Below are 111,764 nucleotides of genomic sequence, written 5' to 3'. Positions count from 1 at the left end.
GTGCGGTTGGCGAAGATGACGGTGACGATGTCGAGCTTCTCGCGCGCCTGCGTCCAGAGCCCCTGTACGGTGTACATGCCCGAGCCGTCGGCCTGCATGCTGATGACCTTGCGGTCGGGGCAGGCCACGGCCGCGCCGGTGGCGAGCGGGATGCCCTCGCCGATGGCGCCGCCGGTCAGCTGGATATAGTCGTGCTGCGGCGCGCTATGGCAATCGAAGTAGAACATCCGGCCGGAGGAGACGGATTCGTCGCAGACGATGCAATTCTCCGGCAGCAGGGTGGAGACGATGGCGCAGACCTTGTCTGCATCGAGGGTGCCGGTCGGCAGCGAAGCCTGCTCCTTCCGCGGCGGGGCGATATAGGCCGGCGCTGTCTTGGCTGCGCCGATCTCGTCGGCGAGCGCGTCGATGGTGGCGGGCAGGTCGTCGCCGGGCTTGGCCAGCGTTGCGACCTCGCAGCCATCATGGACGAGGCGGCCGGGCTTGCCGGGATAGGCGAAGAAGCCGACAGGGACCTGCGCGCCGACGAGAACGAGATAATCCACGTCCTTGAGCTGCTCGAGCGCCTTGTCGATCGGGTAGTGGATCTTGTGCATCGCCACCCGGCCGGCGCCGCGCTGGATGCGGCCGTTCGACATCTGGCTGAAGATCTTCGCGCCGGTCGCGGCGCAGACGCGGGCGGCCATCTCCATCGGCTTCTCGCGCAAGGCGAGGCCCGTCAGCATGATGGCGGCGCGCGCGCCATGCTTGCGCAGGCCGGCAGCGACCTCACGGATCGTGCCGGCATCGACCGTCTTCAGCGCCGGCAGCGTCACGGGTTTCAGCGCTGCGGGCTCGATGCTGTTCCAGGCGCAGTCGGCGGGCAGGATCACGGTGGTGACGCCGGGCAGCGTCAGCGAGGCGACATAGGCTTCCTCGATCGCCGGGCCGACATCCTCGGCCGAGCCGATGCGGCGGACGAAATGCGACATCGGATGCGCCAGGCTTTCGATGTCGCTGGTCAGCGGCGCGTCATGCTGCAGGTGATAGGTCGCGTGGTCGCCGACGACGTTGATCATCGGCGTCCAGGCGCGCCTCGCATTGTGCATGTTGGCGAGCGCATTCGCCATGCCCGGCCCGCAATGCAGCAGCGTGGCGGCAGGTTTGTCGGCCATGCGCGCATAGCCGTCAGCCGCACCCGTCACCACGCCCTCGAACAGGCCGAGCACGCAGCGCATCTGCGGCTTGCGGTCGAGCGCCGCGACGAAATGCATCTCCGAGGTGCCAGGGTTGGCGAAGCACGTATCGACGCCGTTGATCAGAAGAGTGTCGCAAAGACGGTCGGCGCCGTTCATCCCAAAACCTCGATTCGAAAAGACAAGGGCGTCCTAGCCCGCGGCAAGGAAGGGAAGGAATTACTCGCGCCCTGTCAAACGACAGAACGTCATGGCTGACCCTCGTTCCGGTGATCGTCTGCTTGACGGTTTTGCATATGCATTTAACCTGATCTGGAACGAAGGTTGCATCGCTCCTGCCATGGCGCCGTTCAGGCGCCGTGCGGAACATGCCGCCGGCAGAACAGGGGAAGGGTTTCCAACATGGCAGCAATCCAGCGCATCGGTGCGGCGGCTCTCGGCCTCGCGGCGCTTCTGGCGGCGGGCGGTGCCCAGGCGCAGACCAAGGTCAATATCGGCATCTCGGGCTGGACCGGTTTTGCGCCGCTGACGCTCGCCAAGGAGGCTGGGATCTTCGCCAAAAACGGCCTCGACGTGACGATCAAGAAGATCCCGCAGAAGGACCGCCATCTCGCCATTGCCTCCGGCGACATCCAGTGCGCGGCGACGACGGTCGAGACCTGGATCGTCTGGGACGCGGCCGGCGTGAAGACCAAGCAGATTTTCCAGCTCGACAAGAGCTATGGCGCGGACGGCATGGCCGTGCGCTCGGCCACCGGCTCGATCAAGGACCTCAAGGGCAAGACGGTCGCGGCCTCCGCGCCCGGAACCTCGCCCTATTTCGCGCTCGCCTGGTTCCTCAAGGAGAACGGCATGAGCGTGAAGGACGTCAACGTCGTCAACATGGAGCCGGGCCCGGCTGCCCAGGCCTTCATCGCCGGCCAGAACGACGCCGCCATGACCTACGAGCCTTATCTCTCGGCCGTGCGCGATAAGCCGGACGCCGGCAAGATCATCGCCACCACGCTCGACTACCCGATGGTGATGGACACCTTCGGCTGCACGCCGGCTTTCCTCGCCGACGAAAAGGCCGCGGCGGCGCTGACGAAGAGCTATTTCGAGGCGCTGGACATGATCAAGGCCGATCAGGCCAAGGCCTACGGCATCATGGGCGCCGACGTGAAGCAGACGGGCGAGCAGTTCGGCAAGTCCGCCGGCTTCCTGCGCTGGTCCGACGCGGAAGGGAACAAGAAGTTCTTCTCGGGTGACTGGCAGGCCTTCTCCGCCAAGGCTGCCGACCTCCTGCTGGAGATCGGCCTGATCAAGGCCAAGCCCGACCTCGCCGCGCTGGTCGAGACGAAGTTCGTCGCGGGCAAGTGACGCGGAGCCCGTGACGGAAGACATCCTTCCGGACGTTCTCGAGCCCGGCCTGCGCGTCGTCTTCTGCGGCACGCAGGCTGGTGCGGCCTCGGCCCGGCGCGGCGCCTATTATGCCGGGCCGGGCAACAAGTTCTGGACAGTGCTGCATCAGGTCGGGCTCTTGCCCGAGCGACTGGCGCCGGAGGCGTTCCGCGAGCTGCCGCGTTACGGCATCGGCCTCACGGATGTCGCCAAGCGGACCTCCGGCCCGGATTCTGCCTTGCGCGGCAGCCATTTCGATGCCACCGGCTTCCGGATGCGGATGGCGGGTTTCTCGCCTCGCTTCATCGCTTTCAACGGCAAGCGCGCGGCGCAGGCGGTCCTCGGCCGGCAGCCTTCCACGATGCCTTATGGCCGGCAGGCCGAGAACCTCGCAGGCGCCCTCGTCTATGTACTCCCCTCGACCTCTGGTGCCGCCGCCGGCTTCTGGTCGATCGAACCCTGGAAGCAACTCGCCATGGCCGTGACCGGAACCGCATCGCGATGAAACCCCTGCAGCCCGTCTCGACGACGGCCCGTGTCGGCTACGGCCTAGCCTTCTTCGCGCTCTTCGTGGCGCTCTGGTCGGTCGCGACCTTCGGCGGCTTCGTCCAGCGCCTCTTCCTGGCCGATCCGCTGACCATGGTCAGCGAGGGCTATAACCTCATGGTCCGCTACGGCTTCAGCTTCGACATCATGATGACGATCTGGCGCGTGGTCGGCGGCTTCATCCTCGCCGCCATCGTCGCCCTGCCGCTCGGCATCCTGATGGGCGCCTACAAGCCGGTCGAGGCCTTCCTCGAACCCTTCGTCTCCTTCGCGCGCTACCTGCCGGCCTCGGCCTTCATCCCGCTGCTGATCCTCTGGGCCGGCATCGGCGAGACGCAGAAGCTGCTCGTCATCTTCATCGGTTCGGTCTTCCAGCTCATCCTGATGATCGCCGTCTCGGTCGGCTCGATCCGGCGGGACCTCGTCGACGCCGCCTATACGCTGGGCGCGAGCGACCGCTCCGTGGTGCGCCGGGTCATGCTGCCGAACGCCGCCCCCGAGATCGCCGAGATCTTCCGCCTCGTCCTCGGCTGGGCCTGGACCTATGTCATCGTCGCCGAGCTGATCGGCTCCTCCTCCGGCATCGGCCACATGATCACCGACAGCCAGGCGCTGCTGAACACCGGGCAGATCATCTTCGGCATCATCGTGATCGGCCTGATCGGCCTCGTCTCGGATTTCCTGTTCAAGGCGGTCAACCAGCGCCTTTTCCCCTGGGCGCAGGCATAAACGGCCATGAGCAAGCTTCTCATCGAGAATGTCGGCAAGGTCTTCCCGGCCCGCCATGGCAACGAGCCGACTCGGGCGCTGATGCCGACCTCGCTCAGCGTGGCCGACAACGATTTCATCGCCATCCTCGGCCCCTCCGGCTGCGGCAAGTCCACGCTGCTGCGCATCGTCGGCGGGCTGGAGACGGCGAGCGAGGGCCGCATCCTGCTTGACGGCGCGCCCGTGAAGGGGCCGGGTGCCGATCGCGGCTTCGTTTTCCAGAGCTACACGCTGTTTCCCTGGCTCACCGTGCAGCAGAACATCGCCTTCGGCCTCCGCGAGAAGGGGATTCCGGAAGTCGAGCGGCTGAAGATCGCGCGCGACTGGGCGGAGCGCGTCGGGCTCGGCAGCTTCGTCGACCATTTTCCCAAGCAGCTCTCGGGCGGCATGCAGCAGCGCACGGCCATCGCCCGCGCGCTTGCCAACGACCCCAAGATCCTGCTGCTCGACGAGCCCTTCGGCGCGCTCGACAACCAGACCCGCGCGCTGATGCAGGAGATGCTGCTCGGCATCTGGGAGCGGGAGCGCAAGACGGTGCTCTTCGTCACCCACGACATCGAGGAGGCGATCTTCGTCGGCTCCCGCGTGGTGGTGATGAGCAAGCGTCCCGGCAGGATCAAGGCAGACATCCCCGTAAACCTGCCGCATCCGCGCCCCTACACGATCAAGACGAGCCCGGAGTTCGTGGCGTTGAAGGAGCGGCTGGTCGAGGAGATCCGCGCCGAAGTCATCGCCACCGCGGCGTGAACCCTATGAAAGACCAGCCCTCATCCTGAGGAGCGCTTCGTAGAAGCGCGTCTCGAAGGATGGTCCAGATGGTTCCGGAGCCTCCTCGACCATCCTTCGAGACGCCGCTGCGCGGCTCCTCAGGATGAGGGCTTGGGTTGTCGACATCGCTGCTGAAGCTCCCCAGTTGACAGATTGTCGCAGCTTTGTTTCGTTGCACTCAATTGGCCTGACCACATGGCCAAAGGCGTCGGCTCGAACTGGCGTCATGCGAGGAAACCAGGGAGCCGTCCGTGCCGCTCGAGGCTGTCGAGTCGCCACGTCTGTATCGTCAGATCGCCGACCAGCTTCGCCATCTCATCGAGAGCGGCGAGTTTCCGGCGGGCGGCCGGCTGCCGCCCGAACGGGAGCTGGCCGAGAAGCTCGGCGTCTCGCGTCCCTCCGTCCGTGAGGCCCTGATCGCTCTCGAAGTCGAGGGCCGGGTCCGCATTCGCATGGGCTCGGGCGTCTATGTGGTAGATCCGCCGCCGCGGGGTATCGCCCGGCTCTGGCCCGGCAGCCCGCCGGAGGGTCCCTTCGAGGTCCTCAAGGCGCGCGAGTTGATCGAGAGCGCGGTCTGCGGCGAGGCGGTGGCCCAGGTCGAGCCAGCCGACATCGCCGCGCTCGACGTGATTCTGCAGCAGATGGACGCCTATGACGGGCGCGGCGACGAGATCCTCGCGCTCGATCGGTCCTTCCATACGGCGGTTGCCGGCATCCTCCGCAACGCCGTGCTCGTGCGTTTCGTCGGGGATCTCTTCGACCAGCGCATCAGTCCCTATTTCCGGCAGCTCGCCCGCCATTTCGAAACCGCTGACTCCTGGCGCAGCGCGACAGCCGAGCATCGCGCCATCCGCGACGCGCTGGCGCGCGGCGACGGCCCCGGCGCGCAGGCGGCGATGCACAGGCATCTGCAGAAATCACAGGAACGCTTCTCGCAGAGCTTCGGCGATGCAGGAACCAGCAACGAGCCGTCCGGTGCCCGGGCCGGCTCGATCGAAAAGAACGGGCGCGTCTTGGGATCGAAACGCAAGCAGGGAGACATCTGATGAAAAAGACCCTTACCCTCGCCGCGCTCGCGGCCGCCGGCCTCGGCCTGCTGGCAGCGCCCGCGCAGGCGCAGACCAAGCTCAAATGGGCCCATGTCTACGAGACCGCCGAGCCCTTCCACACCGAGTCCGTCTGGGCCGCCGACGAGTTCAAGAAGCGCACCAACGGCAAATACGAGATCACGGTCTATCCGGCTTCGCAGCTCGGCAAGGAAACCGACATCAACCAGGGCCTGACGCTCGGCACCGTCGACATCATCATCTCGGGCTCGAGCTTCGCCGCGCGCGCCTACCCCCCGGTCGGCGTGACCTATTACCCCTTCACCTTCCGCGGCCCCGACCACCTGCTCGCCTACACCAAGAGCGACATCTTCAAGGAGATGGTGAAGGGCTATCAGGAGAAGAGCGGCCACCAGATCGTGGCGGTGAGCTATTACGGCACGCGCCACACCACCTCGAACAAGCCGATCAAGTCTTGCGCCGACATGAAGGGCCTGAAAATCCGCGTGCCCGACGTGCCGGCCTATCTCGCCATGCCGCGCGCCTGCGGCGCCAACACAGCGCCGATCGCCTTCGCCGAAGTCTACCTTGCCCTGCAGAACGGCACGGTCGAGGCGCAGGAGAACCCGCTGACCACCATCGAGGCCAAGAAGTTCTACGAGGTGCAGAAGCACATCGTCCTGACTGGCCACATCGTCGACCATCTCAACACGGTCGTCGCCAAGCAGCTCTGGGACAAGCTCACGCCTGAGGAGCGCAAGATCTTCTCCGACGTCGCGCTGGAAGCTGCGGAGCGCACGACGAAGAAGATCCAGGCCGATGAGGTCAAGCTCGTCCAGTTCTTCAAGGACAAGGGGCTGAGCGTCACCGAGGTCGACAAGGCGGAGTTCCTCGCAAACGTGCAGAAGAATGTCACCTTCGAGCAGTTCGGCTACCGCAAGGCCGACTGGGAGCGCATCCAGGCGGTCAAGTAAGCCTGCTCCGGCTTCATCCCTCCTCGCTACGGCGGAGCCGTCGTTGCGAGGAGGCGAAGCCGACGAAGCAATCTGGGGGCCGCAGGGCTGACCGGTTCAGCCCAATCCTCCTGGATTGCTTCGCTTCGCTCGCAATGACGGCCCGCGACCGCCCCGACCAATCCGGAAGATCGATGCCATGACGACGACACCCGAAATCCATACCCAGGTGACGAGCGAGGAGATCGCTCATGTCTTCGACGAGGCGCCGCCGCCCGCCGATCTTTCGGGTTACGGGCTGGAGGACTGGCTGACGCTCGCCATCTTCTGGCTGATGGTCGCCTGCGTCGTGGCTCAGTTCTTCACGCGCTATGTCCTCAACAACAGTCTGGCCTGGACCGAGGAGATCGCGATCTACGCGCTGGTCGTCGTCGTCTTCATGGGCTCCTCGCTCTGCGTGCGCGCCTCACGCCATATCCAGGTCGACTTCCTCTATCGCTACCTGCCGCAGCAGGCGGGCCGGGCTCTGTCGACGGTCGTCGACATCATCCGCATCGGCTTCCTCGGTTATGCCACCTCGCTCGTCTGGAAATACGCTTCCCTCATCCCCGACGAGATGATGACCACGGTCGACCTGCCGAAGTCGCTCGTCTTCAACGCGGTGCTCGCCGCCTTCGCCCTGATGACGCTGCGCGCCGTGATCGTCGCCTGGCAGAACTGGCGTCGTGGCTACTCCGTCCTCGAAAACCCCGCCGCTTTCGACGGATCGGAGGCCTGAAACCATGCTTATTCTTGTCGGATCCTTCCTTGGGCTGATGATCCTCGGCGTGCCGGTCGCCATCTCCATGGCGGTCGCCTCGCTGGCCTACATCATCGCGAGCGGCACGGTGCCGGACGTCATCATGGCGCAGCGCATGATCGCTGGCGTCGAGAGCTTCCCGCTGCTGGCGGTGCCGTTCTTCATCCTCGCCGGCAACCTGATGAACATCGCCGGCGTCACCGGCCGCATCTATGCCTTCGCGGTCGCGCTCGTCGGCTGGATGCGCGGCGGTCTCGCGCAGGTCAACATCATCGGCTCGGTGATCTTCTCCGGCATGTCCGGCACCGCGATCGCGGACGCTGCCGGCATCGGCACCATCGAGATCAAGGCGATGAAGGACCATGGCTATCCGACGGATGTCGCCGTCGGCGTCACGGCGGCTTCGGCGACGCTGGGGCCGATCATCCCGCCCTCGCTGCCCTTCGTCATCTACGGCATGATGGCCAACACCTCGATTGGCGCGCTCTTCCTCGGCGGCGTCATCCCCGGCGTGGTGATGACGCTGTTCATGATGGCGACCGTCGCGATCTTCGCCCGGCTGCGCAACTGGGGCTCGGATTCGCCCTTCTCGCTGAAGCAGATCGGCACGGCCGGGCTCGAGGTCATGGTCGTCATGGGCTTCCCGATCCTCGCCTATCTCATGGTTTGGGCCGGGCTGTCGGAGAACGTCGCGATCGGACTTGCTCTCGCCGCGCTGCTGGCGCTCGACTATTACTTCGACTTCTCGGCGGTGATGGCGCTGATGACGCCGGTCATCCTGATCGGCGGCATGACCATGGGCTGGTTCACCCCGACCGAGGCCGCGGCGGCCGCCGTGATCTGGTCGCTGTTCCTCGGCCTCGTGCGCTATCGCTCGATGACCATGCGCTCGCTTGCCAAGGCGACCTTCGACACCATCGAGACGACCGCCTCGGTGCTCTTCATTGTCACCGCTGCCTCGATCTTCGCCTGGCTGCTGACGGTGTCGAACACGGCGCAGATCCTCTCCGACGCGATCCTCGGCCTGACCCAGAACAAATGGGTCTTCCTGATCCTGGTGAACCTGCTCCTGCTCTTCATTGGCTGCTTCCTCGACACCATCGCGGCCATCACGATCGTGGTGCCGATCTTGCTGCCGATCGCGCTCAAGCTCGGCGTCGACCCGATCCATTTCGGCCTCATCATGACGCTGAACCTGATGATCGGGCTGCTGCACCCGCCGCTCGGCATGGTGCTCTTCGTGCTGTCGCGCGTGGCCAAGCTCTCGGTCGAGCAGACGACGATGGCGATCCTGCCCTGGCTGGTGCCGCTTTTCGCGGCGCTGATCGCGATCACCTTCATTCCGGAGCTGACGCTCTGGTTGCCCCGGACGATGGGCATGCTGCGCTGATCCTGGCCGTCATTGCGAGGAGCGAAGCGACGAAGCAAGCCAAGGCGGCAGAGCTCTACGTCTTCCTGGATTGCTTCGTTACGCTCGCAATGACGTCAGCGCGCAACAAACAGTCCTCTCCTGCGGTGTCATGCCAGGGGTGAAGGGCTGCCTTGCGCGCGAACACCGTTACGAACACACTGCGACTTGCCATCTTGAGGCGAGAAGGGGCGCTGCCGAAGGTGGGGCCAATGCATTCGCTGATAGCCAGGATGTTGTCTCGGCTCGCGATTGAGCCACGCATTGATGTCGTCTTTCCCGATGGCACGCATCAGTCGATCGGGCAGGGTGCTTCGCCGCGCTTGCGCATGCGGATTCTCGATGCGCCGACGGAACTGAAACTCGCGCTCAATCCAGAGCTTGCCCTGGGCGAGGCCGTGATGGACGGGCGCGTCGTGGTCGAGCAGGGCTCGCTCTACGATCTGCTCGATGTGCTGGTCGCGGCAATGCACAAGGCCCGGCCGAAGGGCTGGGGCAAGGTGCTCGGCGGCTTGCGCACCGCGATCAGGCGCTTCCACCAGCACAACACGCCGGCGCTCGCCAGGCGCAACGTGGCGCATCACTACGATCTCAAGAGCGACTTCTTCCGCCTCTTCCTTGATGAGGACATGCAGTATTCCTGCGCGTATTACGCGCGGCCGGGCATGTCGCTGGCAGAGGCTCAGCTCGCCAAGAAGCGCCATATCATGGGCAAGCTCGATCTCCGGCCCGGCCAGCGCGTGCTCGACATCGGCTGCGGCTGGGGCGGCATGGCGCTATCCATCGCCGGGGAGACCGGCGCCTCTGTCACAGGCATCACCCTCTCCGAAGAACAACTCGCCATCGCCAGGCAGCGCGGCGCGGAGTCAGGCCTTCCGGTCGAGTTCCGGCTCCAGGATTATCGCCACCTGACCGAACCGTTCGATCGCATCGTCTCCGTCGGCATGTTCGAGCATGTCGGCGTCGGCTACTATCGCGACTACTTCCGCAAGGTGCGCGAACTGCTCACCGACGATGGCGTCGCACTGATCCACACCATCGGCCGTTCGACGCCGCCAGGCGCCACGAACCCCTTCATCGCCAAATACATCTTCCCGGGCGGCTATATCCCAGCGATGTCGGAGGTTGCTGCGGCGATCGAGCTCGAAGAGCTGGTCATCACCGATGTCGAGGTGCTGCGCATCCACTACGCCGAGACGCTGAAGGCCTGGCGCGAGAACTTTCTCGCCCGGCGCGACAAGGCGGTGGCGATGTATGATGAGCGCTTCGCCCGCATGTGGGAATTCTATCTCGCGGCCTGCGAGGCGAGCTTCCGGCACGACGATCTGGTGGTGTTCCAGTTCCAGCTCGCCAGAAAGCTCGACGGGCTGCCGGTCACGCGTGGTTATATCGGGGAGCGCGAGGGCGAGCTCGGGGTGAAACCAGCGTCGTCAAAAGTTGGCGAGCAGGCTTAGGCAAGCTCCACGATTGTCATTCCGGGGCGCGCCGCAGGCGCGAACCCGGAACCCACGACGGGGTGACGCCTGTGATGTCTGGTTGCCGGCGACGCACCCGGTCGTGGGTTCCGGGTTCTTCGCTGCGCGAAGCCCCGGAATGACAAGGGCGGTTCCTAGACGGCTTAAGTTGGCTCCGGCCCGACATAGCGGGCGCGAGGCCGGATCAGCCGTCCGGTCTCTCCCTGCTCCAGCGCGTGGGCGATCCAGCCGGCACAGCGCGCGGCGGCAAAGAGCTGGAAGGGCACATCCGCCGCGAGCCCGAGTTCGCTGGCGATCGCCGTCAGCAGGAAGTCGATATTCGGCTCCTCGCCGGTCAGCGCCGTGACCGCCCGGCGCGTCTCCTCATAGGCCGGCGGCAGCGTGAAAGCGGTCAGCAGCGCGCGTGCCCGCGGATCGCCATCCGGATAGAGCGGGTGGCCGAAGCCCGGCAGGGGCATGCCGGTCGCAAGCCGGGCGGAGACTGCCATCTCCACGCCCTCGCTCGCGATCTCGCGCATCAGCCCGAGCACGCGCGGGGTCATCCCGCCATGCAGCGGCCCCGACAGTGTCGCGAGCCCGGCCAGCACGCAGGCTGCGAGCGAGGCGCGCGTCGAGGCCGCGACCCGGACCGCGAAGGTCGATGCATTGAGTTCATGGTCCGCCAGCAGCACGAGTGCGCGGCGGATCAGGTCGGCCCCGCGTGCGTCGCAGCCCCAGGCCTGCGCCAACCGGTGATGAATCGGCCCCTGGCCCGGCCGCCCGGCGGTGGCATCGACCAGCGCGTCGATGACGGAAGCCGCTTCGAGATAAAGCGCCTTCTTCGTCCGCCCGGCCATGGCGGGGTCGCTGGCAGCGCGCGCGGCGATCACGGCGAACATGCGCTGCCGGGCGGGCGCTTCCGGCACGATCGTGAACAGCGGCGGAAAGCGCTGCGAGCCGCAATCCCACAGCAGCCGCGCGACATCCTCCAATTTCGCCGTCTCGGCGAGCTTCTCGGCATCCTGCCCGCGATACCAGAGCTTGCCGCGCTGGATCGTGGCGATGCCCGAGGCCAGGATCGGCTCGCCGAACGCGATCGCATCCTCGGCGATGGCAGCCGGCTTTCGCCCCCGCGCCTTGCGATGCTCCAGCCGCGCCACATCCTCGGCCCGGTAGAGCCGCCGGCGTGAATCGTCGGCGTCGCCGCGCGCCTCGATCAGCCCGCGGCTGACATAGGCGTAGAGCGTCTGCGGCTTCAGCCCGAGCCGTTGCATCACCTGTTGCGCCGTCAGCCAGTCGCTCATCGAAATACATTGATTATATTGTTCAAGATTGATTCTAGCGATGAAGCTCCCGATCCTCAAGCCATTCATGATGAGGAGACAGAGCCATGTCCGATGGCCTTGAGAATGTCGTTGCCGCCCACACCGTCCTCTCGGACGTCGATGGAGCGGCCGGCCGGCTGGTGATCCGCGGTCACAGCCTGGATGAACTCGCGGGACACACGTCTTTCGAGCAGATGGTGGCGCTGATGCTGGACGGCTTCGTGCCGGACCTGCCCGCGGCGAAGGACCTGCCGGCAGCGCTCGGTGCCGCGCGCCGCGAACTGTTCGACACGGTCGTCGTCAAGGCGGCGCTGCCAGCCAAGCTCGGCCCGGTCGAGATGGTGCGGGCGATGACTGCCCTGATTCCCGATGGCGAGGATGCTGGTGCGGCGTTGCGGCTTCTGGCGGCGCCCGCCGTCTTCACGCCCGCGGCCCTGCGCTTGCGGCAGGGACTTGCGCCGGTCGCACCCGATCCGGCTCTGCCGCAGGCGGCCGACATGCTGCGCATGCTGACGGGCGTCGCGCCGACGCAAGCGCAGGCAGCAGCGCTCGACACCTATCTCGTGACGGTCGCCGATCACGGCCTCAACGCTTCGACCTTCGCCGCCCGCGTCGTCGCCTCGACCCGCGCCGGTCTCGTCTCTGCAGTGCTCGCCGGCATCAGCGCGCTGAAAGGGCCGCTCCATGGCGGCGCGCCCGGGCCGGTGATCGAGATGCTCGACGCTATCGGCAGCCCGGCGAATGCGCGCACCTGGCTCGAAGCTGCGCTCGATCGCGGCGACCGTTTGATGGGCTTCGGACACCGCGTGTATCGCGTGCGCGATCCGCGCGCCGATGCGCTGAAAGGCGCGATCCGCCGGCTCGGCCCCGATGGCGGCCGGCTGGCGCTGGCCGAGGCCGTCGAGCAGGCGGCGCTCGCCATCCTGCGCGAGCGCAAGCCCAACCGGACGCTGGAGACGAATGTCGAGTTCTACACGGCGCTGCTGCTGGAAGCGCTCGGCTTCACGCCCGATTCCTTCACCTGCGTCTTCGCGCTCGGCCGCACGGTAGGTTGGCTCGCCCATGCCCATGAGCAGATCGCCGGCGGCAAGCTGATCCGCCCGCAATCGGTCTATGTCGGCCCGCAACCGCGCCAGGCGGCTTGAGGAAAGAAGGGCGTCATGCTCGGGCTTGACCCGAGCATCTCGCAAACCAGCGCCTTCTGGTCATGAGATTCTCGGGTCGGAGCTTTGCTCCGCCCGAGAATGGCGGCAACTCAGGCGGCCTGCAGCCGGATCGCGAAGAGTTCGCCGCCGCTTTCGGCACGCAGCGCGACGGTCGCAGGGGCAGGGAGGATCACGCTGTCCCCCGCAGCCAGAGCGGTGCCATCGACCTGCCAGTCTCCGTGGCGCGCCACCAGAACCAGCACACCCTGTTCGACGTTGATCTCGCGCGACCCACCGCCCGAAATCCGTTCAACGCTATGGCTCCACGCCCCGCGCCGGCTCATCACATTGAGGTCGTCGATCGGCCCGTCGACCAGCTGCCCGTCCACTGCCCGGTCGGCGGCGAAGAAGAACGGCGCGGTCGCACGGTCCAGTGCCACCGTCTCGCCGTCCCCGAACGCAAGGCGGATGCCGTTTCCGGTCAGCACCGAGAGCGTCCGGTCGATGCCGGGAAAGGACGAGAACGGCCCGTCTGCGCCCACATGAGCCATCGAGATGCGCCAGGCGAAATCGCTCAGGGGGGCTCCCTCTGGAAAAACCGCGATTTCGGTCGTGGTGCCGCCGCCGTTCTTCCACGGCATGACCTTGCAATCGGCGGCGCGGATAATGCGCATGGAACGGTCCTTTGAATTCAGGCGGCTAGCTTTGTCATTCCGGGGCGCCCGAAGGGCGAACCCGGAACCCACGACTGGGTAGAACGTCGTGGTCGGACAAGATTCGCCCAGTCGTGGGTTCCGGGTTCTCCGCTGCGCGGAGCCCCGGAATGACACGAAGGCTCAGCCCAGAATACCCGGCAGATTGAGCCCCTTCTCGCGGGCGCAATCCTGCGCGATCTCGTAGCCGGCATCGGCATGGCGCATCACGCCGGTCGCCGGATCGTTCCAGAGCACGCGGCCGAGGCGGGCGGCCGCATCCTCGGTGCCGTCGGCGCAGATCACGACGCCGGAATGCTGTGAGAAGCCCATGCCGACGCCGCCGCCATGATGCAGCGAGACCCAGGTCGCGCCGGAAGCCGTGTTGAGGAGCGCATTGAGCAGCGGCCAGTCGGACACCGCGTCGGAGCCGTCCTTCATCGCTTCCGTCTCACGGTTGGGCGAGGCGACCGAGCCTGAATCGAGATGGTCGCGGCCGATCACGACAGGAGCCTTGAGTTCGCCCTTCGCCACCATCTCGTTGAAGGCGAGTCCGAGCCGATGGCGGTCGCCGAGGCCGACCCAGCAGATGCGCGCCGGCAGGCCCTGGAAGGCGATGCGCTCGCGCGCCATGTCGAGCCAGTTGTGCAGATGCGTGTTGCCGGGCGTCAGTTCCTTCACCTTGGCGTCGGTCTTGTAGATGTCCTCCGGGTCGCCCGAGAGGGCTGCCCAGCGGAACGGGCCGATGCCGCGGCAGAACAGCGGGCGGATATAGGCCGGCACGAAGCCCGGAAAGGCGAAGGCGTTCTCCAGCCCCTCGTCCTTGGCAACCTGCCGGATGTTGTTGCCGTAGTCGAAGGTGGGCACGCCCATGTCCTGGAAGGCGATCATCGCCTCGACATGCTCGCGCATCGAGGCCCGCGCCGCCTGTTCCACGGCCTTCGGATTGCCCTCGCGGCGCTGGCGCCATTCGCCGAGCGTCCAGCCCTTGGGAAGGTAGCCGTTGACCGGGTCATGGGCCGAGGTCTGGTCGGTGACCATGTCGGGGCGGATGCCGCGGCGGACCATCTCGGGCAGGATCTCGGCACAGTTGCCGAGCAGACCGACCGACTTCGCCTCGCCGGCCTTGGTCCAGCGGTCGATCATCTCGAGCGCCTCGTCGAGCGTCGCCGCCTTCTCGTCGAGATAGCGGGTGCGCAGGCGGAATTCGATCGACTCGGGATTGCACTCGACGGCGAGGCAGGAGGCGCCGGCCATGACTGCCGCAAGCGGCTGCGCGCCGCCCATGCCGCCGAGCCCGCCGGTCAGCACCCACTTGCCCTTGAGACTGCCGCCATAATGCTGGCGCCCGGCTTCGACGAAGGTCTCGTAGGTGCCCTGCACGATGCCTTGCGTGCCGATATAGATCCAGGAGCCGGCCGTCATCTGGCCGTACATCGCGAGCCCCTTCTTATCGAGCTCGTTGAAATGGTCCCAATTGGCCCAGTGGGGGACGAGATTGGAGTTTGCGATCAGGACCCGCGGCGCGTCCTTATGCGTACGGAAGACGCCGACCGGCTTGCCGGACTGGACGAGCAGTGTCTCGTCGGCCTCGAGCGCGCGCAGCGCCGAGACGATGCGGTCGAAATCCTCCCAAGAGCGCGCGGCGCGTCCGATGCCGCCATAGACCACGAGCTCATGCGGGTTCTCGGCGACGTTCGGATCGAGATTGTTCATCAGCATGCGCAGCGGGGCTTCCGTCAGCCAGCTCTTGGCCGAAAGCTCGGTGCCGGTCGCGGCGCGGATGGTGCGGGTGTTGTCGAGGCGGGTCATGAGCGGCTCCGTTCGAAAGCGGCGGCCGCGCCGAGCGCGGCTTCGATGATGGCGGAGAGGGCGGACTGGAGCTGGGTGGCTTTCGGCGCGTCGAAGGCCCAAGGCGCGGTCTCGTCAGCGAGATAGGCGGAAAGCGCGATCTCCATCTGGAGAGCGTGAACATGCTCCGAGGGGCGCCCGTAATGCCGGGTGATCCAGCCGCCCTTGAAGCGGCCATTCGCGATCTGCGTCAGAGGCTGTCCGGCCATGGCGGCGATGGCTGCAGCCTCCACGCTCGGAGCGCAGCTCGCACCGGAGTTGGTGCCGAGGTTGAGCGTCGGCAGCGTGCCGGCGAAGAGCCGCGGGATCACCGACTTGATCGAGTGGCAGTCCCACAGCACGCAATAGCCGTGCTCTCCCTTCACCCGCGCGATCTCGGCGGAAAGCGCGTCGTGATAGGGCTGGAAATAGGCGGCCTTGCGCCGCTCGATCTCGGCTCCGTCCAGCGTGGCCTGCCAGATCGGCGCGCCGTCGAAGGTCGTCGTCGGCACCAGCTCGGTCGTCGCCTGCCCCGGATAGAGCGAGACGCCGGACGGGTCGCGGTTGAGGTCGATGACGAAGCGCGAAAGCTGCGCCTCGACGACCGTCGGCGCGAGGCGCTCGGTGAAGCCATAGAGCTGGCGCATATGCCAGTCGGTATCCTCGACCAGCCGCCCGCGCTCGTTCAGCGCCGCCGCGATCTCAGGTGGCAGGCCGGTGCCGGGATGCGGCATGGAGAGGATGAGCGGGGAGCTGCCGCGGGTGACGCTGACGGTGTTGGTGGTCATGCCGCTTACGCCCCGAACTCAGCAAAAGAATCCAGTCCCGCGGCTTCGCCGACAGCCCCGGAGAGCACGAGTTCCGTTGCCGCCGCGAGATCGGGCGCGAGGTAGCGGTCCTCGGTCAACGGCGCGATCTTGCCGCGCAGCAGCGCGAGCACCGGCTCCAGCCGCGCGCTGGTCTTCAGCGGCCGGTGATGCTCGATGGCTTCCGCCGCCGCCATCAGCTCGATGCCGATGATGCTCGCGGCGTTGCGCGCCATGTCGATCAGCCGGAAGGCGCCATGTGTCGCCATCGAGACATGGTCTTCCTGGTTGGCGGAAGTGGGGATGGTGTCGACCGAGGCCGGATAGGCCTTCTGCTTGTTCTCCGAAGCCAGCGCCGCGGCCGTGACCTGCGCGATCATGAAGCCGGAGTTCAGCCCGGCATCGCGGGCGAGGAAGGGAGGCAGCCCGCTCATCACGGGGTCGACCAGCAGCGCCATGCGGCGCTCGGAGAGGTTGCCGATCTCGCAGACGCCTATCGCCAGCATGTCGGCGGCGAAGGCGACGGGCTCCGCGTGGAAATTGCCGCCCGAGACGATCTCGCCTGGCCCCAGCACCAGTGGGTTGTCGGTGACGGCATTGGCCTCGATGGCAAGTGTCGTCGCGACGGTGTCGAGAAGGCCGTGCACCGCGCCCATCACCTGCGGCTGGCAGCGCAGCGAATAGGGATCCTGCACCTTGCTGTCGCCATGGCGGTGGCTCTCGCGGATGGCGCTGCCGGCGATGAGGTCGAGCAGGGTCTTGGCGACGCGGATCTGGCCCGGCTGGCCGCGCAGGCTCTGGATGCGCGGGTCGAAGGGCGTGTCGGAGCCCTTCAGCGCGTCGACCGAGAGCGCGCCGGCCACCAGCGCCGCGTCGAAGACGCGGGCGATGGAGGCAAGGCCGGTGAGCGCCAGCGTGGTCGAGACCTGGGTGCCGTTGATGAGAGCAAGCCCCTCCTTGGCGCCGAGCGCCAGCGGCTCGATGCCCGTGCGCTGCAGGACCTCAGTGGCTGGCAGCGTCTCGCCCTTGAGCCTGATCTCGCCGAAGCCCATCAGCGCGGCCGTCATATGGGCGAGCGGCGCGAGATCGCCGGAGGCACCGACCGACCCCTTAGCGGGGATCACCGGCAGGGCGTCGGCCTTGAGCGCTCCGGTCAGTGCTTCGATCACAGCCGGCCGCACGCCGGAAGCGCCGCGCGCCAGGCTCGCTGCCTTCATCGCGAGCAGGAGCCGCACCACACCATCGGGCAAGGCAGGGCCGGTGCCGACCGCATGGGACAGGATCAGGTTGCGCTGGAGCAAGGCGAGATCGGCATCGGCGATGCGCACGCTGGCGAGCTTGCCGAAGCCGGTGTTGACGCCGTAGGTCACGGTGCCGGCCGAGACGATGTCCTCGACGATCTGCTGCCCGGCCGCGATGCTGCGGGCGCTGTCGCCGGCGAGCGCGGCGGAGGCGCCGTCAAGGATGGCGCGCCAGTCGGTGAGATGGGCTGCGCCCGGGTTCAGCGAAACCGTGGTCATTGTCCGTTCCGGATGCGGGTGTGAAGCGGGTTGAAGCCGATGCGGTAGGCGAGCTCGGCCGGGCGTTCGATCTCCCAGATCGCGAGGTCGCAGGCCTTCCCGGCTTCGAGCGTGCCGGTTTCGTCCTGAAGGCCGAGCGCTTTCGCGGCGTTGCGCGTCATCCCGGCCAGCGCTTCCTCCGGTGTCAGGCGGAAGAGCGTACAGGCCATGTTGAGCGTCATCAGCGGCGAGGTGAGGGGAGATGTCCCGGGGTTGGCGTCGGTGGCGAGCGCGATCGGCACGCCATGCTTGCGCAGGAGATCGATCGGCGGCTTCACCGTCTCGCGCAGGAAGTAGAAGGCGCCGGGCAGCACGACCGCGGCCGTCCCGGCCTTCGCCATCGCCGCTACGCCGGCCTCGTCGAGATGCTCGAGATGGTCGGCCGAAAGCGCGCCCATCTCGGCCGCCAGCTTCGCACCGCCGAGATTGGAGAGCTGCTCGGCATGGATCTTGATCGCAAGCCCCTTGGCTTTCGCGGCCTCGAACACCAGCCGCGTCTCCTCCGGCGAGAAGGCGATGCCTTCGCAGAACACGTCGACCGCGTCGGCCAATCCTTCTGCCGCGACGGCATCGAGCATCGGCCCGGCGACCAGCGCCGCATAGTCTCCCGAGCGCCCCTTGTATTCGGGCGGCACCGCATGGGCGCCGAGGAAGGTGGTCCGGGCCGTGACGTCGCGCTCGCGGCCGATACGGCGCGCCACGCGCAGCACCTTGGTCTCGCTCTCGGTATCGAGCCCGTAGCCGGACTTGATTTCGACGGTGGTGACACCTTCGCGGGTGAGTTCACGCAGGCGCCGGTCGGCCGAGGCGAAGAGCTCGTCCTCGCTCGCTGCGCGCGTCGCCTTCACCGAGGAGAGGATGCCGCCGCCAGCGCGCGCGATCTCTTCATAGGTCGCGCCCTGCAGCCGCAGTTCGAACTCGTGGGCGCGGTCGCCGCCGTAGACGAGATGGGTGTGGCAGTCGATCAGCCCGGGTGTGATCCAGCGCTCTTCGCAATCGACGGTCTGCGCGGCTTTGAAGGCGGGAGCCTCGCTGCGCGGTCCGGCATAGATGATGCGCCCGTCCCGCGCCGCGATCACGCCATCCTCGACCGCGCCATAGGGCACCTCGCTGCCGGGCGCCATCGTCGCCAGCCGGGCATTTGTCCAGAGCCTGTCGCAGAGCAGCGTCTCGCCTTGAGCCTTCGACACCCAGCGCCCTCCCGCTATTCTTCCGTTGCGAATATGCTATCTAATTGCATATGCAAATGGCAAGCCTCTATTTGCATATGCAATTGAACGACGGAGCAAGCCGGTGACCGAGACCCTGCATCTGGCCGAGGCCCTTTTGCCGGAAGGCTTCGCCAGCAATGTGACGCTGACCATCGGGCAGGGCGTCGTCACCGCTGTCGAGACGGGCGCTGCGCCGGCCCCGGGCCAGGCCAGCTTCAAGGGGCTTGCGCTGCCCGGCATGCCGAACCTGCACAGCCACGCCTTCCAGCGCGGCATGGCGGGGCTCTCCGAGCGTCGGGGCGCGCCGGAGGATTCCTTCTGGACCTGGCGCGAGGTGATGTACCGCTTCCTCGACCGGCTCGACCCCGAGGATGTGCAGGCCATCGCCGCGCAGGCCTTCGTCGAGATGCTGGAGGGCGGCTTCACGGCTCTCGCCGAGTTCCACTATCTCCATCACGACAAGGACGGCCGTCCTTACGCGAACATCGCACGGATGGGAGAGGCTGTTGCCGCGGCGGCGGATGAGACCGGCCTCGGCCTGACCCTCCTGCCGGTGCTCTATCGCTTCGGCAATTTCGGGCAGGCACCCTCGGTCCATGGCCAGCGCCGCTTCGTCAATGACCGCGACGCCTATCTGCGGTTGCTGGAGGGCAGCGCCGCCGCGATCCGCTCCCTGCCGGATGCACGCCTCGGGGTCGCGCCGCATTCGCTGCGTGCGGTCGCGCTCGATGATCTCGGCTGGTTGGCGGCTTTGAGGCCGGACGATCCCATCCATATCCACGTCGCCGAGCAGGTGCCCGAAGTCGAGGCCAGCCTGAAGATCACGGGCCGGCGGCCGGTGGAATTGCTGATCGACACGGGCGCGCTCGACCGGCGCTGGTGCCTGATCCATGCGACGCATCTGACTGACGCGGAGCGGGACGGCATCGCCCGCAGCGGCGCGGTGGCGGGGCTTTGCCCGATTACCGAGTCCAGCCTTGGCGACGGCATCTTCGACGGCGTGCGTTATCGCGCGGCCGGTGGTGCCTTCGGCGTCGGCAGTGATTCCAACATCCAGATCGATGCGGGCGCCGAATTGCGCCAGCTCGAATATTCGCAGCGCCTGCGTGACCGCCGCCGCGCGCTCTTCGCCGAGGGTGAGGCCTCGACGGGGCTTGCGCTCTGGCAGGCGGCCTGTGCCGGCGGGGCGCAGGCCTGTGGCCGGGCCATCGGCCGCATCGCGCCCGGCTGCCGGGCCGATTTCATCACGCTCGACACCGACCATCCCGCCCTCGTCGGCAGGAGCGGCGCCGAGGCTATCGACAGCGCGATCTTCGCCGCCAATGCGCTGCCTTTGCGCGATGTCGTGGTCGGTGGCAGGAGAGTGGTGGCGGAAGGCCGGCATATCGCCCGCGATTCGGTCAGGGCGCGCTTTTCCGGCGTGATGCGCCGCCTGCTGGCGGCTTAGGAACGACGATGACGGACAGCCGGCTCGACGCGGTGAAGCTGGACGGAGCCGGGCCGGTCTACGACCAGATCCGGCGCGCGATCCGCGATCTGGTGGTCAGCGGCAGCTGGCCGCCGGGCACGAGCGTGCCGCCGGAGCACGCGCTGATGGAGCAGCTCGGCGCTTCGCGGATGACCGTGCACCGCGCGCTCGTGCAACTCGCCCGCGAAGGGCTCATCACCCGTCGCCGGCGCTCGGGCACCATCGTCGCCAGCCCCCCGGCCAGCCACGCCATGTTCGACATCCTCTCGATCCCCGAGGAGGTGCGCGGGCTCGGCCAGGACTATGCCTACAAGGTCCTGTCGCGCAGCGACGGCCGGCCTGCGCCGGACGTGGCGGAGCGTTTCGGGATCAAGCGCTGGGAGAAGGTGGCGCATCTCGTGGTGCTGCACCGGGCGGACGGCAAGCCGCATGTGCTGGAGGAGCGCATCATCCACGCGGCGGGAGCGCCGGGACTGGAGGACGAGGATTTCGCCGTGACGCCGCCCGGTGACTGGCTGCTGGAACACAGCCTCTGGTCACAGGCCGAGCATGCGATCAGCGCCGTCGGGGCGGGCGCGGCGGAGGCGGCGCTGCTCGAGATCACGGAGGGCGAGCCGTGCCTGCTGGTCGAGCGCCGCACCTGGAACCAGTCGCAGCCGGTGACGGCGGTGCGGCTGCTCCATCCAGGCTCCCGCCACCGCTTCGTCGGCCGCTTCGGCCCCTACGGCCGGGTCTGAACAGAAAAGGCCCGCCATGAAGGCGGGCCTCGGTCGTTCGGCGCTTGTTGCCGTTCAGCAGGCGTAGGCGACTCGGCGGCCCCATTCGTCGCGGCCGTAGCAGGTCTGCGGCGTGGCCGCGCTGCCGATGATCGCTCCGCTGGCGCCGCCGATAGCCGCGCCCGCCAGCGCCCCTCCGGCCCGGCCGGTCGCTGCGCCGCCGATGAGAGCGCCGGCGCCGGCGCCGATCACCCCACCCGTGGCGGCGTTCTGCTCGCGGGGGGTGCAGGCTCCGAGAGCGGCGGCAATGGCGGCGATGACCATGATTTTTTTCATTGGAGTTGCTCCTCCTCGTTCAACAAGAGCGATGTGTCGATCGCGACAGGAACCCCTTCCGCCTCGCAAAGGTTCCTCGGTAGCGTCTCCGCTGGCGGATTCACCCGCGCTTCCCGCACACGAGAGAGGGTTGAGCCGGGTCTGCAAATTTCCGAGAAATCCTTCGATCCGCATGGGAACCTTCCGGTTCCACGAGACGTTGTGGCTGTGCGTTTCTTCGCGCCGCTCACTCGGCGCACCTGACCAGCCTTAAGAACGGGAGGGCCAGATATGGCTATGACCACCACGACTTCTTCCAACCCTCTGATTGCCGGCGCGCGCGTTGCGGGTACGGACGTGTACAACGCCTCAGGCGAGCATCTCGGCGAGATCTACGACGTGATGCTCGACAAGCAGAGCGGGAAGGTCGCCTACGCCATCATGTCCTTCGGGGGCTTCCTCGGGCTCGGGGAGAAATACCATCCGATCCCCTGGAGCGTGCTCGATTACGACCCGCAGCGTGCCGGCTATGTCGTGCCGCTGACGCGGGAGAAGCTCGAGGCTGCGCCGATGTACGACAGCGAAGGCGAGCCCGACTGGGAGGACAAGGCTTACGGCAAGCGGGTCCATGATTACTACGGAACCATGCCCTACTGGATGATGTAGCGGCTTCCGGGCGCAAGTCGCGGCGGTTGCTATCCCCCCAGCCGAACCGTCGTGACGGCGGGATGCGGGCCGAAAGGCCCGCATCTTCTTTTTTGGGCCTGAGGCCCGCTTTCTTTTTCCTCGCCTCGGAACCGGAAACGGGTTTCACGCGTCTCCTCGGCAGGGGCAGATGCCCGACAGGCCGCAGGTGGCTTCCGCCGGACGGCAGTTTCTCACATCAGGAGAACGCGATGCGCATCCGTTACGGCTACCGTATCGAGCTGGTCTGCGCCCATGAGATGCCGCTGGTGACGCTGCTCGATGTCCACCCGTCGCGTCGCCACGATCTGACGATGCCCGATGAGATGAAGGTCAGTGCGCTCGCGGACCCTGCATTGTCGATCCGCGTCAGCCAGCATCTCGATGCCTTTGGAAATATCTGCCGGCGCATGGTCGCGCCGCCCGGCGGAATTCGCCTGGAATCCGAAGGTGTCGTCCACGATTCCGGGGAGCCGGATGTGGTCAATCCCGCGGCGCGGGAGGTTGCGCCCTCACGCCTGCCGGACGAGGCACTCGCCTTCCTGCTGGGCAGCCGCTACTGCGAAACCGACCGGCTCAACGATCAGGCCTGGAGGCTGTTCGGCGGCACCGCGCCGGGCTGGGCGCGCGTGCAGGCGATCGTCGACTTCGTCCACAACCACCTGACCTTCGGCTATCATTACGCGCGCAATACGCGCACCGCCGCCGAAGCCTTCGACGAGCGTGTCGGCGTCTGCCGCGACTTCGCTCATCTGGCCATCGCGCTCTGCCGCTGCATGAACATCCCGGCGCGCTACTGCAACGGCTATCTCGGCGACATCGGCGTGCCGCTGAACCCTGCGCCGATGGATTTCAACGCCTGGTTCGAGGTCTTCCTCGGCGGTCGTTGGTACACTTTCGATGCCCGTCACAACGAGCCGCGCATCGGGCGTGTCGTGATCGCCCGTGGGCGCGATGCCACGGACGTGGCGATGGTCAGCTCCTTCGGAACCCACACGATCCAGCGCTTCGAGGTCATCACCGAGGAGATCGAGGACGTGCCGATGCCGCTGATGCCGCGTGTGCCGGAGCAGTTCAATTCGCACCCCGCCGCTGCCTGAACCGGCTTCGGCGCTCTTGCGCCGGGAGGTCGGGCACCTATCTTCGCCAGCACCATGCGTTACACCGTCGTCGTCAACGCGCGCGCCGGAACCGTCCTCGAAGCCGGAGCCGATGTCTTTGCCAAGCGGCTCGCGGCGGCTTTCGCCGACGAGGGCTGTTTCGCGGATGTCCGTCTCGTGCCGCCGCGCGAGATCTCGGGGGCGCTGTCCAAGGCGATCGAGGAGGGCGATGCCACGCCGGTCATCGCCGGCGGCGACGGCACGATCAACGGCGTCCTCCCCATATTGATTCAGGCTGGCCGGCCAGTCGGCATTCTGCCGATGGGCACGGTCAATGTTCTCGGCCGCGATCTCGGCCTCATGGGCTCACTGGAGCAGCAGGTCGCGGCGCTCTGCCAGGGCGAGCCGGTGGCGATGGATGTCGGCCGCGTCGACGGCCGGCTGTTTCATTCTCTCTCGGGGATGGGCTTCTTCAGCCTGATGGCACGCGAGCGGGAACAGGCACGCAGGCGCTTTCCCTTCAGCCGCGCGGCGGCCTTCGGCATCGCCGCTACACGCTCCATCCTCTTCACCCGCTCCATCACCGTCGACATCGCGGTCGGCGCCGCGAGCCATGTCGTCGAGGCCGATGCGGTGCTCGTCACCGTCAACCGTTTCAATGGCGCCGAATGGCGGCGGGACCGGCTCGACGGTGGCGTCTTCGAGGTGCATGTGCTGAATGCCGGGGGGCTCTATTCACGCGGCAAGGCGGCGCTTTCGGTCGCCTCGGGGATGTGGCGCTCGTCGACGAACCTCAGCTCCTTCACCGGCGACGCGGTGACGTTGAATCGGCGGGACAAGCGGCGCGGGCACATCACCTTCGACGGCGAAGTCGCCAGAAAGGCCGGGCCCTTGGCCTATGGTCTGCTACCGCGGGCCTTGAACGTGATCGCCGCCCGGCCGCCGAGCCTCGACAATGGGAGCCACCATGCCTGAGACCATGCGAGCCTGGGCCGAGCCGATGCCGGCATGGCGGCAGCCGCGCGTTTTCGTGCCGGTCGCGGCGGCGCTGGCCTTTCTCGGGCTCGCCGCCCTCATCGCTTCAGGCCACAGCTTCGCCTTCGACCGCACCCTGATTTTCCTGTTGCGCGATCCGGCCGACCCTTCGGTGCCGCTGGGCCCGAGCTGGTTGCACGAGGCGGTTCGGGACATGACGGCGCTCGGCAGCTTCGTCGGGCTGTTCTTCATGACGACGGCCGCGACGCTCTCGCTCTGGCTCTGCGGCTATCGCCATCTGGCGATCGGCCTGGTTATCAGCGTCCTTGCGGCGCTCGCCGTCAGCACCGGCCTCAAGATCGCGATCGGGCGCGAGCGTCCGGATATCGTCGCCCATACGGCGCTGACCTTCACGGCGAGCTTCCCCAGCGGTCACGCTTTTCTTTCGGCCGTGACGCTGCTCTGCATCGCGGGCTTCGTCGGGCTTGCCTCGCGGCGGCAGGATATCGCCCGGCTCTGCCTCGTGCTGGCCTGGGTGATGATCGTGCTGATCGGGCTAAGCCGGATCTATCTCGGCGTCCATTGGCCAACGGATGTGATCGGGGGCTGGTGCCTCGGCATCGCCTGGTCGAGCATCGCCATAGCCTGGCTCGGTCGGAAGATGGCGGAGTCCGACCCGGCCTGAAGCATCGGACCGAAAAGTGGCTTCCAATTTTCGGAAAATCGGATGCTTGAACAAGGCTAGATCGCCACTTTGCGTCCAACAGGACGCAGGGCGAGCTAGCGCATATCGATCGTGGCGTTGACTCCCAGGTCCGGCGTCCGGCCGAGGATGCGGGCCGTCGCCAGCTTGAAGGCGACGAGCACACTGCTCGATGGCCCGTCCCAGATTTCGGCGGAGACTGGCGTCAGGGCCAGCAGCGTCGCGTCGGGGTCGTCCGGCCCGTTCGGGAACCAGGCGTTGGCCATCGGCGTCCAGATCTGCCGCAGCAGCTCATGATCGTGGATCTCGGAGGCGGAGCAGGTCACGGCTGCGTAGAAGTTGCGGTCCTCGTGGCTGAGCGCGATGGAAACCGTCGGCGAGCGCAGCGCTTCGCCGATGATGCCGGTATGGCGATGCGTGACGAACAGGATGCGGTGGCGCTCCCGGTCGATCTCCCCCGCCATCGGCCGCGTCCTGATGCCGTCCCCGGCGATGAGCGAGACCATGTAGACCGGATGCGCGGCGAGCGCCGTCCAGATGCGCTCCTGCAATTCGGTTTCGGCCATGGCAACCTCCTGCTCGCGTGACGTTCGACCTCAGAAAGTCAGTGACGACGGCGGCAGTTCCATCCGGCGATCCTTGGGCTCGTCCGCGGAACCTTGCAGGGCGGAACGCGTTAGACCGGCGCCGCAACCTGTCGGCTGTTGGGGGACACCTTATGCTCGCATCGCGCAATCTGCTCGTCGCCATTGTCATTATTCTCGTCGCAGGCCTCGCTGTCACCAGCTATGCGCTCTACGAGGAGAAGAAGCAGCCGGACGGCGTCGAGATTTCTGTCGGCAAGAACGGGCTTTCCATCAAGGAGAAGTGAGCGCCGACGATAGCATCGGATCAATCCGATGCGGCAACAATGAGCTAGATCACCGTTATCGCGCGCTGTCCGACACGCGGCGATCTAGCTGCTCGCAACGATCATGTTGCGGACGATCGGGTAGATCTGCCCTTCCCATTTCCGCCCCGAGAACACGCCGTAATGGCCGACGCCGGCCTGCATGTGGTGGCGCTTCCGGAACGGCTTGAGGCCCGAGCACAGATCATGGGCGGAGGCCGTCTGGCCGAGCGAGCAGATGTCGTCGCGCTCGCCCTCGACGGTCAGGAGCGATGTCTTGCGGATCGCCCGGCAATCGACCTTTTCGCCGCGGTAGCTCAGCGTGCCCGCCGCCAGCCTTGCCTCCTGGAAGATCCACTGCACCGTCTCGAGATAGAACTCGGCCGGCAGGTCCAGCACCGCGAAATACTCGTCGTAGAAGGTCTTGATCTTCTCGGCTTCCTCGCTGGCGCCTGTGGCCAGATGTGTGAACATGTCGATATGGGCGTTGAGGTGCCGGCCCATATTCATCGCCATGAAGGCGCCGAGCTGCACGAAGCCGGGATAGACCCTGCGGCCCGCCCCGGCATGGCGCGCCGGCACGGTCGCGATCAGGTTCTTGCGGAACCATTCGATCGGCCGCTCGGTCGCCAGCTTGTTGACCGTCGTCGGGTTGATGCGCGTGTCGACCGGCCCGGCCATCAGAGTCATGCTGCGCGGCTGGGCCGGGTTGCCCGCCTGGGCCATCACCGCCGCCGCGGTAAGCACCTGCACGCAGGGCTGGCAGACGGCGACGACATGCGTGTCCGGTCCCAGCTCCTCGATGAAGCGGATCAGCGTGTCGACATAGTCGTCATAGCCGAAGGCGCCGTCTGAAAGCGGCACGTCGCGGGCATTGTGCCAGTCGGTGATGTAGACGTCGTGGTCCTGCAGCAGCGTCGCCACCGTGTTGCGCAGCAGCGTCGCGAAATGGCCGGACATCGGCGCGACGACCAGCACCTTGGCCTGCTCCGCCGCCACATCCTTGCGGAACCTCAGCAGGCTGCCGAAGGGCAGGGCGAGCGCCACCTCCTCGGTGACAGCCACCTCGCGGTTGCCGTCGCGCACGCTGAATATCCTGTAGGGCGGCCGCTCATGGCTGATGCCCGCCCGCGTCACCATCTCATAGGCCGCAGCGGCTGCGCGCAGTGAAACCGGCTCCCCCGACAGGGCCTTTGCGCCGAGCGTGGCCAGCGCCGCCTGCGCCAGCATCCGCGCCGGATTGATGAGGTCCGATTGGGCCTGATAGGCAAGGTACATCATGGGTCCAGACCCTGTAATGGAACGTCTCTTGCTAGGATCGTGCCATCGCGCCCCAGGAAGCAGGCCATGACGACGGCGACCTTGACGATCAGCAGCCGGAACTACTCCTCCTGGTCCTTGCGCGGCTGGCTGCTGTGCAAGATGGCGGGGCTGGAGATCGAGGAGCGCATGCTCTCGGCCGACGACCCCTCGACACGCGCCGAGCTCCTGCTGCTCTCGCCGTCCTTCCTCGTGCCTTGCCTGTTCCATGGCGACGTCAAGGTCTGGGATACGCTCGCCATCGCCGGCTATCTCGACGAGATCGCGCCTGAGGCGGGGCTCCTGCCGGCGGAGCGCAAGGCGCGGGCGCATTGCCGCGCCATCAGCGGCGAGATGCATTCCGGCTTCGCCAATCTGCGCTCGGCCCTGCCGATGAACCTCAAGGCGCATTACCCCGGCTTCAAGGTCTGGGCCGGCGCCCAGGCCGACATCGACCGCGTCACTGAGATCTGGCGCGAATGCCTCGAGAGCTATGGCGGGCCCTATCTCTTCGGCGAGACCCTGACCATGGCGGATGCGATGTATGCGCCGGTCTGCCTGCGCTTCCTGACCTATGACGTGGCGCTCGACCCGGCGAGCCGGGAGTATTGCCACGCCATCGCGCAATGGCCGGCCCTCAGGAGCTGGATCGAGGCGGCGAAGGCCGAGCCCGAGGAACTCGAGGAACTCGACGCGGAATTTTAGTGCCTGCGCGGTCTGCGGTTCGGGGATGGGCGGCCGTCTTCGGCGCATTGGCCTTCGGCTGCCAAAAAGGGTAACACCGCGCGCGAAGTTTTCAGTGTCGTGGGAGAGAAACAGATGAACGCGCCCTTCAAGAATCTGATCGCCGGCGAATGGGCCGGTGCGGGCAACGCCTCGCGCAACATCAACCCCTCCAACACCAACGATGTCGTCGGCGAGTACTCGCAGGGCACGGTCGAGGATCTGAACAACGCGGTCGCCGCCGCCAAGGCCGCGTTCCCGGCCTGGAGCCGCTCCACGCCGCAGGAGCGCTACGACATCCTGAAGAAGGCCTCCGACGAGATTCTTGCCCGCAAGGAAGAGCTCGGCAAGCTGCTCTCGCGCGAGGAGGGCAAGACCCTTCCCGAGGGCATCGGCGAGGCGACCCGCGCCGGACAAGTCTTCGCTTTCTTCGCTGGCGAATGCCTGCGCACCGGCGGCGAGATGGTCCCCTCCGTGCGTCCGGGCGTCGGCGTCGAGATCACGCGTGAGGCGGTCGGCATCGTGGGCATGATCACGCCCTGGAACTTTCCGATCGCGATCCCGGCGTGGAAGATCGCGCCGGCGCTCGCCTGGGGCAACTGCGTCGTCATCAAGCCGGCCGATCTCGTGCCGGGCTCGGCCTGGGCGCTGGTCGACATCATCCAGCGCGCCGGCCTGCCCAAGGGCGTGCTCAACCTCGTCATGGGCCGCGGCTCGGTCGTCGGCCAGGCGCTGCTGGAGCACAAGGACGTCCACGCCATCTCCTTCACCGGCTCGGTCGCGACCGGCCGCAAGGTGGCGGCCGCCTGCATCGCGTCCAACCCGATGAAGAAGGTCCAGCTCGAGATGGGCGGCAAGAACCCGCTCGTGGTGCTGGACGACGCCGACCTCAAGACGGCGGTCGAGGTCGCGGTCAACGGTGCGTTCTTCTCCACCGGCCAGCGCTGCACGGCGTCCTCGCGCCTGATCGTGCAGGCCGGCATCCACGACAAGTTCGTCGAGGCCTGCATCGAGCGCCTGAAGGGCGTCGTCGTCGACGACGCGCTGAAGGCTGGCACCCATATCGGCCCCGTCGTCGACCAGAGCCAGCTCGACCAGGACCTGAAATACATCCAGATCGCCAAGGACGAGGGCGGCAAGCTCGCCTTCGGCGGTGAACTGCTGAAGCGCGAGACCCCCGGCTTCTATCTGCAGCCGGCGCTCTTCACCGAGACGACCAACGCCATGCGCATCTCGCGTGAGGAGGTCTTCGGCCCGGTCGCCAACATCATCCGCGTGAAGGACTACGAGGAGGCGCTCGCCGTCGCCAACGACACCGAGTTTGGTCTGTCGTCCGGCATCTGCACCACCTCGCTGAAGTATGCGACGCACTTCAAGCGCAACAGCGAGGCCGGCATGGTGATGGTCAACCTGCCGACGGCCGGCGTCGACTACCATGTGCCGTTCGGCGGCCGGAAGGGCTCCAGCTACGGCTCGCGCGAGCAGGGCGCCTACGCCAAGGAGTTCTACACCACGGTCAAGACGGCCTACACGCTGGCCTGATCGGCGGCATCGCCGTGGAATAGGGAAGGGCCGCGCCGAAAGGCGCGGCCCTTTTCATGTCAGAAGCCTTCGAGCACGATCTTGCCCTTGGCGCGGTTGCTCTCGATCAGGGCATGGGCGCGCTTCAGGTTCTCGGCGTTGATCGTGCCGAAATGCTCGGCGAGCGTCGTTTTCACCGTGCCGGCGTCGACGAGCTTTGACACCTCGGTCAGCAGCTTGCCCTGTTCGGCGATATCGGCCGTCTGGAACAGCGAGCGGGTGAACATCAGCTCCCAGTGCAGGGACAGGCTCTTGCGCTTCAGCGGGTTGGCGTCGAGCGTCTGCGGGTCGTCGATCAGCCCGAAACGCCCCTGCGGTGCCATGAGCTCGACGATGCCCGCCAGATGCGTGTCGGAATGCGTCGTCGAGAAGACGAAGGCGGGCGCGCCGATGCCGAGCGCCGTGACCTGCTCGGGCAGCGGCTTGGTATGGTCGACGACATGATGGGCGCCGAGTTCCTTCGCCCAGGCCGCTGTCTCCGGCCGCGAGGCCGTCGCGATCACCGTCACGTCGGTCAGCCTGCGTGCGAGCTGGATGGCGACCGAGCCGACGCCGCCGGCGCCGCCGATGATCAGCAGGGCAGGGGCCGCGCCCGGCACGGGCCTGCGGATGTCGAGCCGGTCGAACAGCATTTCCCAGGCGGTGATGGAGGTCAGGGGCAGCGCCGCCGCTTCCGCAAAGCCGAGGCTCTTCGGCTTGGGGCCGACGATGCGCTCATCGACGAGATGGAACTGGGCATTGGAGCCGGGGCGGTCGATGGCGCCGGCGTAGAAGACCTCGTCGCCCGGCTTGAAGCCTTTCGCCTGCGGCCCGACGGCCTTGACCACGCCGGCCGCATCCCAGCCGAGCACATTGGCCTGCCCCTCGGCGGGCTGGGCGCGCATGCGCACCTTGGTGTCGACAGGGTTGACCGAGACGGCCTTGACCTCGACGAGCAGGTCGTGCCCGGCCGGGACAGGCTCGGGCAGTTCCAGGTCGATCAGGCTGGTCTCGGCAGCGATGGGCTGCGACTGGCGGTATCCGACGGCGCGCATGGCGTCTCTCCTGCATTGCGGTGGAGCGGAGATGCGCATAACTCTCGAAAGGCGCAAGAACGCACAAATCCAGCCTATAGTGTCAAAAAGGATACCGACATGCCGCCGCGTTTTCAGGAGCCCTATTGCTCGGCCGGCTGCCCCGTCGAGGCCGCGCTCGGCCTGATCGGCGGCAAGTGGAAGGGCATCGCGCTCTATCACCTGACGGGAGGCACGCTGCGCTTCAGCGAGCTGCGCCGGCGCATTCCGGGCGTGACCCAGCGCATGCTGACCACACAGCTGCGTGAGCTGGAGGCGGACGGGCTGATCCTGCGCGTCGTTTATCCGGAAGTGCCGCCGCGCGTCGAATACAGCCTCTCCGCGAAGGGCCGCACTCTTGAGCCGGTCATCATGGCGTTGAAGGCCTGGGGCGAGCAGCACGCCCGCACGTCCGTTTCCGCTGCTGCGTCGGAAGCGGCGGCCTGAGCGCTCAGCCGACCGGGATCACGTCGACTGCGACGCCGACCTTCTGCGTGCCGGGGCCTATCACCACGCCGTCGAGCGGGGCGACATCGGCATAGTCGCGGCCGAAGGCGGTGACGATGTGGTCGTCGGCGACGATCAGGTCGTTGGTCGGGTCGAGCCCGACCCAGCCTGTGTCCGGCCCGCACCACAGCATCACCCAGGCATGGCTGGCATCGGCGCCCTCGAGCCGCTTCTCGCCGGGAGGCGGGATGGTGCGGATATAGCCGGAGACATAGGCGCCCGGCAGGCCAAGACCACGCAGTCCGGCGATCATGATGTGGGCGAAGTCCTGGCAGACGCCGTGTCGCGCCGCGAAGGCCTCGGCCAGCGGCGTCGTCACCTCCGTCGCCTCGGGATCGTAGGTGAAGTCGCGGCGGATGCGCGCCATCAGCTCGCTCGCCGCCTCCAGCACCGGCCGGCCGGGGGTGAAGGACGTGCGGGCATACTCGACCACGCCCTGCACATGCGGCACGAGCCGGCTCGGATAAAGATGATGCGTCGGCGAATCCGGGGCGAGGCTGGTCGAACCCAGCGCGAGCCGCGCCACCTCCTCCCAGCCTCTGGTCAGGGCCGGGTGCGGCGGGGCCGGGCGATTCACCTCGATGCGCGCCCGCATCTCCACCTTCAGCTCGCGATGCGGCTTGGTGATGGTGATGGTCGTCATCCGGTTGCCGAAGAAGCAGATTCCGTCGCTGCGTTCGGCCGGGCGCGGGGTGATCAGCAGTTCGCTCTTCTGCACGTCCTGGCCGACGCCGCTGCGCGGCAGCAGCCGCAGGATGCAGCGGGCGAAGGGCACCGAGCGGCTGTAGCCGTAGGTGGTGAGATGGCGCAGCTCGTAGATCACGCGATGCTCGTCAGCCGCGTGTTTTGCGGATCGCTGTTCTGCAGGAAGTAGCGGTCGGCGATGGCGCTGGAGAGGCCCATCAGTAATTGCTCGAACAGCAGGATGCTGGCGCGGTCGAGCCGGCCGGCCTCCGTGGTGCGGCAATCGGCGGCGAGCCTGAGCACCAGCCGACGCGGGTCTTCCAGCATGCCGTCATCGGTCAGCGTCGGCAGGGCGGCGATCTCGGCATCGAGCCGCTCGATCTGGAACGCGACCGAGCGCGGATTGTAGGGGTCGAGCATCACGAGATCGAGCACAGGCTGCAGGCTAGCGCCCAGCAGGTAGCGGGAGCGATAGCTGATCTGCGAATCCGTCAGGTCGAGCAGCGCGTCGAGGCTGTCGCCCGATGCGTGGCTGTCGGCGAACTGCCGCGCGAAGCGGCAGGTCGCGATGCCCCGCTCCATCCGCCGGCCGATGTCGAGGAAGCGCCAGCCCGGGCCGCGCACCATGTTCTCCTGGCTGAGGCCCGAGAAGGCGGCGAGCGATTTCAGCGCCCGATCCGCGATCTCAAAGGTCTCGCCCTCGCTCGGCTTGCGGCCGTCTTCCGGCAGGAGCTGCCGCTGCAGATCGCTGAAGATCCGCCAGGCATCGACCGAAAGGCGCTCGCGGATCACCGAGGCCGTGCGCCGCGCCTCGCGGATGGATGCGGCGGCGGAGCCGTAATCGTCGAGGCTGTAGAGCGCCGCATAGGCCTGTGCCGCCGGTGTCCGCTTCTCCTGCCCGCCGGGGGCGCCGCCCCAGGCGACGAGCATGCCGGCGAGCTGGCGCACCGTGTCGTTACGGCCGGGCGCGGGGTCGGCATCGATCAGCCGGCCGAGCAGGGCGCGCACCAGGCGCAGCGTCGCCTCGCCGCGCTCCAGATAGCGCCCGAGCCAGAACAGGTTGTCTGCGGCGCGGCTCGGCAGCGTTCCGGTGATGCGACGGATGCTGATGCGGTCGGGCGTCGGGAGCAGCGTCACCTGCGCAACCGGCTCGCTCGACGTCACCCAGACGTCGCTGGAGCGCACGCCGTTGCGCATGTTGACCGCGCGCGCATCCGGCTCGTCCGAGATCCGGCAGAAACCGCCGGGCATCACCTTCCAGCCATCCGGCGTATGGGCGGCAAAGACGCGCAGCGTCATCGGATGTGGTTCCAGCCGGCCGTTCTGGAAAACGGGCATGGTCGACAGCCGCACCACCTCCTGCCCGACATAGTCGCGTCCCTGCGCCTCGATCAGCCCGCGCAGCGCCTCGCGGTTGGCCGGCGAGAGCTCGCCGGCGAGCATCGGGGCGTTATCGGACCCGCCTGCGGTGCTGCGGAAGGCGGGCGCCACGCTCATCTCGGAGAGGCGGTCGAGCACCGTCTGCCGTTCATGAGGCTGGCCGCACCACCATGTCGCGATATTGGGCAGGATCAGCTCTTCGCCGGTGAGCTGCCGGGCGATGGCGGGCATGAAGCCCATCAGCGCGCGCGCCTCGACGACGCCGGAGCCGAGCCCGTTGGCGACATGGACATTGCCGCGACGCACGGCCTCGACCAGCCCGGCCACGCCGAGTGCCGATCGGGCATTCAGTTCGAGCGGATCGGCGAAATCGCCATCGATGCGACGCCAGATCACATCGGCGCGCTTCAGGCCCGCGATGGTGCGCACATGCACGCGCCCGTCGCGCATCAGCAAATCGCCGCCCTCGACCAGCAGGAAGCCGAGATAGCGCGCGAGATAGGCCTGCTCGAAATAGCTCTCGTTCATCGGGCCCGGCGTCAGCAGGGCGATGCGCGGCTCGATCCGCTTCGAATGCTGCACGAGCCCGGCGCGGAAACCCTGGAAGAAGGCCGCCAGCCGCTCGATGTTCATGCTGCGGAACATGTCCGGGAAGGCGCGCGCCAGCGCCAGCCGGTTCTCCAGCGCGTAGCCGGTGCCGGAGGGCGCCTGCGTCCGGTCCTGCAGCACCCACCAGCGCCCGTCCGGGCCGCGGCCGAGATCGGCGGCGTAGAGTTGTAGCGACCCGCCGCCGGGCGTTCCCTGCACCGGGCGCAGATAATCCGGGCTGCCCGTGACCACGGCGGCCGGAACGAGGCCGCTCGCGATCAACTCGCCCGGCCCGTAGATGTCGTCGAGCAGCCGCGACAGGAGTTCCGCGCGCTGGGTGACGCCGGCCGCGATCACCTCCCACTCGCTCTCGGGAATGACGAGCGGCACATGCGAGAGCGGCCAGGGGCGCTCGCCGACACCGGGGTCGCGCTCGTCGATATCGCCATGGACGCGGTAGGATACGCCGGTGTCGCGGACATGCCGATCGGCCAGCCCGAAGCGCTGGGAGAGCTCGGACGGCGTCAGCGCGCACCATCCAGCCAGGAACGGCTCCCAATGCGGGCGCACGGCGCCGGCCTCGTCGAGAAACTCGTCGAAGACGCCGGGCAGCGGGCGATAGCCGGCAAGCAGCGCCGCGCGCCGCTCCGTCCTGCTGCGTCCCCCAGACCGGGTGCGGCTTTCGACAGCCATGTGTCCTTCGAGACTCCCGAACGCGCTGTCCGTCTGGCTCGAACAGCCGAGCGGACAGAATGCGCGCCAACCAGATCTAGCGCCTCAGATCCAGCGTGAGCGGGAATTCGGCGCTGCGTTCCTCCGGCGGAATCGCCAGAGCGCCGGGACTATGACCGATCGACTCGAAACGCGCGAGCCGTCTGGCCTCCGCCTCATAGGAATTGACCGGGGGTGTCTCGTAATTGCGACCCCCGGGGTGGGCGACATGGTAGACGCAGCCGCCCAGCGAGCGGCCGACCCAGGTGTCGACGATGTCGAAGGTCAGCGGCGCATGCACCGGGATGGTGGGGTGCAGGCCCGAGGCCGGCTGCCAGGCCTTGAAGCGCACGGCGGCCACCGCCTCGCCCGGCACGCCGGTCTCGCTCATCGGCAGGCGCCGCCCGTTGCAGGTGATCAGATGTCGGCCCGGCACGAAGCCCGTCGCCTTCACCTGCAGCCGCTCGACCGAGGAATCGACATAGCGCACCGTGCCGCCGATCGCGCCTTCCTCGCCCATCACATGCCAGGGCTCCAGCGCCTGCCTGATCTCGATCTCGACGCCGCCATGGGTCACCTTGCCGAAGAAGGGGAAGCGGAACTCCGCCTGCGCCTCGAACCAGACCGGATCGAAGGCATAGCCGGCGCGCTTGAGGTCCGCGAGCACGTCCTGGAAGTCGCGCCAGACCATCTCGGGCAGCATGAAGCGGTCATGCAGCGCCGTGCCCCATCTGACCAACTTGCCTTCCTGCGGCTCGCGCCAGAACCAGGCGATGAGCGCGCGCAGGAGAAGCTGCTGCGCCAGCGACATGCGCGCATCCGGCGGCATCTCGAAGCCGCGGAACTCGATCAACCCCAGCCGTCCGGTCGGCCCGTCCGGTGAATACAGCTTGTCGATGCAGATCTCGGTGCGGTGCGTATTGCCGGAGACGTCGACAAGCAGGTTGCGGAACAGCCGGTCCACCAGCCAGAGCGGGGCCGGCGCCTCGCCCGGCTTCGGCACGTGGGAGAGTGCGATCTCCAGCTCGTAGAGCTGGTCCTGCCGGGCCTCGTCGATGCGGGGTGCCTGGCTGGTCGGGCCGATGAAGAGGCCGGAGAAGAGGTAGGACAGCGCGGGGTGCCGGTTCCAGTAGAGCACGATGCTCTTGAGCAGATCCGGCCGGCGCAGGAAGGGCGAGTCCGCCGGCGTCACCCCGCCGAGCACGACATGGTTGCCGCCGCCCGTGCCGGTGTGGCGCCCGTCGACCATGAACTTCTCGGCACAGAGCCGCGTCAGCCGCGCCTCCTCATAGACGCCGCGGGTGATTTCGACCGCCTCGCGCCAGTCCTTCGCCGGATGGATGTTGACCTCGATGACGCCGGGATCGGGCGTCACCTTGATGACGTTGAGCCGGGGGTCGAACGGGGGAGGGTAGCCCTCGATGTGAACGGGCTGGCCCATCTCCTCGGCAACCGACTCGACCGAGGCGACGAGGTCCAGGTAATCCTCCAGCTGCTCGACCGGCGGTAGGAAGACGCAGAGCACGTTGTCGCGGATTTCGAGGCTGAGCGCGGTGCGCACATGCTCGCCGCCGATCTCCTGCTCCCGTCGGTCCTGCACCGGCCCGGCAGCCTGCGCGCCGATCGACCTCTGCGGCGCGGCGGGGCGCCCATCGGTACTCGCTGCGGCAGCGGCGGGGGCGGCGGGGCCGTGCCAGGCTTCGGGATGCGCGCCCCAGCTTGCCCCGGCCGGCCCTGCCGGCGGCAGCGCCGGCCTCGGCTCCATCGGGTCCTGCGGGTGGATATGCGGATACTCCGCCTTGGGGACGACGGGCAGCGCGTTCAGCGGCAGGCGATAGCCGACCGGCGAGTCGCCCGGCACGAGGAAGAGCTTGCCGCGGCGCAGGCGCCATTTCTCCGAGCGCCAGCGCCGGTCCTCCGCCGCCGCCTGCCAGCGCTGCACGGGGATGACATAGCCGCGCGGGTTGCCGAGCCCGAGCTCGAAGACGCGCGCCATCCGCGCCCGCTCCTCCGGGTCGGAGAGGCGGGAATCGAGCGGGTCGACATTGTCGGGAAGCTGCGCCTCCTTGAGGAGCCAGTGGCCGGTGTCCTCATAGGCCGGCAGCACATAATCGGCGCCGAGGCCGAGCCTCTCGGACAGTCCGGCTGCCAGTGCCTCGGCTTCGCGGATCGAGGCACCCGTCTCCAGCTCGCGGTCGCCGCCCGTCTGCGCGCCGGGCTCGCGGGCGATCAGATCGGCATTGCGCCAGATCGGCTGCCCGTCCTGGCGCCAGTAGAGCGCGAAGGCCCAGCGCGGCAGGCTCTCGCCCGGATACCATTTGCCCTGGCCGTAATGCAGCATCCCGCCCGGCGCGAAGCGCTCGCGCAGCCGCCGGATCAGCACGTCGGCGCGCTGGCGCTTGGTCGGGCCGACGGCGTCGATGTTCCATTCCTCGCCCGTCTGGTCGTCGATCGAGACGAAGGTCGGCTCGCCGCCCATGGTCAGGCGCACATCCTGCGCCTTCAGCTCGGCCTCGACCTTGCCGCCCAGCGCATCGAGCTCGGCCCAGGATTCGTCGGAGAAGGGCAGCGTGATGCGCGGCACCTCATGGACGCGCGTCACGCTCATATGGAAGTCGAAGGTTGTCTCGGCATAGCTCGCCACGCCCGAAACCGGGGCGGCCGCGCGATAATGTGCCGTCGCCGCCAGCGGCAGATGCCCTTCGCCGGTGAGAAGCCCCGAGGTCGGATCGAGCCCGATCCAGCCTGCGCCGGGGATGTAGACCTCGGCCCAGGCATGCAGGTCGGTGAAGTCCTTGTCCGTGCCGCGCGGCCCCTCCAGCGGGTCGATATCCGCCTTCATCTGGATCAGGTAGCCGGAGACGAAGCGGGCCGCGAGGCCGAGATGGCGCAGGATCTGGACAAGCAGCCAGCTCGAGTCGCGGCATGAGCCCGAGCCGACCGAGAGCGTATGCTCCGGCTCCTGCACGCCGGGCTCCATGCGGATGCCATAGGCGATCATCCGCTGCAGCTGCGCATTGAGATCGACGATGAAGTTCACCGTATTGGGGGCCTCACGCGGCAGCCTGGCGAGGAGGCTCTGCAACAATGGCCCGGCAGGCTCGGTGACAAGATAGGGCGCGAGCTCCGCGCGCAGCTCCGGCGCATAGGCGAAGGGGAAGCTCTCGGCCTCCGTCTCCACGAAGAAGTCGAACGGGTTGATGATCGAGAGCTCGGTGACGACATCGACCTCGATGCGGAACTCCGTCACCGGCTCGGGAAAAACGAAGCGCGCCAGCCAGTTGCCGGCCGGGTCCTGCTGCCAGTTCACGAAGTGCTGCGCCGGCGTCACCTTCAGCGAGTAGCTCTGGATCGCCGCGCGGCAATGCGGGGCCGGCCGGAGGCGGATGATCTGCGGCCCGAGCGTGACCGGCCTGTCGTAGCTGTAGTGCGTGACGTGGTTCAGCGCGGCGATGATAGCCAAATGCCCGGCCCCCTGGTCGCACGGCGGAAACGCCGCCTCCGTCAGGTTAGCGAGGCGGCGAACCTTAGCAAGGCACCTTCGGAGCACGGCGTCGCCACTCCGCCGTCGCTGCTGCCCAAGGAATGTGCACAATGCCGTGCAGCGCCCTCCGGATCGACTTTCGGAGGCTGGACAGGCGCCTTGGAAGGGTTGCAGATAACCGCCAACGGGCACCAACGACCCGCGATCATGAACGATGGGGAATGCGATGCGTCACGTAGCCAAGTTGATGGCGGTTTCGGCCTTTGCCGGCCTGATGACGACGACGGCGGTCTTTGCGCAGACGCCGAAGGACACGGTCGTCATGGCCAAGCAGATCGACGACATTATTACGCTCGATCCGGCCGAGGCCTTCGAGTTCTCCGGCGTCGAAGTCGGCGCCAATGTCTACGACAAGCTGATCGGCGTCGATCTGGCCAACGGCAACAAGCTGATCGGCGAACTCGCCGAAAGCTGGACCGTCAGCCCGGACCAGCTCACCTACACCTTCAAGCTCCGGCCGAACGTCAAGTTCCACTCCGGCAACGCCCTGACCGCGGCCGATGTCGTCTATTCGATCCAGCGCGCGGTGACGCTGAACAAGTCGCCCGGCTTCATCCTCACCCAGTTCGGCCTGAACAAGGACACTGTCCTCGAAAAGGTGAAGGCACCGGACGCGAACACGGTCGTCATCACGGTCTCGCAGCCCTTCGCACCGACCTTCTTCCTGAACTGCCTGACCTCCGGCGTCGCGGCTGTCGTCGACTCCAAGCTCGTCAAGGCGAACGAGAAGGACGGCGACTGGGGCAATGCCTGGCTCAAGCTGAACTCGGCCGGCTCGGGCGCCTACAAGGTCCGCTCCTATCGCCCGAACGAGCAATATGCGCTGGACGCCAATGAGAGCTGGTACAAGGGCGCGCCGAAGGCGAAGCGCATCATCGTGCGCCACGTCGCCGAGCCGGCCTCCCAGCGCCTGCTGCTGGAGAAGGGCGATGTCGATATGGCCCGCAACCTCTCCAAGGACCAGCTCGCCAGCGTCAAGGACAATAAGGACGTCGAGATCGTCCAGGGCGACAAGGGCTACATCCTCTATCTCGGCCTGAACCAGAAGAACCCGAACCTGGCCAAGCCCGAGGTGCGCGAGGCGCTGAAGTGGCTGGTCGACTATGCCGCGATCGAGAAGAACATCGTCGAGGGCACCTACAAGGCCCATGAATCCTTCCTGCCGAACGGATTCCTCGGCGCGATCGGCGACAAGCCCTACAAGTTCGATCTCGCCAAGGGCAAGGAACTGCTCGCGAAGGCGGGGCTCGCCAACGGCTTCACCGTCACCATGGACACCCGCTCGGTGAACCCGATCACCGATATCGCCCAGGCCATCCAGTCGACCTGGGGGCAGGCCGGCGTCAAGCTCGAGCTGATCCCCGGCGACGGCAAGCAGACCCTGACCAAGTACCGCGCCCGCACCCATGACATCTATATCGGCCAGTGGGGCCCGGACTATCTCGACCCCCACACCAATGCCGAGACCTTCGCCATCAACGAGAACAACGGCGAGGACGCGAAGTCGAAGACGCTGGCCTGGCGCAATGCCTGGGACATCCCGGAGATGACCAAGAAGACCCAGGCGAACGTGCTGGAGTCCGACGCCGCCAAGCGCGCCGCCGTCTATGGCGACATCCAGCGCGAGCACCAGAAGGTCTCGCCCTTCGTCATCATGTTCCAGCAGGTCGAGGTCACGGCCGAGCGCAAGAACATCAAGGGCTGGGTCATCGGCCCGAGCTCCGACACCAACTTCTACTGGACCATCAGCAAGGGCTGAGCGCGTCACGCGTTGATAGGACCCGCCGCTGCCGCTTGCTGGCCGCGGCGGGTTCGTCGTTTCGAGAGCATTTTCAAGCGAAATGGACGCCGGTTCGCGTGAAAATGCTCCAGAGCTGTGGATTTCCGCGCCGCTGCCCTTGGAGCAGGGCTTGTATTCCGCAGCGGGCTGCTCTTGGGAGCGGGCTGATTTCCGCAGGGCGCATCACAGAATGACGGTCGGTTGAATGACAGCAGCATCGGGTTTGGCAGCACGGAGTGCGCGCTGGGGTAGGATCGTCGGGCGCGAGCTCGTCACCGTGGCGATCACGATCTTCGGGCTGCTCCTCGTCACCTTCCTGATCGCGCGCGTGATGCCGATCGATCCGGTGCTCGCCGTGGTGGGCGATCGTGCTCCCGCCGATGTCTATGAGAAGGCGCGACTCGATCTGGGCCTCGACAAGCCGCTCTGGACGCAGTTCGCCATCTATATCGCCAAGGTCTTCACCGGCGATCTCGGCACCTCGGTGCTGACCGCCCAGAAGGTGACGGACGATATCAAGACCGTCTTTCCCGCGACGCTGGAGCTCGCCACGCTCGGCACGCTGATCGGCGCTGTCTTCGGCGTGCCCTTCGGCATCTTCGCCGCCACGCATCAGGGCCGCTGGCCGGACCAGGTCGCCCGCATCGTCGGCCTGCTCGGCTATTCCATCCCGGTCTTCTGGCTCGGCCTGATGGGGCTGTTGCTGTTCTACGCCAAGCTCGGCTGGGTCGCCGGGCCGGGCCGGCTCTCGATCGCCTATCAGGATTTCGTCGATCCGATCACCGGCATCGTCATGCTGGACGCCGCGCTCCAGGGCGAATGGGACGCCGTCCGCGACGCCTTCTCGCATCTCATCCTGCCGGCCTCGGTGCTCGGCATCCTGTCGATTGCCTATATCAGCCGCATGACCCGCAGCTTCCTGATCAACGAGCTGCAGCAGCAATACGTCATCGCAGCGCGCGTTAAGGGCGTGCCGGAATGGCGCGTCGTCTGGGGCCATGCGCTGCGCAATGCGGTGGTGCCGCTCGTCACCGTCATCGCGCTCTCCTACATGCACCTGCTCGAAGGCTCGGTGCTGACCGAGACGATCTTCGCCTGGCCGGGGCTCGGCCGCTACATCACGAACTCGCTGCTCAACGCCGACATGAACGCGGTCCTGGGCGGCACGCTCGTCGTCGGCGCCGTGTTCATCGCGGTCAACCTGTTCTCCGACATCATCGGCCGGCTGGCCGATCCCCGCGCGCGCTGAGGAGGATGGCATGAGCGACACCTCCGTTTCCGACCGCAGCGGCTGGCGCGACTGGCTGATGAGCACCTCGCCGGCCTCGCGCCGGCAGGCCAGGCTCGGCCAGTTCTACCGGCAGTGGCTTGCCTTCCGCAGCAACCCCTCCGCCATGATCGGGCTCGTGATCGTGGTGGCGCTGCTGCTCATTGCGGCCGCAGCGCCGCTCGTCGCCTCGCAGGACCCGCTGGTGCAGGATCTGCCGCAGCGCCTGCAGCCGCCGTCCTGGGCGCATCTGTTCGGCACCGACGCGCTCGGGCGCGACATCTTCAGCCGCGTCGTCTACGGCACGCGGGTCACGCTGGTCATCGTGCTGCTGGTCGTCATCACGGTCGGCCCCATCGGCCTGCTGATCGGCTGCGCCGCCGGCTATCTCGGCGGCTGGGTCGACACCGTGCTGATGCGCATCACGGACGTCTTCCTCGCTTTCCCCCGCCTCGTGCTGGCGCTCGCCTTCGTCGCGGCGCTGGGGCCGGGGCTGGAGAACGCCGTCATCGCCATCGCCTTCACGGCCTGGCCGCCCTACGCGCGCGTGGCTCGCGCGGAGACGATGGTCATCCGCAACGCGGACTACATCTCCGCCATCCAGCTTCAGGGTGCCTCGCAGGGGCGCATCGTCTGGAAGCATGTCGTGCCAATGTGCATGCCCTCGCTGATCGTGCGCACGACGCTCGACATGGCGGGCATCATCCTCACCGCCGCCGGCCTCGGCTTCCTGGGCCTGGGCGCGCAGCCGCCGATCCCGGAATGGGGCGCGATGATCTCGGCCGGTCGCGAGCAGATCTTCGATCAGTGGTGGGTCGCGACCTTCCCGGGGCTCGCGATCTGCGTCGTCGCGCTCGGCTTCAACCTGCTGGGCGACGGACTGCGCGACGTCATGGATGCGAGGTGAGGTGATGCAGACCCTCGCGAACAAGGCCGAAGCGCCTCTCCTCGACATCGACAACCTGAAGGTCGATTTCCACACGCCGACCGGCATCGTGCAAGCCGTGCGTGGCCTGTCCTTCACGCTCGGGCGCGAGCGGCTCGGCATCGTCGGCGAATCCGGCTCCGGCAAGTCGATGACCGGCCGCGCCATCCTCGACCTGATCCCGCATCCCGGCGTCGTCGGTGCCGACCGCATGCTCTTCCGCGGGCAGGACCTGATGTCGATGGACAGGAAGGCGCGGCGCAAGCTGCGCGGCCGCCATATCTCGATGGTGATGCAGGACCCGAAATTCTCGCTGAACCCGGTCCAGACCGTGGGCAGCCAGATCGCCGAGGCCTATCGCATCCACCACAAGGCCGGCTCCCGCGAGGCGCGCGAGCGCAGCCTCGCCATGCTGGAGCAGGTGCAGATCCGCGAGCCGGCGCGCGTTTACGATCTCTATCCGCACGAGGTCTCGGGCGGCATGGGCCAGCGCGTCATGATCGCGATGATGCTGATCGCCGAGCCCGAGATCCTGATCGCCGACGAGCCGACCTCGGCGCTCGACGTCACCGTCCAGCTCCAGATCCTCAAGATCCTCGACGATCTCGTCAGCCAGCGCGGCATGGGCCTGATCTTCATCAGCCACGATCTGCATCTGGTGCAATCCTTCTGCGACCGCGTCATTGTCATGTATGGCGGCAAGGTGATGGAGACGCTGCCGGCCGCCGAACTTGCCGACGAAAGCGCGCGCAGCCGCCGTCACCCCTATACGCTCGGCCTGCTGAACTGCCTGCCGGACCTCGACCGTCCGCGCGAAAAGCTTCCGACCCTCAACCGCGATCCGGCGTGGCTGGCATGACGAACACTGCGATCTCCGTCGAAAAGCTCAACGTCTCCTTCGGCGATTCCCATGTCGTGAAGGACCTCTCCTTCACCGTGGGGCAGGGGGAGAGCTACGGCCTCGTCGGCGAGTCGGGCTCAGGCAAATCGACCGTGCTGCGCGTCCTCTCCGGCCTCAACCGGGACTGGAGCGGCACAGTCGCGATCGAGGGCGCCGTACAGCCCAAGCTCCGCGCCAAGGCCTTCCACCGCAACGTCCAGATGGTCTTCCAGGACCCTTACGGCTCGCTCCACCCCAAGAAGACGATCGACGACGCCTTGGCCGAGCCGCTGGCCATCCACGGCATCCGCGACGCGCAGGCACGCATCGGCAAGACGCTCTCCGATGTCGGCCTGCCGGCCTCCTTCCGCTTCCGCTTTCCACACCAGCTTTCCGGCGGCCAGCGCCAGCGCGTCGCGATTGCCCGCGCGCTCGTGCTCGAGCCCTCGATCCTGCTGCTCGATGAGCCGACCTCGGCGCTCGATGTCTCGATCCAGGCGGAGGTGCTGAACCTGCTTTCGGCACTGCGGCACGAGCGAAAGCTCACCTATATCCTCGTCAGCCATGACCTCGCAGTGGTCGGCCATATGTGCGAGCGCCTGCTCGTCATGCAGTTCGGCCGCGCCGTCGAGGAAATGGCGGTCGGCACGCTTTCGGCTCGCCAACCGCAGACGGCCTATGCCCAGCAGTTGCTGACGGCGAGCGAGGGATTCCGGCGGGCGGGCTGAGGGCTTGCGGGATTGCCGACCGAGGATTGAACGCGGCGGGAGCCGGCTCTGCGCCATTCCCTCTTTGCAGTGCTGGCAAACCGTCTCACTCTGGTCGCAGCCTCGCGCTAACGCATGTTCCGTCTGAGGTCGGCAATCGAATCGCAGGGATTTGCGCGCCATGATTGGACCCGGCACCGCCGCACGGAGTTTCACGTCCATGGACGCTATTGTCGACAACGCGCTTCGCCCGGAGACGATCCCGGAGCGGACGCCGGTTCCGCCGTTCGATCTCGTGATCTTCGGGGCCGCCGGGGACCTCGCGCTGCGAAAGCTCTTCCCGGCGCTGGCCCAGCGCAGTCGCGAAGGCGTCCTGCCTGATGAAAGCCGCATCCTCGGCATCGTTCGCAAGCCGGAGGATGTCGAGGCGCTGCCGAAGCAGATCGCCAAGCGCCTGCACGAGGAAGGCCTCCCGGAGTATCAGGTGGAGACCTTCCTGCGTCGGCTCACCACGGTGCAGGTCGATGCCGTCCAGCCCGAGACCTATGCGGCCCTGAAGCAGGCCTTGGGCGAGAGCGAGCGCGTTCGCTCCTTCTATCTTTCAACCCCGCCGGACCTCTTCATCCCGATCTGCGAGAACCTGGCCAAGGCCGATATCCTGACGCCGACCTCGCGCGTCATCCTGGAGAAGCCGCTTGGCCGCGATCTCGCCTCGGCGCGGCAGATCAACGATGCCGTTGCGCGCATCCTGCCCGAGAGCCGCACCTACCGGATCGACCATTACCTCGGCAAGGAAACGGTCCAGAACCTGCTGGTCCTGCGCTTCGCCAACACGCTGTTCGAGCGCTCCTGGTCCAGCCGCGACATCGACCATGTCCAGATCACCGTCGCCGAGACCGTCGGTCTCGAGCAACGCGCCGGCTATTACGACAAGTCCGGGCATATGCGCGACATGGTGCAGAACCATCTGATGCAGCTGCTGACGCTCTTCGCCATCGAGCCGCCGAACATGCTGGAGGCCGGCGCCGTCCGCGACGAGAAGATCAAGGTGTTGAAGGCGCTGCGCCCCATCGTCGGGCCGGATGTCCAGCGCTACACCGTGCGCGGGCAATACGGCCCCGGCCAGATCGACGGCCAGCGGGTCAGGGGCTACGCCGAGGAACTGGGCCATGGCAGCAACACCGAGACCTTCGTCGCAGTGCGTTGCGAGATCGACAATTGGCGCTGGGCCGGCGTGCCGATCTATCTGCGCACGGGCAAGCGCATGGCGCAGCGCTATTCCGAGATCGCCGTCACCTTCAAGCCGGTGCCTCATTCGATCTTCAGCAATGGCTCCGGCGACAGGCTCGACGCGAACCGCCTCTTCATCCGCCTGCAGCCGAATGATGGCCTCCAGCTCCAGCTCATGATGAAGGTGCCGGGCTCCGGCCGGCTCAAGGTCGTGCCGCGCCAGCTTGACCTGCGCTATTCCACTGCCTTCGACGAGCGCACGCCGGATGCCTATGAGCGGCTGCTGACCGATGCGATCCGCGGCGACCAGACGCTGTTCATGCATCGCGACGAGGTCGAGCAGGCCTGGACCTGGGTCGATCCGATCATCAACGGCTGGCAGGACTACACGCCGCAGCCCCATCGCTATGCCGCTGGCAGCTGGGGGCCCTCGCAGTCGATCGGCCTGATCGAGCGCGATGGCCGCTCCTGGGCCGATCCGGACCTCGTCTGATGGCCGCCGGTCCCCTGGCCTGGTATCGCTTCGCCAATCTGGCGGAGGCGTCCGAGGCGCTGGCGGAAGCCGTATCCGTCAGGCTGAAGGCGCTTCTAACTGAGCAGGGGAGGGCGCTTCTCGCCGTGCCGGGCGGCACGACTCCGGCGCATTTCCTGGCCACGCTCGGCCGGGCCGATCTGCCCTGGGACAAGGTCACGCTGATGCCGACGGACGAGCGTTTCGTCGCGCCGGACGACGTGGCCTCGAACGAGCGCATGATCCGCGAGCATTTTGCGCCGCTGGCCGATGGGCGCGCCTCCTTCATCTCCTTCCATGGCCATGGCAGCGACATCGAGGCCGCCGCCGCCGTGCTCTGCACCCGGCTCGCCGAGTTGCCGCCGCTCGACCTGCTGGTCAGCGGCATGGGCACGGATGGGCACATCGCCTCGCTTTTCCCAGGCGCCGAAGCGGCCTTCGACGCCGTGCCGGACAGCGGCATCGTCGTCGCCCGCCCGCCCGGCCTGCCGCCGCGTCTGTCGCTCTCTCCCGAGCGCCTGATCGGCGCCGGCTGGGCGAGCCTGCTCGTCTCCGGCGCCGCCAAGGAGGCGGTGCTGAAGGCCGCTGACGGGCGCGTGTCGCCGCTGCCAGTGGATCTGCTGGTCGGCCGCGTGCTGGGGCTCGACGTCTACTGGGCGAAAGAGTAGAGCCCGAAGATCTCTTCGAAACGACTGAAAGACGGGACAATGGACGAGACGGCTGCGATTGCCCGGTTGAAGAGCTGCGGCGTGATTCCCGTGGTGGTGATCGAGGACGCCTCGCGCGCCGTCGATCTGGCCCATGCCCTCGTCGCCGGCGGCATCGACGTCGTCGAGGTCACGCTGCGCCGCCCGGCCGCGCTGGAAGCGCTCGCGGCAATCGCGAAATCGGTGCCGAAGGCGCTGCCCGTCGCCGGCACGGTGGTGACGCCAGCCCAGGTCTCGCAGGTGAAGGATGCCGGCGCCCAGGCCGTGGTCAGCCCCGGCTTCAGCGAAAGCGTCGATGAGGCCTTGCGCGCCGCGGGCCTGCCCTGGCTGCCGGGTGTCGCCACGGCGTCCGACTGCATGCGCGCCGTTGCGGCCGGCCGGACCACCGCCAAGTTCTTCCCGGCCGAGCAGGCCGGCGGCCCGCCCGCGCTCAAGGCGCTCTCCGGCCCCTTCCCACAGATGAGCTTCTGCCCGACCGGCGGCGTCGGCCTGAAGAACCTCGCCGACTACCTCGCCATGCCGCAGGTCATCTGCGTCGGCGGCTCCTGGCTGGTCCCCGCAGACGCCATCGCGGCCGGCGATTGGAAGCGGATCGAGACGCTGGCGCGCGAGGCGAAGGAAGCCTTCCGTAAGATCAGGAGCTGACGCAGCCAACGCGTCATCCCGTGCGCGCTGCGGCATGTGAATGCCGCGGCGCAGACACGGGATCGTCTTCGGAAGAGGGCGCCTTCTCGTCACGCGGTCCTGTGTCTGCGCAGCAGCGTTTCACGCTGCAGCGCGCACGGGATGACGCCCTAGGCCAACCTCTCCACCACCATCTCCGCGATCGCGAGCGAGCTCGTCAGCCCCGGGCTCTCGATGCCGAGCAGGTTGACGAGGTTCGCGACGCCGTGGACCTGTGGCCCGTCGATGCGGAAATCCGGCATCGCCTCGGTCGGTCCATGGAGCTTGGGGCGGATGCCGGCGTAGTCGGCGACGAGCGCCCCGTCAGGCAGCGCCGGCCAATAGGTGCGGATCGCAGCGTAGAACTTTTCCGCCCGCGCCGGATCGACGACGAGATCCTGGTCATGAGCGACCCATTCGACATCGGGGCCGAACTTGACGCGACCGCCCATGTCGATGGTGGCGTGGATGCCGAGCCCGGCCGCCTCCGGCACGGGATAGACCAGATGGCGGAAGGGCTGCCGCCCGGTCAGCGCGAAATAATTGCCCTTGGCATAATGCTGCACCGGGATGTGCTCGGTCGGGAAGCCCGCAAGCTGGCCCAGCAGATTCGGCGCGCCGTGCCCCGCCGAGTTGACGATGGTGGTGACGGTGTAGGTCGCAGGATCCGCGCCGCCGAAATCGACCCTGAAGCCCTCGGCCTCGCGCCGCCAGCCGGCGATCGGCGTGTTGAGCGCAAGCGAGCCGCCGGCCGCCTCGCATTCGCCGAGCAGCGAGAGCATCAGAGCGTGGCTGTCGACGACGCCCGTCTCGGGCGAGAGCAGCGCGATCTCGCAGCGAACCTCGGGCTCCATCGCCTTTGCCTCGGCTCCCGAGAGCCAGCGCAGCGATGAGACGCCGGAGGCCTGCGCTCGCGCCATGATCGTCTCCAGCGCCGGCTTCTGCGCTTCGGAGGTGGCGACGATCAGCTTGCCGCAGGCCTTGTGCGGCAGTCCGCGCTCTTGGAGATAACGGTAAAGTCGCTGGCGGCCCTCGACGCAGACGCGCGCCTTCAGCGAGCCGGGCGGGTAGTAGATCCCGGCATGGATGACCTCGGAGTTGCGCGCCGAGGTCTGGGTACCGATCCCCTCGGCGGCCTCGGCTATGACGACCTCGCGCCCGGCGAGCGCCAGGGCGCGCGCCGTGGCGAGGCCGACGACGCCGGCCCCGATCACAAGGCAATCGATGTCGCTCATCGCCCGGGCGGAGCCGTCAGGCCCGCGTCGGCATGGAGATCTCGACCAGGCTTGCCCAATAGTTCACGCCGACCGGGATCACGCTGTCGTTGAACTCGTAGGCCGGGTGATGCAGCCCCGCCGACTCGCCGTTGCCGATGTTGATGAAGGCGCCGGGGCGCTCCTCCAGCATGTAGGAGAAATCCTCCGAGCCCATGGTCGGCGGAATGTCGGTGTTGATCGCGTCCGAGCCGAAGGCCTGCTTGGTCACGCTGGTGACGAAGTCGGTCTGGCCGGCATGATTGAAGGTGACCGGGTAGCCGAGATGGTAGTCCAGCTCGTACTTCATGCCGAAGGCCTTCATCACGCCCTCGACGATCTCGGTGATGCGCTTCTGCGCGATCTCCCGGGCCTTCGGGGTCAGGGTCCGGATCGAGCCCTTGATCTCGGCCGTCTGCGGAATGACGTTGAAGGCCTCGCCGGCGTTGAGGGCCGTCACCGAGACGACGATCGAGTCGAGCGGGTCGACATTGCGGGACGTGACCGTCTGCAGGGCGCTGACCAGCGCGCAGGAGGCGACGATCGGGTCGTTGACGTTATGCGGCGCGGCGGCGTGCCCGCCCTTGCCCTCGATCTTGATGTGGAGGCGGTCCGCGGCGGCCATGGCCGGCCCCTTGCGGATTTCGAAGCGGCCCACCGCGAGCCCCGGCTTGTTGTGCATGCCGTAGACCTCCTGCACGCCGAAGCGCGTGATCAGGCCGTCGTCGATCATCGCCTTCGCGCCGGCGCCGCCCTCTTCGGCGGGCTGGAAGATCAGCACGGCCGTGCCATCGAAATCGCGCGTCTGCGTCAGGTACTTGGCGGCGCCGAGCAGCATGGCGGTGTGGCCGTCATGGCCGCAGGCGTGCATCTTGCCCGGCACGGTCGAGCGGTGCTCGAGATTGGTCTGCTCGTGGATCGGCAGCGCGTCCATGTCGGCGCGCAGTCCGATGACCTTGCCCGAATCCGAACCCTTGCCCTTGATGATGCCGACGACGCCGGTCTTGCCGATGCCGGTGACGACTTCGTCGACGCCCCATTCGCGCAGCTTGTCGGCGACGATCCCGGCCGTGCGCTGGACTTCGTACATCAGCTCCGGATGGCGGTGGAAATCGCGGCGGATCGCGGTGATTTCCGGAGCGAGCGCCGCGATGAGGTCGGTCTTAGGCATCTGGTCCTCTGAGATGGCAGCAGGCGGCCGCGCAGAAAGCGGGCGCGTCCGCATACGCTAGCCCAGCCTCGGCCCGCCTGTCCAAGCCGATCATGCGTGGGGGGCTGGCTCCGGCGGAATGGCGCGAGAAATCCGATGTCGATTAACGCAGTAGTTTAGCCATTAAGTGGTATGGTCGGGTTCAAATTATACAATATAGCAGCCTTAAAATAGTCTTTATTTTGCCACGATCTCCGATTTTTTTGCGACGCGATCCAGAAGGCGGGAGGATCATCCACAGTGTCTGATTAATGTAGTAGGAGTTTGCAATGCGTATATTAAAAATTTCAGGAATAATCTTGCCGTTATTGCCCTCCGCTGCTCTTGCTGAGGCCTCTCTCCAGAAAATCTCTTTCCAGCCGCAGGTCCGCGGGCTGGGTTGTCTGAAATCCGAAACCCGCGCGATGATCGCCGATCTCATTTCCAAGATCGGGCCGATCCAGATCACGTCGACCTGCGGAGGCCGCCATGCGCGCAATTCGCAGCATTATCGCGGCAAGGCCATCGACTTCCGTCCGCTGGCGACTTCGCCGCGAAAGGCCGCGGCCGTCGCCCGCTCGCTCAACAACATCGGTGGTGTCGGCACCTACTCCAACGGCATCGTCCATGCCGATGTGGGGGAGCTTCAGCACGCCTGGTACGGGCACAAGCGCAGCCGCTACGCTTCTGCCAGCAAGCGCAGCCGCTATGCGAAGTTTGCCCGCAGCAGCAACTGAACGGGAGCGCTGGGGCACTCCGTCATGGCCGGGCATGACCCGGCCATCTCGTGACACGGAGGCTCCAGCGCGTCCTGCGGCTTGAGAATTCTCGGGTCGCCGCCATGCGGCGCCCCGAGAATGACGTTGTGGCTTCTCCGCCTCAGACCCCGAAGCTTTTCCGCCAGCCCTCGATATCCTCCAGCGCGACGTTCGATCCGCAGAAGACGAGGCAGACCCGCTCCCCGGGCCGGAACTTGTCCTTCCGGGCAAGGGCCGCGGCGACAGTGCAGGCGGCGGCGGGCTCCAGCAGGACGCGCTCGTTCTGCAGCACCCAGACGAGCTCCCGCACCGCCTCGGCATCCGGCACCACGACGATCTCCTCCAGGAACTGCCGTGCCGCAGCCATGGTGCGCTCCGTCGCGAAGGGCGCTCCGAGCGTGCGCGAGATCGAGGTGGAGCGGATCGGCACGGGCTGCCCGGCCGCGAGCGCCTGCGTCATGGTCGTCGCGCCTTCCGTTTCGACGCCGTGCAGCCGGACGGCCGGGTCGAGCCCCTTCAGAGCCGCGCCGACGCCGGCCGAGAAGCCGCCTCCGCCGATCGAGACGAAGACATGGTCGATCCGCCCGCCGGCATCGGCGGCGAGCTCGAGGCCGAGCGTGCCGTGGCCGGCGATGATCGCCGGGTCGTCATAGGAATGGACATGGACCATGCCCCGCGCCGCATGGGCTTCCGCCTTGGCGAAGGCTTCGATCGAATCCTCGCAGAGCTCGACCTCGCCGCCGGCCTCCCTGGTCAGCCGGATGTTGAGCGCAGGCGTCGCCTTCGGCATCAGCACCAGCGCTCGGGTTCCGACCTCCCGTGCCACGAGCGAGACGGCGATGGCGTGGTTGCCGCCGGAGACGGTGACGACGCCGCGCGCGCGCTCGGCGTCGCTCAGGCGGGACATCTTGTTGAAGCAGCCGCGCACCTTGAAGGAGCCGGCGAGCTGCAGGCATTCCAGCTTGACCCAGGTTTCCACCCCGAGCCGCTCGGACAGGCCGGCGCTGCGATAGGTCGGCGTGCGGCGCACCTTGCCGGCGATGCGCTCGGCCGCCGCCTGTATGTCGGCGAGGCTGACGTCGAACTCCATCCGCGATGGTCCCTGCTTCGTTTCAAGTCTTGGATGAGGTGAGCCGCCGAATTGCGGCCCCGTCAAGCGCGCAGGGCCATTGACCACAGCGGAACCGGGCTTAGCGTGGCGGCATGAAACCTGCGTGTGCGGGCGCTTTCAAGGAGACCCATTCTCGTGACGATGACGCCTAAGGAGATGCTGGCGAAGCTGGTTTCGTTCAACACGGAATCGCAGCGCAGCAATCTCGACCTGATCCATTTCTGCCGCGACTATCTCGCCTCGCTTGGTGTCGAGAGCCGGCTGGCGCCGAGCCCGGACGGGCAGAAGGCCAATCTCTATGCCACCATCGGGCCGAAGGGGGACGGCGGCATCGTGCTTTCCGGCCACACCGACGTCGTGCCGGTAGCCGGGCAGGACTGGACCTCCGATCCCTGGACGCTGACCGAGCGCGACGGAAAGCTCTATGGCCGCGGCACCTGCGACATGAAGGGCTTCGACGCCATCGGGCTCGCGCTCGTGCCGGAGATGCTGGCAGCGCCGCTGAAGCGGCCGATCCACATCGCGCTCTCCTATGATGAGGAGGTCGGCTGCCGCGGCGCGCGGGTCATGATCGAGGCGATGCGGCAGGATGGGATGCAGCCCTCGGCGGTCATCGTCGGCGAGCCCTCGATGATGCAGGTGGTCACCGCCCACAAGGGTGGCCTGCGCATGAAGACCACGGTGCGCGGCCATGCAGTGCATTCCAGCCGCATCGACATGGGCGTCTCGGCAGTGATGGTCGCGGGTGAGCTGATCCACTGGTCCAACGAGACGATGGCCGCGAACAAGGCTCGCACCCCGGCCGGCAACGGCTTCGAGCCGCCCTACAGCACGCTGCATGTCGGCGTCGTGGAGGGCGGAACGGCCGTGAACATCGCGGCCGAGCGCTGCATGTTCACCCATGAAGTGCGCTGCATCCCCGGCGAACGTCAGGAGGATTACGTCGCCCTCTATCGCAGCAAGCTGGCGGAGGTCGAGGCGCGGATGAAGGCGATCGCGCCCGAGACCGGCATCGACTTCGAGGTCACCTCGGACACCCCCGCCATGGGGCCGGAAACGGACGGCGCCGCCGAGGCGCTCTGCCGCCGCCTGACGGGCGACAACGGCAGCCATGTCGTGCCCTACGGCACTGAGGGCGGGCTCTTCCAGCGCGCCGGCTGGTCGACCGTGGTCTGCGGGCCGGGCGACATCGCCCAGGCGCATCAGCCGGACGAGTTCCTCAGCCTTTCCCAGCTCGAGGCCGGCACGGACTTCGTGCGCAGGCTGATCGGCGAGCTGTCGCGCTGATCCGGCCGTCATTCTCGGGCGGCGCGAAGCGTCGACCCGAGAATCTCGGGCAGGAAGAAGCGTCCGAAACTCTGTGTCCTGAGATGCTCGGATCAAGCCCGAGCATGACGTCCCGTTCGCCGAGGCGGAGCGTTACTGCGGCGGAGGCGCCGCCTTCGGCCTCGTATGGCTTGGGCCGCGCGTCGGCAGCGGCACGGCTGGCCTGTCGGTGCGGTACTGGCCGCGTGCGATGGCGCCGAAGAGCAGCACGACCGCGGTCAGCGTCATCAGCCACCAGGGCAGGAGCGGCGCGAAGCCGAACACGCTGAGCGCGAAAGCGGTGGTGTAGGCGGCGACGCCGCCCGCCGCCAGCGCGCCTGGCATCCTGCCGGCGGCCTGGATGGCGAAGTAGAGGCCGGCAGCGGCCGCAGCGGCGCCGACAAGGCCGAGTTCGTACCAGGTCTCGAACAGCAGCGTGGCCGGCGCCGGTTGCGGCAGCACGCCGCTCATCTGCCCGCGAACCACCATGTCGAGCCCATGCCCGGTGATCAGCTCGACCGGCGACTGCCGGATCACATCGGCCCAGATCGACAGCATCTGCGCGAAGCCGCTCGACGAGTCCGGCAGCGCCGAGACCAGAGGCGCCAGCAGGAACGGCAGCACCGGCGCGAACAGCATCAGCCCGGCAACGATGGTGGCGATGGCCTTTGAGGCGAGCTGGCGGTTGGCGGTCACGGCGCCGAAGGCCACGGCCCCGAAGATCATCGCGATGGTCTCGCCGTCCTCGAAGCGCGTCAGCGCCAGCAGCGCCACGATCAGCGCGAGCCCGAGCGCGCTCAGGCCCCTTTCGCGCGACAGCAGCCAGGCGAGAGCCGGCCAGGCTGTGATCAGGATGATCGAGACGCCGCGTTCCACCGCGCCGGGCGGCGTCTCGGCGTGGCGCAGCGCGGCGATGGTGATCAGCCCCAGCGCGAAGAGGCCGGCGCTCGCGGTGCCGAGTGGCGAGAGGTTGAGGTTCGACGAGCGCATCCGCTCGGGCAGGGATGCAAAGCCCACGAAGCCGAGCACGACGGCCAGCAGCAGATTGCCGGCCTTCTCGCTCGCTGCGGCAGGGAAGGGGCTCCAGACCAGCGACAGCGCCGCCCAGGCGACGAGCCCGAGCAGGATCATGCCCGGCAGGCTCAGCACATCCGCGCGCAGCGCCGTCACCAATCGGCGAGGCTCCTCGATCAGCGTGGCGATCAGCAGCAGCGCGACGCCGATCGGCACCAGCACGACGGCGGCGCGGCGCGAGACGAGCGCAGCCAGAGGCAGGACGAGCGCGAGCGTGCCGAAGCCGATGCGCCGCAACAGCAGCGCGGCATCGGCGGCGGGGTCGAGCGGGGCCTGGGCGTTGTTCTTGATCATTGGCTCGGGCGAGAGGAAAGGCGGCTCGGGCGAGAAGAAAGGCCTTGGCTCGCCCGGTTGCCCGCGTCGAGCCGGCGCCACCCTAGCGGCAGGAGAGGCCCAGGGCTGTAGGTGCGGCGCAACACTTTTATGCCATTTCCAGACTGGCGCCGAAGACCGTTGATGCCTCCAAACGCCTGCCACTGGTGCGAAAGCGACGTTCGTGGCAGGAAGCTGGCATGATGATGCTGGCTGCTATCCCCTATGCGAGCGGTTTTGCGATCGATGCCTTTCTGCAGGGCACGGCGGCCCGGCTGAAGCGGCGCGGCCTGCGGCTCGGCGGCGTGGTCCAGCATAATGACGAGGCCTGCGACGACCGTTGCATGGCCATGTCGCTGGAGGATCTGGCGAACGGCCACCGCTTTCCGATCAGCCAGGAGCTGGGCGCCGGCGCCGGCGGCTGCCATCTCGACTCTGCCGGGCTGGCTGCGGCGGCCGCAGCCTTCGCCGGTGCGCTGGCGGAGCGTGCCGATCTCGTCATGGTCAACAAGTTCGGCAAGCAGGAAGCGGCGGGCGAGGGCCTGCGCCAGGAGATCGCCGATGTGCTGCTCGCCGGCCTGCCCCTGCTCATCGCGGTGCGCCGGGATTTCCTGCCGGCCTGGCGGGATTTCGCGGGCGAGGACTGGGTCGAGCTGCCCGCCGACGAGGTTTTGGTCGAGCGCTGGGTCCTGGACGTGGTCCGCCGGGCGGCGTGACCCCGGCGCGATGACGCGGCCATGAGTCCGGAAAACCTGCGTTTCGAAACCCTGGGCCTGATCCTCGCAGGCGGCCTTGCCCGGCGCATGGGCGGCGGTGACAAGGCGCTCGTGCCCCTCGCCGGCAGTCCGATCCTCGGCCATGTAATCGCCCGCCTCCAGGGTCAGTGCGACGGCCTTGTCCTCAACGCCAATGGCGATCCGGCCCGCTTTGCGAGCTATGGCCTGCCGGTCATTGCCGACACGATCCCGGATTTCGCCGGTCCGCTCGCCGGCATCCTGGCGGGGCTCGACTGGCTGGCCGCGCATCGGCCGACGACGCCGTGGCTGCTCAGCGTCGCTGCCGATACGCCCTTCATTCCAGCCGATCTCACCGCGCGGCTCCACGCAGCCCGCGCCGCGGCCGGCACGCCGCTCGCCTGCGCCGCCTCGGCCGGCCGCGCGCATCACGCCATCGGCCTCTGGCCTGTCTCGCTGCGGGAGGATCTGCGCCGGTCGCTCGCAGCCGGAGGGCGCAAGATCGGCGCCTGGACCAGCCGGCGCGGCGTCGCGACAGCAGAATGGCCGGGCGAGCCCTTCGACCCCTTCTTCAACATCAACACGCCGGAAGACCTGGCCGAGGCGGAGCGCTTCGCGGCGCTGGTTCCGTAGCCTCACCCCTCCAGCAGCGCCTTGAGCGCCGCGAGGTCGCGGGTGACCATCGCCGCATCGCGGGCCATCTCGTCTTCGGACATGCCCTCGCGCTGGAACAGGGTGAACACCAGCTCGGCCCCGTCGCCATTCGCCACGACACGCATCGGATTATGCATCGCAGGGCCGTGCTCGGGGATGACGGCATGGTCGAGCACGCCATGGTTGTTGGGCTCGCTGAACAGGATCCGCATCGGCCCCATCGGCGTCTGTGCCCGCCAGACCATGCCCTCCACATGGCTGAAGCTGTGGCCGAGACCTGCCGCCCATTGCGGGAAGTTCGCGGGGTCGGCCAGGAAGGCATAGACCTCCTCGACCGGCCGATCGATCCCGATGCCGATATGGCGGGCGCGCTGCACGGCCATGGTCACGTCCTTTCTTTTGTGAGAACAAAAGAAGAACTAAATGCGCCGCCTGTCAACCCATCCGAGTGCGGCAGGGAAGGAGCGCCTACTCGATGACGATGCGTGGCGCGGCCCGCATGGCCCCGCCGAGGCTCGCCTGAACCTGCCGCGCCAGCGCGACATAGGCCTTGGCGTGAGGGCTTTGCGGGTCGGTGGCGACGATCGGGCGGCCGCCGTCGGAGGTCTCCCGGATCGGCATGGCGAGCGGGATTTCTCCCAGGAAGGGGATCTGCTGCCGCTCGGCCTCGTGGCGCGCCCCGCCATGGGCGAAGATGTCGGATTGGTGCCCGCATTCCGGGCAGATGAAATAGCTCATGTTCTCGACGAGACCGAGGATCGGCACCGCGACCTTCCTGAACATCGCGACGCCGCGTCGGGCGTCGAGAAGGGCGAGGTCCTGCGGCGTTGAGACGATGACGGCGCCGGCGAGCGGCACCTGCTGGGCCATGGTGAGCTGCGCGTCGCCGGTGCCGGGCGGCATGTCGACGACGATGACGTCGAGCTCGCCCCAGGCGACCTCGCGCAGCATCTGCGTGATCGCCGAGATCACCATCGGCCCGCGCCAGATCATCGGCGTTTCCTCCTCGACGAGGAAGCCGATCGACATGATCTTCAGCCCATAGGCTTCCATCGGCGCGAGCGTGCGGCCCGAGACGACCTGTGGCTTGCCCTTGATGCCGAACAGCTTCGGCATGGAAGGGCCGTAGATGTCGGCATCGAGCACGCCGACCTTGAGGCCGAGCCCCGACAGCGCCACGGCGAGGTTGGCGGCGGTTGTCGACTTGCCGACGCCCCCCTTGCCGCTGGCCACCGCGATGATCTGCTTGACGCCCGGCACGCCGCTGGGCTTGGGCGCCCCGCCCGGGGCTGGCTGCTGCGCCTGCCGGCGGGCCTGCATGCCGGCGGAGGGCGGGGCCTTGTCGGCGGTCAGGCCGACGAGCACCTGCGTCACGCCCGGCAGGCCGCCAACTGCGCTCTCGGCCGCCTTGCGGACGGGCTCCATCGCCGTCGCCTCGGTCGGGTCGATGCCGATGGCGAAGATCACCTTGCCGCCATCGACCAGCACATCGGCGATGCGGCCGGAGGCGGCAAGCGATTGCCCGCTCGCCGGCAGCTTCACCAGTTCGAGCGCCCGCAGGACATCGGCTCGGGAAACGGTCACTTCGTTGAACTCCGTTGGCTCGCTGGCGCGGTCAGGCCGCCTTGCGGATATGGAAGACGAGGGCGCCGTCCGCATCCCCCTGCCGCTCGATGATGTCGCCGGTCTCGCGTGCGAGGTTGGGCAGGTCGATCGCCGCCATCGGGTCGGTGCATTGCACGACCAGCAGGCTGCCGGCGCGCGCGGTGCCAAGCGCCTTGCGCACCCGCAGCACTGGAAGGGGGCATTTCAGCCCGCGCAGATCGAGCGGAATCAGGTCCATTGGTCGCGCCCGTCGGGCCGTTGTCGTTGCTGCTTCATAAGCCGGCGTCCCGGGAGCGGCAACGGGTGCCATGCCGCACCACGCACGCTTGACCCGTCCCGTTATGGCGCCGATGAAGACGGATCGAACACTGGGGAGAACCGGCAGCGATGCGAGCGGGCAGCCGAAACGGGCGGGAAGCCTGATGGCGCGGCTGGGCACCGGCCTGAACCACCATTCCGGGCTCATCACCCTTGCCGAGGCGGCGGCGCGGGCCGTCGCGCTGGTCGCGCCGGTCCCCGACACGCTGGACCTGCCGCTGACGGCTGCCGACGGTCATGTGCTGGCGCAGGGCGTGGTCGCGCCACAGGACCTGCCGCTCTTCAGCCACTCCGCCGTCGATGGCTATGCGGTGCGCTTCGCCGACCTTGCGGCGGGCGGCGAGACGATCCTGCCCGTGCTGGGGCGCGGCATGGCCGGCGATGCTCCGGGAAAGCTGGAATGGGGTGCCTGGCGCATTTTCACCGGCGCGCCAATGCCGGAAGGCGGCGATACGATCGTCATGCAGGAGGATGTCGCCCTGCGGGATGGCGCCGTGGTCCTCCCACCGGGCATCCGGCGCGGCGCGAACCTGCGCGTGGCGGGGGAGGATGTCGCGCGCGGGCAGGTGGCGCTGGCGGCGGGGCAGCGCCTGCGCCCGCAGGATCTCGGCCTGCTGGCGGCGCTCGGCCTCCCGCGCGTCAAGGTGCGCCGCAGGCCGCGTGTCGCTCTGTTCTCGACCGGCGACGAGCTGACGGAGCCCGGCCAGAAGCTGGCGGCCGGGGCGATCTACGACGCCAACCGGGCCATGCTGCGCGCCCTTTTGATGCGCGCGGGCGTCGACACCGCCGATCTCGGCATCCTGCGCGACGAGCCCGCCGGGCTTGAGCGCCATCTGCGCGAGGCGGCGGGCGCCTGCGATCTCATCGTCACCTCCGGCGGCGTCTCGGTCGGAGAGGCCGACCATATCAAGGACGCGGTCGCCGCCTGCGGCTCCCTCGACCTCTGGCGCATCGCGATCAAGCCCGGCAAGCCTCTCGCCATCGGCAGCGTGTCCGGCACGCCCTTCATCGGCCTGCCGGGCAATCCCGTCGCCGTCTTCGTCGGCTTCGGCTTCGTGGCCCGGCCGCTCTTGGCCCGGCTGGCGGGAGAGACTGTCCGTCCGCCCCCGACGCTGCCCGTCGCGCTCGGCTTCTCCCACCGCAAGAAGCCGGGCCGGCGCGAGTTCCTGCGCGTCTCGCTGGAGCAGGGGGCGGACGGCGTCGTCGTCGCGCGCCGCCATCCGGGCGAAGGCGCGGGCTCGCTCGCCTCGCTGGCGCAATCGGACGGCCTCGTCGTACTGGCGGAGGAGGTCGAGCAGGCGCGCGAGGGCGATAATGCGCCCTTCATTCCCTACACAGGCCTTCTCGGTTAATCGCGCCGGAACACCACGCTCGCGCCCCAGCCGAGCAGGAGAGCGAGCAGCACGGCCGCGAGCCCGTAGAGCAGCGGCCAGTCATAGGCTCCCGAGGCGAGACGCTGCTCGATGCCGGTCTTGACCACCTCGAAATTCGTCTGCTGGCGCGCCAGGGGCACGCCGCCCGAATAGAGCACGATGTCGACGGTGTAGGAGCCCGTGGGCGCCGTGGCCGGAATGTCGACCGGGGCGCTGAACAGCGAGTTCGACAGGAAGGTCACGCCCCGTTCGTCGTATCCGTAAAGGTCCTTTGCCTGCATGATCCTGACGAGGCTGTCGCGGAACCGCACCGAGCCGGGGTCGAGGTCGATCCAGTTGCCGGGCGCCCGTTCCGCGTTGGCGAGGCCCACGCGGTCCCGCTGCGCGCTCTCGGGGCTCATCATCTCGCCGATGGGGCGGCTGCTGGCGACATGCAGGAAGACCGGGCTGTCGGGGAAGCGTCGCTGCGTGCGGTTGATCCAGATCGGCCCGAGCTGTTCCTTCTCGCGTACCAGCAGCATGCGCCTCGGCCCGCGCACGGTGATGATGATGTCGTAGGGGCCGGAGCGTGCCACCGTGCGCCCGTCGCGTTCGACGAGGCCGAACACCGTGAGCTGGCTGCCGGTGTAGTTCGAGGTGATCTGCACCTGATGGGCCGACATCGCGGCGATCAGCGTCTCCGCACGGGCGCTCGTGGCGCCGAGCCAGGTGCAGAGGATGGCCAGGAGGGCGGAGAAGAGGGCGGTGAACCGCTTCATCGCGCGCTCTCCGGCACGACGACCGAGAAGGGCTCGCTCGGTGGGACGAAGAGCTCGACGGCGAAGCGCATGCCGACCGAGAGGATCAGCAGCGCCAGCAGCAGGCGGAAGGATTCGACGTTGAGATTGCGCGCCGCCCGCCCGCCGAACTGGGCGCCAATGACGCCTCCGATCAGCAGCAGCGTCGCCAGCACGATGTCGACCGACTGGTTGGTGACGGCATGGAGCAGGGTGGCGCCCGTCATCGTCACCAGGATCTGGAACAGCGAGGTGCCGACCACGACGGCTGTCGGAATCCGGAAGAAGTAGATCAACCCGGGCACCAGGATGAAGCCGCCGCCGACGCCGAGCACGGCGCCGATGAAGCCGATCACGATGGCAAGCAGCGCGATCGGTATCACGCTGCAATAGAGGCCGGAGCGGTGGAAGCGCATCCGCATCGGCAGTCCCATCCACCAGGGATGCATGCCGCCGCGCCGCTTCAGCCGCGCCGGCTTGCCCGCCCTGACCCGCATGAGCGCCCGCAGCGCATCGTAGAGCATCAGCCCGCCGATGATCGAGAACAGCGTGACATAGGAGAGCGTGATGACGAGCTCGAGCTGGCCGAGCCGGCGCATCGTGTTGAAGAACAGCACGCCCAGCACGGTGCCCAGGATGCCGCCGCTGACCAGCACGCCGCCGAGCTTGAGGTCGAGCGCCCTGCGCCTGAGATAGGTCAGCACGCCGGTCATCGATGAGCCGGCGACCTGTGCTGCGACCGTCGCCACCGCCACGGCGGGCGGGATGTCGAGGAAGATCAGGAGCGGCGTCAGCAGGAAGCCGCCGCCCACGCCGAAGAGCCCGGAAATGAAGCCCACCGCGCCGCTCAGCCCGAGTACCATCAGCACGCTGATCGGAAGCTCGGCGATCGGCAGGTAGATCTGCACTTTTACCCCTCGCAGGCGGGTATGGAGGCGTTCGCTTGCAATGATCGATCCCGCGCCGGAGCGTCCGGGTCAAGACAAGCCGCTGAAAGGAAAGACGGGCCGCAAGCGGCCCGACTTGAGGAATAGCTTTTTCTTTGCCGCGTCAACACGTCGAAAGCATGACGCCGCGTCGTGTCAGATACGGGCCGGCTTCGTCGGCTTGGCCGCGGCCGCCGTGGGGGCAGGGTCCCAACCCTTGGGCGGCGCAGTGACCTCGTTGGCGACGGCATCCAGCGTCTTCGGCTTCCAGTTGTTGGCCTGGGTCCGCACCGTGGCGAGCTCCTCCGCCTTCAGTCGCTGGCCGACTTCGTCGCGCTTGCGGGCCGCGTCCTCGTCGCCCTGGCCGGCGGCGACCGCGAACCAGAGGAAGGATTGCGACAGGTCCGTCGGCGCGCCAAGGCCGCGGCCTAGCAGCACGGCGAGGTTGTACTGGCTGTCACGCACGCCGAGCTCGGCAGCGCGCTGGAACCACTCGGTCGCGACGGCATAGTCCGGCTTGCCGGTGACGCCCTCGGCATGGAGCACGGCGAGGTTGTGCATCGCCTTGGCGTTGCCGCGCTCGGCGGCGCGCTGATACCAGATTCGGGCGAGCGCCAGGTCGCGCTGCGTGCCGATGCCCTTCTCGAACATGTTGCCGACGCGGAACTGCGCGGGGGCGAGGCCGGCGACGGCGGCGCGCTCGAACAGGCGCAGCGCCAGCTTCGGGTCGCGCTGAGTGGCCGGGCCGTCTGCGGCGCGGCTCGCCAGCTCATAGACGGCACGCGCGTCGCCATCGAGCGCGGCCTTGCGCAGTCCGTTGCTGCCGAGGCTGGCCGGCAGATCGCCGACACCCGTCACGGCCTGCACCGCTTCCGGCGCGGCGGGGGGCGCCACGGTCGCCTGAGGCTCGGCCGCGGCTGGCGGCAGGGAGGCCGTGATCTGGCCGGGCAGGGCGCTGCCCGGGGCAAGGCCCATGGGGGTCGCCAGCGGGGACGGCGACAGGGCCGATGTCTGGTCGGCGGCCGGGAACGAATCCTGGGCAGCCGCCTGCTTCGCGGGCTGGGCGAGCTGCGTCGACTGGGCGGCCGGCTCCATCGGCGCCTCCGCCTGGGCGGCCGGGCGGGCGATCAGGCTGCGCGCCTCGCCCGATGCCGTGCGGGTCTCGTCCTTGCGCAATGCGCCCGTGACGATATGGGCCGTGCCGAGCGCCAGAAGCAGGGCGGCAAGGCTGAGCAGCAGGGGCCGCTTGCGCCTCGCGAGCAGGTCCTTGATCTTGCGCGAGCTTTTGGGCGCGGTCTGCGCCGCATCGGAGGGCGCGGTCGCGGCGGCCTCGCTGGCGGCCTTGGCCGAGCGTCGGGCCGCGGCGATCAGGCTCTGGCGGACGGACTGGAGATCCTGCCCCCCGGCGACGGGAGCTTCCGCGCGCGGCCGGCCGGAGCCGGGCTCCAGCGGAAGGTCGAAGGCCGTATCCGCCAGCGCCGGTACGGGCTGTTCCGCCCGTGACGGCGCAGCTGTCGGGGCGGCCGCGAATGCGGGGGCCCCGAAGCGATCTTCCGCCAAGGCACTGACGGGAAGGTTCACGCTCTCGCGCGGCGCGGCGGGGCGATGCTCGCCACCCTGCAGCTCGGCCTCGAGGCTCGCGAGCCTCGACATGATGGTTTCGAGAGAGGTGTGGACGGCGCCAAGCGCGTGCTGCGTCTGCCGCTCGGTCGAGACATGGGTGTCGCGCAGATCGGCCACGAGGTCGGAAAGCTCGGCCATGCCCGTGCCCGTGACCGGGGCTGCGGTGCCGGCTGTCTGCGCGAAGGAGGCGCGCTCCGCGGCGTTTTCCTCCCGCATCGAGCGCAGATGCGTGACGAGGTCCTGCAGCGTCCGCTCGATGCCGGTTTCGGCGGAGCGGGTCGCGGCAGCCTCGTCCAGCCGGGCCGCGATCCCGGCGATCTGGTGTTCGAGCGCCTCGAAGGATTCCGGCCGGGCGCCGGGCGCTCCGGCTTCGTCGATCTTGTCGGCGAGCCGCCGCAGCATCTGCTCGATGGGGCCGGTATCGACCGGGGAGCCGTTTTCGCCGCCGCCGACCATCCGGCCGAGCTGGCTCGATGCGGCGAGGCTCTCGATACGCCCGGCGAGCGTCTCGATCTGGCGCACGACGGGTGCGGGACCCCTTTCCGCTAGGATCTCGATGCGCTGCTGGAGGGCGTCGATCCGATCTTCGATCCGGGCGCCCGGCTGATGGGCGGCGGCCTCGTCGAAGCGGTGCGACAGCATTTCGATCTGCTGTGCGAGCGAGGCGAGCGCGCCCGCGCCGAGCTCCGGGCCGCGCCCGGACAGGACGGCGCCGCGCACATCCTCGATCGCGGCCGAGATGTTGCGCAGCTCGCGCGGGTCCGGCTGGTCCTCGCGAAGGCGGACGACCTCGTAGCCGAGCGACGCCACCTGCTGGGCGAGCTCGTCCAGCTTGCCGAGCTGCCCGCCGGCGGCGACGAGATCGCGCAGCTCCGCGATGTCGCGCATGATCGGGGCGATGAGGGCGGGGTCGCTGCCGCGCGCCGTGAGCGCGTCGACCTTGGCGGAAAGATGCGCGATCTCGCTCTGGATGCGCCGGTCGCCCGCGCCGGTCCGTTCCTGCGCGAGCCGGGTGACTTCCGATTCGATCCGCGCGAGCGGCTTCAGCAGCGATTCGATCCGCTCATGGCGGTCGAAGCCGTCGAGGCGTTCGGACAGGGCTGCGATCTTCGTTTCCAGCCCACCGGCTTCGGCTGGCCGGGCTCCACGGCCGGCAAAGGAGAAGCGCGAGCCGAGCTCGCGCAGATCTTCGCGCAGTGCCGAGATGCGTTCCGGCGCCACCGCCGTACGATGCGGAGCTGCCGCCTCGTCGTTGTCGAGGACGCGCTGGCGCGTGCGGATGTCAGTGACGGCGGCGCCCAGCCCCTCGCGGTTGAAGGCGGGGCGGCCGGATGGCTCGGCCCGCTCGGGCCGGGTCTCGGCGCTGCGGCGCTCGATCTCGGCGATGCGCTCGCCCATGGATTTGATGGCTTCGGCGATGACGCCGGTCGCGCGCTCCTGGCGCTCGGCCGTGCCGCGCTCGCTCGACGACAGGCGCTCCTCGGTCTTCTCGATCCAGCGGGTGATCGAATCGAGCGCGCCTGCGGTCTGGCTGTTCGCCTCCTGGGTCAGCCGTTCGATATTGGCCGTCTGCGTGGTGAAGGCGTCTGTGTCTCTGACGTGCGGGCCGGGCTGCGCCTGGCGCGGAGCCGTTTCGGCGAGGCCTTGCGACAGCAGGCGAGCCAGCCGATCGGAAAGGGCGGCGATGTCGAGTTGCTCGGGCGTGCCGTCGGCTGGAGCAGGCGGCTTGGCGGAGTCCTGGCTCTCGACGCGAATCTTGTTGTCGAGCCACTCGCCCAGCGTCATGCCGGCGCGCCGTGCCGCTGCCTTCGCCGCATCGCGCGTCCGGGGATCGACGCCCTTGACGCTCCAGGGCAAGCTTGTCGCCATGTTTCGCTCGCCTACCGGGGCCTTTGCAGTCCTGGGCGGGCGCAGCCCCCGATGCCGCTGCCCTCCGTTCGCGGCTCGGCGATCCTGAAGATGGCGTTGACGAAGCACGCCGCCGAGCATGCCCTGACATTTCGCCGACATGGTAAACAGCAGGTTAAGAAATGCGTCGGAGGGCCACGCTTTTTCGCTGAACGCGGCGAATGCGGGCCTGGTGGAGCGCGCGTAACGGTAACTTACCCCGGCAAAAGACCGCATTACCTGACGCTACGAGAGCATCTTCCCTATCTAGACCTATCTGCAGTACGCCATGCTTTGGGCTTGTTTCGCCCTAGGTTGGCTCATTCGACACTCACCAAGGAACGAGACCTCCATGCCACGCCCAAACCTGGCCATGGCGGGTTCTTCGAATCATGAAGCCCGCTCTGCTACCCTTGTCGCCGAGGCTGACGGCGACTTTACCATCAGCGATCTCGCGCGCGATTTCGGCGTTACGCTGCGCACTCTGCGCTTCTACGAATCGCGCGGCCTGATCTCGCCGACCCGCTCAGGCACGACGCGGATCTATTCGGCGCGGGATCGCGCCCGCCTCGCTCTCATCCTCAAGGGCAAGCAGCTCGGATTCACGCTCGTCGAGATCCGCGCCATGCTCGCCAACGAGGATAAGAAGGGCTCCACGGGCGAGAAGGCGGCCTCCGTCGGCGGCCTCCAGCTCACCCGGCCGCAGATCGTCGAGCAGCTCGAGCTGCTGCGCAGCCAGCGTGCGGAGATCGAGAGCGCGATCGCCGAACTCGAGACGTCGCTGGCGCGTCTGAAGGCCTGAAGGCGCACGGCGTCATTCTCGGGCGGAGCGAAGCGCAGATCCGGGAATCGCAGGCAGGACAGGGCGGGGGCCTTGTCTGGCGGGAGATGCTCGGGTCAGGCTCGAGCATGACGCCCCATGGAAACCCCGGCTCTGCCGGGGTTTTTTGTTGCCTGGGTCGGCTCCACTGTCCGCAGGAAGACAAAAAGGCGGCGTAACGGTTGCAACTGCAATCAGATTGTTTATATATGAACTATCTAGATCCCACGGCTGGAGCCGTGGCCGTCACGCGACGAGAGGGAGGGCCAGATGCCGGTCTACAAGGCGCCCGTCGAAGACACGCTGTTCCTGCTCAACGACGTTTTCAACATCGAGCGCTACAACAACCTGCCGGGCTTCGCGGATGCGACGCCGGATTTGATCGAGGCCGTGCTCGGCGAAGGGGCCAAGCTCTGCGAGGAGGTGCTCCAGCCGATCAATCAGTCCGGCGACCGTGAAGGCTGCACCCGCCATCCGGACGGCCGCGTGACCACGCCCAAGGGCTTCAAGGAAGCGCACGAGGCTTATGCCGGCGGTGGCTGGATCGGGCTGGCAATGGACCCCGAGTATGGCGGCCAGGGCCTGCCCTACACGCTCGGCGCTGTGATGAACGAATACGCCTCCGCCGCGAACATGGCCTTCGCCATGTATCCCGGCCTCACGATGGGCGCGATCGCCGCGCTCTACGTCCATGGCTCGGACGAGCAGAAGCGGACCTATCTGCCCAAGATGATCGAGGGCGCCTGGTCGGGCACGATGAACCTGACCGAGTCGCATTGCGGCACCGATCTCGGCCTGCTCAAGACCAAGGCCGTGCCGAACGGCGACGGCTCCTATGCCATCACCGGCACCAAGATCTTCATCTCGGCTGGCGAGCAGGACATCACCGAGAACATCATCCATCTCGTGCTCGCCCGCATCGAGGGCGCGCCGGCAGGCACCAAGGGCATCTCGCTCTTCGTCGTGCCGCGCAACAACATAAGCGCGGATGGCTCCGTCGGAGAGAACAACCACGTGTCCTGCGGCTCGATCGAGCACAAGATGGGCATCCACGGCAACGCCACCTGCGTGATGAACTACGAGGGCGCGCAGGGCTGGCTGATCGGGGCCGAGAACAAGGGCCTCAACGCCATGTTCGTGATGATGAACGAGGCCCGCCTCGGCGTCGCCATCCAGGGGCTGGCACAGTCCGAGGTCGCCTACCAGAACGCGGTCGTCTACGCGAAGGAGCGTCTGCAGGGCCGCGCCCTGACCGGTGCCCAGGAGCCCGCCAAGGCGGCCGATCCTATTATCGTCCACCCTGACGTGCGCCGGACGCTGATGTCGATCCGCGCCTTCAACGAGGCGGCGCGCGCTTTCGTGCTCTGGAATGCGCTGAAGTCCGACGTCGCCCATCGCTCCGGCGATGCCGCCGAGCGCCAGGCGGCGGACGACCAGCTCGGCCTGATGACGCCGGTGCTCAAGGGTGTGCTGACCGATATCGGCTTCGACAACGCCGTGAAGGCCCAGCAGATGTTCGGCGGCCATGGCTACATCGCCGAGACCGGCGTCGAGCAGTTCGTGCGCGATGCCCGCATCGCCATGATCTACGAGGGCGCCAACGGCGTGCAGGCCATGGACCTCGTCGGCCGCAAGCTCGGCCGCGACGGTGGCCGCGCCATCATGTCCTTCTTCGGAGAGGTCGGCGGCTTCATCAAGGAGAACGCCGAGGACGAGGCGCTGAAGCCCCTGCTCGGGCCTCTCCAGGCCTCGCTCGGCCATCTGCAGCAGGCAGCGATGTGGTTCATGAACAACGCGCTCGCCAAGCCGGACAATGCCGGCGCCGGCGCGAGCGACTTCATGCACCTGCTCGGCCTCGTCTCGCTCGGCTATATGTGGGCTAGGATGGCGAAGGCGGCGCAGGAGAAGCTCAAGGCCGGCGCCAACGGCGCGACCGAGCGGATGAACGCCAAGTTGGTGACGGCGCGCTTCTTCATGGAGCGCAGCCTGCCGGAGACGGCGGCGCATCTGGCCCGGATTACAGCTGGCGCGGACAGCACCATGGCGCTCAGCGTCGAGCAGTTCTGACGAAATCGCCGGCTTTCCGTCATTGTGATGAGCGCAGCGACGAAGCAATCCAGAAGCACAAGAGCTCGACGCTTCGACCCGGTCCCTCTGGATTGCTTCGCTCCGCTCGCAATGACGGCTAGGCTCGACCAACGATAAGACAGCCCCGGGAGTTCCCTCGATGGCAGACGCATTCATCTACGATCACGTCCGCACCCCTCGGGGAAAGGGCAAGGCCGACGGCTCGCTCCACGAAGTCACGGCCATCGAGCTCGGCACCCAGGCCTTGCGCGCCATCAAGGACCGCAACGGGCTCGATCCGCGCCTCGTCGAGGATGTGGTGATGGGCTGCGTCGACCCGGTCGGTGAGGCCGCTGCCGACATCGCACGCACCGTCGCGCTCAAGGCCGGCTACGGCAAGGAAGTGCCGGGCGTGCAGATCAATCGCTTCTGCGCGTCGGGGCTCGATGCCGTGAACCTCGCTGCCGCGCAGGTCATGTCCGGCCAGAAGGAGATGGCGATCGGCGGCGGCGTCGAATCCATGTCGCGCGTCGGCATGGGCGCCTCAGGCTTCGGTATCGCTGTCGACCCCAGCGTCGCCATCGACACCTATTTCATGCCGCAGGGCATCTCGGCCGACCTGATCGCGACGAAATACGGCTTCTCGCGGGACGATGTCGACGCCTTCGCCGTCCGCTCCCACAAGCGCGCCGCCAAGGCCTGGGAGGAGGGGCGCTTCAAAAAATCGGTGATCCCCGTCACCGACGTCAACGGCCTGATCATCCTCGACCGCGACGAGACGATCCGGCCCGGCACCGACATGCAGGCGCTCGCCGCGCTCAAGCCCTCCTTCGTCCAGATGGGCGAGATGGGCGGCTTCGACGCGGTCGCGACCGCAGCGCACCCGGATGTCGAATTCATCAACCACGTCCACCATGCCGGCAATTCCTCCGGCATCGTCGATGGCGCGGCGGCCGTCCTCGTCGGCTCGAAGAAGGCCGGCAGGTCGGCCGGCCTGAAGCCCCGCGCCCGCATCAGGGCCTTCGCCACCAGCGGCTCCGACCTCGCGCTGATGCTGACCGGGCCGGTCGACGTCACCGAACTGGTGCTGAAGAAAGCCGGCATGAAGACGTCGGACATCGACCTCTTCGAGCTGAATGAGGCCTTTTCCTCCGTCGTGCTGCGCTACCAACAGGCGTTCGACATCGACGACGCGGTGCTGAACGTGAACGGCGGCGCCATCGCCATGGGCCACCCGCTCGGCGCGACCGGCGCGATGGTACTTGGCACGGTGCTCGACGAGCTGGAGCGGCAGGACAAGCAGACCGCGCTGGTGACGCTCTGCGTCGCGGTCGGCATGGGCGTCGCCACCATCATCGAACGGGTGTGAGCGGACGGGCAGGGAGAGAGATCATGAACCTCACCAATTTCCGCTTCGAGACCGACGCCGACGGTATCGCCGTCGCGACCTGGGACATGCCGGAGCGCTCCATGAACGTCATCACCCCGCAGGTGATGGAGGAGCTGAACGAGATCGTCGACAAGGTCGCTGCCGATGAGGCGATCAAGGGCTGCGTCGTCACCTCCGGCAAGGAGAGCTTCTCCGGCGGCGCCGACCTCACCATGCTGCAGGGCCTGCGCGATCTCTATGTGAAGCTCGCGAAGGAGAAGGGCGAGGCTGTCGCGCTGCAGAGCTTCTTCGACGAGAGCCGCAAGCTCTCCCTGCTCTACCGCAAGCTCGAGACCTGCGGGAAACCCTTTGCCGCCGCGATCCATGGCGTCTGCCTCGGCGGCGCCTTCGAGCTTTCGCTCGCCTGCCAGTATCGCGTCGTCTCCGACGATGCCTCGACCCGCGTCGGCCTGCCCGAGATCAAGGTCGGGCTCTTCCCCGGAGCCGGCGGCACGCAGCGCGTATCGCGCCTGATGCAGACCGGCGACGCGCTCCAGATGATGTTCAAGGGCGAGCAACTGAAAGCCCTGCCGGCGCGCAATATGGGCCTCGTCCATGTCGTCGCGCCGCGCGCCGACATCGTCCAGAACGCCAAGGACTGGCTCAAGGCCAACCCCAAGGCGACGGCGCCCTGGGACCAGAAAGAGTTCAGGCTGCCCTCCAACAAGGTGCATTCGCCGGCCGGCATGCAGATCTGGCCGCCGGCCAACGCGATCTACCGCCGCGAGACCAACGACAACTATCCGGCTGCTCGCGCGATCCTGTCGGCAGTCTATGAGGGGCTGCAGCTCCCCATCGACCTCGCGCTCAAGGTCGAGAGCCGCTACTTCGCCAAGATCCTGCGGACGAAGGAGGCGGCCTCGATGATCCGCTCGCTCTTCGTCTCGATGCAGGAGCTGAACAAGGGCGCCCGCCGCCCGGCCGATGTGCCGCCGTCGAAGCTCAAGAAGGTTGGCGTCGTCGGCGCGGGCTTCATGGGCGCCGGCATCGCATACGTCACTGCGCTCGCCGGGCTGGACGTGGTGCTGGTCGACAAGGACGTCGAGGCGGCCGAGAAGGGCAAGGCCTATTCGCACAAGCTGGTCTCCGACCAGATCATGAAGGGCCGCGCCAAGACCGCAGACCGTGACGCCCTGCTCGGCCGCATCAAGGCCTCGGCTGACTATGCCGATCTGAAGGGCTGCGACCTCGTCGTCGAAGCCGTCTTCGAGGACCCGAAGGTCAAGGCCGAGGTCATCGCCAAGGTCGAGGCCGTGGTCGGCCCGCGCACCATCTTCGGCTCCAATACCTCGACGCTGCCGATCACCGGCCTCGCGCAATCGAGCCAGCGCCCGAAGAACTTCATCGGCATCCATTTCTTCTCGCCGGTCGAGAAGATGCTGCTGGTCGAGGTCATCATGGCCAAGAAGACCGGCGACAAGGCGCTCGCCATGGCGCTGGACTTCGTCCGCGCCATCAAGAAGACGCCGATCGTCGTCAACGACGCGCGCGGCTTCTATGCCAATCGCTGCGTCGGCAACTACATCCGCGAGGGCCATCTCATGCTGATGGAGGGCGTGCCGCCGGCGATGATCGAAGCTGCCGGCAAGCAGGCCGGCATGCCGGTCGGCCCGCTCTCGCTCAACGACGAGGTCGCGGTCGATCTCGCCTTCAAGGTGCTGAAGGCGACCAAGGCGCAACTCGGCGAGGGCGCTGTCGATCCGGCGCAGGAGAAGCTGCTCTCCGACATGGTCGAGAAGCATGGCCGTCTCGGCCGCAAGAACCGCAAGGGCTTCTACGACTATCCCGAGGCTGGGCCGAAGCGGCTCTGGCCGGGGCTCGCCGATCTCGCCGGCAAGCGGCTCGATCCCGAGAGCGTCGACATGGAGGAGCTGCAGCAGCGCCTGCTGGTGACGCAGGCCCTCGAAGCCGCGAAGACCTACGAGGAAGGTGTCGTCACCGATCCGCGCGAGGCAGATGTCGGCTCGATCATCGGCTTCGGCTTCGCGCCCTATTCAGGCGGCACGCTCTCCTACATCGACAACATGGGCGCGGCCGCCTTCGTGAAGCTCTGCGAGAAGCTCGGCAAAAAGCATGGCGAGCGCTTCAAGCCGAGCCGCGGCCTCAAGCGCATGGCGAAGACGGGTGAGAGCTTCTACGGCGCTGCGGCCGCGAAAGCGGCGGATAAGGCGGCGGCCTGAGCGGCGAAGCATGGCTGTCCAGCCGATTATCCGCTTCCCGGACCCGCGCCTGCGCGTGGCGGCTGAGCCCGTCACACGCTTCGATGCCGATCTGCGTGCGCTCGCCGACGACCTGCTCGATACGATGCGCGCCGCGCCGGGCCTCGGCATCACCGCGCCGCATATCGGGGTAGCCCTGCGGCTCGTCGTGCTGGAACTGGAGCCGGGCAGGGTCGGGGTCTACGTCAATCCTGAGATCGTCGAGGCTTCCTCCGACACGATCCGCCAGACCGAAGGCAGCGTCTCGATGCCGGGCGTGGTCGAGGAGATCGAGCGCCCGGCACGCGTGACGATCCGCTATCGCGACCTCGACGGCGCCGAACATATCGAGCCCGCGGAGGGTTTCCGCGCCGTCTGCCACCAGCACGAGATCGACCAGCTTGACGGCATCTTCTGGATCGACCGCCTCTCGCGCCTCAAGCGCGACAGGGTCATCGCCCGTTATCGCAAGCTGGGGCGGGGGTAGATCTTCCGCCGAGGTTGCCCGGCTACTCTCCGTAGGCGCGCTGAAGAATTGCCAAGAGCTGCAATCCTGTTTCTCGGTCAAATTGGATTGTTTGGCTCAGCTTTCCGGGAATCTCTCGATCTGCGGAGCCAAAAGTGTCTATTTGGATGATGGGGCCATTGGCCCCACCTCCGAAAGTTTTGATGCGGGCACGGACAGTGCTGGGATGCAGGTTCCCTTCCGCAGGCCCAATCTCGATGGCTTCTATACGAGCCATTTCGATCTATCGCTTCAGTTCGCCACCGACCGGATCACCCGGCGCAGCTTGCCGATCAGCTCGTCGACCTGCGACTCGGTGATGATCAGCGGCGGCGAGAAGGCCAGCGTGTCGGCCGCGGTGCGGACCATCAGCCCCTCCTCGTGGAAGGCGCGGTCCATCGCCTCGTAGCCGCGCTTGCCCACGCCCTCGGCCCGGGGGGCGAGGTCGACCGCGCCGACGAGGCCGAGCGTGCGGATATCGACGACGTTCGGCTCGCCCTTCAGGCTCATCACCGCATCGGCCCAGGCGTTCTCCATGCCGCGCACCCGCTCGAACAGTCCCTCCTCGCGATAGATGTCGAGCGCTGCGAGCGAGGCCGCCGCCGCCAGCGGATGGCCGGAATAGGTGTAGCCGTGGAACAGCTCGATGACGTTGTCCGGGCCGCCCATGAAGGCTTCGTAGATGTGCTTGCGCACGATCACGCCGCCCATCGGCACGGTGCCCGAGGTCACGCCCTTGGCGAAGGTGATCATGTCGGGGATGACGCCGTAGCGCTCGGCGGCGAAAGCGAAGCCGAGGCGGCCGAAGCCGGTGATGACCTCGTCGAAGATCAGCAGGATGCCGTGCTTGTCGCAGATCTCGCGCAGGCGCTTGAGGTAGCCCTTCGGCGGCGGCAGCGCGCCGGTCGAGCCCGCCATCGGCTCGACGATCACGGCGGCGATGGTCGAGGCGTCGTGCAGCGCGACGACCCGCTCGAGATCATCGGCGAAATGCGCGCCATATTCCGGCTCGCCCTTGCTGAAGGCCTGCTTCTCGCGGTCATAGGTGTGGGCGATGTGGTCGACGCCGGTGAGCAGCGAGCCGAAGAACTTGCGGTTGTTCGACATGCCGCCGACCGAGATGCCGCCGAAGCCGACACCGTGATAGCCACGCTCGCGGCCGATCAGGCGGGTCTTGGCGGCCTTGCCGGTGACGTTCCAGTAGGCCAGCGCGATCTTGAGCGCTGAATCGCCCGCTTCCGAGCCGGAGCCGGCGAAGAAGACATGGTCGAGGTCGCCGGGCGCCAATGCCGCGATGCGGGCGGCGGCGGCGAAGACCTTGGGGTGGCCGTACTGGAAGGAGGGGGCGTAATCGAGATCGCGCGCCTGTGCCTGGATCGCCTGGATGATCGGCTCGCGGGAATGGCCGGCATTGCAGCACCAGAGACCGGCGGTGCCGTCCATGACCGGCTTGTTGTCCGGCGTGTAGTAGAACATGCCTTCGGCACGGGCCACCATGCGCGGGTTCTTCTTGAACGACCGGTTGGCCGTGAACGGCATCCAGTAGGCTTCAAGATCGTTCGGCACGGCGGTGGAAGATGCGGAAGTCATGACGGTCCCCTGTGGATTAACTTTAGCGTCAGCCTAGCAGGCGACTCCTTCCTGTAAATCGCCATGATGACGAGCCACGGCTGCGCCAGACGGATAGCGGCCGTGCGGGTGACGTATGGTCGCCGATAGCGTAAAATACCCTTTGGGGCGCATACTGAACGGACCCCGATGACGGACGGCCTCGACGATCCTGGACGGCTGGACGAACGGGCCGCGGCGATCATCCGCGCAGGGCTCGGGCGAATCCTGTCTTCCGATGGCTTTCGCGCCGCGCCCCAGCTTTCCTCCTTCCTGAGCTTCGTCGTCGAGCGCACCGTCGAAGGCCGCGCCTCCGAGCTGAAGGGCTACACGATCGCCGTCGAGGCGCTCGGCCGGCCGGCCGACTTCAACCCCCAGATCGACCCGATCGTCCGGGTCGAGGCCGGCCGGCTGCGGCGTGCCCTGACGCAGTATTATCTGGGGGAAGGGCAGGCCGATCCCGTGCAGATTTCGATGCCGGTCGGTGCCTATGTCCCGGCCTTCACCTTCTCCGCGGTGGCGGAATCGCCGGCGGCCAGTTCTCCCGTAGCGGATGAGAAGCCGGAAGAGTCCGTCGATCCGGCAAAGTCCGAGGCGACGCCGGAGGGCGATGCCACCGCGGCGCGCCGCTGGCCGCTGGCCGCCGTCGCCGCTCTCGTTGCCGCGCTCCTGTCTCTCGGCGCCTGGTATCTCTGGCCGGCGCAGCCGCCGGCCGACAACGCCTCGCAAAGGCTGGCCGAACCTGAACTCGCGGCGCGCGTGCAGCCGGCGATCCTGCACGCGCCGCAGCTCCTGCGGGTCGCGATCACGATCCCGACCCCTCCGGCCGATCCGAAGCTGGCCGATTTACTGGGGCGCTTCTCCGATCTGCTCGTCGATGCCATGGCGCGTTTCGATGATCTGATCACGATCAAGGTGCTGTCGCCCGGCTCCAGGGAGGTAGAGGAGGTCGACTACGTTCTCGAGATGAACATCCAGGCGATCAACCGCGGTGCCGAGGGCTTCGGCCGTCTGCGCTTCGTTCGCGACGGTCGCATCGTCTGGACGACGTCCTCCGGGCGGCCTTCCGTCGAGATGCTGACGGAGGCCGACCTCGCCGAAATGGCGCGCCGCCTGGCCACGAGGCTCGCAGAACCGTTCGGCATCATCCCTGCCGACGCCCGCCAGGGCCCGCCTTCGCCGGCTTCGCGCTGCATTCTGCGCGCCTTCGACTCGCGGCGAACGATGCTGCCTGACGACCGCGTTGCAGCCCAGATCTGCCTCGAACAGCTCGTCGATCAGGACCCGGGCTTCTACCCGGCCTGGGCTCATCTGGCTCTGCTGTTGCTGGGCGATGATGGCGTGAGGGTCGCCCGCGAGGACAAGGCGAAGCTCGAGCGTGCGCTGGCGGCGGCCCTGGCGGCCATCCGGCTCGCCCCATCGGGTGCCCGCGCCTATCAGGCGATGATGAAGGTGCTCCTTGCTCGCGGCGCGGCGGAGGAAGCGATCCAGATGGGCCGGGAAGCGCTCGTGAGGAACCCTTACGACCCAGACATCATGGCGGATCTGGGTGCACTCTTCGTGCGCCGTGGTCGCCCGGCGGAAGGGTTGCCGCTGCTGGAGCGGGCGATCTCGCTGAGCGTCGGTCGGCCGGCGCGCTATGATTTCTATGCCTTCCTGGGCGCGTATCTGACCGGCTCGAAGAAGGGTATCGAGACTTACGCCTCGACGCTCGCCGCCGATCGCACGCCGTTGAACCTGCTCGGTCAGGCCCTGCTGGCCGCCGCGAACGACGATCAGCCGCGTTTGTCGGCTGCCATCAAGGAGCTGGGCGGCAAGGCGCCGCCCTTCGGCCGTGACCCTCACGGCTATCTGCTCGATCGCGGCTTCGGCGAAGATGTAGCGATGCGGCTGCTCGCGACGCTCGGGCTTCCGGCGCGTTAGCGTCCGCGCATGCGGATGGTTCCCGAGTGGACTCCCTTAGAGCTTTGATTCTGAAACGGCTTTCGGATGTGGCCGGATTCCGTTTTGCGGTTCGATGCTCTACTCTGGCGAAAGAGTGGTGATTCGTTCCCAGTTCCGATCCATCCCGTAGCGCGAACACTGCCGTGGCCAGCCCGAGCCTCAAAGCCCTGCATCCTCTCGCTGTACCGCTCATCGGCCTCTCGGCCGGCGCGTCTATTGCGATCCTGCTGCCGGGCGCTCTCGGCGCGGCGCTCGGCCTTCTGGCCGGCGGGGCGGGGTTCATGGCGGCGCTGCAGGCGGCCGAGCGGCGTGGTCTCGTACGGCATGAGCAGGCCCTGGCCGGGCTCGGCGAGGTCAAGGTTCGCCTCGCCACCAATGCGATCAAGCTCGATGCGCTGTCGCAGCGCGTCGAGCAGATGCCGATGCGCGATGCCGACGCAGCGCCGGCGCGCGCCGCCATCCACGAACTCACCGCCGAGGTCGGGCTGCTCGGAGACCTGATCCATCAGGTGGCGACGACGCTCTCCGATCATGAGACGGCCCTGGCGCGCCTGCCGGACAAGATCGTCGGCAGGGTTCAGGGGCATGACATGTTCGCGGGCCTGTCCCCGGTCGATGACGAGGAGGCCCCGGAGGTGTTCCTCGATCCCGAGGCGGCCCGCCGGGCACGGTCCGAGAGGCTTGCCGAGGAACGGGCTGCGGCCGCCCGCGAAGCCGCCGAGGAGGCCGAAGCCGAGCGCGCGGCCCTCATCAGCTCCGCTCTGACGGAAGGCCGGCTCGAGGTCCACCTCCAGCCGGTCGTCTCGCTGCCGCAGCGCCGCACCCGTGGCTATGAGGCGCTGGCGCGGCTGCGGCTGGACGAGAACACGCTCCTCCTGCCGCACGAGTTCCTCGAGACGGTGGAGGAGCGCGGCTTCGGGCCGACGCTGGACGCGCTCGTGCTGACGCGGGCGCTCGCCATCGCGCGCCATCTCGCCTCGAAGGAGGGCGAGATTTTCGTCTCCTGCAATTTCAGCTCGGCGACCTGGGATTCCTCCCGCGCGCTGGCGACCCTGACGCGTATCCTCGACAAATACCGCGAGCATACCGGCCATCTCGTCATCGAGATGCCGCAGGCGGTCTTCCGCTCGCTCGATCCGACGAGCCTCGGCTTGCTCGGCTCCATGTCGGCGAATGGCGTGCGCTTCGCGCTCGACCAGATCTCCGACCTGCGTTTCGATCCGCGCGCCCTGGCGGACAGGGGCGTCCGCTTCCTCAAGGCGCCGGCGACGCTGCTGCAGGAGCTCGTCGAGGGGCGCCTTGCCAGCGATCTCGCGGCAGGGGACCTCGCCGCCATGCTGTCGCGTGCGGGCATCACGCTGGTGGCCGAGAATGTCGAGGATAATCCGACGGCAGCCGATATGATCGAGCTCGGCGTCGCCATGGGGCAGGGCAAGGTTTTCTCGCCGCCGCGCCCGGTCAAGCCGGATGTCTTCGCCGAGCCGGCGTCCGCGACGGTGGGGGATATCCCGGCCGCCGCTCCCGCTGTGCAGCCGGCCCCGGCTTTCGCGGCGGAAGCCGAGGACGAGGCGGATTTCGAGCCGTCGACGGGCCGGGCCTCCGCGACCGGAGCCGTGCTGGCTCGTGTCTTCGGGTTGAAATCGCCGCCTGCGGCCGCCTCGGTCGCCCCCCCGGCGGAGAACCGCCCGCCGGTGCGGCTGCCCTTCCGTGCGGTACTGCGCCGCGCAAGCGCCTGACGCGCGCAGCCCTGCTGCCACCCCGGTTCCTATCCGGTCGAATCCCGTCTAGACCAGCCGGCACGAACCGCAGCCGGAGATCAGACAGTGCCATCGGGGATCGCTTCAACCATCCCGCTCAAGGGCTTTTCCGAGGTCGCGGATCGCTTCGATCTCTGCCTGTGCGATGTCTGGGGCGTGGTCCATAACGGCATCGCCGCCTATCGCGACGCGATCGTGGCGCTGATGCGGATGCGCGAGCGTGGCATCAGCGTCGTGCTCGTCACCAACGCGCCGCGCCCGGCCGATGTCATCATCGGCCAGCTCGACGGCTTCGGCGTTCCGCGCGAGGCATGGGACGCGATCGTCACCTCCGGCGATGTCTGCCGCGCGCTGATCCGCGCCCGCGCCGGCCAGCCGATGTATCGGCTCGGCCCGGACCGCGACCTGCCGCTGATCGCCGGCCTCGATGCGCCCGAGGCCGCCCCGGAAGACGCGGCCTATGTGCTCTGCACGGGCCTTTTCGACGATGAGAAGGACACGCCCGCGACCTATGCCGACCTGCTCGCCGGCTTTGCGGCGCGCGGGCTGCCGCTGATCTGTGCCAACCCCGATCTGGTGGTGGAACGCGGCGGGCGCATCGTGCCCTGCGCCGGTTCGGTCGCGCTGGCCTATGAGGAGATCGGCGGAGAGGCGATCTACGCCGGCAAGCCGCACCGTCCGATCTACGAGGCGGCCTTGGCAGCGGCAGAACAGAAGCGCGGCTCCGCGATCGACCGCAGCCGCATCTGCGCGGTGGGCGACGCGATCCGCACCGACATCGCGGGTGCGGACGCCTTCGGCGCGGCTGGCATCATGGTGCTGGCCGGCATCCACGCGCAGGATCTGATGGAAGCTTCGTGGGAGGATCGTCACGGCTGGTTCGGCCGGCAGACCCACCGGCCCGCCTATGCCATGCCGCATCTGGTCTGGTGAGAAAAAGCCGCCGTCATTCTCGGGCGGAGCGAAGCGCAGACCCGAGAAACTCAGGACGGGAAGGCTCTGGTTGAGGAGATGCTCGGGTCAAGCCCGAGCATGACGGCGCCCCTACCCGAAGGCCTGCCCTCAGGCCGTGGTGCAGACCGATTCGATCTTGGTCTTCAGCGTCTGCGCGTTGAACGGCTTGACGATGTAGTTGCTGACGCCGGCCCGCTTGGCGGCCACGACGTTTTCGGTCTTCGACTCGGCCGTGACGATGATGAACGGCGTCTCCGACAGCTGGTGCTCCTCGCGGACCTTCTGGAGCAGCTCGAAGCCGCTCATCGGTTCCATGTTCCAGTCAGAGATCACCAGCCCGTACTGCTTGTCGCGCATCTTGGCGATGGCGGCCTGGCCGTCCGAGGCGTCGTCGACATTCTCGAAACCGAGCTGCTTCAGGAGGTTGCGGATGATACGGACCATCGTCTGGTAGTCGTCGACCACCAAAATCGGCATGGACGGATCAAGAGCCATTCTGATGCTCCGGGGATGGCAGCTCCGGCGCCGGAGAATGCCGGCGCCGCGCCGCCCGTCATGGCGGCCTCCATTCGTGACGAAGTGATACCCGCCTCGCGTTGCGAAGCGGTTAATCCGATCGCGAAGTGACGCAGGGTCATCATTGCGCCGCACCAAAGTTCAATTGCCCTTATGCTGCGACTGCGAGATGCTGGGCACGAGGACAGAATGATGACTGTGCAGCCGATGCCGGGCGGGCTCTACACCGTCCACACCTTCGAGGATCTGGCCGTCGGCCGGAGCGAAAGCCTGATGCGGACGGTGATGGAGCGCGATGTTTCGCTCTTCGCCGAGCTCTCGGGCGACGCCAATCCGATTCACCTCTGCGACCACTATGCCGCCGGCACCAAGTTCGGCCAGCGCATCGCTCACGGAATGTTGACCGCGAGCCTGATCTCGGCGCTGCTCGGCACGCGGCTGCCTGGCCCCGGCGCGGTCTATCTGTCGCAGACCCTGACGTTCCTGGCTCCGGTCAAGATCGGCGACGTGGTCACCGCCCGCGTCGAGGTGGTCGAGCTGGTGGCGGAACGCCGCCGGGCCCGGCTGTTCTGCGAATGCCTCGTCGACGGCAAGGCCGTGATGGAGGGCGAGGCCTGGGTCGCCATGCCGCCCGCGGCCAAGCGCTGAGCTGCGGCGTTTCGCTCCAGCCGCCTTGACGCCTCGCGCAGCTTGGCGGCAAAGACGCTCCATCGCCTGGCCTGCCGGGCAGCCGGACGTTCGTTGACGATGTCATCCCAAGCCGATGTGCCGCCGAGCCCGGAGCCGGCGGCCGTGGTCCTCGACCCCGACAGGCCTGTTCCCGATGCGCTGCGCGGCGCCGTGCTGGCGCTGGGTAATTTCGACGGCGTCCATCGCGGCCATGCCGAGCTCGCGCGCGCCGCCGCCGCCATGGCCCGCGAACAGGGGACGGTGCCCGCCGCCTTCACCTTCGAGCCGCATCCGCGCAGCGTCTTTCGCCCAGAGGAGCCGGTCTTCCGGCTGACGCCTCCTGCGCTCAAATTCGAGCTGCTGGCCGCGGCCGGGCTGCCGCGCGTCTTCGTCCTGCCCTTCGACCGCGACATCGCCTCCATCGGGGCCGAGCGTTTCGTCGACGAGCTGCTGGTCGGCCAGCTCGGCGCGGCGGGGCTCGTCTGCGGCTACGACTTCCACTTCGGCAAGGGCCGCACCGGCTCGCCGGAGATGCTGCAGGCCCATGGGCTGATGGCGCATGTGCCTGTCGCCGTGGTGCCGCCCTTCTCCTGGCGTGGCGAGGCGGTGTCCTCCAGCCTGATCCGCTCCGCGCTGCAGGAGGGCGATGTCGCCCGCGCCGCCGATTTCCTTGGCCGACCCTGGTTTGTGCGTGGCATCGTGGCGCACGGCGACAAGCGCGGTCGCGATCTCGGCTACCCCACCGCCAACATGCATCTCCCGCGCGACTGCCGCCTGCGCCATGGCATCTATGCCGTGCGGATGCGCATCGACGGCGACTGGCATGACGGCGTCGCGAGCTTCGGCAGTCGCCCGACCTTCGACGATGGCGCGCCGCGGCTGGAAACCTTCGTCTTCGACTTCTCCGGCGATCTCTATGGCCACAAGGTCGATGTCGCCTTCGTCGATTGGCTGCGCAGGGAGGCGAAGTTCGACTCGCTCGAAGCGCTGATCGCGCAGATGGATGCCGACAGCCTGCGCGCACGCGATATCCTTGCCAAGACCCCGCCTTTCTGAAGGACGCCGCCCTTCCTTCCGTAAGCCCCGCCTGCTAGAAGCCCTGCCATGGTCGCCATGCTGATCGATCTCGCCCGGCGAATTACGGGCCCGGCTGCCGCCTCGCGCTAGACAAGGCGCGGGCGCTTGCGCAGTCCGGGTTGAAGATTGCTTTTCCCGTTACAAGCGTGGACGTGCCTGAGGCCCGAGGGGCCGCACGTCCCGATCGCCCGAGCCGGATGATGACCGACAAGACAAACACTGCCAAAGCCCCGCAGGGCTCAGAAACCTCCGCCGAAAGCGTCGATTACTCCCAGACGCTCTTCCTGCCCCAGACCGAGTTCCCCATGCGCGCCGGTCTGCCGCAGCGCGAACCGGAGCTTCTGGCGCGCTGGGCGAAGATCGACCTCTATCGCAAGCTGCGCGAAGCGGGGCAGGGGCGGGACCGCTTCGTCCTGCATGACGGCCCGCCCTATGCCAACGGCAACATCCATATCGGCCATGCGCTGAACAAGGTCCTCAAGGACCTCGTCACGCGCTCACAGCAGATGCTCGGCTACGATTCCAACTATGTGCCGGGCTGGGACTGCCATGGCCTGCCGATCGAATGGAAGATCGAGGAGCAATATCGCGCCAAGGGGCTGAACAAGGACGACGTGCCGGTCGTCGAGTTCCGCAAGGAATGCCGCGCCTTCGCTGAGCACTGGGTCGATATCCAGCGCGCCGAGTTCAAGCGCCTCGGCGTCGAGGGCGACTGGGACGATCCCTATCTCACGATGGCCTATCCCGCCGAGGCGCAGATCGCCCGCGAGATCATGAAATTCGCCGAGACCGGCCAGCTCTATCGCGGCTCCAAGCCGGTGATGTGGTCCGTGGTCGAGAAGACCGCGCTCGCCGAGGCCGAGGTCGAGTACGAGGAGCATACGAGCGACACGGTGTTCGTGACGTTTCCGGTTCAGCAGGCTCCGGCACCGCTCGCCGGCGCTGCGGTCGTCATCTGGACGACCACCCCTTGGACGATCCCAGGCAACCGCGCGATCTCGTACAACCACAAGATCGCCTATGGCCTCTACAAGGTTACGGCAGCGCCTGAGAACAACTGGGCGAAGAGCGGCGCGACTTACATCCTCGCCAAAAACCTCGCCGAGGGCGTCTTCAAGGCGGCGAAGGTCGAGGCTTTCGAGCTGGTTGCCGATGTCCCGGCCGAACAGCTCGGCGGCCTGACCGCAGCCCACCCCCTGCGCGGCCACGGCTACGATTTCGACGTCCCCCTCCTCGACGGCGATCACGTCACTGACGATGCCGGCACGGGCTTCGTCCATACGGCACCAGGCCATGGCCGCGAGGACTTCGACGTCTGGATGGCGAACGGCCGCAAGCTCGCCGAGCGCGGCATCGAAACCCGCATCCCCTACACTGTCGACGCCGATGGTCGCTTTACCAAGGACGCCCCCGGCTTCGAGGGCGCGCAGGTCATCACCGACAAGGGCGAGAAGGGCAACGCCAACGACGTCGTCATCAAGGCGCTGGTCGAGGCCGGCAACATCATCGCGCGCGGCCGCCTGAAGCATCAGTATCCGCATAGCTGGCGCTCGAAGAAGCCGGTCATCTTCCGCAACACGCCGCAATGGTTCATCGCGATGGACAAGGCGGTCGAGACGCTCGGCAACCGCACGCTGCGCGAGGTCGCGCTCGGCGCGATCAAGGACACCGAATGGGTGCCCGCGGCGGGCGAGAACCGCATCAACGGCATGATCGCCAACCGCCCGGACTGGGTGGTCTCGCGCCAGCGCGCCTGGGGCGTGCCGATCACGGTCTTCGTCGAGAAGGAGAGCAAGGCGATCCTCGTCGACGCGAAGGTCAACGCGGCCATCGCCGAGGCCTTCGAGGCCGAGGGTGCGGATGCCTGGTTCAGCGACACGGACGGCGCACGCTTTCTCGCGCCTCACGGCTACGATCCGGCGAAATACGAGCGCGTCACCGACGTGCTCGACGTCTGGTTCGATTCCGGCTCCACCCATGCCTTCACGCTGGAGAAGCGCGCCGATCTGCGCGCCCGCCGGCGCGGCGAGGGTGGCAACGACCGCGTGATGTATCTGGAAGGCTCGGACCAGCATCGCGGCTGGTTCCATTCCAGCCTGCTGGAGAGCTGCGGCACGCGCGGCCGCGCGCCCTATGACGTCGTCCTCACCCATGGCTTCTGCCTGGACGAGAAGGGCGAGAAGATGTCGAAGTCGAAGGGCAACGTCACCGCGCCGCAGGACATCATCAAGGACAGCGGTGCCGACATCCTGCGCCTCTGGGTCGCGGCCGCCGACTATTCGGACGACCTGCGCATCGGCAAGGAAATCCTCAAGACCTTCGTCGAGACCTACCGCAAGCTGCGCAACACGCAGCGCTGGATGCTCGGCACGCTCGCCCATTTCAGCGAAGACGTCCGCGTCACCGAGCCGCAGACTATGCCGGAGCTGGAGCGGCTGATGCTGCATCGCCTCGCCGAGCTGGGTCCGCAGGTCGAGGAGGCCTATCGCACCTACGACTACAAGAAGGTCGTGTTCCTGCTCTCGCAGTTCATGAACACGGAGCTGTCGGCCTTCTATTTCGACGTGCGCAAGGACGCGCTCTATTGCGATCCGCTGTCGAGCCATGTCCGCAAGAGCGCGCTGACGGTCGTCGACCATCTCTTCCGCTGCCTGACGACCTGGCTCGCGCCGATCCTGGTCTTCACCGCGGAGGAAGCCTGGCTGGAGCGCTATCCCTCGCAGAAAGAGAGCGAGGGCTCGGTGCATCTGGAGCGCTTCGCCGCAGCGCCCGAAAGCTGGCTCGACGCCGAGCTTGCCGAGCGCTGGTCGAAGATCCGCCGCGTCCGTCGCGTCGTCACCGGCGCGCTGGAGCTGGAGCGCGCCGCCAAGCGCATCGGCTCCTCGCTGGAGGCCGCGCCGCAGGTCTTCGTCTCCGATCCGGATCTCCTCGCCGCCCTCTCGGGGCTCGATCTCGCCGAGGTCAGCATCACCTCAGACATCCGCATCGAGAGCGGGGAGGGGCCGGCCGACGCCTTCCGCCTCGCCGACGTGCCGGGCGTCGCCGTGGTGCCGCACCGCGCGGACGGCATCAAATGCGCCCGCTCCTGGAAGTATTTCGACCCCAAGACGGCCGATCCCGCCTACCCGCAGGTGACGCCGCGTGACGCGAAGGCTCTCAAGGAACGGGGGGCGCGCGCCTGATGAATTCGGCCCAGCGTTTCGGCCTCGCCACGGTCCTGGTCATCTTCCTGTCCGACCAGGCCCTGAAGATCTGGCTGCTCTATGGGGTGGGGCTCGCCGAGAACGGCCCCTTCGATCTCACGCCTTTCATGACCATCGTGCTCGCCTGGAACCGCGGCATCTCCTACGGACTGTTCCAGCAGGGCACCGATCTCGGCCGCTGGCTGCTCGTCCTGCTGTCCTTCGGCGCGGCCATCTGGCTCTGGCGCTGGATGTGGCGCAGCGAGCGTCGGTTCACCGTGCTCAGCCTCGCCCTCATCATCGGCGGCGCCCTCGGCAACGGGCTCGACCGGGCCGTCTATGGCGCGGTCGTGGACTTCGTGCATCTGCACTGGGGGGATTTCAGCTGGTACATCTTCAACATCGCCGATGTCGCGATCGTTGTCGGGGTGCTCGGTCTGCTGTATGAGTCCTTCCATCCCGAAACTGAAAAGACGGCATGAGATGGTGCGCGCCATCGTTTTGCCGCTGGTTTGGGGTTAGAGGCTCTTAATCAGAGGCTCTTAGACTGATAGTAGGTTTGTCCGAAGGGAGATCGACATGGCCGAACGCATCCGCGTGACGCATCTGCTGCTCGCCGGCGGGCTCGTGCTGGCTGCCCAGCCTGCCCTGGCGCAGGAAGGCATGCTGTTCAAGAACCTGATGGAAGGTGTCTGGGGCACACGCAGCCTTGGCGACGACATCGACTATCGCGCTCGTGCGCCGCTGGTCGTGCCGCCGAGCTCGGCTCTGCCGCGTCCGCAGGACCCCGCGAGCGCGCGCAATGCGGCCTGGCCGAACGATCCCGATGTGGAGCGCCGCAAGAAGGAAGCGAGCCCCGCTCCCTACGTGCCGGCTCTGGGCCTGAACAACAACCCGACGATGTCGGCGCAGGAAATCCGCCGCGGCCGCATCGCCCAGCAGGAGACCGCTCCGCGGGCGCCCGAGGAACAGACCAACTACACCAACCAGATCCAGCCGATCCGCATCGGCCGCGAACTCGCCGCCCGGCGCAACCAGACGTCGACGGACTCGCTGACCTATGGCGCGGAGCCGCCGCGCAAGCTGCTCTCGGAGCCGCCGACCGGTTATCGTATGCCTGTCGGAAGCGCGCCCATCGGCCCCGGCCGCAACGGCCCGGTCGAGGACAAGCAGGCCTCCGGCGAGCGCGAATTCGCCGCTGGCCGCGGCCCGGTGATGCAGCAGTGAGGTTGCCGGCGCGGGCCGAAGGCTCGCGCTCCCCTTGCTGAAGCTCCCCTTGCCGAACCGGCAGCGCCTGACCAAGTTGTCTTTCAGGGCGGGCGCGTCGCGCTCGCCCTTTCTCGTCGATCCGCCCTTTCTCGTCGATCATGGAGACGGCATCAGGTGAATATCCATGCGCGCCGGCAGGAGCAGGCTGAGCCCGTCGAATCCTTCCGGCTGGCCAACGGCCTCGACGTCGTTGTGGTGAGCGACCGCCGCGCGCCGGTGGTCACGCATATGGTCTGGTATCGCAACGGCTCGGCCGACGATCCGGCGGGTAAGTCCGGCATCGCGCATTTCCTCGAGCATCTGATGTTCAAGGGCACGCAGCGCTGGCCGGCCGGCGAGTTCTCCAAGATCGTCGCCGGCTACGGCGGCCAGGAGAATGCCTTCACCTCCTTCGACTACACCGCCTATTTCCAGCGCGTGCCGAAGGAGCATCTGCGCGCGATGATGGATTACGAGGCCGACCGGATGACCGGCCTCTCCTTCGACGAGAGCGTCGTCGCTCCCGAGCGCGACGTCGTCCTGGAAGAGCGCAAGATGCGCGTGGATTCCGATCCCGCCGCCCAGCTCGGCGAAGAGTTTTCCTCGGCGCTCTTCGTTCACCACCCCTACGGCACGCCGATCATCGGCTGGGAGCATGAGATCGAGGGGCTCTCCCGCGACGACGCCTTCGCCTATTACCAGCGCTTTTACACGCCCGAGAACGCGATCCTCGTCGTCGCCGGCGACACCGATGCGGCGGAAGTTCGCCGCCTCGCCGAGGAGAGCTATGGCCGCATCGCCGCGCGCGGCGCCGCGCCCGTCCGCAAGCGTCCGGCCGAGCCGGACCCACGCGCCTCGCGCCGCGTTTCGCTGAACGATCCGCGCGTGCAGCAGCCTTCTTTGCGCCGCGGCTGGCTGACGCCGACCTATACCAGCGGCACGCGCGAGGAGGTGCTGGCGCTGGAGCTCGTCGGCGAGATCCTCGGCGGCGGCACGACCTCGCGGCTCTACCGCAAGCTCTGCGTCGAGCACGAGCTGGCGGCCGGCGCCAGCGCCTATTTCATGAGCTCGATGGTCGACCGCGCCGCGCTCCAGATTTCCGCGAGCCCGCGCCCCGGCGTCACCATGGCGGCGCTGGAAGCCGGGCTCGATGCCGCGCTGGCGACGTTCCTCGCCGACGGGCCAAGCGAGCTCGAAATGGCGCGCGCCCGCACGCGGCTCGTCGCCGAGACGGTCTTCGCGCGCGACAGCCAGTCCTCCCTCGCTCGCATCTTCGGCTCGGCGCTGGCGGTCGGCGAGACGGTCGAGGATGTCGTTTCCTGGCCGCAGCGCATCGAGGCTGTCGGCCGCGATGCGGTGGTCGAGGCCGCGCGCCGCTATCTGCGGCCGGACCGCGGCGTCACTGGCCTGCTGCTGCCGGCCTGACGCGGCCGGTTGACCCTTTCGAACGGGCGGGGCCCCGGCTCCCGCCTCCACAAAATATCCCGCCGACAGGAAGCGACATGAACGCGCCCATTCCGATCCCGGCCCTCAACACGGCGGGCCCCGCCATCACCGTCCAGACCGTCCGCTCGCCGGGCGGCGTCGAGGCCTGGCTGGTCGAAGAGCACAGCCTGCCGCTGATCGCGGTCGATTTCGCTTTCGACGGGGGCACGACGCGTGATCCGCTGGACGCCGCCGGCAGCGCCTATCTGATCTCGGGCCTGCTCGACGAGGGCGCCGGAGACCTCGACGCCGAGGCGTTCCAAGGCCGCATGGCCGATCATGCGATCAGCATCGGCTTCGATGCTCGCCGCGACGATTTCCACGGTCATCTCCAGACCCTGTCGAGCCATCGCGACACGGCCTTCGAGCTGCTCGGGCTGGCGCTCAACAAGCCGCGCTTCGATGCCGACGCGGTGGATCGCGTGCGCGCCCAGATCATCGCAGGCCTCCAGCGACAGGCGCAGAATCCAGACGTGCTTTGCCGCAATGCGCTCTTCGCCGCGGCCTTCCCCGGTCACGCCTATGGCCGCCCCGAGAAGGGCGACGTGGACAGCGTCTCCAGGCTCGACGCCGCGGCGCTGAAGACCCTGACGCCCGTGCTGCTCGACCGGGCCGGCTTGAAGATCGTGGTCGTCGGCGACATCACAGCCGATGAGCTCGCCGGGCGGCTGGACGCGCTGTTCGGCGCGCTGCCGATGGGCGAGGCGCGGCCGCATCCGACGGCAGCGCTGCCAATCCAGGGCCTCGGCCAGACCCATGTGATCGATCTCGACGTGCCGCAGACGGTGCTGCGCTTCTTCGGCCCGGGTCTGATGTGGCACGACCCCGATTTCGTCGCGGGCAGCGTGCTGAACCACATCCTCGGCGGCTCGGCCTTCACGTCCCGCCTCTTCATGGAAGTGCGTGAGAAGCGCGGCCTCGCCTATGGCGTCTCGTCGAGCCTCAGCCCGCTGCGCGAGGGCGCCATGCTGGTCGGCGGCACGGCCACCCGCAACGACCGCGCCGCCGAATCCATGGCGGTGATCCGCGAGGAGATGGCCAAGCTCGCTGCGGACGGTCCGAGCGAGCACGAGGTCGAGGAGGCCAAGCGCTACATCATCGGCTCCTATCCGCTGCGCTTCGACACTTCGCCCAAGATCGCCGGCGAATTGCTGCACCTCACGATCCGCGGCGATACGCCGGATTATCTCGCCCGGCGCAACGGCCTCTTCGCGGCGGTCACGCTCGACGATGTCCGGCGCGTCGCGCAGCGCCTTTTCGGCAAGCCCGACCTGCTCGTGCAGGCGGTTGGCAAGCCGGTCGGATTGGTCTGAATAGGTCCAGGCCCCAACTCATATCTTTTCTGACGATACGGAACCTGCCCATGCTCCAGCAAAGCTTCGAACTCGCGCTCGAATCCAAGGTGGGCAAGGGCGGCATCCCCGATGCCGCCTTCGAGAAGGCGCTGGCCGACCTCGCCCCCGCGCTGGCGAAGCTGCAGGCGCAGGCCAGGGACGGCTCGCTGCCGCTCCTGAAGCTGCCGAGCGACACGGCCGACCTCGGCCCGGTCAAGGCCGCCGCAGAGCGGCTGAAGGCGGGCGGTACCACCGATGTCCTGGTGCTCGGCACCGGCGGCTCCAGCCTCGGCGGCCAGACGCTGGCGCAGCTCACCGGCTACGGCACCTCGGGCCTCTCGCATTTCACCTCCGGCCCGCGCGTCCATTTCATCGATAATCTCGACCCTGCGACCTATGCGGCGCTGCTCGCAAAGCTGCCGCTGAAGACCACCAAATTCGTCGCCATCTCGAAATCGGGCGGCACCGGCGAGACCCTGTTGCAGTCGATCGCGGCCATCGAGGCGCTGCGCGGCGCGCATCTCACGGACCAGCAGATCGGCCAGCATTTCGAGGGGCTCTCCGAGCCGGCGAAATCCGGCAAGCTGCACCCTCTGCGCGCTCTGCTCGAGCCGTTCGGCACGCCCTTCCTCGAACATCACACCGATGTCGGCGGGCGTTACTCCGTGCTGACCAATTGTGGGCTGCTGCCGGCCGCCGTGCTCGGCCTCGATATCGAGGCGCTCCGGCTCGGCGCCGGCCGGGCGGTTGCCCCGCTCTTCGCCGGGAAGGATGTCCGCGCGACGCCCTCCGCCGTCGGCGCGGCGCTGCATCTTGCCGCCATGCGCTCGGGCAAGAACATCGCCGTCCTCATGCCCTATGCCGACAAGCTCGCGCTGCTGACGCGCTGGTGGATGCAACTCTGGGCCGAGAGCCTGGGCAAGGACGGGCAGGGCACGCAGCCCGTCGGCGCGCTCGGGCCCGTCGACCAGCATTCGCAGCAGCAGCTCTATCTCGCCGGCCCCAAGGACAAGTTCTTCACTGTCGTCACGACCGGCGTGAAGGGCAAGGGTCCGCAGATCGACGCTGCTCTGGCGGAAAAGATCGGCCAGGCCGATTTCGCCGGCAAGACCATCGGCGACATGGTGGCGGCCCAAGGCATCGCCATGATCGACACCTTCGCCAAGAATGGCTGCGCGGTGCGCCGCTTCCATGTCGAGCGCATCGATGAGACGAGCCATGGCGAGATGCTGATGCATTTCATGCTGGAGACGATCCTCACCGGCTACGCCATGGGCGTCGATCCCTTCGACCAGCCCGCGGTGGAGGAAGCCAAGCTCCTCGCCAAGCAGTATCTTGCCGAAGGGCGGAGCTGAGTCGGTTCTCAGGCAGAGGCACGTCATGCTCGGGCTTGACCCGAGCATCTCATGACACGAAGGCTCGGGAGCCTCTTTCGGAAAGAGATTCTCGGGTCTGCGCTTCGCTCCGCCCGAGAATGACGCCCGCGCTCCTTCGGTTTGATCGCAGAATTCCATGACCGTCCGCCGCCTCGATCCCATTCTGGTCGACCGCATCGCCGCCGGCGAGGTGATCGAGCGGCCGGCTGCGGCCGTGAAGGAGCTGGTCGAGAACGCCATCGACGCCGGCGCCGGCAGCATCTCCGTCACCATCGCCGGCGGCGGGCGCGAATTGATCCGCGTCGTCGATGACGGCGCCGGCATGACGCCGGAGGACCTCGAACTCGCCGTCGAGCGCCACGCCACCTCGAAGCTGCCCGACGGAGACCTCTTCGCCATCGGCACGCTGGGCTTCCGTGGCGAGGCGCTGCCCTCCATCGGCTCGGTCGCGCGGCTCTCCATCGCGACGCGCCGCCGCGACGCGCCTCAAGGGTCGGGCCTCGTCGTCGAGGCCGGCGAGAAGGGCGTCGTCCGCCCGGTCGCGGCCGCCCCCGGCACGCGCATCGAGGTCTCCGATCTTTTCATCTTCACGCCCGCCCGCCTCAAATTCCTGAAGAGCGACCGCGCCGAGGCGCAGGCCGTCTCCGAGATGCTGCGGCGCCTCGCCATCGCCCATCCCGACATCCGCTTCGCCCTGGAAGGCGAGCATGCCGGCGGCTTCGACTGGCCGGCCGAGCCGCTCGGCGAGGAGGGGCTGCTGCGCCGCCTTGGCCGCGCGCTCGGCCGGGATTTCCCGGAGAACGCCTTGCGGATCGAGGCCGAGCGCGAGGGCTTCCGCCTCTCGGGCTTCGCCGGCCTGCCGACCTTCCATCGCGGCACCTCGGCCGGCGTGCATCTCTCCGTCAACGGCCGCCCGGTGCGCGACAAGCTGCTGCTCTCGGCCGTGCGCGGCGCCTATGCCGACGTCATCCCCTCGGATCGCCACCCGGTGCTCTTCCTCGACATCGGCTGCGATCCGCGCTCCGTCGACGTCAACGTCCACCCGGCCAAGAGCGAGGTGCGCTTCCGCGATCCCGCGCTGGTGCGCGGCCTCGTCGTCTCGGGCCTTAAGGCAGCGCTCGCCGCCGCCGGCCATCGCGCCACCTCGACGGGCGGCGCCCGCACGCTCGACGCCTTCCGCGCCGTGCTCTCCATGGGCGGCAGCGGCAGCAGCATCCCCCGCCCGGTCCCGGAGGCGCCTGGCTGGAGCGCGCCTGCGCCCATGGCCGCGAGCGCGTCCCAATCCGGCTTCTCCGATTTCGCCGCGCCCTCGGCGGATGCCCGCGCCCATCTCGCCGAGCCCTCGCCCGATGCGCTCGACCGGCCGCTCGGCGCCGCCCGCGCCCAGGTCCACGAGACCTACATCGTCGCCCAGACCCGCGAGGGCGTCGTCATCGTCGACCAGCACGCCGCCCATGAGCGGCTGGTCTATGAGCGGCTTAAGGCCGAGCGCGCCCGCACCGGCATCGCTCGTCAGCCGCTTTTATTGCCCGAGGTTGTGGAGCTCGACCCCGTCGATGCCGACCGCCTCAACGCCGCGGCGGGTGAGCTCGAAGGCCTCGGCCTCGTCATCGAGCCTTTCGGCCCCGGCGCGGTGCTGGTGCGCGAGGCCCCGAGCCAGCTCGCCGGCGGCAACCTCCAGAAGCTGGTGCGCGACGTCGCCGATGCGCTGGCCGAGCAGGGCCAGATCTCGTCAGTTCCGGGCTCGCTGGAAAGGCGCCTCGACCATGTCCTGGCGACGATGGCATGCCACAACTCGGTCCGCGCCGGCCGCCGCCTGCGCCCCGAAGAAATGGATGCGCTGCTGCGCGAAATGGAGGTCACGCCCAATTCCGGCCAGTGCAACCACGGGCGGCCGACTTATGTTGAGCTGAAGCTGTCGGATATCGAGAGGCTGTTCGGGCGGCGGTGAGGGCAGCCGAAGAACTGCTGCAACCTAGCAAGCCAGCAGCCGGACGGTACTTGGATCGAAACCGGAGCACGGCTGGTTATATCGGACGCCCGAGCGGCCGCGGCTGGGGACCGAATACGAATAGGTCGGCTCGATCGAGACGCTGCCTTGCAACGGGGCGACGTAGCTCGGCTGCCGCCTGGATTGATCGATGGCCTCGAGCGTCAGGGCTCCGAGGAGCCCGCCGACGCCCCCAAGCAGTGCATGCAGGACCAGATCGTTTCGGGCTTGCGCCTGATTGAGCGGCATCGCTGCGAAGCAGGCGAGTGCGATAACCGCAGTAATCGAGGTGCGGTGCATAGTGCTGGCTTTCTTGCGGTGGCGGCAGCGCGTCCTACCAAGCCCTGCCTTTAGGGCACGCTAAGGAAGCTAGTAAGCGTGGCCTTAACGCGATTCACGAGAGCGCGGGGCCGCGCCGATTCCAGCTGGTGCAACCACGGGCGGCCGATCTGTATCAAGCTGAAGCTGGCGGATATCGAGCGGCTGTTTGGGAGACGGTGAGGGGTCAGGTCGGCCGGTAGAAGCCGGAGTCGAGATTTTCGAGAGTGATGCCGGCGTCGGCAGCCTGCGGATACCATTTCGAGTCCGCGATGTCCTGAAGCTCCCGCCGGGCGGCAACGTAGTCGACGGCGAGATTGGCCCAGGCAGCCGATAGACGAACCTGCATGTTGGGATGACCGAACAGTTTCAGGAGAACACGGCGCTGGTCTCCGGGCCGAGATTTGAGCTCGGCCTCCAGAGTCCAGATGCGCCGGACGAGACGATTGGCTCGCGCGTTCTCGTCGCCTTCCATGGCATCATACTGCTCGACGCAGAGCTGCTCGAAAAGCCGAACGATTTCAGTGTCCGACAAGGCCTTCAGATTCGTGCGCTGCGTCATTTGAGCACTCCGAATTTACGCAAGGCCTGATGCCCGACACGGACATGATCGGACCAGTCTCTGCCACGCAGATAGTCGCGCGGCGCTTGACCGCCGAAGCTTGTATTCGGCCGAGTGTACCACCCCGTAATCTCGTGATGCTTATGTCGCGGCACGCTGATCACATTGTCCACGCCGTCGATCGCGGAGCTCGGGAAGCCTTCGCGTGATCCGGCGCCCTGCTCGACGATATGGTGATCATCATAGCCCAGTCGCCGACCGCCGACATGCTGCTGAAGCTCGTCGAGCGTCTTCGGCTCGTCCAGATAGGACCGGATTGACGGATATTCGGTGTAGAGCCAATGCCCTGCCTCGATCGCTGTAACCACCGCGCCGATCGGGCCTGCGCGTCGTAGCAGTTGGCGCGCAATCGCTTTCGCCATGGCCTAGGCAGCTTGGGTCTTGGAAGCTTGGTCTTTTGGCGGGTCCTTGGGAGATTCGGGAAGATCGAGGGCCGGGCCGCCATTATCGCCGATGCCGGGTTGTCGACTTTGGCCTGAGCCTTCGCCACCAGCCCATTGGCCGCCTTCCGGACTGCCGGCCGGAACGCGGGGCTGATCGGGATTGAAGCCGCCTTTCGCGGTCAGTCGATAAAAACGAGTATGGTTTCGCGCTGTGGATCGGCGGTACAACCACAACGCTCGTTGATAGGATTCGATTGATGGCAGGGTTGGCATCCGGCGCTTGATCTCCGCGACGGATGCGGAGACTAAGCGCGGCCGAGAGGCCGGGGATAAGTCCGGCGCCGGTTACTGCGCCCGCAGCACCATCACCTGCGTCTCGCCATAGGCCCGCCGCTCCAGCTCCTCGAAGCCTTCCGGCAGCGCCACCTCGGCATCGGCGGCCTCTTCCAGCACGATGAGCGCGCCGGGCTCCAGCCAGCCGCCGTCGCGGGCAGAGATCAGCGCCTTTTCGCCCAGCCCCTTGCGATAGGGCGGGTCGCAGAAGACGAGGCCGAACGGCGCCATGCCGGTGATCGGGCCGAGCTTGGTCGCGTCGCGGCGGAAGATGCGGCTGAAGCCGGCGAGCCCCAGCGCCATCTGGTTTTCGCGGATGATGCCGCGCGCCTCCGCCCCGTCATCGACGAGCAGCGCGAAGCCCGCCCCGCGCGAAAGCGCTTCGAAGGCCATCGCGCCCGTGCCGGCGAAGAGATCGAGCACGCGCGCGCCGTCCATCGCACCATCATAGGCATGCGCCAGCACGTTGAAGAGCGACTCACGCAGGCGGTCCGAGGTCGGCCTGATGCTGCCGATCCCCGGCTTCGGGCCGGCCAGAGGCCGGCCGCCCAGGCGCCCGCCGACGATCCGCATCGATCAGCCGCGCCTGTCGCCGCCGCCGGGGCGTGGCCCCCTGCCGCCCGGGCGCGGGCCCTTGCCGCCGCCGGGCTTTCCACCGCCCGGCCTGCCGCCACCACTCGGCTTGCCGCCGAAGGGGCGCCCGCCGCCGCTCGGCCGCTCCGAGGAGCGCGCACCGAAGCTTTTGCCGCCGGGCTTGTCCCCAAAGCTGCGGCCACGCGGCCGGTCATCGGCCGGCCGTTCGCTGAAGCGGCGCGCAGGACGTTCGGCTCCCTCGCGGGGCGCGCGTTCCGGGCGATCGCCGCGCGGGGCGTGATCCTGCCAGGGACGATCGCCGCCTCGGTCGCGCCCGCTGAAGTCCTCGCGGGGGCGCCGCGCCGGCCGTTCGCCGCCGCCGGGCCGGTCGAAGGAGCGGGGTGCACGGGCCTCGTCTCCGCCGCGTTCGCTGAAGCGACGTGCGGGACGTTCGGCTCCCTCGCGGGGCGCACGTTCTGGCCGATCGCCGCGCGGGGCGCGATCCTGCCGGGGGCGATCGTCGCCTCGGTCGCGCCCGCCAAAGTCTTCGCGCGGGCGCCGCGCCGGGCGCTCGCCGCCGCTGGGCCGGTCGAAGGAGCGGGGTGCGCGCGCCTCGTCGCCGCCGCGCTCGCTGCGCGGCTTGCGGTCTGGCCTGCGCTTGCTCTCGCGCGGTGCCTCGGCGTCCTCGCGCGGGGGCGCGCTGACGCGTTCGACCAGCACGCGCCGGCCCTTCGGGTCGGCGATGGCCTTGTCGCGGCGACGCGCGACGGAGCCCGTTTCCTCACGGCTCTGGCGTTCCGCCTTCGGGTCGGCGCCGCGCCGCGGCGGCGCCTTGCGCTCGCGCTGCGGCTCGGTCTCGGCGTCGCGCCAGACGGTGCGGGTCCAGGGCCTGTCGCCGCGCAGTTCGCGCACGGCTTCGCGGCGCGCTTCGTCCTCGCGGTCGGCGGGCTCGCGGCGGCGGCGCGGGCGGTCGTCGGCCGCAGGCGCGGGACGCGGCGCAGCCGGCAGGGCATCCCGGCGCGGCGCCTCGAAATCGGCGCCCGCCTTGGCGGAAAGCTCGGTGCCGAGCTGGTCCTGCAACACCCGCGAGCGGATCTCGTCGGCCTCGCCCTCGGGCAGGTCGCCGAGCTGGAAGGGGCCGAAGGAGATGCGGATCAACCGGTTCACCGTCAGCCCGAGATGCTCGAGCACGGTCTTGACCTCGCGGTTCTTGCCCTCGCGCAGGTCGACCGTCAGCCAGGTGTTGAAGCCCTGCTGGCGTTCGAAGCGGGCGATCACCGGGCCGTAATGCACGCCCTCGATGGTGACGCCATCCTTCACCGTGTCGAGCACGTCCTGCGTCACCTCGCCGAAGGCGCGCACGCGGTAGCGCCGGAGCCAGCCGGTCTCCGGCAGCTCCAGCACGCGCGAGAGCCCGCCATCATTGGTCAGCAGCAGCAGGCCTTCGGTGTTGATGTCGAGCCGGCCGACAGTGAGCACGCGCGGCAGGTCTTCCGGCAGCGCGTCGAAGACGGTGGGGCGGCCTTCCGGGTCGAAGTTGGTCGTAACCACGCCGCGGGGCTTGTGATAGAGCCAGAGCCGGGTGCGCTCGCGTGCCGGCAAGGGCTCGCCATCGACCAGCACAACGTCGTTCGGCCCGACATCCAGCGCCGGGCTTTCCAGCACCTTGCCGTTCACGCTGACGCGGCCTTCCGCGATCATCGCCTCGCTGTCGCGGCGCGATGCGATGCCGGCGCGCGCCATCACCTTGGCGATCCGCTCCGGCTCCTGCGCCTCGATCAGCTTGCGCTCGGGCTCGGCCTCGCGCGGACGGCGCGGGCGATCCTCGTAACCGCCGCCTTCCGCCCGCGGCGGGCGCGGCCTGCTGAAGCGCTTCTCGCCGTCGCGGGCCGGGCCGCCGCGCGGGGGCCTACCGAAACCGCCGCGCGTCTCGCCTTCGCTCTTGAAGCGCGCGGGCCTCTCGTCGCCCTCCCGGCGCTGGCGCGGTGCATCGCCCTCGGCGCGTGCGGGCCGCTCGAAGCGGCGGGTCGGGCGTTCCTCGCGGGCCGAGTGGCCTCCGAAAGGCCGGCGCTCGCCGTCGCGTGGCGCGCCGCGTCCCTCGTCGCCGGTGCGACGCTCGCGCGGCGCCTCGCCCTCGCTGTGCGCAGGGCGTTCGAAGCGGCGGGCCGGGCGCTCCTCGCCAGGCGAATGGCCGCGGAACGGCCGGCGGTCGCCGTCGCGCGGCGCGCCGCGTCCCTCGCCGCCGCTGCTCCGGCTGCCGAAGCTCTTGCCGGGGCCTTTGCCGCCCGGGCCTTTGCCGCCGGAACCCTGGCCGCCGAAGCCTTTTCCGCCAGAGCCTTGACCGCCGCCACGGCCGCCGGCGCCACCACCCTTGCGCGGGCCGCGGCCTCTGTTGTTGTTGTCGTCCGACATGACTGCTCCTGAGCCGGCCGAGCACATCCGCTTTGCGGAGAGGCCTGGCTCGATTATGCGCTATGACCGGCGCTTGTAGCAGAGGCTTTTGCCGGCTGCGAGCGTCAAAGCAGAGGTTCGTGATGCCGCAGTTGAAACCGTCCCTTGCGCCCGATGCGATGGCGCTCGCCTTCGACGAGGCGAAGGCCGCCGCCTTGCGTGGCGAGGTTCCGGTCGGCGCGGCGGTGGTGCGCGACGGCGTCCTTCTCGCCAGCGCCGGCAACCGCACGCTCGAGCTGATGGACCCGACCGCCCATGCCGAGATGCTGGCGCTGCGTCTGGCCTGCGAGGCGATCGGCAGCGAACGGCTGATCGGCTGCGATCTCTACGTCACGCTGGAACCCTGCCCGATGTGCGCGGCGGCGATCTCGTTTTCCCGGATCAGGCGGCTTTACTTCGGCGCTGGCGACCCGAAGGGCGGGGCAGTCGAGAACGGCGTCAGGCTCTATGAAAGCCCCACCTGCCACCACGCGCCGGAGGTCTATGGTGGCCTGCGCGAGAGCGAAGCCGCGACGCTGCTGAAGGATTTCTTCCGCGAGCGGCGCTGAGTGTCAGGTATCCGACGAGCTGATGCCGAATTTCTGCGCGAGCTGGGCGCGGTCCATGCAGGAGACGTCATAGCTCACCTGCCGGCCCTTGAAATCGGGACGCTTGGCGAATTCCTTCGTCATGGAGCGGGTGATGTCGTCGATGCGGGCCTCGCAGGCCGCCGCCGTGGTGAACCCCATCTCGCTGATGCGGACGGAGCTGCACTTCGCTTCGCCGGCGACACAGGCCAGGACGACCATCGTGAAGGCATCCATCCGCTTCTCTCTCCTGCCTTGTCTGGGAGACTGCGACGATAGGGTTGGCGGCCGGTTAACGGCCCATTTGGCTTAAAGCAAGAAGCGCGCCCTCCCGATCAGGGCGGCGCGCTCAAAGGTCGCAGAGGCGAGGGGCAGCCTCAGCCGAGGCTCCGCCAGCACAGATAGCCGCCGAGCCCGAGCAGCCCTGCGAAGAAGCACAGCCGGAAAGTCGCGGCCGAGATGCGCCCGCGGATGAACTGGCCAGCCGCCATGCCCGCCAGCGCCGGCACGAGCGCCAGAACCGAGTGCCCCGCCACCGTCAGGTTGAGCGCGCCTGCCCCGATCAGGCCTGCGGAGAGCGCCAGCGTCGAGACGATGAAGGAGAGGCCGAGCGCCTGCACCAGCTCGTCCTTGTCGAACCCCAGCGCCTGCAGATAGGGCACGGCCGGCAGCACGAAGACACCGGTCGCGGCCGTCACGACGCCGGTCGCGAAGCCGATGACGGGGCCGAGCCAGCCTTCCCAGGTCGGCGGCACGCGCAGCTTCGCGGCCTTCAGGCCGACGAGCGCGTAGAGCACCAGCGCCAGCCCGAGCCAGAGCGTCGCCGAGCCGTCCTTTTCCTGCTGCAGCAGCCCGGCTCCGGCCCAGGTGCCGATGCAGATGGCGGCCAGCATCGGCCAGAGCCGCCGCAGCGTGCTGCCGAGCTTCGGGCCGGTGGCGATCTGCCAGCCATTGGTGGCGATGTTGGGGATGGCCAGCAGCGCGGCCGCCTGGGCCGGGGCCATGACCACCCCGAGGACGCCGACCGCGATGGTCGGCAGCCCCAGCCCGATCACGCCTTTGACGAAGCCCGCGAGCACGAAGGTCGCGGCGATGAAGAGGAGAAGGCTCGTATCCATGGCTTCCTTCTGGCATCGCGCGCGGCGCTTGTCGTGAGCCGATGTTACGGTCGTGGCCGTAGCGTTCCCGCTTGCGGGCCAGTCCCACTGGAGCATGATGGAGCGATGAGCACGCAAGGCCCCTACCTCGCGGAGATCGCCCATCTGATGGGAGACCCGGCCCGCGCCAACATGCTGCACGCGCTGATGGACGGCCGGGCGCTGACGGCCAAGGAACTGGCCTGGCTCGCCGGCGTCGCGCCGCAGACCGCGAGCGGCCACCTTGCCAAGCTGATGCAGGGCGGTCTGCTCGCCGTCGCGGTCCAGGGGCGCCACCGTTATTTCCGGCTGGCCGGCGCCGAGGTTGCGCAGGCCCTGGAAGGGCTGATGGTGCTGGCGGGCGCGGAAACGGCGCGCCGGCGTCTGCCCTCCCGCGTCGGCGCGGAATTGAGCGAGGCCCGCACCTGCTACGATCATTTCGCCGGCCGCCTCGGCATCGGCATCCATGATGCGCTGGTCGCGGGCGGTCATCTCAGCGTCGCCGATGGCGGCTATGGCTTGACGGGCTCGGGGGAGGCGATCTTCGCCGCGCTCGGCGTCACCCCTGCGGCCAAGGCGAGCCGGCGCGCAGCCCTGCGCCCCTGCCTCGACTGGAGCGAGCGCCGGCCACATCTGGCGGGTTCGCTCGCGGCGGCGCTGGCCTGCCGCTGCTTCGAGGCGGGCTGGGTGCTGCGCCGCAAGGACAGCCGCGCGGTGACGCTGACCGGCGCGGGCAGGGCGGCGCTGGCTGCGGCGCTGCCGGGCTTTGCCTGCGACGTGCCGGAAGCGCCTGCGCAGGCTGCTGCCATGGAACCCGCAGAGGCCTGAGCGGCTAGAAGCTGACCCTGAGCTGTGCGGTGCCGCCGAGGCTTCTGGCGTTGGCGGAGAGTTCGCTGTCCAAACGCACGCCAAAGGAGACGCGCTCGCTGAGCCTGGCGTCGACGCCTGCTGCGATCAGCGCCGAGTCGCGGTCAGGCCGCGCGCCGACGGTGCTGAAGCTCACGCCGGGCAGGGCGGCGATGCTCGCTGTCATCGCCGCGTCGCGGGCGAAGTAATGCGCCCAGGCCGCCCGCATGAAGGCCGTGACCGGCACCGCGCCGAGCGTCGTCTGCGTGTCGACGAGCAGGCCGAGTTCCGAGCGGCTGGTGTTGTCGTCGCGCTTGGCGACGCTCAGCGCACCGGCATTGCTGCCGATCCCGGCCCGTTCGGTGAAGGCGGGGCTGCGGACCTGCACCGCCTGCAACGCGGCCAGCGGCGAGAAGCTCATGCCGCTCCAGCCGAAGACCGCCGCGCTCGCCTGCACCCGCCCGCTCCAGAGCGTGCTGACATAGGAGGAGGTCAGCGCATTGCCGAGGACCGGCACGTTGCGGGTGGCGTCGTTGTCGAGCCGGCCATAGCCGGCGGCGGCCGAGAGGTTCAGCGCGCCGATCCGTGTCATGCCGTAGAGGCTGGTCTGGAAGACGTCGGTCTCGACCTTGCCGAGCCCGCCCGAGAGCGAGGAGCGCGCCTTGCCGGCGGAGACGGCGATGCCGGCGATGGTGCCCGGCAGCACGCGCACATCGGCGCCGATCGCCAGATGCGCGTCGTCGACGTTCTGCCTGGCCGAGCCGGTGCTCGCATTGCCGTCGATACGGCCGACCGAGCCCGAGGTCGCGCCCCAGAGTGCGAAGCGCGGCTCGTCGAGGAAGCTTGGCGTGGCGGGCGCGTCATGGCCCTTGGAGACGCGGCTGCTGGTGAAGGCGGCCGCGCCTGGCCCCGGCTGCGCATTGGAGAGGCGCCCCGGCAGGGAGGTGTCGAGCACATTGCCGAGGAACTGGTTGGCGACGAAGCCGCCGACGGCGGAGGAGCCGGTATGGGCCTCGCCCGAGAGCTGGTTGACCGCGGAGGCCATTGCGCCCGCGGGCAGGTTGTAGAGGTTGAAGAAGGCGGAAGCGTCCCCGCCGGCGGCCACGAAGCGATCGAGCGCCGAGGCGATCCCGGCGAGGTTGGCCGGGGAGGACAGGCCCAGGCTCGGCGTGGTGACGACCGGCGTCAACGGGGCGGCGGTCAGCGTCAGCTGGACGTCGTTGGCCGTGTAGCTCACGGCGCTCGTCACGCCCGCGCCGAATGAGCCGGTGGTGTTGACCGTGCCGAAGGTGCCGGTGAGCCCGCCCGCCGCCGAGAGCAGCGTATAGGCGCTGCCGAAGGTGTAGGAGCCTCCCAGCGGCACGAGGCGCAGCGTGCCGGCGAGGCTGGCCGCGCCGGTCTGGCCGTTGCCGGCGACGACGTTGATCCGGTCCGCCAACGCGCCCTGCACCTCGGCGACATAGGTCGAGCCGGGATTGAACGTCAGATCGCCGGAGACGGTCAGCGTTCCCGGTGAGTTGCCGGGCGAGATCGTGCCCGAGACGGTCGTCGTCGGCAGCGTGCCGATGCCGCCCACGGTGCCGCCCGAGTGCACCAGCAGCAGCGAGGACGAGGCAATGGAGCCGTTCACGATCAGCGTGCCGGCATTGACCTCGGTCGCGCCGGTATAGGTGTTCGTTCCGGTCAGCACTGTGGTTCCGGGGCCGTTCTGGTTGACCCAGCCTGAGCCCGTGATCGCCGGGGAAAAGGTGTAGCTGGCGTTCGACTGGTTGAAATTGATCACGCCGTCATTGGCGATGCTGCTCACGCCGGAGATTGCGCCCGCCGTGGCGGCTCCTGGCGTGGCGCCGCCGACATTGAGCGTGCCGTTGCCGGTGATCGCGAAGGTCGCGCCGCTCGCGAAGCTCAGCGAGCCTCCGAGGTTGAGCACGCCGGTGCCCGCGGCGCCGCCGGCACCGGGCGTGTAGTAGGGGCTGTATCCGTTCATGCCTGCGATGCCGCCGAGAACCAGGCTGCCGCCGGCGCCAATCGTGACGGAGGAGGTCGAGTCGACGCTGAGTGTGCCGTTGCCGCCCGCGCCGCCGTCGCCATCGCTGCTGCCACCGTTGGCGGCGAGCCCGCCGATCTGCAGGGTTTGAGTGACCGACAGCGAGGCCGCGTTGGTGAGCGCCACGGTGCCAGCGCCGCCGGCGCCGCCGGTCCCGCCTTCCGCCGCGCCGCCGCCGGCGCCGCCGATCAGGACGGAGCGGTTGACGACCACCGCCCCGTGATCGACCGTGAGGTTGCCGCCCTGGCCGGCCCCGCCGGTGGCATAGTATCCGGCGCCGCCACCGCCGCCGCCCACGCCGACGAAGTCGTAGGCCTTGCTCGTCGTGATCGTGCCCGCCGGGAGCGCCGTCGCCCCCTGGCCGGAAGTCGCTCCCGAACGGATGCTGCCGTCGACAGCGACGACCGTACCGCCACCACCGCCGCCGCCTGTAGCTGGAGATGAACCGCCTGCGCCTCCCAGCAGGCCGCCACTGCCGGCCCCCTGTCCGCTACCGTTTGCGCCTGCGCCGCCAACCGTGCTCGCCGCGCCGCCCGCGTTGTGGCCAGAAAGGCCTGCACCGCCTGCGCCGCCGAGCGCTCCGCCGCCGCCGGCTTGTGCATCCCCTGACGCGCCGCCGCCGCTGACGCCTGCGCCGCTGGTCGCAAAGCCGATTCCGCCGGCGGCGCCGCCGCCGCCGCCGATGCCGCCGCCGCCGCCGCCGGACTGGGTGATAAAGCCCCCATTGCCGCCGGCGCCGACCAGCAGGTTGTCGGCTGCCATGACGGTCAGGGGGGTGAGCGCCGTGCTCGCCGCGAGCAGGCCGAGCCCGCCCAGAAGGGCACTGGAACGACGGCCTGAGCGCGGGGTGTGGCTTGACCGGGCGAGGGTGTCACCCGCCTCGAGGCATATACGCCGGTCCCGCCGGGACCGTTCTCCAGAAGTCGTCACAGCCAAGCCCTAGCCGAATCAGTGCGATAATGAGACGATTCGGGCGACGTCAAGGCAAGAGTGCTGGATCAATCCCGCCGAGCCTTGGTGACGTAAAGGCGATTTGACGCGGAAACGTATCTTCAAAAGCACAAGTGCCCGGTGTGAATTGACTGCCCTGGAGTTGTGCCCGCCTGCGGGCTCATCCCTGACGCGCGAAAGCCGTCTCCAGCCTGCGCTTCACCTCATCCTTCACTGGTTCCGCTGCGGCAAGGATCGCCTTCACCTTGAAGAAGTCGAGCCCGCCGATCCCGTCCAGCCCGGCCCGGATCAGGATGTCGGGCGGCTGCCGCTCGACCATGCGCTGCACCAGCGTCCGCGTCAGGATCTGCGAGGCGCCGACGATCGCCTCCATCGGGCCGGGAATGCGGGCTTCGCTGGCGGCGGAGGCGGGTGCGCTGACATCGACGGCGAGCACGATCCGCCCCGGCGCCAGCAGCCGCTCATAGGGCAGGGGGTCGATGGCGCCGCCGTCGATCAGCACATGCCCGCCGAGCGCCACCGGCCGCACCAGCCCGGGAATGGCGAGCGAGGCGGCGACCGCAGGCGTCAGCGGGCCGCTGTTCAGCACCACCTCGACATGGCGGTGATAATCGGCCGCTATGGCCGAGAAGGGGATCGCCAGCTCCTCGAAACGGTCCGGCACCGCCTCCGGCCAGAACAGGTCGAGCAGGCGCTCGCCATCGATCAGCGCGGGATTGCCGAGGCCGCGCACGAGGTCGGCAAGCTTGCCGACGCGCGCATCGAGCAGCTTCGCCACCACCCGCGCCCTGTCGCGGAAGCTGCCAAGCACATGCTCGCGCAGCTCCCGGCCCGAGAGCCCGGCCGCATAGGCCGCGCCGACGATGGCGCCGATCGAGCTGCCGGCGATCAGCGAGGGCCTGAGGCCCAGCTCGTCCAGCGCCTCGATGACCAGGATATGGCTCAGGCCCCGCGCCCCGCCGGCGCCGAGCACCAGGGCGATCTCGCCGCCGCGAGGCTCAGGCTTGCCCTGCGCCTTGTCGGGGGCGGCGGGCATCGCCGTCAGCCTTCCGCCGCGACCGCCGCCGCCATTTCGCCAAGGCTGGTGAAGCGGAAATCGTAATGCGGCATGGCGCCGGGATCCATCGTCGCGCCGAAGCCGGTGTCGGCATGGCGGCGGTAGATCCAGCAGGAGGCGAGCCCGTTGGCGTTCGCGGGCTTGTGGTCGTGGAACATGCTCTCGGCGGTGTGCAGGATATCCGCCTTGCCGATGCCGTGGCCGGCCCCAAGCTGCTCCAGCATGTAGTCGAAATTGGCCTGCGCCGGCTTGTAGCTGCCGATGTCCTCGGCGGTGTAGATCGCGTCGAAGGTCACGCCGAGCTTCGCGTTGCTATGGGCGAAGGACTCGTTGTCGACATTGGAGAGGATGACGAGCTTGTAGCGCTGCTTGAGCAGCTTCAGCGCCTCGGCGCTGTCGGGAAAGGCCGGCCAGTCGCGGACCGAGCGCCCATAGGCCTGGCACTCCTCCCAGCTCGCTGGCACGCTCCATTCCTCCGCGAGGCGCCGGTAGACCGTGGCGAGGACGTCGCTGTAGCGCTTGGCAGGGGTGTGAAGCTGCTGCGTCGATTCATGACGCGCATGCGCCTCCAGCACTTCGTTGCGGCTGAGCGGCCGGCCGACCTTGGCGACAAGCGGCTGCAGCGCCGCGACCATGCCGCTCTCCCAGTCGATCAGCGTGCCGTAGCAGTCGAAGGTCAGGGCCTTGAAGTCGGTCAGCTTCATCAGGAACTCCGCTCGCTCAGGATGACGATGCACGGCGCTGCCGAAGCGCGCCTCCGGGCTTGCCGCGCGCCCTGCAGGTTGCGTGCCTCTCAGCCGGAGGCGCGCGACAGGAACGGCAGCAGCGCAGCCAGCGTCGCCTGCGGGTTCTCCTCGGGGAGGAAATGCCCGGAATCGATCGCTTGTCCCTCGGCCTGCGGCGCGAAGCTCTGCCGCCAGACATCGAGCGGATTCGAGCCTTGGGCCGGGGTGCCGGCTTTGCCCCAGAGCGCCAGCACTGGGCAGAGGATACGCTTTCCTGCGGCAAGATCGGCCTTGTCATGCGCGATGTCGGTGGTCGCGCCGGCGCGGTAATCCTCGCAGGCCGCATGGATGCGCGAGGGGTCGCTGAAGGACTCCGCATAGGATTGCATCGCCAGCGGGTCGAACAGGTCGAGCGTCTTCGCCCGGCTCCAGCTCGCGATGGTGTGGTCGAGCCAGCCGACGGGATCGGCCTTGAGCAGGTTTTCGGGGACGGGCTCGGGCTGGGCCAGGAAGGTCCAGTGATAGACCTGCATGGCGCGCGAGGCGTTCATGCCCTCCCACATCGTCACGGTCGGGATGATGTCGAGCAGCACCAGTCGCTCGACGCGGCCGGGGTGGTCGAGCGCGAGGCGATAGGCCACGCGCGCCCCGCGATCATGGCCGATCACGGCGAAGCGCAGATGGCCGAGGGCCTGCATCACCGCGACGATATCCTCGCCCATGCCGCGCTTGGTGTAGGTCTCCTTGCCGCCGTCGCCATGCGGCGCGGTCGACCAGCCATAGCCGCGCAGATCCGGGCAGACGACGGTGTGCGTCTTCGCGAGTTCCGTCGCGATCTTGTGCCATTCCGCATGGGTCTGCGGAAAGCCGTGGATCAGCACGAGAGGCGGCCCCTCGCCGCCGACACGCGCGAAGATCTTGCCGACAGGCCCGTCGATCCAGTGAGCCTCGAAGCCGGGGAAGAGGGAGTCGATGTTCGCCATGCGAGGCAGCATAGGCATCGACCCGAAAAGTGGGAACCGGTTTTCGGCGGAGGTCGATGCGAGAAAAATGTGACCCGCCGCGACCGCCCTGTCAGCCTTGCTCGCGCTTCACCGCCTGCCAGCCGATATCGCGGCGGCAGAAGCCTTCCGGCCAGTCGATGGCGTCCACGCCGGCATAGGCGCGCGCCTGCGCCTCCGCCACGCTCTTGCCCATGCCGACGACGTTGAGCACGCGCCCGCCATTGGCGACGAGGTCGCCGTTCTTCAACTTCGTGCCGGCATGGAAGACCAGCACCTCGTCCTGCTCCTGCGCCGTCTCGACGCCGCGGATGACGCTGCCGGTCTCCGGCTTGGCCGGGTAGCCCTTCGCCGCCAGCACGACGGTCAGCGCCGCCTGCTCGGACCAGCGCAGGTCGACATTGGCGAGAACGCCGTCGCAGGCCGCCAGCAGCGCCGGCACGATGTCGCTCTTCAGCCGCGGCATCAGCACCTCGCATTCGGGATCGCCGAAGCGGACATTGTATTCGATCAGCTTCGGCCCCTGCGCCGTGATCATCAGCCCGGCGAAGAGAACGCCCTGAAACGGCGTCCCGCGCTTGGCCATGCCGGCGAGCGTCGGCCGCACGATCTCCGTCATGACGCGCTCTTCCATGGCGGGCGTCATGACGGGGGCCGGCGAATAGGCGCCCATGCCGCCCGTATTCGGGCCGGTGTCGCCGTCGCCGACGCGCTTGTGGTCCTGCGCCGAGGCGAGCGCCAGAGCGTGCTTGCCGTCGCACAGCGCGAAGAAGCTGGCCTCTTCGCCGATCATCCACTCCTCGATCACGACCTCGGCCCCGGCGCTGCCGAGTCCGCCGGAGAACATCATCTCGATGGCCTCGTTCGCCTCGTCGAGCGTCTCGGCCATGACCACGCCCTTGCCGGCGGCGAGCCCGTCGGCCTTGATCACGATCGGCGCGCCTTGGCTCGCGACATAGGCCTTGGCCGAGGCGGCATCCGAGAAGCGGCCGAAGCCGGCGGTCGGGATGTCGAACTCGGCGCAGAGCTCCTTGGTGAAGCCCTTCGAGCCTTCGAGCTGGGCCGCGGCCTTCGACGGGCCGAAGACCTTGATGCCGGCCTGCCTGAGATCGTCGGCGATGCCGTCGACGAGCGGGCCCTCCGGCCCGACGACGACGAGGCCGATGCCCTGCAGCCTGCAGAAGGCAACGACGGCCGCATGATCGGCGACATCGACCGCGACGTTCTCGCCGCATTCGGCCGTGCCCGGATTGCCCGGCGCGATGAACAGCGTGTCGCAGAGCGGGGAGGCGGAGATCGCCCAGGCGAGGGCATGCTCGCGTCCGCCCGAACCGATCAGAAGAATTTTCATAATGGCTCCCATCCGCATTGGCGGTGTTGTGAGCCCTCATCCTGAGGAGCGTTCCGTAAGGAACGCGTCTCGAAGGATGCTCCAGCGTCCTCTGGACCATCCTTCGAGACGCCGCTGACGCGGCTCCTCAGGATGAGGGCTGAGGTCGGCCGAAAGGATCCTTGCGCAATAGCCGCCCCGCGCCGCCGCGGCAACGCTTCTGCTGGCCCCGCGCGCCCGCTATGGTCCGCGCATGGACAGCGAATCGAAGTCACCCGCCGGAAACGCGCCGGAATGGAGCGTCTCGGATCTCTCCGGCGCGCTGAAGCGCACCATCGAGGACAACTTCGGTTTCGTGCGCGTGCGCGGCGAGATTTCCGGCTATCGCGGCCCCGTCGCCTCTGGCCATGTCTATTTCTCGCTCAAGGACACCAACGCCAAGATCGACGCCGTCATCTGGAAGGGCGTTTTCGGCCGGCTGAAGACGCGCCCTCAGGAAGGGCTGGAGGTGATCGCCACCGGCAAGATCACCACCTTCGCCGGCAAGTCGAGCTACCAGATCGTCATCGATTCGCTGGAGCCGGCCGGCGTCGGCGCGCTGATGGCGCTGCTGGAGGAACGCCGCAAGCGGCTCGCGGCCGAAGGGCTCTTCTCCGAGGAGCGCAAGCAGCTCATCCCCTATCTGCCCTCGGTCATCGGCGTCATCACCTCGCCGACCGGCGCCGTCATCCGCGACATCCTGCACCGGCTGGAGGATCGCTTCCCGCGCCGCGTTCTTGTCTGGCCGGTGCGCGTGCAGGGCGAGACCAGCGCGGCCGAGGTGGCCAACGCCATCGCGGGCTTCAACGCGCTTCCCGAAGGCGGGCCGATCCCGCGGCCGGACGTCATCATCGTCGCGCGCGGCGGCGGCTCGCTCGAAGACCTGATGAGCTTCAACGAGGAGATCGTGGTCCGCGCGGCGGCGGCCTCCGGCATCCCGCTCGTCTCGGCCGTCGGCCACGAGACCGATACGACGCTGATCGACTTCGCCGCCGATCTGCGCTGCCCTACGCCGACCGGCGCGGCCGAGAAGGTGGTGCCCGTTCGCGCCGAGCTGATGGGCTTCGTGGCAGATCTGGCGCGCCGCCACGAGGGCGCGATGCGCCGCCTGTCGGATCGCCGCCGCAGCGATCTCAGGGCTCTGGCGCGCGCCCTGCCGGGGCCGGAAGCGGTGCTGTCCGGACCGCGCCAGCGGCTCGACCTCGCGGCGGCCCGCCTTGCGCCCGCGCTTGCGCGGAATGCACGCGTTCATGAACTCGCCCTGCAAAACCTTTCGAGGCGTCTGGAGGCGCGTTCGCCACGCGTCGCACTGGCGGGGTTGCGCGAAAAGCTCAACGGCTATTCGCGCGTGCTAGCCGCGGCGAGAGGCAATGCCATCACGGCCGAGCGCACCCGCATCGCCCATGCGCGCGACCGTCTGGCGACGCTGGAGGCGCGAGCACGCAACGCCTTCGGCCAGAGCCTCGCCCAGCGCGGCGACCGCAGCGGCGCTCTCGCCGAACGCGCCTCGCGCGCCTTCGGCCAGCAGTTGCAGCGCCGCGGCGACCGTCTCGCCTCGCTCTGGGCGCTGATCGGCTCGCTCGGGCCGGAAGCGGTGCTGGCGCGCGGCTATGCGCTGATCCGGGACGAGGCCGGCGCGCTGGTGCGCAGCGTCGGCGAGGCGCATCCCGGCCGGGCGCTCAGCGTCCAGCTCTCGGACGGGCGCTTCGGCGTCACCGTCTCCGGCGGCGAGTCCGGCGGCGGCCGGCCGGCGCCACGACCTGCCACCCGCAAGGCAGGCGGACCTACGACGCAGGGCGATTTGTTCTAAGAGCGCCCCTCGCTCCCGACCTTGGCGAGCGCAGCGTCCGCCTCCAGCACGGTATCGTTGAAGGTCCAGCGCGGGATGGTGCGCATGCGGTCGAGGCCGGCGAAGACGGCCGTAAACCCGCCATCCGGCGAAATCTCGCGCAACGCGGCATCGAACGCCTCGCCGAACCCGTTGAAGCCGTCGGCGGCGACTTCGCACAGATGGATCTGGTTCCAGTCGACCTTGAACGCCGGGTCGCGGAAGAGCACCGCCGCCGTCTCCATCGTCCGGAACGTCCCGATCCGGTTCGCCTCGACGAGTTTCGCGGCAGCCGGGCCGATAAAGTTGCGCATGATCTCCCGGTACTCACCGAGATAGGGCACATGCACGTCGATATATTCGAGCGACGCCTGCCGTTCGGGGCGATCGTCGGAGCCGCGCCAGCTTCGCGGCAGGACGAAGGCCGAGGGGGTGGTCAGGAGAATCTCTGCCCGCAGCAATTGTGCCCCGCTCGGCTGCGGGCCGGCCACGAGCTCGTGAATGACCTCGGCCGGAACGACGTCCCGAAAGTAGGTCAGTTCGAGATGGCTCCACACGGCCGCTTCCGACGCGTTCCGAAAGACGGAGCGATGCCGATAGAGCGCCTTGCCCAGGTATGTTTCGCCAAGCTGCTGCCCGCTGACCGCGCGGTCCTCGAGCTCGGCTTCGGAGCCGGGGTCCCGTGCCTGGATCGTCCGTGCGAGGACCACGAGCCGGTCGTCCGGCTCGATCCGAGCCAGATCTGCACCGTCGAGAGGGTGGATGCTCTCGGCCATGGGATGCCCCCGTTGAATGTGGCTGAATACTGTGGCCGTGGTCCTTGGCTGACGGACCGCCCCGCGCCTCGGCGTCCGGGACGTGCGCTCAGGGTCAGGGCAGGTTGAGGAAAGCCCCCACGCGCTTCAACGCGTCCTCCCGTGCCGCGAAATTGGTCCCGACCGTGACCTTGCCGGTGCCGCTGGCGGAGTAGGCGATGTTCTCGCGCTCGCGCACGTCCAGCCGCGGATGGTCGAAGTCGTGCAGCACGCCGGGATAGAGCACGAGCTCGACCGGCTCGCGGCGCGCCTGCGCCGCCTTGGCGAGGTAGCCGCAAGGGGCGGCGGGCGTCCAGTCGTCGGCATCGCCCATCAGGATGAGCAGCGGCATCCGTACGGCGAAGCTCGGCGATTCCGACTGCACCCGGCAGGCCGGATAGAAGGCGACGGCGCGCTTGAAATCGGGCCGCCCATCGGCAGGGCTGCGGTCCTTGCGGATCGCCGCGAGCACGGTCGATCCGCCGCCCGACCAGCCGATCAGCGAGATCATGCTCGGCTTGATGTCGGCTCGTTGCTGCAGCCAGATCCGCGCGGCCGCGGCATCCGCGACGCGCTCGCGCCCGGCGCGCACCGTCAAATCCTTCACGCCGCATTGCGAGCCGAGCCCGCGCGAGCCATAGCTGTCCGGCATCAGCACGGCGAAGCCGGCCGCCGCCAGCCGCTCGCCCCAATCGGCATGGCGCATGGAGAGCTTGCTGCCATGCTCGCGCCACAGACCCCCGCAACCATGCAGTGCGATCACGGCCGGGAATGGCCCCGGCCCCGCCGGTCGATAGAAGACGCCGACGAGGTTGCCTTCATCGACAGGGATCCACACGCGCTCATACCCGGCGGCCCATGCAGCCGGGCTGACAAGTAGCGCTAGGCAGATCAGTGACGCCTTAAGGCGTTCGAGACTGGACATTGTCGACCAGAGGATTATCACAAGCCTCTGAGTATTCCGGCTTTCCGTTTCGCGATCAATGGGTTGATGCGATTTTGATGAACATCGTCGAGCGCCTGCCGCCCAGCGGCCCCGAAGCGGTCATCGATTACGGCCCCGGCGAGTTCAGGGTGCTGAAGCCGGGCGCGTTCGTGCGTTGTGCCGTCACCGGCGTGCCGATCCGCGTCGATGAGCTGCGCTATTGGTCGATCGAGTGGCAGGAGGCCTATGCCTCACCGGAGGCCGTGATGCTGCGGCTTCGCCGCGCCGGCCGCGCCTGACAGAGACGAAAGCAGGCTTTCCACCCCTTCCGGCGCATCGAAAACCAGCCTGACCGGCAGGACAACGAGGCGCCCGACCTCCGCCGCCGGCCAGAGCGCGGCGAGCTTCGTCCAGTCCTTCTCGGTCGTCGCCACCAGCGCCTTCTGCTGAGACGCTTCGGTGATGACCGCCGCGACATCGGCCGCGCTATAGGCATGATGGTCGCCGAAGGCGCGTTCCGAAACGATGGCCGCGCCGATCTCGCGCAATGTCGCCGCGAATTTCTCGGGCCGGCCGATGCCCGACAGCGCCAGAACCTTTTGGCCGGCAAGCCGCTCCGCTGCCGACCTCTCCGGCTGCAGGCGCGCCGTGACCACCGGCTTGCCCTGGGCCTTTGCCGCTGCCGCCACCTCCGCGCCGGCCTTGCCTCTGCCGATCACGATGACGGCGTCCGTCTCGGCAAGTTGCCCGGCGAGCGGTGCCCGCAGGGGGCCGGCCGGCACGCACAGCCCGTTGCCCACGCCGCCGAGCCCGTCGACCACCGCAAGCTTCAGGCGCTTCGCCAGCGAAGGATTCTGCAGCCCGTCATCCATCACGATCACCGTGGCGCCGAGGCCGCGCGCGAGCTTCGCGCCGGCGACGCGGTCGCGCGCGATGACGGTGCGCAGATGGCGCGCCATCAGCATCGGCTCGTCGCCGACGGCGGCCGCATCATGCCGGTCCGGATCGACCTCGACCGGGCCGGAAAGCCGCCCGCCATAGCCGCGCATCAGCACGAAGGGCTTCTCGCCGCGCCGTTCGAGCATCCGGGCAAGCGCGATGGCGGTGGGCGTCTTGCCTGCGCCGCCGGCGATGAAATTGCCGACGCAGAGCACGGGCAGCCCGATAGCGGCGCCGGAACGGCGCATCCGCCGCAGCGTGATCTGCCCGTAGAGGAAGCCCAGAGGCTGCAGCAGCCGCGCGGCAAACGTCGGCTTCTCCTGCCACCAGAACAGCGGCGCAGCCGGCATCAGGAGATGTCGCGCTGGCCGAGCGCGACGCGCATCAGGAGTGGCTCGATGGTCTGCAGTGTGCGGTTGATCGCGCCGCCGAGCCGGTGGGCGGTCTGCGCTGCCGAGCGGGCCGCCAGCCGGGCGCTGGCCGGGTCGCTCAGCCAGCGATGGACGGCCTCCGCCAGGGCCCGCGCATCGGCGACCTCCCGCGAGCCGCCATCCTGGTCGAACGCCGCGAAGATCTCGGCATTGTTGTGGACATAGGGGCCGTGGAGCAGGGCGCTGCCGAGCTTGGCGGGCTCGATCGGGTTGTGCCCGCCGATGCCCTCCACCAGCGAGCCGCCGAGGAAGGCGATCTGCGAGAGCCGGTAGAACAGCCCGAGTTCGTTGACCGTGTCGGCGATATAGAGCGCGACGTCGCGCTCGGGCTGGCCGCCTGCGGCGCGGCGCGACACGGCGACGCCGTTGGCCTGCACCAGCGCCTCGATGTCGGGGCCGCGCTGCGGGTGTCGCGGCACGATGATGGTCAGCAATTGCGGCAGATGCGGTTTCAGCGCGAGATGGGCGGCGAGCACGAGCTCGTCCTCGCCCGGATGGGTGCTCGCCGCGATCCAGATCGGCCGGCCCGTCGTCATGCCGTCGAGGATCGCGAGCATGTCGGGATCGGCGGGCGGCGCCGGCACGTCGAATTTCAGATTGCCCGCGACGCTGACACGCGGCGCGCCGAGTTGGGCGAGCCGCTCGGCATCGCCATGCGACTGGGCGAGGCAGGCTTCGAAGCAGGAGAGCAGGAAGCGCGAGGTCTTCGGCAGCTTGTACCAGCGCAGGAAGGAGCGCTCGGACATCCGGCCATTGACCATCACCACCGGGATGTCGCGGCGCTTGGCCTCGATCAGCAGGTTGGGCCAGATCTCGGATTCGCAGATCAGGCAGAGTTCCGGCTGCCAATGGTCGAGGAAGCGGCGCATGTAGCGCGGCACGTCGAGCGGGACATATTGGTGGATCACCCCGGCCGGGAGCCGCGCCGCCAGGAGCTTCGCGGAGGTCACGGTTCCGGAGGTGACGAGCACCGCGAAGCCCCGCTTCTGCAGCCGCGCGATCAGGGGCAGCAGCGTCACCGTCTCGCCGACGCTGGCGCCGTGCAGCCAGACCACCGGCTTGCTTGGCCGCCTGACGCTCGCCCAGCCGCGCCGCTCGGCCAGCCGTTCGGCGTCTTCCTTGCCCTTGCGTTGGCGCCAGAGAAGGAGCCCGGCGGCAGCAGGCTCCAGCAGCCCGGTGGCGTAGCGATAGGCCCTGAGGATCGAGCCCTTGCCGCTCATGCCGCAGGCGCTCCTATGGCGGGCTTCCCGGCGGCTTCCTGCCGCTGCCGCAGATCCGCGCCCGGGTCGCGGCTGCCGACCAGTTCGTAGGCGCGGGCATGGACGGCGTCGAGGCTCGCCTGCACGGCCAGCCTCGCCGCTTCCTGCGCTGCCTCGTCGGCGTCGCGCGGAACCAGGATCGGCTCGCCGACCACGATCGCCCCGCGCCCGAAGGGCAGGCCGATCGAGGCGCGGTCCCAGCTGTTGAAGTCGATGCGGCGGCTGGTCACCACCGCCACGGCCCGGATCGGCCGGCCCGAGGCGCGGGCGAGCGCGACGATCCCGGGACCGGCGATGCGGGCCCGCTTCGGGATGTCGGCCGTCAGCACCATGGTGTCGCCGGCCGCGAGACGCCGCACCATGGCGATGAACGCGCTGGCGCCGCCCTTCTCGCGGATCTTCTTGCCGAGCGCGCCGGAGCCGCGAATCGCGCCGATGCCGAGTTCGCGCAGCGCGATGGCGTTGAAGCCGCCGTCGCCATGGCGCGAGACCAGCGAGCAGGCCGGCATCCAGTCCGGCCGCGCGAAGGGGATCATGATGTGCTGGCCGTGCCACATCGCGAAGATGAGCGGCAGCTCCGGCCGGACATGGTCGTAAATGTCGGCCGGCTCGAACACGATCCTGTTCGTCCGCTGCACGAGGCGCAGATAGCCGGCGAGCAGCCGGCCGAGCGTCTCCTGTGCCACACGCGTCTTGAGGATCGAGAAACCCATTACCCTGCTGCCGAGGCTTCTGGCCTCAGCTCGCAGCCGTTTCGGGATCGAGGAGGCGGTGGAGATGAACGATGAAATAGCGCGTTTGCGCCTGGTCTACGGTCTGCTGCGCCTTGGCCTTCCAGGCCAGGTGCGCACTCGCATAGTTGGGGAAGACGCCGACGATGTCGAGCTTCGCCAGATCCTTGAAGGTGATGCCTTCGAGAGAGTCGAGCTCGCCGCCGAAAACGAGATGGAGAAGTTGCTTACTGTCTGTTGCCGCGCTCATCGGTCTCTCCCTGGCACCGGACCGAAGAGTGGAATCCACTTTTCGGAGAAATCCGATGCGATAGCCATCAGATGGATCACCGTGACCGCGTCCGTCAGGACGCGCGGTAATCCAAGGGCCGCATGGGGCCAATTAAGGCATCCTGTTCGCACATGCGAGCAGGCCGAGCCGCAAACGTTAAAAAAATCTGATCAGACGGGCTGCGTCTCACCGTCGCGCAGCCGCTCCAATGCGCGCAGCAGCGGTCCGGTCAGCGCGCCATTGCTCGCCATCAGCATGCCGTGGATCGGATGAGTGCGATTATAGGCCACGGCCTGCCCGCCCGGCCCGCTGAGTCGGCCGCCGGCCTCGCTCAGCACGAGATCGGCCGCGGCGAGGTCCCAGTCGCGGGCGTCGGGGGAGATCAGGCCGGCATCGATGGTGCCGTCGGCGATGCGGGCCAGCCTGAGCGCCAGGGAGGGAATCTTGTCGGCGGCCTCGAAGCTTTCCGTGCGTGCGAGTGCATCGAGCATCGGCTTCGGCCCGGCGATGCGTGCTCCGGCCAGCGTTTCGGCCGGCGAGGTCCGGATGGTCTCGCCGCTGCGGCGCGCGCCGCCGTCGCGCAGCGCCGTGTAGGTCGCGTTGCAGGCCGGCGCATGGACGATGCCCAGGATGGGCTCGCCGGCATCGAGCAGCGCGACGCAGACCGCCCAATCGGGCGAGCCGCTCATATAGGCGC

99 protein-coding genes (2 of these 99 cut by a window edge) are annotated in these 111,764 nt (G+C 68.1%); 54 read left to right on the top strand and 45 right to left on the bottom strand.

Going from position 1 to position 111,764, the window contains the following annotated elements; translation table 11 throughout:
* Positions 1-1,334, bottom strand: the 5' portion of a protein-coding gene (locus BoBH3_RS06575) for an acetolactate synthase large subunit (RefSeq protein WP_262329969.1). It extends 223 nt beyond the left edge of the window; the window shows 1,334 of its 1,557 coding nt (coding positions 1-1,334); the start codon lies at positions 1,332-1,334; the stop codon falls past the left edge of the window.
* A gap of 252 nt (positions 1,335-1,586) precedes the next feature.
* Here BoBH3_RS06575 and BoBH3_RS06570 point away from each other — a divergent pair, with 252 nt between their 5' ends.
* The 9 genes from BoBH3_RS06570 (at position 1,587) to BoBH3_RS06530 (ending at position 10,297) form a co-directional block, all read left to right on the top strand.
* Entirely contained in the window at positions 1,587-2,534 is a 948-nt protein-coding gene (locus tag BoBH3_RS06570) for an ABC transporter substrate-binding protein (protein ID WP_262330447.1), read from the top strand.
* Between the two features lie 10 nt (positions 2,535-2,544).
* A complete protein-coding gene (locus tag BoBH3_RS06565; protein ID WP_262329968.1) occupies positions 2,545-3,060 on the top strand; it encodes a mismatch-specific DNA-glycosylase in 516 nt (171 codons plus the stop codon).
* The gene (locus BoBH3_RS06560) at positions 3,057-3,830 is read left to right on the top strand and encodes an ABC transporter permease (RefSeq protein ID WP_262329967.1); all 774 of its coding nucleotides are present in this window, start codon (positions 3,057-3,059) and stop codon (positions 3,828-3,830) included. Before BoBH3_RS06565 ends, BoBH3_RS06560 begins: the two co-directional genes overlap by 4 nt.
* Positions 3,831-3,836: 6 nt before the next feature.
* Positions 3,837-4,616 (top strand): ABC transporter ATP-binding protein, encoded by a 780-nt coding sequence (locus BoBH3_RS06555; protein ID WP_262329966.1) that lies wholly within the window; start codon positions 3,837-3,839, stop codon positions 4,614-4,616.
* A 272-nt stretch (positions 4,617-4,888) separates the two neighbouring features.
* On the top strand, positions 4,889-5,683 hold the full coding sequence (locus tag BoBH3_RS06550) for a FadR/GntR family transcriptional regulator (RefSeq protein WP_262329965.1): 795 nt from the start codon (positions 4,889-4,891) through the stop codon (positions 5,681-5,683).
* Positions 5,683-6,657 (top strand): sialic acid TRAP transporter substrate-binding protein SiaP, encoded by a 975-nt coding sequence (locus BoBH3_RS06545; RefSeq protein WP_262329964.1) that lies wholly within the window; start codon positions 5,683-5,685, stop codon positions 6,655-6,657. The genes BoBH3_RS06550 and BoBH3_RS06545 overlap by 1 nt, the downstream gene beginning before the upstream one ends.
* A 178-nt stretch (positions 6,658-6,835) precedes the next feature.
* Positions 6,836-7,414, top strand: coding sequence for a TRAP transporter small permease (locus BoBH3_RS06540; RefSeq protein WP_262329963.1), 579 nt, complete (start codon positions 6,836-6,838; stop codon positions 7,412-7,414).
* A gap of 4 nt (positions 7,415-7,418) precedes the next feature.
* Positions 7,419-8,825, top strand: a complete 1,407-nt coding sequence (locus tag BoBH3_RS06535) for a TRAP transporter large permease (protein ID WP_262329962.1) — start codon at positions 7,419-7,421, stop codon at positions 8,823-8,825.
* Between the two features lie 230 nt (positions 8,826-9,055).
* A complete protein-coding gene (locus BoBH3_RS06530) occupies positions 9,056-10,297 on the top strand; it encodes a class I SAM-dependent methyltransferase (protein ID WP_465247127.1) in 1,242 nt (413 codons plus the stop codon).
* A 164-nt stretch (positions 10,298-10,461) separates the two neighbouring features.
* On the opposite strand, the gene BoBH3_RS06525 is transcribed toward BoBH3_RS06530, so the two are convergent.
* Positions 10,462-11,601: a citrate synthase family protein gene (locus BoBH3_RS06525; protein ID WP_262329960.1), complete on the bottom strand. Its 1,140-nt coding sequence runs from the start codon at positions 11,599-11,601 to the stop codon at positions 10,462-10,464.
* Positions 11,602-11,687: 86 nt separating this feature from the next.
* Here BoBH3_RS06525 and BoBH3_RS06520 point away from each other — a divergent pair, with 86 nt between their 5' ends.
* On the top strand, positions 11,688-12,767 hold the full coding sequence (locus tag BoBH3_RS06520; protein ID WP_262329959.1) for a citrate synthase/methylcitrate synthase: 1,080 nt from the start codon (positions 11,688-11,690) through the stop codon (positions 12,765-12,767).
* Between the two features lie 110 nt (positions 12,768-12,877).
* On the opposite strand, the gene BoBH3_RS06515 is transcribed toward BoBH3_RS06520, so the two are convergent.
* From BoBH3_RS06515 to hutI, 5 genes are all read right to left on the bottom strand, one after another.
* Positions 12,878-13,441: a HutD/Ves family protein gene (locus BoBH3_RS06515; protein ID WP_262329958.1), complete on the bottom strand. Its 564-nt coding sequence runs from the start codon at positions 13,439-13,441 to the stop codon at positions 12,878-12,880.
* 162 nt (positions 13,442-13,603) lie between these two features.
* Complete coding sequence (gene hutU, locus BoBH3_RS06510) at positions 13,604-15,271, bottom strand: urocanate hydratase (protein ID WP_262329957.1); 1,668 nt, start codon at positions 15,269-15,271, stop codon at positions 13,604-13,606.
* The gene (gene hutG, locus BoBH3_RS06505) at positions 15,268-16,077 is read right to left on the bottom strand and encodes an N-formylglutamate deformylase (protein ID WP_262329956.1); all 810 of its coding nucleotides are present in this window, start codon (positions 16,075-16,077) and stop codon (positions 15,268-15,270) included. The genes hutU and hutG overlap by 4 nt, the downstream gene beginning before the upstream one ends.
* 5 nt (positions 16,078-16,082) lie before the next feature.
* Positions 16,083-17,615 (bottom strand): histidine ammonia-lyase, encoded by a 1,533-nt coding sequence (gene hutH / locus BoBH3_RS06500; protein WP_262329955.1) that lies wholly within the window; start codon positions 17,613-17,615, stop codon positions 16,083-16,085.
* Positions 17,612-18,778 carry an imidazolonepropionase gene (gene hutI, locus BoBH3_RS06495; RefSeq protein WP_262330446.1) on the bottom strand — a complete coding sequence of 389 codons (1,167 nt, stop codon included), beginning with the start codon at positions 18,776-18,778 and terminating at the stop codon, positions 17,612-17,614. Before hutI ends, hutH begins: the two co-directional genes overlap by 4 nt.
* A gap of 169 nt (positions 18,779-18,947) precedes the next feature.
* On the opposite strand from hutI, the gene BoBH3_RS06490 reads away from it, so the two are divergent.
* Together BoBH3_RS06490 and BoBH3_RS06485 are read left to right on the top strand one after the other, a co-directional pair.
* A complete protein-coding gene (locus BoBH3_RS06490; protein ID WP_262329954.1) occupies positions 18,948-20,312 on the top strand; it encodes a formimidoylglutamate deiminase in 1,365 nt (454 codons plus the stop codon).
* A gap of 8 nt (positions 20,313-20,320) precedes the next feature.
* Positions 20,321-21,070, top strand: coding sequence for a UTRA domain-containing protein (locus BoBH3_RS06485; protein ID WP_262329953.1), 750 nt, complete (start codon positions 20,321-20,323; stop codon positions 21,068-21,070).
* Positions 21,071-21,124: 54 nt separating this feature from the next.
* Here the strand turns inward: BoBH3_RS06485 and BoBH3_RS06480 are convergent, their stop codons facing one another.
* Complete coding sequence (locus tag BoBH3_RS06480) at positions 21,125-21,385, bottom strand: glycine zipper domain-containing protein (protein ID WP_262329952.1); 261 nt, start codon at positions 21,383-21,385, stop codon at positions 21,125-21,127.
* A 270-nt stretch (positions 21,386-21,655) separates the two neighbouring features.
* Between BoBH3_RS06480 and BoBH3_RS06475 the strand changes: the two genes are divergently transcribed.
* From BoBH3_RS06475 to BoBH3_RS06460, 4 genes are all read left to right on the top strand, one after another.
* Entirely contained in the window at positions 21,656-22,030 is a 375-nt protein-coding gene (locus tag BoBH3_RS06475) for a PRC-barrel domain-containing protein (protein WP_316045089.1), read from the top strand.
* A 230-nt stretch (positions 22,031-22,260) separates the two neighbouring features.
* Positions 22,261-23,148 carry a transglutaminase-like domain-containing protein gene (locus BoBH3_RS06470; protein WP_262329951.1) on the top strand — a complete coding sequence of 296 codons (888 nt, stop codon included), beginning with the start codon at positions 22,261-22,263 and terminating at the stop codon, positions 23,146-23,148.
* Between the two features lie 54 nt (positions 23,149-23,202).
* Positions 23,203-24,123, top strand: coding sequence for a diacylglycerol/lipid kinase family protein (locus BoBH3_RS06465; RefSeq protein ID WP_262329950.1), 921 nt, complete (start codon positions 23,203-23,205; stop codon positions 24,121-24,123).
* A complete protein-coding gene (locus BoBH3_RS06460; protein WP_262329949.1) occupies positions 24,116-24,808 on the top strand; it encodes a phosphatase PAP2 family protein in 693 nt (230 codons plus the stop codon). The genes BoBH3_RS06465 and BoBH3_RS06460 overlap by 8 nt, the downstream gene beginning before the upstream one ends.
* Positions 24,809-24,903: 95 nt before the next feature.
* Here the strand turns inward: BoBH3_RS06460 and BoBH3_RS06455 are convergent, their stop codons facing one another.
* On the bottom strand, positions 24,904-25,392 hold the full coding sequence (locus BoBH3_RS06455) for a pyridoxamine 5'-phosphate oxidase family protein (RefSeq protein WP_262329948.1): 489 nt from the start codon (positions 25,390-25,392) through the stop codon (positions 24,904-24,906).
* Between the two features lie 152 nt (positions 25,393-25,544).
* On the opposite strand from BoBH3_RS06455, the gene BoBH3_RS06450 reads away from it, so the two are divergent.
* Positions 25,545-25,697, top strand: a complete 153-nt coding sequence (locus tag BoBH3_RS06450) for a hypothetical protein (RefSeq protein WP_262329947.1) — start codon at positions 25,545-25,547, stop codon at positions 25,695-25,697.
* Between the two features lie 84 nt (positions 25,698-25,781).
* Here BoBH3_RS06450 and BoBH3_RS06445 read toward each other — a convergent pair whose 3' ends face one another.
* On the bottom strand, positions 25,782-26,996 hold the full coding sequence (locus BoBH3_RS06445; protein WP_262329946.1) for a polyhydroxyalkanoate depolymerase: 1,215 nt from the start codon (positions 26,994-26,996) through the stop codon (positions 25,782-25,784).
* A 66-nt stretch (positions 26,997-27,062) separates the two neighbouring features.
* Between BoBH3_RS06445 and BoBH3_RS06440 the strand changes: the two genes are divergently transcribed.
* Positions 27,063-27,719 carry a glutathione S-transferase family protein gene (locus BoBH3_RS06440; protein WP_262329945.1) on the top strand — a complete coding sequence of 219 codons (657 nt, stop codon included), beginning with the start codon at positions 27,063-27,065 and terminating at the stop codon, positions 27,717-27,719.
* 114 nt (positions 27,720-27,833) lie between these two features.
* Positions 27,834-29,279, top strand: a complete 1,446-nt coding sequence (locus tag BoBH3_RS06435) for an aldehyde dehydrogenase family protein (RefSeq protein ID WP_262329944.1) — start codon at positions 27,834-27,836, stop codon at positions 29,277-29,279.
* A 59-nt stretch (positions 29,280-29,338) separates the two neighbouring features.
* On the opposite strand, the gene BoBH3_RS06430 is transcribed toward BoBH3_RS06435, so the two are convergent.
* Positions 29,339-30,352 (bottom strand): zinc-binding alcohol dehydrogenase family protein, encoded by a 1,014-nt coding sequence (locus BoBH3_RS06430; RefSeq protein WP_262329943.1) that lies wholly within the window; start codon positions 30,350-30,352, stop codon positions 29,339-29,341.
* A gap of 99 nt (positions 30,353-30,451) precedes the next feature.
* On the opposite strand from BoBH3_RS06430, the gene BoBH3_RS06425 reads away from it, so the two are divergent.
* A complete protein-coding gene (locus BoBH3_RS06425; RefSeq protein WP_262329942.1) occupies positions 30,452-30,817 on the top strand; it encodes a winged helix-turn-helix transcriptional regulator in 366 nt (121 codons plus the stop codon).
* Positions 30,818-30,821: 4 nt separating this feature from the next.
* On the opposite strand, the gene BoBH3_RS06420 is transcribed toward BoBH3_RS06425, so the two are convergent.
* The 3 genes from BoBH3_RS06420 to BoBH3_RS06410 all read right to left on the bottom strand — a co-directional run bounded on the left by BoBH3_RS06420 (position 30,822) and on the right by BoBH3_RS06410 (position 37,703).
* Positions 30,822-31,700 carry a transglutaminase family protein gene (locus BoBH3_RS06420; RefSeq protein ID WP_262329941.1) on the bottom strand — a complete coding sequence of 293 codons (879 nt, stop codon included), beginning with the start codon at positions 31,698-31,700 and terminating at the stop codon, positions 30,822-30,824.
* A complete protein-coding gene (locus BoBH3_RS06415; RefSeq protein ID WP_262329940.1) occupies positions 31,697-34,222 on the bottom strand; it encodes a circularly permuted type 2 ATP-grasp protein in 2,526 nt (841 codons plus the stop codon). Before BoBH3_RS06415 ends, BoBH3_RS06420 begins: the two co-directional genes overlap by 4 nt.
* A gap of 76 nt (positions 34,223-34,298) precedes the next feature.
* Positions 34,299-37,703, bottom strand: coding sequence for a transglutaminase family protein (locus tag BoBH3_RS06410; protein ID WP_262329939.1), 3,405 nt, complete (start codon positions 37,701-37,703; stop codon positions 34,299-34,301).
* 235 nt (positions 37,704-37,938) lie between these two features.
* Between BoBH3_RS06410 and BoBH3_RS06405 the strand changes: the two genes are divergently transcribed.
* The 8 genes from BoBH3_RS06405 to eda all read left to right on the top strand — a co-directional run bounded on the left by BoBH3_RS06405 (position 37,939) and on the right by eda (position 46,436).
* Positions 37,939-39,543, top strand: coding sequence for an ABC transporter substrate-binding protein (locus BoBH3_RS06405; RefSeq protein ID WP_465247126.1), 1,605 nt, complete (start codon positions 37,939-37,941; stop codon positions 39,541-39,543).
* Positions 39,544-39,769: 226 nt separating this feature from the next.
* Positions 39,770-40,813 (top strand): ABC transporter permease, encoded by a 1,044-nt coding sequence (locus BoBH3_RS06400; RefSeq protein ID WP_262329937.1) that lies wholly within the window; start codon positions 39,770-39,772, stop codon positions 40,811-40,813.
* Between the two features lie 10 nt (positions 40,814-40,823).
* Positions 40,824-41,738, top strand: coding sequence for a nickel transporter permease (gene nikC / locus BoBH3_RS06395; RefSeq protein WP_262329936.1), 915 nt, complete (start codon positions 40,824-40,826; stop codon positions 41,736-41,738).
* Positions 41,739-41,742: 4 nt separating this feature from the next.
* Positions 41,743-42,615 carry an ABC transporter ATP-binding protein gene (locus tag BoBH3_RS06390; protein WP_262329935.1) on the top strand — a complete coding sequence of 291 codons (873 nt, stop codon included), beginning with the start codon at positions 41,743-41,745 and terminating at the stop codon, positions 42,613-42,615.
* Positions 42,612-43,364 (top strand): ABC transporter ATP-binding protein, encoded by a 753-nt coding sequence (locus BoBH3_RS06385; protein WP_262329934.1) that lies wholly within the window; start codon positions 42,612-42,614, stop codon positions 43,362-43,364. Before BoBH3_RS06390 ends, BoBH3_RS06385 begins: the two co-directional genes overlap by 4 nt.
* A gap of 199 nt (positions 43,365-43,563) precedes the next feature.
* Positions 43,564-45,066, top strand: a complete 1,503-nt coding sequence (gene zwf, locus BoBH3_RS06380; RefSeq protein ID WP_262329933.1) for a glucose-6-phosphate dehydrogenase — start codon at positions 43,564-43,566, stop codon at positions 45,064-45,066.
* On the top strand, positions 45,066-45,752 hold the full coding sequence (locus tag BoBH3_RS06375; protein ID WP_262329932.1) for a 6-phosphogluconolactonase: 687 nt from the start codon (positions 45,066-45,068) through the stop codon (positions 45,750-45,752). The genes zwf and BoBH3_RS06375 overlap by 1 nt, the downstream gene beginning before the upstream one ends.
* Positions 45,753-45,791: 39 nt before the next feature.
* A complete protein-coding gene (gene eda, locus BoBH3_RS06370; RefSeq protein ID WP_262329931.1) occupies positions 45,792-46,436 on the top strand; it encodes a bifunctional 4-hydroxy-2-oxoglutarate aldolase/2-dehydro-3-deoxy-phosphogluconate aldolase in 645 nt (214 codons plus the stop codon).
* 149 nt (positions 46,437-46,585) lie between these two features.
* Here eda and BoBH3_RS06365 read toward each other — a convergent pair whose 3' ends face one another.
* Together BoBH3_RS06365 and BoBH3_RS06360 are read right to left on the bottom strand one after the other, a co-directional pair.
* Positions 46,586-47,689, bottom strand: a complete 1,104-nt coding sequence (locus BoBH3_RS06365) for an NAD(P)/FAD-dependent oxidoreductase (RefSeq protein ID WP_262329930.1) — start codon at positions 47,687-47,689, stop codon at positions 46,586-46,588.
* Positions 47,690-47,705: 16 nt separating this feature from the next.
* A complete protein-coding gene (locus BoBH3_RS06360) occupies positions 47,706-48,878 on the bottom strand; it encodes a M20 aminoacylase family protein (protein ID WP_262329929.1) in 1,173 nt (390 codons plus the stop codon).
* Positions 48,879-49,321: 443 nt separating this feature from the next.
* Here BoBH3_RS06360 and BoBH3_RS06355 point away from each other — a divergent pair, with 443 nt between their 5' ends.
* The gene (locus BoBH3_RS06355) at positions 49,322-49,633 is read left to right on the top strand and encodes a peptidoglycan L,D-endopeptidase MepK (protein WP_262329928.1); all 312 of its coding nucleotides are present in this window, start codon (positions 49,322-49,324) and stop codon (positions 49,631-49,633) included.
* 142 nt (positions 49,634-49,775) lie between these two features.
* Here the strand turns inward: BoBH3_RS06355 and BoBH3_RS06350 are convergent, their stop codons facing one another.
* On the bottom strand, positions 49,776-50,744 hold the full coding sequence (locus BoBH3_RS06350) for a threonine ammonia-lyase (protein ID WP_262329927.1): 969 nt from the start codon (positions 50,742-50,744) through the stop codon (positions 49,776-49,778).
* A 162-nt stretch (positions 50,745-50,906) separates the two neighbouring features.
* On the opposite strand from BoBH3_RS06350, the gene argE reads away from it, so the two are divergent.
* Positions 50,907-52,052: an acetylornithine deacetylase gene (gene argE, locus BoBH3_RS06345; RefSeq protein ID WP_262330444.1), complete on the top strand. Its 1,146-nt coding sequence runs from the start codon at positions 50,907-50,909 to the stop codon at positions 52,050-52,052.
* Positions 52,053-52,184: 132 nt separating this feature from the next.
* On the opposite strand, the gene BoBH3_RS06340 is transcribed toward argE, so the two are convergent.
* Positions 52,185-53,438: a peptide ABC transporter permease gene (locus BoBH3_RS06340; protein WP_262329926.1), complete on the bottom strand. Its 1,254-nt coding sequence runs from the start codon at positions 53,436-53,438 to the stop codon at positions 52,185-52,187.
* Positions 53,439-53,656: 218 nt separating this feature from the next.
* Between BoBH3_RS06340 and BoBH3_RS06335 the strand changes: the two genes are divergently transcribed.
* The gene (locus tag BoBH3_RS06335; protein WP_262329925.1) at positions 53,657-54,172 is read left to right on the top strand and encodes a DUF2478 domain-containing protein; all 516 of its coding nucleotides are present in this window, start codon (positions 53,657-53,659) and stop codon (positions 54,170-54,172) included.
* 21 nt (positions 54,173-54,193) lie between these two features.
* The gene (mobA, locus tag BoBH3_RS06330) at positions 54,194-54,823 is read left to right on the top strand and encodes a molybdenum cofactor guanylyltransferase MobA (RefSeq protein WP_262329924.1); all 630 of its coding nucleotides are present in this window, start codon (positions 54,194-54,196) and stop codon (positions 54,821-54,823) included.
* 2 nt (positions 54,824-54,825) lie between these two features.
* Here the strand turns inward: mobA and BoBH3_RS06325 are convergent, their stop codons facing one another.
* The 3 genes from BoBH3_RS06325 to BoBH3_RS06315 form a co-directional block, all read right to left on the bottom strand.
* On the bottom strand, positions 54,826-55,227 hold the full coding sequence (locus BoBH3_RS06325; RefSeq protein WP_262329923.1) for an SRPBCC family protein: 402 nt from the start codon (positions 55,225-55,227) through the stop codon (positions 54,826-54,828).
* Between the two features lie 85 nt (positions 55,228-55,312).
* Positions 55,313-56,428, bottom strand: coding sequence for an Mrp/NBP35 family ATP-binding protein (locus tag BoBH3_RS06320; protein WP_262329922.1), 1,116 nt, complete (start codon positions 56,426-56,428; stop codon positions 55,313-55,315).
* Positions 56,429-56,459: 31 nt separating this feature from the next.
* On the bottom strand, positions 56,460-56,687 hold the full coding sequence (locus BoBH3_RS06315) for a sulfurtransferase TusA family protein (RefSeq protein WP_262329921.1): 228 nt from the start codon (positions 56,685-56,687) through the stop codon (positions 56,460-56,462).
* A gap of 184 nt (positions 56,688-56,871) precedes the next feature.
* Between BoBH3_RS06315 and BoBH3_RS06310 the strand changes: the two genes are divergently transcribed.
* Positions 56,872-58,119, top strand: a complete 1,248-nt coding sequence (locus BoBH3_RS06310) for a molybdopterin molybdotransferase MoeA (RefSeq protein WP_262329920.1) — start codon at positions 56,872-56,874, stop codon at positions 58,117-58,119.
* On the opposite strand, the gene BoBH3_RS06305 is transcribed toward BoBH3_RS06310, so the two are convergent.
* The 3 genes from BoBH3_RS06305 to BoBH3_RS06295 all read right to left on the bottom strand — a co-directional run bounded on the left by BoBH3_RS06305 (position 58,116) and on the right by BoBH3_RS06295 (position 63,334).
* Positions 58,116-58,898 carry a TIGR02186 family protein gene (locus BoBH3_RS06305; RefSeq protein WP_262329919.1) on the bottom strand — a complete coding sequence of 261 codons (783 nt, stop codon included), beginning with the start codon at positions 58,896-58,898 and terminating at the stop codon, positions 58,116-58,118. The two genes, BoBH3_RS06310 and BoBH3_RS06305, sit on opposite strands and share 4 nt — an antisense overlap.
* Positions 58,895-59,824: a sulfite exporter TauE/SafE family protein gene (locus BoBH3_RS06300; protein ID WP_262329918.1), complete on the bottom strand. Its 930-nt coding sequence runs from the start codon at positions 59,822-59,824 to the stop codon at positions 58,895-58,897. The genes BoBH3_RS06305 and BoBH3_RS06300 overlap by 4 nt, the downstream gene beginning before the upstream one ends.
* Before the next feature lie 174 nt (positions 59,825-59,998).
* Complete coding sequence (locus BoBH3_RS06295; protein WP_262329917.1) at positions 59,999-63,334, bottom strand: hypothetical protein; 3,336 nt, start codon at positions 63,332-63,334, stop codon at positions 59,999-60,001.
* 370 nt (positions 63,335-63,704) lie between these two features.
* On the opposite strand from BoBH3_RS06295, the gene BoBH3_RS06290 reads away from it, so the two are divergent.
* The 5 genes from BoBH3_RS06290 (at position 63,705) to BoBH3_RS06270 (ending at position 70,353) form a co-directional block, all read left to right on the top strand.
* On the top strand, positions 63,705-64,154 hold the full coding sequence (locus BoBH3_RS06290) for a MerR family transcriptional regulator (RefSeq protein WP_262329916.1): 450 nt from the start codon (positions 63,705-63,707) through the stop codon (positions 64,152-64,154).
* Positions 64,155-64,442: 288 nt separating this feature from the next.
* Complete coding sequence (locus BoBH3_RS06285; RefSeq protein WP_262329915.1) at positions 64,443-66,239, top strand: acyl-CoA dehydrogenase C-terminal domain-containing protein; 1,797 nt, start codon at positions 64,443-64,445, stop codon at positions 66,237-66,239.
* A 160-nt stretch (positions 66,240-66,399) separates the two neighbouring features.
* Positions 66,400-67,608, top strand: a complete 1,209-nt coding sequence (locus BoBH3_RS06280; RefSeq protein WP_262329914.1) for an acetyl-CoA C-acetyltransferase — start codon at positions 66,400-66,402, stop codon at positions 67,606-67,608.
* Positions 67,609-67,631: 23 nt separating this feature from the next.
* Complete coding sequence (locus tag BoBH3_RS06275; protein WP_262329913.1) at positions 67,632-69,848, top strand: 3-hydroxyacyl-CoA dehydrogenase NAD-binding domain-containing protein; 2,217 nt, start codon at positions 67,632-67,634, stop codon at positions 69,846-69,848.
* Positions 69,849-69,858: 10 nt separating this feature from the next.
* The gene (locus BoBH3_RS06270; RefSeq protein ID WP_262329912.1) at positions 69,859-70,353 is read left to right on the top strand and encodes a peptide deformylase; all 495 of its coding nucleotides are present in this window, start codon (positions 69,859-69,861) and stop codon (positions 70,351-70,353) included.
* Between the two features lie 270 nt (positions 70,354-70,623).
* Here BoBH3_RS06270 and aptA read toward each other — a convergent pair whose 3' ends face one another.
* Positions 70,624-71,961, bottom strand: coding sequence for an omega-aminotransferase AptA (aptA, locus tag BoBH3_RS06265; protein ID WP_262329911.1), 1,338 nt, complete (start codon positions 71,959-71,961; stop codon positions 70,624-70,626).
* 168 nt (positions 71,962-72,129) lie between these two features.
* Here aptA and BoBH3_RS06260 point away from each other — a divergent pair, with 168 nt between their 5' ends.
* From BoBH3_RS06260 to BoBH3_RS06250, 3 genes are all read left to right on the top strand, one after another.
* Positions 72,130-73,902: a tetratricopeptide repeat protein gene (locus BoBH3_RS06260; protein ID WP_262329910.1), complete on the top strand. Its 1,773-nt coding sequence runs from the start codon at positions 72,130-72,132 to the stop codon at positions 73,900-73,902.
* Positions 73,903-74,066: 164 nt separating this feature from the next.
* Positions 74,067-75,659 (top strand): EAL domain-containing protein, encoded by a 1,593-nt coding sequence (locus tag BoBH3_RS06255; protein WP_262329909.1) that lies wholly within the window; start codon positions 74,067-74,069, stop codon positions 75,657-75,659.
* Positions 75,660-75,746: 87 nt separating this feature from the next.
* Positions 75,747-76,613, top strand: coding sequence for a TIGR01459 family HAD-type hydrolase (locus BoBH3_RS06250; protein ID WP_262329908.1), 867 nt, complete (start codon positions 75,747-75,749; stop codon positions 76,611-76,613).
* Between the two features lie 129 nt (positions 76,614-76,742).
* Here BoBH3_RS06250 and BoBH3_RS06245 read toward each other — a convergent pair whose 3' ends face one another.
* Positions 76,743-77,129: a response regulator gene (locus BoBH3_RS06245; protein WP_262329907.1), complete on the bottom strand. Its 387-nt coding sequence runs from the start codon at positions 77,127-77,129 to the stop codon at positions 76,743-76,745.
* A 210-nt stretch (positions 77,130-77,339) separates the two neighbouring features.
* Here BoBH3_RS06245 and BoBH3_RS06240 point away from each other — a divergent pair, with 210 nt between their 5' ends.
* From BoBH3_RS06240 to mutL, 9 genes are all read left to right on the top strand, one after another.
* On the top strand, positions 77,340-77,798 hold the full coding sequence (locus tag BoBH3_RS06240; RefSeq protein ID WP_316045088.1) for a MaoC family dehydratase: 459 nt from the start codon (positions 77,340-77,342) through the stop codon (positions 77,796-77,798).
* Between the two features lie 99 nt (positions 77,799-77,897).
* Positions 77,898-78,875 carry a bifunctional riboflavin kinase/FAD synthetase gene (locus tag BoBH3_RS06235; protein ID WP_262329906.1) on the top strand — a complete coding sequence of 326 codons (978 nt, stop codon included), beginning with the start codon at positions 77,898-77,900 and terminating at the stop codon, positions 78,873-78,875.
* A 221-nt stretch (positions 78,876-79,096) separates the two neighbouring features.
* Entirely contained in the window at positions 79,097-82,078 is a 2,982-nt protein-coding gene (ileS, locus tag BoBH3_RS06230; protein WP_262329905.1) for an isoleucine--tRNA ligase, read from the top strand.
* Positions 82,078-82,560: a signal peptidase II gene (lspA, locus tag BoBH3_RS06225; protein ID WP_262329904.1), complete on the top strand. Its 483-nt coding sequence runs from the start codon at positions 82,078-82,080 to the stop codon at positions 82,558-82,560. Before ileS ends, lspA begins: the two co-directional genes overlap by 1 nt.
* A 97-nt stretch (positions 82,561-82,657) precedes the next feature.
* Positions 82,658-83,305 (top strand): hypothetical protein, encoded by a 648-nt coding sequence (locus tag BoBH3_RS06220; RefSeq protein WP_262329903.1) that lies wholly within the window; start codon positions 82,658-82,660, stop codon positions 83,303-83,305.
* 156 nt (positions 83,306-83,461) lie between these two features.
* Entirely contained in the window at positions 83,462-84,751 is a 1,290-nt protein-coding gene (locus BoBH3_RS06215; protein ID WP_262329902.1) for a M16 family metallopeptidase, read from the top strand.
* A gap of 77 nt (positions 84,752-84,828) precedes the next feature.
* On the top strand, positions 84,829-86,124 hold the full coding sequence (locus BoBH3_RS06210; protein ID WP_262329901.1) for a M16 family metallopeptidase: 1,296 nt from the start codon (positions 84,829-84,831) through the stop codon (positions 86,122-86,124).
* Between the two features lie 50 nt (positions 86,125-86,174).
* Positions 86,175-87,500, top strand: coding sequence for a glucose-6-phosphate isomerase (locus BoBH3_RS06205; RefSeq protein WP_262329900.1), 1,326 nt, complete (start codon positions 86,175-86,177; stop codon positions 87,498-87,500).
* Between the two features lie 157 nt (positions 87,501-87,657).
* Positions 87,658-89,472, top strand: coding sequence for a DNA mismatch repair endonuclease MutL (mutL, locus tag BoBH3_RS06200; protein WP_262329899.1), 1,815 nt, complete (start codon positions 87,658-87,660; stop codon positions 89,470-89,472).
* A gap of 24 nt (positions 89,473-89,496) precedes the next feature.
* Here mutL and BoBH3_RS06195 read toward each other — a convergent pair whose 3' ends face one another.
* The 5 genes from BoBH3_RS06195 to BoBH3_RS06175 form a co-directional block, all read right to left on the bottom strand.
* Positions 89,497-89,811 carry a hypothetical protein gene (locus tag BoBH3_RS06195; RefSeq protein ID WP_262329898.1) on the bottom strand — a complete coding sequence of 105 codons (315 nt, stop codon included), beginning with the start codon at positions 89,809-89,811 and terminating at the stop codon, positions 89,497-89,499.
* A 205-nt stretch (positions 89,812-90,016) separates the two neighbouring features.
* Positions 90,017-90,391, bottom strand: a complete 375-nt coding sequence (locus BoBH3_RS06190) for a DUF2019 domain-containing protein (protein WP_262329897.1) — start codon at positions 90,389-90,391, stop codon at positions 90,017-90,019.
* Entirely contained in the window at positions 90,388-90,813 is a 426-nt protein-coding gene (locus tag BoBH3_RS06185; RefSeq protein ID WP_262329896.1) for a hypothetical protein, read from the bottom strand. Before BoBH3_RS06185 ends, BoBH3_RS06190 begins: the two co-directional genes overlap by 4 nt.
* A 366-nt stretch (positions 90,814-91,179) precedes the next feature.
* Positions 91,180-91,740, bottom strand: a complete 561-nt coding sequence (rsmD, locus tag BoBH3_RS06180) for a 16S rRNA (guanine(966)-N(2))-methyltransferase RsmD (RefSeq protein ID WP_262329895.1) — start codon at positions 91,738-91,740, stop codon at positions 91,180-91,182.
* Positions 91,741-91,743: 3 nt separating this feature from the next.
* A complete protein-coding gene (locus BoBH3_RS06175) occupies positions 91,744-93,522 on the bottom strand; it encodes a pseudouridine synthase (RefSeq protein ID WP_262330442.1) in 1,779 nt (592 codons plus the stop codon).
* Between the two features lie 752 nt (positions 93,523-94,274).
* Between BoBH3_RS06175 and BoBH3_RS06170 the strand changes: the two genes are divergently transcribed.
* Positions 94,275-94,739, top strand: a complete 465-nt coding sequence (locus BoBH3_RS06170; protein WP_262329894.1) for a nucleoside deaminase — start codon at positions 94,275-94,277, stop codon at positions 94,737-94,739.
* Between the two features lie 3 nt (positions 94,740-94,742).
* Here the strand turns inward: BoBH3_RS06170 and BoBH3_RS06165 are convergent, their stop codons facing one another.
* Entirely contained in the window at positions 94,743-94,994 is a 252-nt protein-coding gene (locus BoBH3_RS06165; protein WP_262329893.1) for a hypothetical protein, read from the bottom strand.
* Positions 94,995-95,134: 140 nt separating this feature from the next.
* Positions 95,135-95,875 carry a sulfite exporter TauE/SafE family protein gene (locus tag BoBH3_RS06160; RefSeq protein WP_262329892.1) on the bottom strand — a complete coding sequence of 247 codons (741 nt, stop codon included), beginning with the start codon at positions 95,873-95,875 and terminating at the stop codon, positions 95,135-95,137.
* Between the two features lie 105 nt (positions 95,876-95,980).
* Between BoBH3_RS06160 and BoBH3_RS06155 the strand changes: the two genes are divergently transcribed.
* A complete protein-coding gene (locus BoBH3_RS06155) occupies positions 95,981-96,721 on the top strand; it encodes an ArsR/SmtB family transcription factor (RefSeq protein ID WP_262329891.1) in 741 nt (246 codons plus the stop codon).
* Positions 96,722-96,725: 4 nt separating this feature from the next.
* Here BoBH3_RS06155 and BoBH3_RS06150 read toward each other — a convergent pair whose 3' ends face one another.
* The 5 genes from BoBH3_RS06150 to purD form a co-directional block, all read right to left on the bottom strand.
* Positions 96,726-99,548: an autotransporter outer membrane beta-barrel domain-containing protein gene (locus BoBH3_RS06150; protein WP_262329890.1), complete on the bottom strand. Its 2,823-nt coding sequence runs from the start codon at positions 99,546-99,548 to the stop codon at positions 96,726-96,728.
* Positions 99,549-99,897: 349 nt separating this feature from the next.
* Positions 99,898-100,773, bottom strand: coding sequence for a patatin-like phospholipase family protein (locus BoBH3_RS06145; RefSeq protein WP_262329889.1), 876 nt, complete (start codon positions 100,771-100,773; stop codon positions 99,898-99,900).
* Positions 100,774-100,778: 5 nt separating this feature from the next.
* A complete protein-coding gene (locus BoBH3_RS06140) occupies positions 100,779-101,498 on the bottom strand; it encodes a haloacid dehalogenase type II (protein WP_262329888.1) in 720 nt (239 codons plus the stop codon).
* An 89-nt stretch (positions 101,499-101,587) separates the two neighbouring features.
* The gene (locus BoBH3_RS06135; RefSeq protein WP_262329887.1) at positions 101,588-102,502 is read right to left on the bottom strand and encodes an alpha/beta fold hydrolase; all 915 of its coding nucleotides are present in this window, start codon (positions 102,500-102,502) and stop codon (positions 101,588-101,590) included.
* Between the two features lie 91 nt (positions 102,503-102,593).
* Positions 102,594-103,871, bottom strand: a complete 1,278-nt coding sequence (gene purD, locus BoBH3_RS06130; RefSeq protein WP_262329886.1) for a phosphoribosylamine--glycine ligase — start codon at positions 103,869-103,871, stop codon at positions 102,594-102,596.
* 232 nt (positions 103,872-104,103) lie between these two features.
* Between purD and xseA the strand changes: the two genes are divergently transcribed.
* Positions 104,104-105,699 carry an exodeoxyribonuclease VII large subunit gene (gene xseA, locus BoBH3_RS06125; RefSeq protein WP_262329885.1) on the top strand — a complete coding sequence of 532 codons (1,596 nt, stop codon included), beginning with the start codon at positions 104,104-104,106 and terminating at the stop codon, positions 105,697-105,699.
* Here the strand turns inward: xseA and BoBH3_RS06120 are convergent.
* Together BoBH3_RS06120 and BoBH3_RS06115 are read right to left on the bottom strand one after the other, a co-directional pair.
* Positions 105,696-106,493 (bottom strand): hypothetical protein, encoded by a 798-nt coding sequence (locus tag BoBH3_RS06120; RefSeq protein WP_262329884.1) that lies wholly within the window; start codon positions 106,491-106,493, stop codon positions 105,696-105,698. The genes xseA and BoBH3_RS06120 overlap by 4 nt on opposite strands.
* A 94-nt stretch (positions 106,494-106,587) precedes the next feature.
* A complete protein-coding gene (locus BoBH3_RS06115) occupies positions 106,588-107,349 on the bottom strand; it encodes a dienelactone hydrolase family protein (RefSeq protein WP_262329883.1) in 762 nt (253 codons plus the stop codon).
* A 164-nt stretch (positions 107,350-107,513) separates the two neighbouring features.
* Between BoBH3_RS06115 and BoBH3_RS06110 the strand changes: the two genes are divergently transcribed.
* Positions 107,514-107,735 (top strand): DUF2093 domain-containing protein, encoded by a 222-nt coding sequence (locus BoBH3_RS06110; protein ID WP_262330441.1) that lies wholly within the window; start codon positions 107,514-107,516, stop codon positions 107,733-107,735.
* Here the strand turns inward: BoBH3_RS06110 and lpxK are convergent.
* From lpxK to BoBH3_RS06085, 5 genes are all read right to left on the bottom strand, one after another.
* Positions 107,688-108,725 carry a tetraacyldisaccharide 4'-kinase gene (lpxK, locus tag BoBH3_RS06105; RefSeq protein ID WP_262329882.1) on the bottom strand — a complete coding sequence of 346 codons (1,038 nt, stop codon included), beginning with the start codon at positions 108,723-108,725 and terminating at the stop codon, positions 107,688-107,690. The two genes, BoBH3_RS06110 and lpxK, sit on opposite strands and share 48 nt — an antisense overlap.
* Entirely contained in the window at positions 108,725-110,026 is a 1,302-nt protein-coding gene (locus BoBH3_RS06100) for a 3-deoxy-D-manno-octulosonic acid transferase (protein ID WP_262329881.1), read from the bottom strand. The genes lpxK and BoBH3_RS06100 overlap by 1 nt, the downstream gene beginning before the upstream one ends.
* On the bottom strand, positions 110,023-110,778 hold the full coding sequence (locus tag BoBH3_RS06095; protein ID WP_262329880.1) for a lysophospholipid acyltransferase family protein: 756 nt from the start codon (positions 110,776-110,778) through the stop codon (positions 110,023-110,025). Before BoBH3_RS06095 ends, BoBH3_RS06100 begins: the two co-directional genes overlap by 4 nt.
* Before the next feature lie 25 nt (positions 110,779-110,803).
* Entirely contained in the window at positions 110,804-111,046 is a 243-nt protein-coding gene (locus BoBH3_RS06090; RefSeq protein ID WP_262329879.1) for a DUF4170 domain-containing protein, read from the bottom strand.
* Between the two features lie 191 nt (positions 111,047-111,237).
* A protein-coding gene (locus BoBH3_RS06085; RefSeq protein WP_262329878.1) for a 3'(2'),5'-bisphosphate nucleotidase CysQ crosses the window boundary here: on the bottom strand, positions 111,238-111,764 show its 3' portion. Its footprint extends 301 nt past the window's final position; 527 of the gene's 828 nt are visible here — the last part of the coding sequence; its start codon lies beyond the right edge, outside the window; its stop codon occupies positions 111,238-111,240.

Origin of the sequence: Allobosea sp. BH3 (assembly GCF_025499465.1) — a bacterium.
GTDB lineage: Bacteria > Pseudomonadota > Alphaproteobacteria > Rhizobiales > Beijerinckiaceae > Allobosea.
This window is presented reverse-complemented; position numbering and strand designations above follow the sequence as displayed.

What these genes read in the sequence shown, in the direction of transcription:
- BoBH3_RS06560 (WP_262329967.1), top strand. Translation starts at nt 3,057, where the DNA reads ATGAAACCCCTGCAGCCCGTCTCGACGACGGCCCGTGTCGGCTACGGC.
- BoBH3_RS06555 (WP_262329966.1), top strand. Translation starts at nt 3,837, where the DNA reads ATGAGCAAGCTTCTCATCGAGAATGTCGGCAAGGTCTTCCCGGCCCGC.
- BoBH3_RS06545 (WP_262329964.1), top strand. Translation starts at nt 5,683, where the DNA reads ATGAAAAAGACCCTTACCCTCGCCGCGCTCGCGGCCGCCGGCCTCGGC.
- BoBH3_RS06540 (WP_262329963.1), top strand. Translation starts at nt 6,836, where the DNA reads ATGACGACGACACCCGAAATCCATACCCAGGTGACGAGCGAGGAGATC.
- BoBH3_RS06535 (WP_262329962.1), top strand. Translation starts at nt 7,419, where the DNA reads ATGCTTATTCTTGTCGGATCCTTCCTTGGGCTGATGATCCTCGGCGTG.
- BoBH3_RS06530 (WP_465247127.1), top strand. Translation starts at nt 9,056, where the DNA reads ATGCATTCGCTGATAGCCAGGATGTTGTCTCGGCTCGCGATTGAGCCA.
- BoBH3_RS06525 (WP_262329960.1), bottom strand. Translation starts at nt 11,601, where the DNA reads ATGAGCGACTGGCTGACGGCGCAACAGGTGATGCAACGGCTCGGGCTG.
- BoBH3_RS06520 (WP_262329959.1), top strand. Translation starts at nt 11,688, where the DNA reads ATGTCCGATGGCCTTGAGAATGTCGTTGCCGCCCACACCGTCCTCTCG.
- BoBH3_RS06515 (WP_262329958.1), bottom strand. Translation starts at nt 13,441, where the DNA reads ATGCGCATTATCCGCGCCGCCGATTGCAAGGTCATGCCGTGGAAGAAC.
- hutU (WP_262329957.1), bottom strand. Translation starts at nt 15,271, where the DNA reads ATGACCCGCCTCGACAACACCCGCACCATCCGCGCCGCGACCGGCACC.
- hutG (WP_262329956.1), bottom strand. Translation starts at nt 16,077, where the DNA reads ATGACCACCAACACCGTCAGCGTCACCCGCGGCAGCTCCCCGCTCATC.
- hutH (WP_262329955.1), bottom strand. Translation starts at nt 17,615, where the DNA reads ATGACCACGGTTTCGCTGAACCCGGGCGCAGCCCATCTCACCGACTGG.
- hutI (WP_262330446.1), bottom strand. Translation starts at nt 18,778, where the DNA reads ATGGCGCCCGGCAGCGAGGTGCCCTATGGCGCGGTCGAGGATGGCGTG.
- BoBH3_RS06485 (WP_262329953.1), top strand. Translation starts at nt 20,321, where the DNA reads ATGACGGACAGCCGGCTCGACGCGGTGAAGCTGGACGGAGCCGGGCCG.
- BoBH3_RS06480 (WP_262329952.1), bottom strand. Translation starts at nt 21,385, where the DNA reads ATGAAAAAAATCATGGTCATCGCCGCCATTGCCGCCGCTCTCGGAGCC.
- BoBH3_RS06475 (WP_316045089.1), top strand. Translation starts at nt 21,656, where the DNA reads ATGGCTATGACCACCACGACTTCTTCCAACCCTCTGATTGCCGGCGCG.
- BoBH3_RS06470 (WP_262329951.1), top strand. Translation starts at nt 22,261, where the DNA reads ATGCGCATCCGTTACGGCTACCGTATCGAGCTGGTCTGCGCCCATGAG.
- BoBH3_RS06465 (WP_262329950.1), top strand. Translation starts at nt 23,203, where the DNA reads ATGCGTTACACCGTCGTCGTCAACGCGCGCGCCGGAACCGTCCTCGAA.
- BoBH3_RS06460 (WP_262329949.1), top strand. Translation starts at nt 24,116, where the DNA reads ATGCCTGAGACCATGCGAGCCTGGGCCGAGCCGATGCCGGCATGGCGG.
- BoBH3_RS06455 (WP_262329948.1), bottom strand. Translation starts at nt 25,392, where the DNA reads ATGGCCGAAACCGAATTGCAGGAGCGCATCTGGACGGCGCTCGCCGCG.
- BoBH3_RS06450 (WP_262329947.1), top strand. Translation starts at nt 25,545, where the DNA reads ATGCTCGCATCGCGCAATCTGCTCGTCGCCATTGTCATTATTCTCGTC.
- BoBH3_RS06445 (WP_262329946.1), bottom strand. Translation starts at nt 26,996, where the DNA reads ATGATGTACCTTGCCTATCAGGCCCAATCGGACCTCATCAATCCGGCG.
- BoBH3_RS06440 (WP_262329945.1), top strand. Translation starts at nt 27,063, where the DNA reads ATGACGACGGCGACCTTGACGATCAGCAGCCGGAACTACTCCTCCTGG.
- BoBH3_RS06435 (WP_262329944.1), top strand. Translation starts at nt 27,834, where the DNA reads ATGAACGCGCCCTTCAAGAATCTGATCGCCGGCGAATGGGCCGGTGCG.
- BoBH3_RS06430 (WP_262329943.1), bottom strand. Translation starts at nt 30,352, where the DNA reads ATGCGCGCCGTCGGATACCGCCAGTCGCAGCCCATCGCTGCCGAGACC.
- BoBH3_RS06425 (WP_262329942.1), top strand. Translation starts at nt 30,452, where the DNA reads ATGCCGCCGCGTTTTCAGGAGCCCTATTGCTCGGCCGGCTGCCCCGTC.
- BoBH3_RS06415 (WP_262329940.1), bottom strand. Translation starts at nt 34,222, where the DNA reads ATGGCTGTCGAAAGCCGCACCCGGTCTGGGGGACGCAGCAGGACGGAG.
- BoBH3_RS06405 (WP_465247126.1), top strand. Translation starts at nt 37,939, where the DNA reads ATGGGGAATGCGATGCGTCACGTAGCCAAGTTGATGGCGGTTTCGGCC.
- BoBH3_RS06400 (WP_262329937.1), top strand. Translation starts at nt 39,770, where the DNA reads ATGACAGCAGCATCGGGTTTGGCAGCACGGAGTGCGCGCTGGGGTAGG.
- nikC (WP_262329936.1), top strand. Translation starts at nt 40,824, where the DNA reads ATGAGCGACACCTCCGTTTCCGACCGCAGCGGCTGGCGCGACTGGCTG.
- BoBH3_RS06390 (WP_262329935.1), top strand. Translation starts at nt 41,743, where the DNA reads ATGCAGACCCTCGCGAACAAGGCCGAAGCGCCTCTCCTCGACATCGAC.
- BoBH3_RS06385 (WP_262329934.1), top strand. Translation starts at nt 42,612, where the DNA reads ATGACGAACACTGCGATCTCCGTCGAAAAGCTCAACGTCTCCTTCGGC.
- zwf (WP_262329933.1), top strand. Translation starts at nt 43,564, where the DNA reads ATGGACGCTATTGTCGACAACGCGCTTCGCCCGGAGACGATCCCGGAG.
- BoBH3_RS06375 (WP_262329932.1), top strand. Translation starts at nt 45,066, where the DNA reads ATGGCCGCCGGTCCCCTGGCCTGGTATCGCTTCGCCAATCTGGCGGAG.
- eda (WP_262329931.1), top strand. Translation starts at nt 45,792, where the DNA reads ATGGACGAGACGGCTGCGATTGCCCGGTTGAAGAGCTGCGGCGTGATT.
- BoBH3_RS06365 (WP_262329930.1), bottom strand. Translation starts at nt 47,689, where the DNA reads ATGAGCGACATCGATTGCCTTGTGATCGGGGCCGGCGTCGTCGGCCTC.
- BoBH3_RS06360 (WP_262329929.1), bottom strand. Translation starts at nt 48,878, where the DNA reads ATGCCTAAGACCGACCTCATCGCGGCGCTCGCTCCGGAAATCACCGCG.
- BoBH3_RS06355 (WP_262329928.1), top strand. Translation starts at nt 49,322, where the DNA reads ATGATCGCCGATCTCATTTCCAAGATCGGGCCGATCCAGATCACGTCG.
- BoBH3_RS06350 (WP_262329927.1), bottom strand. Translation starts at nt 50,744, where the DNA reads ATGGAGTTCGACGTCAGCCTCGCCGACATACAGGCGGCGGCCGAGCGC.
- argE (WP_262330444.1), top strand. Translation starts at nt 50,907, where the DNA reads ATGACGCCTAAGGAGATGCTGGCGAAGCTGGTTTCGTTCAACACGGAA.
- BoBH3_RS06340 (WP_262329926.1), bottom strand. Translation starts at nt 53,438, where the DNA reads ATGATCAAGAACAACGCCCAGGCCCCGCTCGACCCCGCCGCCGATGCC.
- BoBH3_RS06335 (WP_262329925.1), top strand. Translation starts at nt 53,657, where the DNA reads ATGATGATGCTGGCTGCTATCCCCTATGCGAGCGGTTTTGCGATCGAT.
- mobA (WP_262329924.1), top strand. Translation starts at nt 54,194, where the DNA reads ATGAGTCCGGAAAACCTGCGTTTCGAAACCCTGGGCCTGATCCTCGCA.
- BoBH3_RS06325 (WP_262329923.1), bottom strand. Translation starts at nt 55,227, where the DNA reads ATGGCCGTGCAGCGCGCCCGCCATATCGGCATCGGGATCGATCGGCCG.
- BoBH3_RS06315 (WP_262329921.1), bottom strand. Translation starts at nt 56,687, where the DNA reads ATGGACCTGATTCCGCTCGATCTGCGCGGGCTGAAATGCCCCCTTCCA.
- BoBH3_RS06310 (WP_262329920.1), top strand. Translation starts at nt 56,872, where the DNA reads ATGGCGCGGCTGGGCACCGGCCTGAACCACCATTCCGGGCTCATCACC.
- BoBH3_RS06305 (WP_262329919.1), bottom strand. Translation starts at nt 58,898, where the DNA reads ATGAAGCGGTTCACCGCCCTCTTCTCCGCCCTCCTGGCCATCCTCTGC.
- BoBH3_RS06295 (WP_262329917.1), bottom strand. Translation starts at nt 63,334, where the DNA reads ATGGCGACAAGCTTGCCCTGGAGCGTCAAGGGCGTCGATCCCCGGACG.
- BoBH3_RS06290 (WP_262329916.1), top strand. Translation starts at nt 63,705, where the DNA reads ATGCCACGCCCAAACCTGGCCATGGCGGGTTCTTCGAATCATGAAGCC.
- BoBH3_RS06285 (WP_262329915.1), top strand. Translation starts at nt 64,443, where the DNA reads ATGCCGGTCTACAAGGCGCCCGTCGAAGACACGCTGTTCCTGCTCAAC.
- BoBH3_RS06280 (WP_262329914.1), top strand. Translation starts at nt 66,400, where the DNA reads ATGGCAGACGCATTCATCTACGATCACGTCCGCACCCCTCGGGGAAAG.
- BoBH3_RS06275 (WP_262329913.1), top strand. Translation starts at nt 67,632, where the DNA reads ATGAACCTCACCAATTTCCGCTTCGAGACCGACGCCGACGGTATCGCC.
- BoBH3_RS06270 (WP_262329912.1), top strand. Translation starts at nt 69,859, where the DNA reads ATGGCTGTCCAGCCGATTATCCGCTTCCCGGACCCGCGCCTGCGCGTG.
- aptA (WP_262329911.1), bottom strand. Translation starts at nt 71,961, where the DNA reads ATGACTTCCGCATCTTCCACCGCCGTGCCGAACGATCTTGAAGCCTAC.
- BoBH3_RS06260 (WP_262329910.1), top strand. Translation starts at nt 72,130, where the DNA reads ATGACGGACGGCCTCGACGATCCTGGACGGCTGGACGAACGGGCCGCG.
- BoBH3_RS06245 (WP_262329907.1), bottom strand. Translation starts at nt 77,129, where the DNA reads ATGGCTCTTGATCCGTCCATGCCGATTTTGGTGGTCGACGACTACCAG.
- BoBH3_RS06240 (WP_316045088.1), top strand. Translation starts at nt 77,340, where the DNA reads ATGATGACTGTGCAGCCGATGCCGGGCGGGCTCTACACCGTCCACACC.
- BoBH3_RS06235 (WP_262329906.1), top strand. Translation starts at nt 77,898, where the DNA reads ATGTCATCCCAAGCCGATGTGCCGCCGAGCCCGGAGCCGGCGGCCGTG.
- ileS (WP_262329905.1), top strand. Translation starts at nt 79,097, where the DNA reads ATGACCGACAAGACAAACACTGCCAAAGCCCCGCAGGGCTCAGAAACC.
- lspA (WP_262329904.1), top strand. Translation starts at nt 82,078, where the DNA reads ATGAATTCGGCCCAGCGTTTCGGCCTCGCCACGGTCCTGGTCATCTTC.
- BoBH3_RS06220 (WP_262329903.1), top strand. Translation starts at nt 82,658, where the DNA reads ATGGCCGAACGCATCCGCGTGACGCATCTGCTGCTCGCCGGCGGGCTC.
- BoBH3_RS06210 (WP_262329901.1), top strand. Translation starts at nt 84,829, where the DNA reads ATGAACGCGCCCATTCCGATCCCGGCCCTCAACACGGCGGGCCCCGCC.
- BoBH3_RS06205 (WP_262329900.1), top strand. Translation starts at nt 86,175, where the DNA reads ATGCTCCAGCAAAGCTTCGAACTCGCGCTCGAATCCAAGGTGGGCAAG.
- mutL (WP_262329899.1), top strand. Translation starts at nt 87,658, where the DNA reads ATGACCGTCCGCCGCCTCGATCCCATTCTGGTCGACCGCATCGCCGCC.
- BoBH3_RS06195 (WP_262329898.1), bottom strand. Translation starts at nt 89,811, where the DNA reads ATGCACCGCACCTCGATTACTGCGGTTATCGCACTCGCCTGCTTCGCA.
- BoBH3_RS06190 (WP_262329897.1), bottom strand. Translation starts at nt 90,391, where the DNA reads ATGACGCAGCGCACGAATCTGAAGGCCTTGTCGGACACTGAAATCGTT.
- BoBH3_RS06185 (WP_262329896.1), bottom strand. Translation starts at nt 90,813, where the DNA reads ATGGCGAAAGCGATTGCGCGCCAACTGCTACGACGCGCAGGCCCGATC.
- rsmD (WP_262329895.1), bottom strand. Translation starts at nt 91,740, where the DNA reads ATGCGGATCGTCGGCGGGCGCCTGGGCGGCCGGCCTCTGGCCGGCCCG.
- BoBH3_RS06170 (WP_262329894.1), top strand. Translation starts at nt 94,275, where the DNA reads ATGCCGCAGTTGAAACCGTCCCTTGCGCCCGATGCGATGGCGCTCGCC.
- BoBH3_RS06165 (WP_262329893.1), bottom strand. Translation starts at nt 94,994, where the DNA reads ATGGATGCCTTCACGATGGTCGTCCTGGCCTGTGTCGCCGGCGAAGCG.
- BoBH3_RS06160 (WP_262329892.1), bottom strand. Translation starts at nt 95,875, where the DNA reads ATGGATACGAGCCTTCTCCTCTTCATCGCCGCGACCTTCGTGCTCGCG.
- BoBH3_RS06155 (WP_262329891.1), top strand. Translation starts at nt 95,981, where the DNA reads ATGAGCACGCAAGGCCCCTACCTCGCGGAGATCGCCCATCTGATGGGA.
- BoBH3_RS06150 (WP_262329890.1), bottom strand. Translation starts at nt 99,548, where the DNA reads ATGGCAGCCGACAACCTGCTGGTCGGCGCCGGCGGCAATGGGGGCTTT.
- BoBH3_RS06145 (WP_262329889.1), bottom strand. Translation starts at nt 100,773, where the DNA reads ATGCCCGCCGCCCCCGACAAGGCGCAGGGCAAGCCTGAGCCTCGCGGC.
- BoBH3_RS06140 (WP_262329888.1), bottom strand. Translation starts at nt 101,498, where the DNA reads ATGAAGCTGACCGACTTCAAGGCCCTGACCTTCGACTGCTACGGCACG.
- BoBH3_RS06135 (WP_262329887.1), bottom strand. Translation starts at nt 102,502, where the DNA reads ATGGCGAACATCGACTCCCTCTTCCCCGGCTTCGAGGCTCACTGGATC.
- purD (WP_262329886.1), bottom strand. Translation starts at nt 103,871, where the DNA reads ATGAAAATTCTTCTGATCGGTTCGGGCGGACGCGAGCATGCCCTCGCC.
- xseA (WP_262329885.1), top strand. Translation starts at nt 104,104, where the DNA reads ATGGACAGCGAATCGAAGTCACCCGCCGGAAACGCGCCGGAATGGAGC.
- BoBH3_RS06120 (WP_262329884.1), bottom strand. Translation starts at nt 106,493, where the DNA reads ATGGCCGAGAGCATCCACCCTCTCGACGGTGCAGATCTGGCTCGGATC.
- BoBH3_RS06110 (WP_262330441.1), top strand. Translation starts at nt 107,514, where the DNA reads ATGAACATCGTCGAGCGCCTGCCGCCCAGCGGCCCCGAAGCGGTCATC.
- lpxK (WP_262329882.1), bottom strand. Translation starts at nt 108,725, where the DNA reads ATGCCGGCTGCGCCGCTGTTCTGGTGGCAGGAGAAGCCGACGTTTGCC.
- BoBH3_RS06100 (WP_262329881.1), bottom strand. Translation starts at nt 110,026, where the DNA reads ATGAGCGGCAAGGGCTCGATCCTCAGGGCCTATCGCTACGCCACCGGG.
- BoBH3_RS06095 (WP_262329880.1), bottom strand. Translation starts at nt 110,778, where the DNA reads ATGGGTTTCTCGATCCTCAAGACGCGTGTGGCACAGGAGACGCTCGGC.
- BoBH3_RS06090 (WP_262329879.1), bottom strand. Translation starts at nt 111,046, where the DNA reads ATGAGCGCGGCAACAGACAGTAAGCAACTTCTCCATCTCGTTTTCGGC.